Source organism: Embleya sp. NBC_00888, from assembly GCF_045207655.1.
In the GTDB taxonomy this organism is placed as follows: domain Bacteria; phylum Actinomycetota; class Actinomycetes; order Streptomycetales; family Streptomycetaceae; genus Embleya.
In genome coordinates, this window is the sequence record NZ_CP108784.1 from 2,935,148 (window position 1) to 3,050,490 (window position 115,343).

Sequence of the window (115,343 nt, forward strand, 5' to 3'; positions counted from 1 at the left end):
CTGTGGCCCGCGATCCCGGTGCTGCTGATCGCGTCGATGATCTACGTGCTGACCGAACAGCCCACCCGTGCGCTGCTGATCACCGGCGGGGTGCTCGTCCTGGCCGCGCTGTACTGGGTGCTCTACCTGCGTCCGCGCCAGGAGACCCGCTGGAACATCAAGCTGATGGCCGACGACTCCTGACCGTCGCCGGCCCGCGGCAACCGCCGTACGCCGTACCCGCCCGAGGGCGGTGCCTCCTCCTGTGGGCACCGCCCTCGGGCGCGTCCGGACCCCGTTTCGGTCCGCCGCCCGGCTCAGTCCGCCAACAGCGCCGACCGCAACCGGTCCAGCCGGTCCGCGTCCAGGCCCAGGCCCCGCTCCAGGTAGGCGTCGAAGCCGCCCCAGTGGGTGTCCATCACCTCCAGCGCGCCGCGCAGATACTCCTCGCGTACCTCCAGGAACGGCTGGAAGAGTTCGAGCAGGCCGGGCCGCATCGCGAGCTTGTCGCTGTTCGGCTCGTAGCGGTTGCCCGGTTCGTTGCTGACCAGGTAGTTCGCCACCGCGTCGTCGGCGGAGACCCCGACGATCCGCTGCACCAGCGCCGCCGCTATGCCCGCCCGGTCCTTCCCCGCCGAACAGTGCACCACCACCGGCAGACCGTCGGCGTCGATCATCGCGCGCAACATCTCCGCGTGCTTGTCGACCCGGTTCACCACCTGGTCGCGGTAGTCCGCCGCGATCGACTTCTCCGCGCGCCCGTTGCCGAGCCGCTCGCGCAACACGCTCAGGTCCGCGTTGCGCAGATCGCTCCAGAAGTCCGAGTGCCGGGCCGGGTCGGACATCGGCAGGTTGAGCCATCGCGCGCCGGCCGGCAGCACGTCGGCGCCGTCCAGCTCGATGTCGGCCGGGCTGCGCAGGTCCACCACGAGCCGGATGCCCAGCTCTGCGATCACCGCTCGGTCCGCGTCGGTGGGCTTGGCCAGGTGGCCGCTGCGGAAGTAGCGGCCGGCGCGCACCCGCCTGCCGTCGGCGGTGGGCAGTCCGCCGATGTCGCGGAAGTTGCGGACCCCTTCGAGGGCGAGTCCGGCGTCCGCCTGATGTTGTGTCACGTGTCTCCTCGTGCTGCTCGGGCTCGGGCTCGTACTGCCTCGGCGCGGGTCGCGGGGACCCGGCCGAACGAATGCGGCGGGCTCAGGCGCCGCGGACCGGACGGGGCTCGCCGAACCGCTCCAGGAACCCCTCGTCGGTCATCTCGCGCATCTCCTCGATGGTCACCACGCCCAGCATGAGATCGGTGAGAAAGCGCGGTGCGGGCTTGGCCCGCATCGCGTCCGTGATCGGACCTGGCGCGGTGTGCGCCCGGGACTCGACCCGCCCGTCGGGGTGCAGCGTGAACGTCCGGTAGCCGGGGCCGTCGAAGTGCTTGCCGGCGTAGTCGATGCTGTACGTCGTCGAGGGCGCCACGAACACCGGGACACCGGCGAACTCGCCCTCCAGACTGCCGTGCAGGTGGCCGCCGGAGATCGCCCGGATGTGCCCGAAGTCGCCGAGCAGCGCGTCGAGTCGGCCGGAGGGGTCCAGGTGCGGGGAGATCTCCGCGAGTGGCGGCTGGTGCACGAACAGCAGGACGTGTTCGGCGTCCGACCCGGCCAGGATCTCCCGGATCCGGGCCGCCTCGGGCGCGCTGAGCTCGGGCCCGTCGGCCCGGGTCATCCGGTCGTCGAGATCGCGGTACACGCCGTCGCCCACGTGTTCGCGGCCGAGCGCGTTGGTGTCCACCATGAGCAGCAGCCATTTCCCGATCCGCACCGCGGGTTCCAGGTGCACACCGGTACGCGGCAGGCCCGCGGTGTAGGCGTCGTGGCTGTCGTGGTTGCCCGGCAGGCAGTACACCGGCACCGGGAGCTCTTGGAGCACGTCCCCGAGCCGCCGGTAGGCGCCCGGTTCGCCGGTGTCCGCCAGGTCGCCGGACGCGACCAGCACGTCGGCGGTGGAGAGCGCGTCGGCGGCGTGCGCGAGGGCCGCCGCCAATCCGGCGTCCGGGTCGTGCTGCACGAACCCGTGCGTGCCCGGAGCGTCCCGGTAGTGCACGTCGGAGATCTGGATCAAGCGGACGGCCGGATCGCCGTCCGGTCTGTCGTCGATGGGCATGCGCCGTTCCCCTGTCGCGTTCGTCGCGGCCGCCGATTGATCATCTGACGACCCGTCACGCATGCTGCCAGGGAAGGCGTACGGAAGAAATGGGCAAGCCGGCCCGGCGCGCGGGAACGACGAAGCCCGCCCGACCACGTCATTGGGGTCGGGCGGGCTGCGCGCGAAGTACGGCGCGCGGTATGTCAGTCGTTGGTCGGGAAGCCCAGATTGATGCCGCCGTGGCTGGGGTCGAGCCAGCGCTGGGTGACGACCTTGCCGCGGGTGAAGAACTGCACGCCGTCGGCGCCGTACGCGTGCAGGTCGCCGAACAGCGAGTTCTTCCAGCCGCCGAACGAGTAGTAGGCGACCGGGACGGGGATCGGCACGTTGATGCCGATCATGCCGACCTCGACCTCGTTCTGGAACCGGCGGGCCGCGCCACCGTCGTTGGTGAAGATCGCGGTGCCGTTGCCGTACGGGTTGGCGTTGATCAGCGCCAGGCCCTCGTCGTAGGACTCGACCCGGACCACCGACAACACCGGGCCGAAGATCTCGTCGGTGTAGATCGACATCCCGGGCGTGACGTTGTCGAACAGGGTCGGGCCGACCCAGTAGCCCTCCGCGGTGTCGGCACCGTTGATCGGGTGGTCGCGGCCGTCCACCACCAGCGTCGCGCCCTGGTCCTCGCCGGCCCGGACGTACGACAGCACCTTGTCCGCGTGCTGCCGGGTGACCAGTGGGCCCATCTCGGACTGGGCGTCGTTGCCGGCGCCGACCCGGAGCTTGGTCATCCGCTCCTTGATCCGGGCGATCAGCTCGTCGGCGATCGGCTCGACCGCGACCAGGGCGGAGATCGCCATGCAGCGCTCGCCGGCCGCACCGAAACCGGCGTTGACCGCGGCGTCGGCGACCAGGTCCAGGTCGGCGTCCGGGAGCACCAGCATGTGGTTCTTGGCGCCGCCGAGCGCCTGCACCCGCTTGCCGTAGCGGGTGCCGTTCTCGTACACGTACTTGGCGATCGGGGTCGAGCCGACGAACGAGACGGACTTGATGTCCGGGTGCTCCAGGATGCGGTCGACCGCGACCTTGTCACCGTGCACGACGTTGAACACGCCCTCGGGCAGCCCGGCCTGCTTCCACAGGTCGGCGAGGAAGTTCGCGGTGGACGGGTCCTTCTCGCTGGGCTTGAGGATCACCGTGTTGCCGGTGGCGATCGCGATCGGGAAGAACCACATCGGGACCATCGCCGGGAAGTTGAACGGCGAGATGATCGCGACCGGGCCGAGCGGCTGGCGGATCGAGTAGACGTCGATGCCGGTCGACGCCTGCTCGGAGTGCCCACCCTTCTGCAGGTGCGGGATGCCGCAGGCGAGTTCCACGACCTCCTGGCCGCGGGCGATCTCGCCGAGCGCGTCCGAGTGCACCTTGCCGTGCTCGGCCACGATGATCGCGGCGAGCTCGTCCTTCTTGGCGTTGAGCAGCTCGCGGAAGTTGAAGAGCACCGAGGAGCGCTTCGCGAGCGAGGCGTTCTTCCAGCCGGCGAAGGCGCGGACGGCGACCGAGACGGCCTCGTCGACCTCGGCCACGGAGGCGTAGTCGACCGTGCCGGTGACCTTGCCGGTGGCGGGGTTGTGGATGTCGCCCCGACGCTCGGAGGTACCGGTCCACTCCGCGTTGGCAATCCAGTGGGTTACGTGGTTCGTCACGGTCCGACCTTCCGGGGATGCGGTTCTGGCGAGGGGCCGCACAAGCCCCGTACGGTTTGCCAGTCTGCTGGCCGGGGGTTGCGGGCTCAAGGTTCACAGTGTCGGCGCTTGGGGCGTTCGCCTTACAGACCGTCTTGGTCGGCGTTGAGGGTGGCCACCCGCCCACCCGTTACGTTTCGGGACGAGGCTGCGGATTCACCACGCGGGGCGGGCGAATCATGGCCCCGCGGCCTCCGCCGGGGCTCGGGAACGACACGCCGGAAGCCGGGTGAGGCGCATGCTCACCCGGCTGCCCGACGGCGCGTCAGCGCCCACGACTCGATCGCGTGAAGTGATCGACGAGCGCGCGAGGAGAGCGGCCGGAGGCCGCCCGCGGCACAGCCGCCCCGCGCGCAGCGCGGTTCCGACCAGTGATCGACGAGCGCGCGAGGAGAGCGGCCGGAGGCCGCCGGCGGCACAGCCGCCCCGCGCGCGGCGCGGTTCTAACTGTCGAAGCCCATGCCCACCTTGTCGAGGGCCTTGAGCCACAGGTTGCGCTTGCCGCCGTTCTTGTCGGCGCGGTCCATCGACCACTTGGTCATCGAGACGCCGGCCCACTTGATCGGCTCCGGCGGGAACGGGAGCGGCTTGGTGCGGACCATCTCGAGTTCGGTGCGCTCGGTCGGGCGGCCGTCGAGCCGGTCCAGCATCACCTCGGCGCCGAAGCGGGTCGCACCCACGCCCAGGCCGGTGTAGCCCAGCGCGTACGCGACCTTGCCCTTGTAGGCGGTGCCGAAGAACGCCGAGAAGCGGCTGCACGTGTCGATCGCACCGCCCCACGTGTGGGTGAAGCGCAGGCCCTCGAGCTGCGGGAACGTCTCGAAGAAGTGCTGGGCGAGCTTCGCGAAGGTCTCCGGCCGCTGGTCCAGGTCCGAGGACAGCTTGGAGCCGTAGTGGTAGATGGCGTCGTAGCCGCCCCACAGGATCCGGTTGTCCGCGCTGAGCCGGTAGTAGTGGAACTGGTTGTTCGTGTCGCCGATGCCCTGCCGGTTGTGCCAGCCGACCGCCGCGAGCTGCTCCTCGGTGAGCGGCTCGGTCATCATCGCGTAGTCGTAGACCGGGACCACGAACGGCCGCAACCGCTTGACCAGCGACGGGAACACGTTGGTGCCCAGCGCCACGTTGCCCGCGAAGATCCGGCCGTACGCGGTCTCGAGCACCATCCCGGAGCCGTGTTCGGCCAGTCCGGTCACCTTGGTGCGCTCGTGGACGCGCACGCCCAGCGACTCGCACGCGGCCTTGAGGCCCCAGGCCAACCGGGCCGGGTCCACCATCGCGCAGCCGGTCTTGTCCCACACGCCCGCGAGGTAGGTCGGCGAGGCGACCTCGGCCCGGACCTCGTCGCGGTCCAGGAAGGTCAGTTCGGTGCCGTACCGCTTCGCGAGTTCGATCTCCTCGCGCAGTTCCTCGACCTGGTGCGGCTGGGTCGCGACGTTGAGCTCGCCGGTGCGCTCGAAGGCGCAGTCGATGCCGTAGCGCTCGACCGCCGCCTGGATCTCGTCCAGGTTGTGCTCGCCCAGCCGCTCGAGCCGGGCCAGTTCGTTCGGCCAGCGGTCCAGGCCGTTGTAGAAGCCGTGGGTCAGGCTCGCGGCGCAGAATCCGCCGTTGCGACCCGAGGCCGCCCAGCCGATCTCGTGTGCCTCGACCAGCATCACGTCGCGCGAGGGATTGCGTTCCTTCGCGATCAGTGCGGTCCACAGGCCCGAATAACCACCGCCGACGACCACGAGATCGCAGTGCTGGTCGCCGACCAGGGCCGCGCGCGGCTCGGGGCGGTCGGGCCGGTCGAGCCAGAAGGGAGTCGGCGCGGCGTCCGCGAGCGAGCGGACGGCCTCGACCGAGGGGGCAGGATCCGACGTGTTCCGGGGACCCATGGGGTTTCACCACTTTCGCGGGGCCCGCCGGGGTCCCCTTGTCGGACCCCGGCGGTTTCACCGCATAGCAACAGATCTGGGATTGATCATCATGCAACGGACGAACTACGCCCGCTGTCCGGCCCGCCGCGACGCGCGGATCTGTCCGACCATCACGATCAGCACCGCGATCACGAACATCGCCGAGCCGATCACGTTGATCTGCGGCGGGGTGCCGCGCTGGGCGGCGCCGTAGACGAACATCGGGAAGGTGACCGTGTTGCCCGAGGTGAAGTTCGTGATCACGAAGTCGTCGAAGCTCAGCGCGAAGGCGAGCATCGCGCCCGCCCCGATGCCGGGCGCCGCGAGCGGCAGGGTCACCCGCAGGAACACCTGGGTGGGTGACGCGTACAGGTCCCGCGCGGCCTCTTCGAGCTTGGGGTCCATGCCCAGCACGCGGGCCTTGACCGCGACCACCACGAAGCTCAGGCAGAACATGATGTGCGCGATCAGGATGGTGACGAAGCCGGTGTTGATCCGCATGTTCAGGAACAGCGTGCCGAGCGAGGCGCCCATCACCACCTCGGGCATCGACATCGGCAGGAACAGCAGCGTGTTGATCGCGCCGCGGGCGCGGAACCGATAGCGGCCGAGCGCGAACGCGATCGCGGTGCCGAGCACGGTGGCCGCGATCGTGGACAACACCGCGATCTTCATGCTGACCGCGACCGAGTCGCAGATGCCCGCGACCCCGCACGGCTCCTTCCACGCGTCGAGCGTGAAGCCGTTCCAGGTGTAGTTGAAGCGCCCGTTCGGATCGTTGAACGAGAACATCAGCACGACGATGTTCGGCAGCGTCATGTAGCCCAGCGCGAGCAGGCCGAACAGCACGATGACATTGCGACGCAACCAGTTGACGACGGCCATCAGACCAGGTCCTCCGTCCCCGCCTTGCGGATGTACGCCGTCACCATGAGCACGATCAGCAACATCAGGATGAACGACAGGGCGGCCGCGGTCGGGTAGTCCAGCACCCGCAGGAACTGGGTCTGGATCACGTTGCCCGCCATGCCGGTGTCGGGCGAGCCGAGCCACTGCGCGTTGACGTAGTCGCCGGACGCCGGGATGAAGGTGAGCAGCGTGCCGGAGACCACGCCCGGCAGCGACAGCGGGAAGGTGACCTTGGCGAAGGTGGTCCTCGGCGACGCGTACAGGTCGCCCGCGGCCTCGTGCAGGCGCGGATCGATCCGCTCCAGGCACGCGTACAGCGGCAGCACCATGAACGGCAGGAAGTTGTAGGTCAAACCGCAGATCACCGCGAGCGGCGTGGCCAACACCCGGTCGTCCTGGGTGAGTCCGAGGAACGCCGTGACGTTGATGAAGTGCAGTTTGTTGAGCACGTCCACGACGATCCCGTTGTCCGCGAGGATCGTCTTCCAGGCCAGCGTGCGGACCAGGAAGCTGGTGAAGAACGGCGCGATCACCAGCACCAGCCACATGCCGCGCCACCGGCCGGCCTTGAACGCGATCGCGTAGGCGAGCGGGTAGCCGATCACCAGGCACATCACGGTCGCCGCGGCCGCGTACCCGAACGAGCGCAGGAACTGCGGGTAGTACTGCTCGATCGCGTCCCAGTAGGTGGCCCAGTGCCAGGTGAGGTCGTAGCCCTTGCTCAGGTTGCCGGTCTGCAACGAGGTCGAGCCCTGCACCACCATCGGGACGGCGAAGAACACCACCAGCCACAGCAGACCGGGGGCGAGCAGCGCGTACGGCACCCATCTGCCGCGCCGTTCGAGTTCCTTGGTCGCCTTGGTGTCCTCCGCACCCCCCGTCGTGCCCGCGCCCAGGGTGCCGAGCGCGCTCACGCGGCGTCCTCGCTCGCCTCGGCGATGCCCGCGGTCAGGTCGCCCGACTCCAGACCGAAGCCGTGCCCCGGGTTCCAGTGCAGGATCACCGTCGCGCCGGGCACCACACGCGGGTCGCGCTCCATGTTCTGCTCGAACACGGTGAACTCCTGGCCCCAAGGCATGCGCACGACGTACTGCGTGGAGACGCCGATGAACGCGGCGTCCACGATCACGCCGCCGTCGAGGCGGTTGCGGCCGTCCGCGATGATGGCGTCCGCCGCGTAGGTGATGGTGATCTTCTCCGGACGGATGCCCATCACCAGCCGGTCGCCGTCGGCGGACGAACGGGCCGCGGGCAGCACCAGCCGGTTGCCCTGCGCGTCCAGCAGCAGATCACCGTCCGCGCGCCCGGTCACCTTGGCCTCGATCAGGTTGGACTGGCCCAGGAAGTTGGCCACGAAGGTGGTGCGCGGCGCCTCGTACAGCTCGACCGGCGAGCCGAGTTGCTCTATTCGACCGCCGTTCATCACGGCGATCGTGTCGGCCATCGTCATGGCCTCTTCCTGGTCGTGCGTCACGTGCACGAAGGTGATGCCCACGTCGGTCTGGATGCGCTTGAGTTCGAGCTGCATCTGCCGACGCAGCTTGAGGTCGAGCGCGCCCAGCGGCTCGTCCAGGAGCAGCACCTGCGGCGTGTTGATCAGCGCCCGGGCCACCGCGACCCGCTGCTGCTGACCGCCGGAGAGCCGGGTGGGCTTGCGCTTGGCCAGGTGCCCGAGCTCGACCAGGTCGAGCATGTCCTTGACCGGACCCGCGGTGTCCTTGATGCCGCGCCGCTTGAGCCCGAAGCCGACGTTGTCGGCCACGCTCAGGTGCGGGAACAGCGCGTAGTTCTGGAACACCGTGTTGACGGGGCGCTTGTACGGCGGCAGCGCCGTGACGTCGCGGTCGCCGATGCTGACGCTGCCCGTCGAGGGCTGCTCCAGTCCGGCGATCATCCGCAGCGTCGTGGTCTTGCCGCACCCCGAGGCGCCGAGGAGGGCGAAGAACGATCCCGCCGGGATCGTCAGGTCCATGGGTCGGACGGCCGTGAAGTCGCCGTAGTGCTTGCTCAGACCCGCCAAGGAGACGTCGCCGGAGTCGCCGGCCCGCTGCTGCTCAGTCATGATTCCTCTCGCCGCATCGCGGGCCGGGGCCCGTCCGCCGGCCACAAGGGCGGTCGAGGGCTCGCGCCCCGACCGCCCGCTCGATGGGGGTGGTTACCGATCTCCGAAGATCGTCCGGTGCCAGTCCTTGCGGGCGATTCCCGTGCCGTCGTACATGACGTGCTTGACCTGGGTGTACTCGTCGAAGGAGTACTGCGACATGTCCTTGCCGAAGCCGGACGCCTTGTAGCCGCCGTGCGGCATGTCGCTGATGATCGGGATGTGGTCGTTGACCCACACGCAGCCGGCCTGGATCTCCCGGGTCGCGCGCAGCGAGCGGAAGATGTCCCGCGTCCACGCGGAGGCGGCGAGGCCGTACGGGGTGTCGTTGGCGAGTCGGATGCCCTCCTCGTCGCTGTCGAACGGCAGCACGACCAGGACCGGGCCGAAGATCTCGTCCTGCACGATCTCGCTGTCCTGGGCCACGTCGGTGACCAGCGTCGGACGATAGAACGCGCCCTTGGCCAACTCGCCACCGGGGATCTCGCCGCCGGTCACGATCGTCGCGCCGTAGCCGCGGGCACGCTCGACGAAGCCGGCCACCGACTCCTGCTGGCGCCGCGAGACGAGCGGGCCGAGGTCGGTCGAGGGGTCCATCGTGTCGCCGAGCCGCACACCCTCGTACAACTCCGCGACGCCCGCGACGAACGCGTCGTAGAGCGGGCGCTGCACGTAGGCGCGGGTCGCGGCGGTGCAGTCCTGGCCCGAGTTGATCAGCGACGCGGCGACCGCGCCGTTGATCGCGGCGTCGAGGTCGGCGTCGTCGAAGACCACGAACGGCGCCTTGCCGCCGAGTTCCAGATGCAGCCGCTTGACGGTCTGCAGCGCGACCTCGCCGACCCGCTTGCCGACGCCGGTGGAACCGGTGAACGAGATCATCGACACGTCCGCGTGGCCCATCAGGTACTCGCCGACGGTCCGGCCCTTGCCGGTGATCACGTTGACCACGCCGTCGGGGATGCCCGCGTCGGAACACGCCCGCGCGAACATCAGCGAGGTCAGCGGGGTGATCTCGGCGGGCTTGAGCACGATGGTGTTGCCCGCGGCGATCGCCGGGAGGATCTTCCAGGCGGCCATCTGGAGCGGGTAGTTCCACGGCGCGATCGAGCCGACCACGCCGATCGCCTCGCGGCGCACCATCGACGTGGAGCCGGTCGAGTACTCGCCGGCCGCCTTGCCCTCCAGGTTGCGCGCCGCGCCCGCGAAGAACGCGGTGTTGTCGATCGTGCCCGGCACGTCGAACTCGGTGCTGAGCCGGATCGGCTTGCCCGCCTGCGCGCTCTCGACGCGGGCGAAGTCCGCGGCACGCTCCTCCAGCAGCACCGACAGCCGGTTCAGCGCGGTCGCCCGCTCGCCCGGGGTGGCCCGCGACCACTGCGGGAAGGCGCCCTTGGCGGCGGCTACCGCCGCGTCCACGTCCGAGGGGTCCGCCAGCGTGAGGGTCTCGACCGTCTCGCCGGTCGCCGGGTTCGTGACGTCGAAGGTCTCTCCGGACGAGCCCTGCCGCAGTTGTCCCCCGACGTACTGATGACCTTTGCCGAAGTCCTGCACAGGCATGGGAGCCCTCCAAGGGGGTTTTCGATGAGCCGACGGGCGCCGCGGGTGGCGGTTATGCGCGTGAGCCGCGTCAGCGTAGGACGATGCCGTTTCGACACGGGGTGCCGCAACAGGCACATCGACAGGTACGAGGACGTGGGCTTTACAGGTCGTGAATCGTCGCGATCGACCCCGGGGTCGAGGGTCGAACCGCTCGACGACCTGTCACCATGGAAGTGTCGCCCGCCGAGCCGTTTACAGATTGCTCGCGGATTCCCGCTTCCTCGGGAACCAACCGCCGTCGCGGTCGGGCCGAAGTCAGCTCGCGGAGGTTTTCGGATGTTCCCCACGGTCGCCGACGTACTGGCCCTCGACATCGTCCGGCGCGGCCGCCCGCAGGTGGTCGCGGGTGAACGCGGCCTGGCTCGGCCGGTGCGCTGGGTGCACATCAGCGAGCTGCCGGATGTGACCCGGCTGCTCAAGGGTGGCGAGCTGGTGATGGCCACCGGCATCGCGCTCCCCGAGGAGCGCGAGGGCCTGCAACGTTACATCCGCGATCTCGCCGAGGTGGACGCGGCCGGTCTCGTGGTCGAGCTGGGCCGGCGCTACACCGACCAGTTGCCGCGCGCGCTGGTCGCCGCGGCCGAGCAGGTCGGCCTCCCGGTGATCACGCTGCGCAACGAGACCCGGTTCATCGGCATCACCGAGGCCGTACACGGGCTGATCATCGACGCCCAGCTCGCCGAGCTCCAGGCGTCCGAGGCGGTGCACCAGGCGTTCAACGAGCTCGCGGTCGAGGGCGCCGAACCCGCCGAGATCGTCCGGCAGGCGTCCCGGATGGCCGGGCGCCCGGTGATCCTGGAGAACCTCGCCCACCAGGTGCTCGCCTACGACGCGCCCGGGGTGGTCGCCGAAACCCTCCTGGAGAACTGGGAGGACCGCTCGCGGCAACTGCGCATGTCCACCCGGACCGCCTTCGACGAACGCACCGGGTGGCTGGTGACCACGGTCGGCGCGCGCGGCCACGACTGGGGCCGGCTGGTGCTGGTCGGCGACGGCACGCCGCCGCCCGCGCAGCAGAGCATGCTGCTGGAGCGGGCCGCCTCCACCCTCGCGCTGAACCGCTTGGTGGTGCGCGACCGGGAGAGCCTGGAGCGGCAGACCCACCGCACGCTGCTGTCCGGCATCCTGACCCACTCCTACACGGTGGCCGAGGTGACCCTGCGGGCCCGTGCGCTCGGTGTGCCGCTGGAGGGACGGCGGCTGGTCGGCGTGGTGCTGCGGCTGCGGCGCAGTGTGACCCCGGCCGCGCTGGAATCGCAGGCGCGGCTGCGCGACTTCACCGAGATCGCCGCCGCGGCGGTCCGCGAGCGCCGGCTGGCGGCGCTGGTCGGCGGCCTGGACGACGACAACGTCGGGCTGCTGGTGGCGCTCGCGTCGCAGGACACCGAGGACGGCGCGCTGGAGGGCTTCTCCGGGGCGATCCGCCGGCTCGCCCCGGATCTCGCGGACGACATCGTGGTCGCGGTCGGCTCCTCGGTGGGCGCGGTGCGCGACGCGCGCCGCTCGCTCCTGGAGGCCACCCAGGTCGCGGACGCCGCGCTGCACCAGGGCGGCAAGGCCGCCTTCTACCGGCTGCCCGACGTACGGCTGCGCGGACTGCTGCACCTGCTGCGCGACGACGCGCGGTTGCAGACCTACGTCGAGCGCGAACTCGGACCGCTGCTCGCCTACGACGCCCAACAGGGCACCCAGTTGATCGCGATGCTCCAAGTCTATCTGGACCACGGCCGGAACAAGTCCGCGGCGGCCGACGCCGCGCACCTGTCCCGGCCCTCCTTCTACGAGCGGCTGCACCGGATCGAACGAATCCTGGGCGTCGACCTGGACCAGGTGGAGAGCTGCCTGTCGCTGCACGTGGCGCTGCTGGGTCTGGAGGCGCTGCGCCGGTGAGCGCGGGGCCGTCGGGAGCGGCGCTCAGGCTCCGGGGCGGGCACCCGCGAGGGTGAAGTCGGTCACCGCGAGCGCGTGCAGCGCCGCGTCGCGCGTCCACAACTGCTCGGTGCTGAAGACGTCGACCTCGATGTAGATGCCATTGACGATCACCGCGGCCAACATCGCGTGCCGGGAAATACCGGACTCGGTCCAGGTGTATTCCCAGACCACACCCTTGGCACCGTGAATGGCGCGTTCCTCGAAGACCACTTTTCGATAGTCGCGAAAAACCTTGGGCGCGTTCTGTTCGTCGTCGCGCCACTGCTCCAACAAATCCGTGGTCTGTTGGAACGCGGTACGCCCGGTCAACACGCTCGCGCCGGCCGGGTCGGAGTAGATCACGCTCTGGTTCTGCTCCTTTCGGTTCCAGCCCTGCGGGACCTGCCATGTGAAGGTGTTCTCGTCCGCCTTGCGCACCGGGATCGGCGCGGTCCCCGGGGGCCCGCCCGGGTACGGGACGCTGTTGGTTAATTTGGGCCCTGCGCGTGACGTCGGCCCTCAAGACCCGGTTGTGGTCTTGGGGGCCGACGTTGTCGTAGGGGGAGGGTGTCGATGTCGATGCAGCCGCGGGAGCCGGGGGAGATTCCGGCGGAGACGGTACGGGTGGCGCGGGCGGCGTTCCCGAAGGGGAGTCTGGCGATCCGGGTCCGGGACGAGTTGGGGCCGTTGTTCCGGGACGAGGGGTTCGCCGATCTGTTCCCGGGGCGGCGGGGCAGGCCGGCGTGGTCGCCGGGACGTCTGGCGCTGGTGCTGGTGTTGCAGTTCGTGGAGGGGTTGACCGATCGTCAGGCCGCGGAGGCGGTGCGGGCACGGATCGACTTCAAGTACGCGCTGGGGTTGGAGTTGGGCGATCCGGGGTTCGACTTCTCGGTGCTGTCCGAGTTCCGCGACCGGCTGGTGGAGGCGGACGCGGGACGGCGGGTGTTGGACGGTGTTCTGGCCGCGGCGCGGGAGAAGGGCCTGTTGGCCGGCGGCGGGAAGGCGCGCACCGATTCCACGCATGTGCTGTCCGCCGCACGCGAGTTGGGTTTTCTGGAGTTGGTGTCCGAGACGCTGCGCGCGGCGTTGAACGCGGTCGCCGAGGCCGACCCGGAGTGGTTGCGCCCGGTCGCCGAGCCGGACTGGTTCCGGCACTACGCGACCCGGGCGGAGGAGTCCCGCTTCCCCAGGGCCCGCACCCGGCGGGACGAGGTGGGGGCGCGGATCGGCCGGGACGGGACGCGGCTGCTCGCACTCGTGCTCGCCGCGGACGCGCCGGGCGGTCTGCGTGCCCTGGAGGAGGTGGAGACGCTGCGGCGGGTGTGGGTGCAGCACTTCCACCGGGTGGACGGGCAGGTGGTGCGCCGCGGCCCAAAAGACCGGCCGCCGGGCGCGAAGCGCCTGGTCACCCCCTATGACACCGACGCGCGTGGCAGCGTCAAACGCGACACGATGTGGGACGGCTACAAGGTCCACCTCACCGAGACCTGCGATCCGGACGCGGTGCACCTGGTCACGAACGTGGCCACCACCGAGTCCACCGTCCCCGACAGCGTGTTGGCCGACCGGGTCCACGCCGGCCTCGCCGAGCGGGACCTGCTGCCCGACGAGCACTGGGTCGACGCCGGCTACCCCACCGCCGCGCAGATCGTCGCCGCCCGGCGCGACCACGACGTCGCGCTGCTCGGACCGGTCCGAGCCGATACCAACGCCCAGGCGGACGGCCCGTTCCGGCAGGACTCGTTCACCGTCGACTGGGACGACCAGCGAGCCACCTGCCCGAACGGGGCCACCAACACCGAGTGGCACCAGCGCCGTTCGCAGGCCGGACTGCCGGTCGTTCGGATCCGGTTCCCCACCGCCGTCTGCCGGCACTGCCCCGATCTGCGCGCCTGTGTCAACTCGCCGAGCGCCGAGCGCCGCGAGCTCACCCTGCGCCACCGCGACGAACACGAGGTTCTGCGCACCGCCCGCGCCGAACAGCAGACCGACGCGTGGAAGGACCGCTACAAGATCCGCGCCGGCGTCGAGGGCACCATTTCCCAGGGCGCCGCACGCTGCGGCCTGCGCAGATCCCGCTACCGGGGCCTCGCCAAGACAAGCCTCCAACACCAACTCACCGGCGCCGCGATCAACCTCGCCCGCATCGACGCCCACCTCACCCACACACCGCGAGCCCGGACCCGGACCAGCCACTTCGCACGGCTTCGCCCCGCCGAGCCGAAGCTCGACGGGGCGAATTAACCAACAGCGTCGGGTACGGCGCCGGGCCCGCGACCGGGTTCGTCGAGGGCCGGCCGCTCGTCCCGGAGGTGGTCGACGGGCCCGCGCTGCCGCTCGCGCCGCCCTTGTTCGCCCCGCCACCGCCGTCGGCGAGCAGCAGCGCCGCGACGATGGCGCCGGCCACGAGGAGCGTGACGACGGGCATCAGCACGGCCAGGAAGCGGCGGCGCGAGCGCGGTGGTCGGCGGGTGCGGCCCGGCAGCGGGAAGGTCGGCGAGTGGGCTCCGCCGGGCGGCGTGCTCGGCCGCTGCCCCGGCGGCGGCGCGGCGGGCACACGCGGGAACGGGTCGAGCGGGGTGCCGTCGTCGGGAGCGATCCGGGCGGGCGGGACCAGGTCGCGCAGCGGCGGTTGCGGATGCGTGGTCGGCACCAGCGTCGCGTCGTCGTCCGCCTCGACCGGGGCGCGCTCGTTCGCGCCGTACTCGACCGGCCCCCGCTCGACCGGCCCGCGATCGAGCGCCCGCCCGAGTGCGGTCGGCGGGATCGGCCGGGTCGACTCGCCCGCGTGCCGGCGCCCCTCGGCGGCGAGCAGCGCGCTCAGCCTGGCCTCCACCTCCGCCGAGTCCGGGCGCTGGGCCGGGTCGCGCCGGAACAGGTCGCGCACGAGCGGTCCCAGCGGACCGATCTCCTCGGGCACCTCGGGCTCGGCGATCACGATCGCGTGCATCGTGGCCACCGGCGTGGAGCGCCGGAACGGCGACGCGCCGGTGACCGCCGCGCACAGCGTGACGCCCAGCGACCACAAATCGGAGGCGGGTCCGGGGTGTTCGCTCTCGATCCGCTCGGGCGCCATGAACTCGGGCGAGCCCAGGATCGCCCCGGTCCCGGTCAGCCCGCTGACCCCCTCCAGCGCGGCGATGCCGAAGTCGGTCAGCACGGCGTGGCCGTCCCGCTCGAGCAGCACGTTGCCCGGCTTGACGTCGCGGTGGATGACGCCGTGCGCGTGCACGACGCCGAGCGCGCGGGCGATCTGCACGGCCATCGCCGCGGCGGCGTGCGGGGTGAGCGGCCCGTCCTCCTCCAGGATCGCGTCCAGCGAGCGGGCGTCGAGCAGTTCCATCACGATCCACAACCGGTCGTCGTCCTCGACGTAGTCGTAGACCCGCACCACGTTGGGGTGATTGATCCGCGCGGTCGCCTGCGCCTCCCGCAGGCTGCGTTCCCGGAAGGACTGGGACGCGCTGCGCCCCCATCCGGTGCTGATCACCTTCGCCGCCACCGGTCGGTCGAGCAGGCGGTCCCGGGCCCGCCACACGGTGCCCATGCCGCCGCTGCCGAGCACGCTCACCAGCTCGTATCGGGCTCCGACCACGAAGCCCGCCCAACCGTCTCCAGGCCCGCCCGGCATCGGCTTTCCCCCAGGTCCCGCCGCTTCTCAAGATCAGACCATTGCCACTTTCGTCGGATTACCTCGAAAAGGCCCTGCGAAAGCTTAGGACGGACATGGTAGAACGAATCGTCACACATAGCGGGAGGGGGATACCGCATGTTCACTCCGAAAAAACTTCGATCAGAAAACGTCAAGCGCGCGGCGCTGATAATTTCTGTTCCGGTCGGAATAGGAATGATTCTGAACGCCGGCCTGGCCGTCGCGGATACCGAGGGGAACGGTCCCGTCCATCGGTACGGCGGTGGGCACACCCACACGCAGGGCCCGACGGGCGAGGTCACCACGAAGCCGCCCTCGACCACGCGACCACCGGTCACCTCCAAGCCGCCCACCTCGCAACGGCCGAGCAGCACGCCGCCGCCCACGACGAACAAGCCCACGACCACCAGGCCGTCGACCACCAAGCCCTCGACCACCACACCGGGGACGACGCCACCGCCGACCACACCGCGGCCGAGCACCACCCCGCCCACCACCGCGCCGTCCGGCTCCGCGTCGCCGACCGTGCCGCCCACGGCCGAGCCGTTCGCGGTGACCACGTCCACCCAGATCACCTTCGACGCCAACGGCCGGGGCTCGATCGCGTTCACCGTCACCAACGCCACCGACCGGGCCCAGCCCGCCCGCGACGTGTACGCGCGCACCACCGGCGCACTCCGGATCCTCTCGGTGTCCGGATGTTCGACCGCTCCCGCGCTCAAGTCCCCGGGACCGGCCTGGACCACCACGTTCAAGTGCGCACCGGGCGCGCTCGGGCCGCACGAGACCAGGCGGTGGTCGGCGGCCGTCGAATACCTGCCGGCCGTGCAACAACCGCGCGCGGCGCGCGCCGAGGTGCGACTCCCGCTCGCGCCGGAGGCGGACATCTCCACGTTCTGCGTGCTCGTGGTGCCCGAGGGCGCGACGGACACGTCCGTGGTGCTGGGCCGGGCCGGACCGTTGACCCTGGTCAACCGGGCCAACAACAACGACCCGTCGTTCATCGGGTACACGGTGAACACGGCGGATCCGGGCGTACCCGGCACCACCACCAGCGGCACCACCACCGGCGGCGGCACGACGGGCGGCGGCACCACCGGTGGCGGCACCACCGGTGGTGCGAGCACGGGCGGAAGCACCGGCGGCACCGAAGCGCCCCCGCCGCCGAGCACCCTGCCCAAGACCGGCCCCGGCGACGACACCGTGTCACTGGCCGGCGGCGCGCTCGGCCTGATGCTGGTGGGCAACGCGCTGTTCCAGGGCGCGCGCCTGCGCCGGGTCCGTTCCGCCGAGGGCGAGGACGAGGCGGACCGGGACTGATCGCACCCGACCACACCCGGCACGCCCGCCCCGGACCGTGCGCTCGGCCGAGCGTGAACCCGGCCGAGCGGGCGCGCGGTGAACCGGACGGCCCCGACCCCGTGTACGACGGGCCGGGGCCGCCCGACGTCAGTGCCCGGTCAGCGCCAGCACCCGTCGCGCGGCGGGCCGCTCCAGCAGATCGGCGAACGTGGTCCGCCCCTGCACCACCTTGCGGAACACCCGCCAACCCTGCGGCAGCGTGGTCACCGCGTGGTGCAACATCCCGGGATGCCGCTCGAAGACGCCGAGCAGGAGCCGTCCGGCGCGCATCTCGCGGCCCAGCACGGCGTCGATGTCCGCGTGGTAGTCGGCACCGACCCTGTCCACCTCGGCGTCGCCGTCCACCGCGGCCATCAGCGCGGCCCGCTCCCCCGCCAGCCGGCCGGAGCGCAGCGCGTACGAGATGCCCTCGCGCGTCCACGGTTCCAGCAGCCCGGCGGCGTCCCCGGCGACCAGCACCCGCCCGCGCGAAAGCGGCGCGCTCTCCGTGCGGCAGCGGGTCAGGTGGCCCGACTCGACGGCGGGCCGGAACCCGGCCAGGCCGAGCCGGCCGACGAAGTCGCGCAGGTAGGCGCGGGTGGCCTCACCCTCGCCCCGGGCGCAGATCACGCCCACGGTCAACGTGTCCCCCTTGGGGAAGACCCACCCGTACGAGCCCGGCAGCGGGCCCCAGTCGAGCAGGATCCGGCCGCGCCAGTGCGCGGCTACCTCCGGCGGCACCGGGATCTCCGCCTCCAGGCCCAGATCGACCTGCTCGAAGGTGACCCCGACGTAGGCCGAGCTGCGCCCGGCGCTGCCGTCCGCACCGACCACCGCGTGCGCGCGCAGCACCTCGCCGCCGGCCAGGGTCAGCGTCACCCGGCCGTCCCGCTCGGCGATCCGGGAGACCGCGACGCCCTCGCGCAGGACCGCGCCCTCGGCCACCGCCGCGCGGGTCAGCGCCTCGTCGAAGCGGGCCCGGTCGACCAGGCCGATCAGCGTGGTCCGGGCCGAGCGCACCCGCCGGCGGCGCCCGCGCAGGGTGAACTCGATCTCGTGCACCAGGTCCTCGACCGGCGGCTCGAACCCGGGCGGGAGGGAGTTCTTGGAGGGGCCGATGATGCCGCCGCCGCAGGTCTTGTAGCGCGGCAGTTCGGCCCGGTCCAGGATCAGCGTCCGTCGGCCCGCGCGGGCCGCGGCCAGCGCCGCCGACGCCCCGGCGGGACCCGCTCCGATCACCACGACATCCCAGCTCACAGGCTCGGCACCGGGGTCGGTGCTGGGGTCGGCGGGCAGTTCGACGGCGGGCACGGAGACGGCCTCGGGGGAGCTGCTAGTCATGGATATCGACCCTAGTGCGTCCGTCCGGGCGGCTCTCGACGGGAGGTCTGCCGGCGGTCTGCGCGTCTGCCCGGATCACCCTCGAACGCGAACTATGCTCCGCCGGTGTCCCACGACAGCGCGCCCTTCCTGATCGTTTTGACGCTGGCCTTCGTCGCGCCGCTGACGGCGGACCTGCTCGGCCGGTGGATCCCGGTGCCCACGGTCGTGCTGGAACTGCTGTTCGGAGTCGTGGTGGGGCCGTCGGTGCTGGACTGGGTGCAGGAGACGACCGTGTTGACCTTCACGGCCAACTTCGGGCTCGCGTTCCTGATGTTCTTGGCCGGTTTCGAGATCGATCCGGCCCGGCTCAGCGGCCGACCGCTGCGGCGGGCCACGTGGGGCTGGGCGCTGTCCCTGGTGGTCGGCCTGCTGCTCGGCCTGCTGCTGGTGCGGTCGGACTCGGCCACCACGAGCCTGGTGATCGGACTCGCGCTGACCACCACCGCGCTGGGCACGCTGCTGCCGATCCTGCGCGACGCGGGCGCGCTGCCCACCCGGTTCGGCGCGCAGGTGATGGCGATCGGCACACTCGGCGAGTTCGGCCCGATCGTGGCCGTCTCGCTGCTCCTGAGCGGGCGCAGCGCGGGTGCCTCGGCGGTCGCCCTGGTGTGCTTCGCGGCGTTGACGGTGGTCGCGTTCGCGTTCGCGCGCCGTCCGCTGCCCGGCCCGCTGGACCGGGTGGTCCGGGCGACGCTGCACTCCAGCGGCCAACTCGCCATCCGGCTGTCGGTGCTCGTGCTCGCGCTGTTGGTCTGGGCCGCGGACGAACTCGGCCTGGACGCCCTGCTCGGCGCGTTCGCGGCCGGTCTGGTCATCCGGCTGCTGCTGTCGGACATGCCCGCGGCATCGCGCGAGACGGTCGCGGGCAAGCTGGACGCGATCGGCTTCGGGATGTTCGTCCCGGTCTTCTTCGTGGTCAGCGGCGTGCGCTTCGAAGGCCGCGCGCTGTTCGCCGACTTCGGCACGATCGCCATGCTGCCGATGTTCCTGGCGCTGCTCCTGGTGGCGCGCGGCCTGCCGACGTACCTGATGGAGCGCGGCTCACCGTCGGCCGTACGCCTGGGGCTGGCCCTGTTCGCCTCGGCCGGCCTGCCGCTGATCGTGGTCATCACCGGCATCGGCGTGGAGGAGGGCCGACTGCGCGCGGGCACCGCCGCCGCGATGGTCGGCGCCGGGATGATCTCCGTGCTGGTGTTCCCGCTGCTCGGGATGCGCGCCTACCGCGGCGCCGTCTCCGCCGACCCGGCCCTCGCCGAGCGCTGACCCCGCGGCCCACCGACCGGACGCCCACCGGCCCGCGGCCCATCGGCCGCCGACCGCCGGGTCACAGGCCGATGATGTTCCCCCACGCCTTCTCCCAGCGCCGTTCCTCGTCCTCGGTGGTCTCCCGCATGCCGTGCAGCTTCGCGGTCATCTCGGCGTCCGGGAAGATCAGCGGGTTGCTCGCCGACTCGCGCATCTCCTGGTCCGAGGACTCGGCCAGCACCTGCTGCGCGGCCGGCACCGGACACACGTACGCCACGTAGTTCGCCAGTTCGGCCGCGACCTCCGGGTCGTAGTAGAAGTCCATCAGCTTCTCGGCGTTGGTCTTGTGCGCGGCCTTGTTCGGCACCATCAGGTTCTCCGACCACAGCTCGGCGCCCTCCTCGGGCACCACGAACTCGATGTCGGGGTTGTCCAGCTTGAGCTGGCCGACGTCGCCGGAGTACGCCTGGCAGGCCAGGATGTCGCCGTTGGCCAGGCCCGAGGTGTAGTCGTTGCCGGTGAAGCTGCGGATGTGGTCCTTGTCGACCAGCTTCTGCATGCGCTCCATCACCTTGTCCACATCCGCGTCGGTGAAGGTCCTGATGTCCGTACCCTCACCCAGCATCAGCAGTGCGACGGCCTCCATGAAGCCCGCGAACACGGTGACCCGGCCCTTGAGTTCGGGCCGCCACAGGTCGTTGACCGAGCGGATCTCGCGGTCCACCAGCTTCTTGTTGTACGCGATGCCGGTCATCCCGCTCTGCCACGGCACGGTGTACTCGCGCTTGGGGTCGTAGCCCGGGCTGCGCAGCGATTCGGCGAGGTGGGCGTCCACCTGCGGCAGGTTGGCCTTGTTCAGCTTCTGCACCCAGCCGAGCCGGACGAAGCGGGTGCACATCCAGTCCGAGATGACGATCGCGTCGCGCCCCGGCTCCTTGCCCGCCTGGATGGCCGGGTGGATCTTGCCGAAGAACTCGTCGTTGTCGTTGATCTCCTCCGAGTAGCGGACCTTGATCCCGGTCTTCTCGGTGAAGGCGTCGAGCGTGGGGTGCTTCTGCTCGTCGTTCTCGTCGATGTCGATGTACAGGGCCCAGTTGGAGAAGCGCACCACCTTCTCCTGCTCCGACCGGTCCCGGCCGGCGCGCTTGCTCTCCTGGACGTACGCGGACGGCACGCCGCACGCGGCCAGGGTGCCGACGGCCGCGGCCGCGCCGGCGCCACGCAGGAACATCCGCCGGTCCACCCGGTGACCGGCGATCCGCAGCGGGGACTGGGCGCGAGTGCGGGCGCGGGTCATCGGCGACTCCTTGGCGAATGCGGGGGTGGGGCCTGCTCCGTGGGCGGGGGACCGCGCTGTGCGTACAGATGGCCCACCGCATCGTGGCGGTGACCCGCCCCCGACGGCAACACGCACCCTGTCAACCCTCGCGAAGCGGAGTTGACAGGGTGCGTGTCGGATGTCGCCGGTGCCGCTCGCGCGGCGGGGCGGATCAGGCGTCGTAGTTGGTCATCACGTGCTTGATCCGGGTGTAGTCCTCGAAGCCGTAACCGGAGAGGTCCTTGCCGTAGCCGGAGTGCTTGAAGCCGCCGTGCGGCATCTCGGCGACCAGCGGGATGTGCGTGTTGATCCACACGCAGCCGAAGTCGAGCCGCTTGGCCATCCGCATCGCCCGGCTGTGGTCCTTGGTCCACACCGAGGACGCGAGCGCGTACTGCACGCCGTTGGCGTTGCTCAGCGCCTCGGCCTCGTCCTCGAACGACTGGACCGTGATGACCGGGCCGAACACCTCGTTCTGGATGATCTCGTCGTCCTGCTTCAGCCCGGAGACCACGGTCGGGGCGTAGAAGAAGCCCTTGTCGCCGACCCGGTGCCCGCCGGCCTCGACCTTCGCGTGCCCGGGGAGGCGGTCGATGAAGCCGCTCACCTGCCCGAGTTGGTTGACGTTGTTGACCGGGCCGAAGTCCGCGTCGTCCTGCGGACCGGTGGAGGTGGCGTTCGCGGCGGCGGCCAGCGCGGCGGTGAACTCCTCGCGGATCGAGGAGTGCACGAGCACCCGGGTCGCGGCGGTGCAGTCCTGGCCGGCGTTGAAGAAGCCCGCGCCGGCGATGCCCTCGGCCGCGGCGGCGATGTCGGCGTCCTCGAAGACCACGACGGGCGCCTTGCCGCCGAGTTCGAGGTGCACCCGCTTGAGGTCCCTGGACGCGCTCTCGGCGACCGCCATGCCGGCCCGTACCGAGCCGGTGATCGAGGCCATCGCCGGGGTCTTGTGCTCGACCATCAGCCGACCGGTGTCGCGGTCGCCGCAGATCACGTTGAACACGCCGGCGGGCAGGATCTCGCCGATGATCTCGGCGAGCAGCACGGTGGAGGCGGGCGTGGTGTCGGACGGCTTGAGCACCACGGTGTTGCCCGCGGCCAGGGCCGGCGCGAACTTCCACACGGCCATCATCATCGGGTAGTTCCACGGCGCCACCTGGGCGCAGACACCGACCGGCTCACGCCGCACCATGGAGGTGTGCCCCGCCATGTACTCGCCGGCCGACTTGCCCTCGAGCATGCGCGCGGCACCCGCGAAGAAGCGGATCTGGTCCACCATCGGCGGGATTTCCTCGGACGCGGTGAGCGCGCGCGGCTTGCCGGTGTTGCGACACTCGGCGTCGATCAGCTCGTCCGCGCGCTTCTCGACCGCGTCGGCGATCTTGAGCAGCGCCAGCTGCCGCTCGGCGGGCGTGGTCTCGCTCCAGGTCTCGAACGCCGTGGCCGCCGCGCGCATCGCGGCGTCGACGTCCCGCTCCCGGGAGAGCGGGGACGTCGCGTAGACCTCGCCCGTGGCGGGGTCGACGATGTCGAGCGTGCCGCCGTCCGCGGCGTCGGTGAACGTGCCGTCGATGTAGTTGCGCAGAGTACGCAGGTCGCTCATGTCCCAAGTCTCCTTCGAAAACGGGGCGGCGCCGGCAGGACGGCGAGGGGGTCGAATCCCGACCTGGGCCGCGATCCCAGCCTAACCGGATTGCTGTCGGTATCCGCATCCCCATCCCGCACCAACAACTGAATCAGTTGTCTCGTTGATCAAAGTCAACGGATTCCCTTGCGAAAGGCCCATCTGATGAGGCAGAGTGACTACGTGGCCGGTCGAGACAGAAACCCGAACGCTCCGGCCGACGCCGTGTCGAAGGCGATCATCGAGCAGCTCCAGGAGGACGGACGCCGCTCGTATGCCGCGATCGGCAAGGCGGTCGGTCTCTCGGAGGCCGCGGTACGTCAACGCGTACAGCGCCTGCTCGACCAAGGCGTGATGCAGATCGTCGCCGTGACGGATCCGCTGACCGTCGGCTTCCATCGCCAGGCCATGGTCGGGGTTCGCGTCGAAGGAGACATCGAACCCGTAGCGGACATTCTGGCCACGATGAAGGAAGTGGACTACGTCGTCATCACGGCTGGTTCGTTCGACCTCATCGTGGAACTCGTATGCGAGAACGACGACCACCTGCTCGACATCATCAACAAGAGGATTCGAGCGATTCCGGGCGTACGGAGCACCGAGAGCTTCGTCTACCTGAAGCTTCGGAAGCAGACCTACCAGTGGGGTACTCGATGACACAGCAGTACGACAACGCGGCACTCTCCAAGAGCGCCTACGACCACCTGTGGATGCACTTCACCCGCATGTCGTCGTACGAGAACGCTCCCGTGCCGACCATCGTGCGCGGTGAAGGCAGCTACATCTGGGACACCAACGGGCGCAAGTACATCGACGGCCTCGCCGGTCTGTTCGTCGTACAGGCCGGTCACGGCCGCACCGAGCTGGCCGAGGTGGCCCGCAAGCAGGCCGAGCAGCTGGCCTTCTTCCCGGTGTGGAGCTACGCCCACCCCAAGGCGATCGAGCTCGCCGAGCGCCTGGCGCACCACGCCCCGGGCGACCTGAACAAGGTCTTCTTCACCACCGGTGGCGGCGAGGCCGTCGAGTCCGCGTGGAAGCTGGCGAAGCACTACTTCAAGCTGACCGGCAAGCCGACCAAGCACAAGGTCATCTCGCGGGCCATCGCCTACCACGGCACCCCGCAGGGCGCGCTGTCGATCACCGGTCTGCCGGACTACAAGGCGCCGTACGAGCCGCTGGTGCCGAGCACCTTCCGGGTGCCGAACACCAACCAGTACCGCAAGCCGGAGTTCCTGGCCGACTCCTCGCCCGAGGGCTTCGGCCGCTGGGCCGCCGACCAGATCGAGGTGGCGATCCTCAACGAGGGCCCCGACACCGTCGCCGCGGTCTTCCTGGAGCCGGTGCAGAACGCCGGCGGCTGCTTCCCGCCGCCGCCCGGGTACTTCCAGCGCGTGCGCGAGATCTGCGACCAGTACGACGTGCTGCTCGTCTCGGACGAGGTCATCTGCGCGTTCGGCCGACTCGGCACGATGTTCGCGTGCGACAAGTTCGACTACGTCCCCGACATCATCACCTGCGCCAAGGGCATGACCTCGGGCTACTCGCCGATCGGCGCGATGATCGTCTCGGACCGCCTCGCCGAGCCGTTCTACAACGGCAGCGACAACGTCTTCATGCACGGCTACACGTTCGGCGGGCACCCGGTGTCCTCCGCCGTGGCGCTGGCCAACCTCGACATCTTCGAGCGCGAGGGCCTGAACCAGCACGTGCTGGACAACGAGTCCAAGTTCCTGGCCACGCTGCAGAAGCTCCAGGACCTGCCGATCGTCGGCGACGTGCGCGGCAACGGGTACTTCTACGGCATCGAGATGGTCAAGGACAAGGCCACCAAGGAGACGTTCAACGAGGACGAGGCCGAGCGCCTGCTCCGCGGCTTCCTGTCCACCGCGCTCTACGACAACGGCCTGTACTGCCGCGCCGACGACCGCGGCGACCCGGTCATCCAGCTCTCCCCGCCGCTGACCGCGGACCAGGGTGTGTTCGACGAGATCGAGCAGATCCTGCGCGGAGTGCTCACCGAGGCCTGGACCAAGCTGTAGATCGAGCAGTAGACCCCGGCTATTCGACGAACCCTCAGTGAGTCTGCCGCCGTCGCGCACACGCCAGTGCGCGCCGGCGGCAGACTCATATCCGGCACCAAATCCACCGAAGAGCCGAGAAATACCGACAACCACGACATCGACCCGCCCGCGCCCCGACCCGCGCCGCGCTCGGATCACCGAAGAGGCCCGATGAGCCACCCCACTCCCGACTCCACCCTCGGCTCCACCGCCCGCACTCGCATACGCCGACTGCCCGACCACGCCGTCCGGGAGCGAACCGCGCTGCACGCCGTGCTCGACGCCGGCCTGGTCGGCCACCTGGCGATCACCGGCGAGGACGGTCAGCCGTTCGTGCTCCCGGTCGCCTACGCCCGGGACGGCGAGCGGGTGCTGATCCACGGCTCGACCGGCAGCCGGCTCTTCCGCGGCCTGGCCGCGGGCGCCCCGACCTGCCTGACCGTGACACTGCTCGACGGCCTGGTGCTGGCCCGCTCGGCCTTCGAGTCGTCCATGCACTACCGCAGCGCGATGGTGCTCGGCTCGTGTGTCGTGCTGCCCGAGGACGAGAAGGCCGCCGCGCTGGACCTGCTCACCGACCGACTGCTGCCCGGCCGCCGCGACGAACTGCGCCCGCACCGGGTCAAGGAGTTGGCCGCGACCCTGGTGCTCGCGCTGTCCCTGGACGAGGCCTCGGTGAAGATCTCGGCCGGACCGCCGGACGACGACGACGAGGATCTGGACGCCCCGATCTGGGCCGGCGTGGTGCCGATCGGCGAACACTTCGGCGAGCCGGTGCCCGCCCCGGACCTGCGCTTCGACCTGCCCGCGCCGGACTACCTGAGGAAGTGGCGACGATGACCGCCGACTACCGCGAACTGTCGCTGTGGTTCGACACACTCGACGAGGAGATCACCCCGCGTCCCGCGCTCACGGGCGACTTGGACGTGGACGTGGCGATCGTCGGCGCCGGCTACACCGGCCTGTGGACCGCCTACTACCTGGCCAAGGCGGACCCGACGCTGCGCATCGTGGTCCTGGAGCGGGAGATCGCCGGCTTCGGCGCCTCCGGCCGCAACGGCGGCTGGTGCTCGGCGCTGTTCCCCGCGTCGATCGCGAAGGTGGCCCGGAGCAGCACCCGCGAGCGGGCCGTCGCCCAGCAGCGGGCGATGAACGCGACCGTGGACGAGGTCGGCCGGGTGGTCGCCGAGGAGGGCATCGACTGCGACTTCGCCAAGGGCGGCACCGTCGTGCTGGCCCGCACCCCGGTGCAACTGGCCCGGGCCCGCGACCTGGTCGCGGACGAACACGCGTGGGGCTTCGACGACACGGACGCCCGGCTGCTGGACGCCGCCGAGGCGCGCGCGATGGTCGGCGCCACCGACGTGCTCGGCGGCACCTACACCCCGCACTGCGCGGTGATCCACCCCGCCAAGCTGGCCCGCGGCCTGGCCGCCGCGGTGGACCGGCTGGGCGTGACCATCCACGAGCACACCCCGGTCACCGCGATCGAGGACGGCGCCGCGATCACCCCGCACGGCCGGGTCCGCGCCGACGTCGTGGTCCGCGCCACCGAGGGCTACACGCCCGAGTTGGCCGGCTTCCACCGCGACCTGGCTCCCGTGTACTCGCTGATGGTCGCCACCGAGCCGCTGCCCGAGTCGTTCTGGGCCGAGGTGGGCCTGGCCCGCCGGGAGAGCTTCAGCGACATGCGGCACCTGATCATCTACGGGCAGCGCACCGCCGACGACCGGCTCGCCTTCGGCGGGCGCGGCGCCCCGTACCACTTCGGCTCCAGGGTGCGGCCCGAGTTCGACCGCGACGACAAGGTCTTCGCCGAACTGCGTCGGGTGATCGCCGAACTCTTCCCGGCGGCGGCCGACGCGCGGATCACCCACTCGTGGGGTGGACCGCTCGGCGTGGCCCGCGACTGGTACGCGAGCTGCGGCCTGGACCGCGCCCGCGGCCTCGCCTGGGCCGGCGGCTACGTCGGCGACGGCGTGGGCACCGCGAACCTCGCGGGCCGTACCCTCGCCGACCTGATCCGCGACGAGTACACCGAGCTGACCCGCCTGCCCTGGGTCCGCCACCGCTCGCCCAGGTGGGAGCCCGAACCGTTCCGCTGGATCGGCACCAACGTCGGCCTGCGGGTGATGGCCGGCGCGGACGCCGAGGAGCGGCGCACCGGGAAGGAATCCCGGCTCGCGCACGCGTTCGGCCGGTTCCTGGGCCACTGAGTCGCCCCGGGGGCGGGGACCGACCGGGTCACCGCCCCCGGATGACGCGGCGCCAGGCCTCCAGGTGCTCCGCCGCCGCACCCGCCTTGAGCAGGAAGTCCGCCGCCGAGCCGTGCCGCTCGGCGAGCACCCGCAGGAACGTGTCGATGGACGCCCGGGCCGCGCCGCGCATCGCCGGCGCGACCGGGTGCGCCGGATCGATCCGGGGCTGCCGGGGCAGCCGGTCGATCCGCTCGAACATCTCCACCAGATGCGTCTCGGTCTCGGTGTAGTCGGCGATGATCGCCTCCCGCTCCACCCCCGCGACCGACAACAGCAGCGCGACCAGGATCCCGGTCCGGTCCTTGCCCGCCGTACAGTGCACCAGCGCCGGCACCCCGCCGTCGCCGGCCAGGATCTCCAGCGAGCGTACGTAGGACTCGCCGCCGCGCTCGGCCATCCGCATGTAGAGCAGGCCCGCGCCGTACTCGTCCACGTTCCCCAGGTCGATGTCGTCGTCCAGCCCCAGACCCTGGGTCTGCCCGGCCGAGACGTCGCCCACCGCGGCCCGGTCCGCGGCCAGCGCCGAGCGGCGACCCAGCAGCGGCAGCCGGTGCCGGGTCACCCCCGGCCACTGCGCCGGCGGCAGGCCCTCGCCGTCCGAACGCAGGTCCAGCACGTGCCGAACGCCGTACGTGTGGGTGAGCCGGTCGACTCCCTCGGGCGTCAGCAGATCCGGGGTCTCACACCGCATGAGTACGCCCGTTCGAGTGACTCCCCCGTCGATCAGCGGTAGGTCGCCGACGTCGCGGGCATTGAGCAGATCTGGAAGATCGAGTCGGCGGTTCATGTGCACCCCGTTCGGAACGCGTTCGATACACCTGTTCGCCTCATCATGGTGCGCGCGAACTCCCGCCGCCGGCAGGGTTCCCCGAGTGAGGGGTTTCTCGCCCCTGCCGCAACCCGGCGCCACGACACTCGTTGGAGGAGACGGGTGGCAACGAACGTTTCTCTGCGGGAGGTGTGCCATGTCCCTGTCGTCCCGCGCGGCGAGACCCCATGAACGGCGCGTCGTCCCCGAGACCGCGAGTTCCCCGCCCGACAACGACGTGCTGCGCTGTCGCGGACTGACCCTCACCCAGGGCCCGGTCACCCTGTTGCGGGACGTCTCCGCGGCGGTCCGCGCCGACGAGACGTTCGCGATCACCGGGCCCGGCGGCGCCGGCAAGTCGGCGCTGCTCGCGTGCCTGTCCGGCGTGGTCGCCCCCGATTCCGGCGAGATCTGGTTCAACAGCGGCCCGATGCACGTGCTCGACGAGAAGGGCCGGACCGCCCTGCGGCGTCGGCACTTCGGGCTGGTGGACGGGCGCACCCGGCTGCTCCCGGAGCTGACCGTCGCGGAGAACGTCGCGCTGCCGCTGCTGCTGGACCGGGTCCGCCGGGCCGAGGCGTTCGCCGTCGCCCGGCACTGGATGGAGCGGCTGGACGTGACCGAGCACGCCGAATCCCGGCCGATCGGCCTGGGCGGCGCGTTGTTGCGCCGCGCGGCGGTGGCCCGCGCGCTGGTCACCCGGCCGGCCGTGGTGTTCGCCGACGAGCCGGCGCACGGCCTGCTCGGCGCCGAGCTCGACCACCTGATGCGCATCCTGGTCTCCGCCGTGCGCTCGCACGGGATCACCCTGGTGCTGGCCACCGCCGACCGCCGGGTCTCGGCGCACGCGGACCACTGTCTGGCCCTGCGCGACGGTCGCCCGGACCCGCGTGCGGACGGGTGGTAGAGCGATGTCCGGGGCCGACCCGAGCCCACTGCGCGAGGCGTTGCGCGACGCGTCCCGGGTCGACGCCGCGCGCGTGCTGGCCGGCGCCGCGGTGGCGGGTACGGCCACCACCGTCCTGCTGAGCCTGCTGGCGTGGGCGCGACCGGCCGGGCGTCCCGGGCCGGCGCTGATCGGTCCGGTGCTCGCCGCGGTGCCGGTGCTGGCCGCGGTTGCCGTGCTGACCGCGGTCGCCAACCGGCTGACCGACCTGTACCGGATCGACCGGGCCGGCCGCTCGCTGCCGGTGCGGATGTCGGCCGATCGCGGTCGGGGCCTGGTCGCGTCCGAGGCGGCCACCACCGCCCTGGCCGGCGCGATCGCCGGGGTGCAGGCACACCTGGTGTCGCGCTCGTTGCTGGGTTCGGCGCCGCCCGGGATCCGCCATCTGCTCGCGATCGGCGCCACCGTGCCCTGGACGGCCTCGGTCACGCTGCTCGTCGCGGTACCCGCGATCGCGGCCCTCGCCGCCGCTTGCGCGACGCGCCGACCCTCGACCCGGTCGTTGCCGCTCGTTCCGCCCTATGTCGGGCCGCTGCTGGTGCTGGCCGGGCTGCTCGGGCAGTACCTGATCGCCGACCCGGGTCGGCCGGAGCGGTTGGCGCACGGCACGTTGCCCGCCGCCGTGCTCGGCTACGGCGCGGTGCTGGTGGGCGCGGCGCTCACCATGCCGTGGTTGGTGACCTGGCTCGGAGCGGGCTGGGCCGCCCGGGCCGGACGGGTGTGGACGTTGTGCGCGGCCCGTCGGATCGAGGCGAGCGCGCGCGGCCTGGCACTGCCCCTGGGGCTGACCACGATCGCCCTCGCGGTGGTCACCACCAGCCGACTCGCGGGCGACCACACCCCGGTGCGGATGGCCGACGCCCCGCTGTTCTTGACCGTCGCGGCGGTGTCGCTGTGCGCCGCCGCGATGTTGTTCACCGTGGCCGTGGAATACGGCTCCGCGCGCCGGGAGACCTCGCGCACGCTGCGTTCGATCGGCGCCGGCACACCGGTGGATCGCCGTGCGGCGCTGGTCGCCCTCACGGTGCCGGTGCTGGTGTGTGTACCGACCTCGGTCGCGGTCGGCGCGCTGGCCGCGTGGCCCGCGCAGGGTGACGCCAACCCGTTCCCCACGGTGTCCACGCGCACCGCGGCCCTGGGCACCGCGTGGGCGGTCGGCCTGCTGGCGATCGCGCTGATCGCGGCGACGGTGGTGATCGTGCGGGGCGAACGGCCGAGGTGGCGGACCTGAGGCCCGACCCCGACACGACCGAACCCGGGCCCGGGCCGAAACACCGGAAAACCGCTCCGTACATGGGAAAACACTTCGAGCCCGGCGCGGCGTCCCCTTCCGCGACGGGCTCGAAGTGCTTATCGTCTCGGGGGCCACGCGACCCCGAGCCGTGCGCCGGATCGTGTCCCTTCGACCGGCGGCTTGGGCGTGCCGCCGTCGGATCATTCGAACGGGGGGATCAAAGGATCCGACGACTTGGCACTGAGATCAGTCTGCCCTGGGGCGCCTAAGGATCCGATAAGGATTCGTTACCCGTTCTATATCGCCGCGCCGCGCACCCGTGACCTGCCCCGGATGTCCGAATATCGACCGAAGCAGGCCCGGCGTCCGCGGGACGGGACGTGCCTTCGGACCGGACGGGACCTAGACCTCGGCGGCCGCGAGCTGGCCGCAGGCGCCGTCGATGTCGCGACCGCGGGTGTCCCGGACGGTGACCGGCACGCCGTGCTTGGTCAGCAGGCGGACGAACTCCTCCTGGCGTTCGGCCGTCGACGCGGTCCACTTCGACCCCGGCGTGGGGTTGAGCGGGATCAGGTTGACGTGCGCGTTGTGGTTCTTGAGCCGGCGCCCGAGCAGGTCGGCCCGCCAGCCGTGGTCGTTGATGTCCTTGATCAGCGCGTACTCGATGGACACCCGTCGACCGGTGACGCCCTCGTAGTGCCACGCGGCGTCCAGCACCTCGCGCACGTCCCAGCGCGTGTTGACCGGCACGAGGGTGTTGCGCAGGTCGTCGTCCGGCGCGTGCAGGGACAGCGCGAGGGTGACCGGGACGCGCTCGTCGGCCAGCTTGTACATCGCCGGGACCAGGCCGACCGTCGACATGGTCACCGAGCGGGCGGAGATGCCCAGCCCGTCGGGGCTCGGGTCGGTCAGTCGGCGGACCGCGCCGACCACGGCCTTGTAGTTGGCGAGCGGCTCGCCCATGCCCATGAAGACGACGTTACCGACCCGGCCCGGGCCGCCGGGCACCTCGCCGCGGGCGAGCGCCCGCGCGCCCGCGAGCACCTGCTCGACGATCTCGCCGGTGGACAGGTTGCGGGTCAGACCGGCCTGGCCGGTGGCGCAGAACGGGCAGTTCATCCCGCAGCCCGCCTGCGAGGACACGCACATGGTGACCCGGTCGGGGTAGCGCATCAGGACGGCCTCGACGAGCGTGCCGTCGAAGAGCTTCCACAGCGACTTGCGGGTCGCGCCGTCGTCGCACGAGATGTCCCGCACGGAGGTCATCAGCTCGGGCAGCAGTGCCTCGGCGAGCTTGGCCCGCGACGCGGCGGGCATGTCGGTCCACTGCTCGGGGTCGTCCGAGAGGTGGCCGAAGTAGTGCTTGGACAGTTGAGCCGCGCGAAACGGCTTCTCGCCCAACTCGGCGACGGCCTCGCGGCGCTCGGTGGGGGTGAGGTCGGCAAGGTGGCGCGGCGGCTTCGAACGACGCGGCGGCGCGGTGAAGGTGAGTTCTCCTGGTTTGGGCATGGCTCGTCCAGTGTCGCAGGTGTACGGGCGGGGCCGGTTCGGCCCCGCTCTCGTGCACACGCGGCCTGTCCGGTTTCTTGCCGGATCAGGTCCGGGTCATACGAATACGGCGAGCAGCAGCCACACCACGGGAGCCGCGGCGAGCAGCGAGTCGAGTCGGTCCATCACGCCACCGTGACCGGGCAGCAGATTGCCCATGTCCTTGACCTTCAGGTCCCGCTTGATCATCGATTCGGCCAGGTCCCCGAGCGCGGACACCGCGGCGGCGGCGACGCCCACCACGGCGCCCTGCCACCACGCGCCGTCGAGCATGGTCGTCACGCAGACCGCGCCCGCGACGGCGGCCAGGAACACCCCGCCGGCGAAGCCTTCCCAGCTCTTCCCGGGACTGATCCTGGGCGCCATCTTGTGCGGGCCGCCGGAGGTCACGCCGGCCGCGTAGGCACCGGTGTCCGCGCAGACCACCAGGATGATGAAGGTCAACACCCGCTGCGCGCCGTCGTCGTCGGCGAGCATCAGGACCGCGAACCCGGCCAGGAACGGCAGATAGAAGACGGTGAACACACCGGCGGTCATGTCCCGGAGGAAGTCCTCGGGCCCCTCGGTCATCCGCCAGATCATCACCGCCACGGCGGTCAGCGCGGTGGCGATCGCGAGCCCTTCCGCACCGCGCGCGTAGCCCGCGACGAGCATCGCCGCCGAGCCGACCGCGAGCGGCACCACCGGGATCCGGATGCCGCGCCCGACGGTGGCGCCCTGCGCGGTCCGACCGGACGCGTCGGCGACCGTCTCGGCACGACCGAACGCGCCCGCCAGTTCCCACAGTCCGACCAGCACGGCAAGCAGCACGACGCCGACGAACAGCACCGGCAGGGTGAGCAGCGAGGCGATGATGACCCCGCCCAGCCCGGCACCGACTCCGATCGCCTGCGGCAGGTTCCGGCCGGCCTTGCCGACGGGTTTCGCGGGTGGCTCCTCGGTCACCGCGAGCCCCTCACGCCCGGGGTCGATCCGAGCCGCGTCCGTCCGGGCGGGCTCGTCCCGAAACGCGGAACCCGAGTGCGGATCCGGTTCGTCGCCCGGGTCGTGACCCGCGATCGGTGACAGCACCTGCGTGTGGTCATCCTGTGTCTGTACCCCGACGCCGGCGGGAAAGTGCTGCTGCGCACGAGTGGCGCCATCCCCGTAGCCACCGGACCGGGCCGCGTCGTAGTGGGCCACGTCCTGACCCGTCGGGGCGTCCGGGACCTGCTCCGGCCACGCGCCGTACGACCCGTACGGGTCGTGGCCGGGCGGCAGATCGGGGTGCGCTCCCGCGGGCGGATCGGCCGGCGGCGTACCGCCCCAGGTCGAGTCGTTCATCAGACTTCGAGCAGCTCGGCTTCCTTGTGCTTCAGCAACTCGTCGATCTGCGCGACGTACTTGTGGGTCGTGTCGTCGAGTTCCTTCTCGGCGCGACGCACCTCGTCCTCGCCGCTCTCGCCGTCCTTGACCAGCTTGTCGAGCGTTTCCTTCGCCTTGCGGCGGATCGCCCGCAACGAGATCTTCGCGTCCTCGCCCTTGCTCCGCGCCAGCTTGATGAACTCCTTGCGGCGTTCCTCGGTGAGCTGCGGGAAGACGACGCGGATGAGCTTGCCGTCGTCGGTCGGGTTGACCCCGAGGTCGGAGTCCCGGATCGCCTTGACGATCGCGTTGGTCGAACCGCGGTCGAACGGGGTCACGATGACCATGCGCGGCTCGGGCGTGGTGAACGACGCGAGCTGGTTCACCGGCGTGGGCGAGCCGTAGTAGTCCACGAGGATCTTGTTGAACATCGCCGGGGTGGCCCGGCCCGTGCGGATCGCCGCGAAGTCGTCCTTGGCGACCACGACGGCCTTCTCCATCTTTTCCTCGGCTTCGAGGAGAATCTCGTCGATCATGTCGGCTCCTGTCCCGGTCCTGTCGCCGTCGATCAGCCGTCGGTACGGCTGACCAGGGTGCCGATCTTCTCACCCCGCACGGCGCGGGCGATGTTGCCCTCGACGAGCAGGTTGAAGACGACGATCGGCAGTTCGTTGTCCATGCACAGGCTGATCGCGGTGGCGTCCGCGACCTTGAGCCCGCGGGCGAGCACCTCGGCGTGGTCCAGGTGATCGAACATGACCGCGTCCGGGTTGGCCTTCGGGTCGCAGTCGTACACGCCGTCGACACCCTTGGCCATGAGCAGCGCGACCGCGTCGATCTCCAACGCGCGTTGGGCGGCCGTGGTATCGGTGGAGAAGTAGGGCATGCCCATGCCCGCGCCGAAGATGACCACGCGACCCTTCTCCAGGTGTCGCACCGCCCGGCGCGGGATGTACGGCTCGGCGACCTGGCCCATCGTGATGGCGGTCTGCACGCGGGTGTCGATGCCCTGCTTCTCCAGGAAGTCCTGCAGCGCCAGGCAGTTCATCACCGTGCCGAGCATGCCCATGTAGTCCGAGCGCGCGCGGTCCATGCCGCGGATCTGCAATTCGGCGCCACGGAAGAAGTTGCCACCGCCGATGACGATGGCGACCTCGGTGCCCCGGCGGACCACGTCGGCGATCTGGAGCGCGATGGTCTGCACGGTGTCGGGATCGACGCCCAGGGCGCCGCCGCCCGCGAACGCCTCGCCGGAGAGCTTGAGCAGCACCCGGCGGGCGTAGGGGTTCGGCTCGTCGCCCTCGGCGGACGACGAGGAGGCCGCCTTCGTTTCGGTTTCCTGCACGGTTCCCTCCACGCCTTGCGGCCTCCTCGCCATACTGCTTCCACTTGCGTTCATGCCTACTGCATGCCCCGAATCGGGGCGGTGGTGCGAGGGGCGGATCAGACGCCGACGCGGAAGCGGGTGAACCGCTTGACCTTGACGCCGGCCTCGTCCAGGACCTTGCCCACGGACTTCTTGCTGTCCTTGGCGAACGCCTGGTCGAGCAGCACGTTCTCCTTGAAGAAGCCGGTCACCCGGCCCTCGACGATCTTGGCGAGGGCAGCCTCGGGCTTGCCCTCCTCGCGCGCGGTGGCCTCGGCCACGCGACGCTCGTTCTCGACCGTCTCGGCCGGCACGTCCTCGCGGTTCAGCACCGTCGGCGAGAACGCGGCGATGTGCTGCGCGACGTCCTTGGCGACCTCGGCGTTGGCGCCGTCCAGCTCGATCAGCACGCCGATCTGCGCGGGCAGGTCGGGGCTGGTCTTGTGCAGGTAGGCCGCGACGAAGCCGTCGGCGTACTGCGCGAAGCGGTCGAGCACGATCTTCTCGCCGAGCGTGACGTTGGCGTCGTCGACGTACTGCTGGACGGTCTTGCCGGCCTCGATCTCGCTCGCGAGCAGCGCGGCGATGTCGGCGGGCGAGCTCTTGGCGACGTGCGCGGCGATCGCCTCGGCGGCCTCGATGAACTTCGGGCTCTTGGCCACGAAGTCGGTCTCGCACTTGAGCTCGACCAGGACGCCGGACGCGTTGCCGTCGAGCAGCGCGACGACGGCACCGTTGGAGGCCGAGCGGCCCTCGCGCTTGGTGACGCCCTTCTGGCCCTTGACGCGAAGGATCTCGACAGCCTTGTCGACGTCACCTTCGGCCTCTTCGAGGGCCTTCTTGCAGTCCATCATGCCTGCGGCGGTGAGCTCACGGAGCTTCTTCACGTCCGCGGCGGAGAAGTTCGCCATGTCCTGATTCTCTCGTCTCTCGGGTCAGCGGCCCGGTTGCGCCGAGCGACTGCGGGTGAGGTTGTCGCCCCACCCGATGAAGGTCAAGGGGCTGTGCGGGTATTCCGACACATACGGGGACGTACCAGGTACGCACGCACCGTGATCGGGGCCCGGCACAGGGCGAGGGGTACGCCGGCCGGGCCGTCGTACCCCTCGATCCAGGGTCAGACCTGCGGGTCGGCCTCGGTGGCCGGCGCCTCGGGGGCGGCCTCGGCGGCCGGAGCGGCCTCGGTGGCCTCGGTGGCCTCGGTGGCCTCGGTGGCCTCGGCCTCGACATCGGCCTCGGTGACCGAGCCGGACTCGACGATCTCCTCGGCGGCGGGGGCGGCTTCGGCCGGAGCCGCCTCTTCCTTCTTGCCGGCCTCGAGCAGCTCGCGCTCCCAGTCGGCGAGGGGCTCGCCGGCGGTGGCCTTGGTGTCGGCCGCGGCGCCACCGGCACGCGACATGAGACCGTCGGCGACGGCGTCGGCGATCACGCGGGTGAGCAGCGTGACCGAGCGGATCGCGTCGTCGTTGCCCGGGATCTTGTAGTCGACCTCGTCGGGGTCACAGTTGGTGTCGAGGATCGCGACGACCGGGATGTGCAGCTTCCGGGCCTCGCCGACGCCGATGTGCTCCTTCTTGGTGTCCACGATCCACACGGCCGAAGGCACGCGCTGCATGTCGCGGATACCGCCGAGGGTCTTCGCCAGCTTGTCCTTCTCGCGCTTGAGGACGAGCAGTTCCTTCTTCGTCATGCCCGAGCCGGCCACGTCGTCGAAGTCGAGCTGCTCGAGCTCCTTCAGGCGCTGGAGGCGCTTGTAGACGGTCGAGAAGTTGGTCAGCATGCCGCCGAGCCAGCGCTGGTTGACGTAGGGCATGCCCACGCGCGTCGCCTGCTCGGCGATCGCTTCCTGCGCCTGCTTCTTGGTGCCGACGAAGAGGATCGTGCCACCGTGGGCGACGGTCTCCTTGACGAACTCGTAGGCGCGGTCGATGTACGACAGCGACTGGAGCAGGTCGATGATGTAGATGCCGTTGCGCTCCGTGAAGATGAAGCGCTTCATCTTCGGGTTCCAGCGGCGGGTCTGGTGACCGAAGTGGACGCCGCTTTCCAGCAGCTCCCGCATCGTGACGACGGCCATGGCCGTACGCTCCTTGGGCTCTCGTCCCGGCGATCGTGCCCGGGACTCTCGGTTGTGCCGTGGCGACGGGTCGCCGCCACGCCTGACGCCCGCGACACCACGCCGAGGTCCTTGCGGATTCCCGGACCGAGAGGTGTCCCCATCGAGTCCCGCTCGGTGGCGTCTCGCCATGCGGGACGTCGGCGGCTCGAAGGTGGGCGCGCGAAGTCGACCCGGAAGGCCGGGCCGCTCCGGGAAGTGTACGGGAACCGCGCGCGGCCGAGCGACTCGCCTTCCGGCCACCCTTTTCCGACGCCTCGTCAGTCTGTATGCGGCCTTTTCGAGCCGTATCGGTCTTCGACGATCGCCGTCCGGTTATGCACAGAAAAAGTTGTCTACACGCAGTGAGCCGCTGTTTGTCCACAGTGCGCGTCGCGTCGGCCGGGGTACGGCTCGACGCGGACGAGTCTGGTCCGCATGAACGCGTCGAAACCCGGCCGAGGGCCGATCGTGCTGTGTCTCGTTTTGCTCACGGCCGTGTTGTCCATGGCCGGCCCGCCGGCCGCGACCGGCACGGTGCGACCCGCGCCGGCGGTCCGGCGCTGGGTGTGGCCGCTGGATCCCCGGCCCGAGGTGCTGCGCGGGTTCGAGGCGCCCGAGGCGGCGTGGTCGGCGGGCCACCGTGGGGTGGATCTCGCCGCACGGGTCGGACAACCGGTGCTCGCGGCGGGCGCGGGGGTGGTGGTGTTCGCGGGGTCGGTGGCCGGGCGCGGGGTGGTCAGCGTGCGGCACGGGGACGTGCGCACGACCTACGAGCCGGTGCTCGCGTCGGTGTCGGCCGGGCGCGCGGTCGTCGCGGGCGAGCCGCTGGGGGTGCTCGCGCCGGGACCGTTCCATCTGGCCGAGCCGTGCCTGCACTGGGGACTGCTGGTGCCCGGGTATCGCGATCCGCTGACCCTGTTGCGGCGGGTGCGGGTGCGGTTGTACCCGAACCGTCCGGGTCCGGGCTCCGCTTCTTCCGGCTCTTCCTCTTCGGACTCCACTACGTCGGGTTCTGCTATGTCGGGCTCCGCTTATTCGGGCTCCGCCCGATCGGGTTCGGCGACCCGGGCGACGCCGCCGAGAACGAGTGCCAGCGTGGCCGCCTCGACCGCGCCGGGGTCGGCGCCGCATTCGATCCGGCGGACCGCGGCGTCGACCATGCCCTGGACCAGCGTCGCGACCAGCATCGGGTCCCGGTGGCCCAGCGCGGCGAGCGCGTCCACCACCAGTTCGACGATCCGCCCGTGGGCGGCCCGGATGCGTTCGCGCGCGTTCGTGTCCAGCTCGCCGGTGGAGATCGCGACGACCACCCGATGACGGCGATCACCGACCAATTCCAACTGGCGGGCCACGTAGGCCGCGATCTTGTGCGCCGGATCCTCGGTCGCGCCCATCGCGTCCTCGACCTCGGCCACCCACGCGGGCAGGTCCACCGCGCAGAGCTCCTCGACCACGGCCGCGCGCGAGGCGAAGTACTCGTAGAGCGAGGAGCGGGCCAGGCCGGTGCGCTCGGCGAGTGCGGGGAAGGTCAGTGCGGCGAAACCGCCCTCGTCGAGCAGGCTCCGCGCGGCGTCGAGCAGCGCGGCGTGCTGCATCGCGCGGTGTTCGGCGACGGAGGACGCTCGAATCTTGGGCATCCACTCACTCTACGACGTGACTGTGCGTGCCATCGGGGAGCTCGCACAATTGCCGAATCCCGCCCACGCCGCGACCCGCGACCGCCGGTCGGCCGCCGGCGGTCGGCCGGGGGTCAGCCGCCGGAGTGGTCCAACTCGGCGTCGATCGGGGGCAGCGCGCACTCGGGGTCGTCGAGCCAGCCCTCGGGCAGGATCACCCGCTTGCCACCGGCGGTCCGGCCGCGCGGGCCGTCCGCGCCGATCGGCCAGGGCTGGTCCAGGTCCAGTCGCCCGAACCAGTCGTCGAGTTCGGCCAGGCTGCTCGCGGTGGCCAGGCCGCGCCGGATGGTGCCGCCGACCGAGAAGCCCTTCATGTACCACGCGACGTGCTTGCGCAGGTCGGTCACACCGTGCGCCTCGTCGCCGATCCACTCGGCGAGCAGCACCGCGTGCCGGCGCATGATCGCGGTGGCCTCGCCCAGGGTCGGGCGGGCCCGTTCCGCGCTGCCCTCGAACGCGGACACCAGGTCGCGGAACAACCACGGGCGGCCCAGGCAGCCGCGACCGACCACGACACCGTCGCAGCCGGTCTCACGCATCATCCGCAACGCGTCCTCGGCATCCCAGATGTCGCCGTTGCCGAGCACCGGGATGTCGGTGACGACCTCCTTCAGCCGCGCGATGGCGGACCAGTCGGCGGTGCCGCCGTAGTGCTGCTCGGCGGTGCGACCGTGCAGGGCGACCCAGGTGATGCCCTCGTCCACGGCGATCCGGCCCGCGTCGAGGTAGGTCAGGTGGTCGTCGTCGATGCCCTTGCGCATCTTGATGGTGACCGGCACGCCGCGCGCGTTCTTGACCGCCGAGCGCAGGATGTCACGCAGCAGGTTGCGCTTGTACGGCAGCGCCGAGCCGCCGCCCTTGCGGGTGACCTTGGGCACCGGGCAGCCGAAGTTGAGGTCGATGTGGTCGGCCAGGCCCTCGTCCACGATCATCGCCACCGCGCGGCCCACGATGTGCGGGTCGACGCCGTAGAGCTGGATGCTGCGCGGGCGCTCGGTCTCGGCGAAGCGGATCAGGCGCAGCGTCTTGGCGTCCCGCTCGACCAGCGCGCGGGTGGTGATCATCTCGCTGACGTACAGCCCGGCGGGCCGTGCGGTGGTCGCCGCCTCGGCCTGTTCCTGGCACAGCGTGCGGAACGGCGCGTTGGTGATGCCGGCCATCGGGGCCAGCACGACCGGCGGCCAGATCCGCGCGCCGCCCTCGGCGCCCAGGCGCAGCGGCGCCCACGGGCTGCCGGTCGCGTCGGGGGTGGGTGCGTCGGCGGGTGCCATGGACGGTGCTCCAGAAGGGGGTGCGGGGATGGATCCGATCCATTGTCCCCCACCGGGAAAAGCTGTTTCCGGGTGTCGGTCGGTGCTGACACGATCGTCGCCATGAGCATGGATTCCGGGGATTCCCGCACGGCGACCGACGAGCCCGGCGACGCGTCCGGTGACCGGCTCGCCGTCGAACCTCGCGATGTCGCGTCCCTCGTCCTGCGAGCGCGGCGCGGTCCTCGGCTGAAGTACGTCTTCTTCTGGGGTCATCGGGAGCCGCGCGAGGGTGTGGACTCGGGTTGTCTGAGCCAGTGGTATCCGTCGCCGTTCACGGTGGACGGGGTGAGCTATCGCACCGCCGAGCACTGGATGATGGCGGGCAAGGCGCGGATGTTCGGCGACGCGGACGCGGAGCGGCGGGTGCTGGCGGCGGGCCACCCGAAGACCGCCAAGACGATCGGTCGGCAGGTGCGCGGCTTCGACGAGCGGCGCTGGGTGGACGAGCGGTTCGAGTTGATCGTGGCGGGCAACGTGGCCAAGTTCGGGCAGCACCCCGCGATGGGCGCGTTCCTGCTCGGCACCGGGCAGCGGGTGCTGGTGGAGGCCAGTCCGCTGGACCGGATCTGGGGCATCGGGCTGGCCGCCGACGACGAGCGGGCCGCCGACCCCGAGCGCTGGCGCGGGCTGAACCTGTTGGGGTTCGCGTTGATGGAGGCCCGGGCCCGGCTGGCCGGCTCCACCAACCGGGCTTCGGGATCCGGCCCTGACCCGTCGTCCCGATGAACTAATCTCCGCAGCATGAGTGCCTTCCCGCCCCCGCAGCCCCCGAACGGGCCCGGCTACGGCCACGGGCAACAGCCGTACGGCCAACCGAACAACGGTCAACAGCCCTACGGCGGCCAACCGTATGGGCAACCCGGCTACGCGCAACAGCCGTACGGTCAGCCGTATCCGCAGCAGCAGTACGGCCAGGGGTACGGGCAGCCGCCGCCCCCGCCGTCGAGCCGGCGGAAGTGGCTGATGCCGGTGACCGCGGTGGTCGCGCTCGGCGTGATCGGCGGCGGGGCGTTCTTCTTCCTGGCCAAGGACGACGGCGACGACAAGAAGCCGGCCGCGAACTCGTCGCCGAACCCGGCGAGCAACGGCGGCGCGCTGCCCGCGCCGCAGGGTTCGGCCGGTGCGCCCACCGACGAACCCAAGGGCTTCCAGTCCGCGCCGCCGCCGAACACGTCCAACATCGACGCGGTCTCCACCGACAAGCTGCCCTTCACCACGGACTACTTCTTCAAGGATCCGGCCGAGTTCGACGGTCGCAGCGGCGGCAAGTACCGGCAACTGTCCGCCGACGGCGGCGCGGCCGCGGACTGTTCGAAGGTGGTGACCGCGACCGGCACGGCGATCACGCAGAACGGGTGTGTGGGTGTGCTGCGCGGGTCGTACAAGGACTCCGCCGGCAAGTACGTGGCGACGCTGTCGGTGGTCTCGGTGCCGGACAAGGCCAAGGCGCAGGCGTTGAAGCAGGCGCTGGACAAGATTCCGTTCGCCACGTCGCCGACGGCCTGGCTGGCACCGCCCGCGTCGAGCGGGGTCGCCTTCAAGGACGGCTCCGAGCACATCGCGGTCACCACCACGACCGGGCACTACGTGCTGGTGATCGACATCGGCCGGGCCGACGGCGGTCCGCTCAAGGGCCAGGGCGAGGAAGCCTCGAAGGCGGCGAGCGCCGTCTACAGCGATCTGACCTACCGGATGACGGACCGCATCACGGCCGGCATCTTCAAGTGAGCCGGCCGGTCCGCGTCTGAGCGGGCCGTCCGCGACGCGACGTCGGTTCGCCGATCGGTCCGCGACGAACAACGAGGGGCGCCGTCGCGGACGGCGCCCCTCGTGTCGTCTCCCGTGCTCCGCGGCCTACGGCCGGGTTCGGGTCAGCAGCCCGGCAGCCGCGCCGAGAGATAGCCCACGACCTGGTCGAGCGACACCCGCTCCTGCTGCATCGTGTCGCGCGAGCGCACGGTCACCGCGTTGTCCTCGAGCGTGTCGAAGTCGACCGTGATGCAGAACGGCGTGCCGATCTCGTCCTGGCGGCGGTAGCGACGGCCGATCGCACCGGCGTCGTCGAAGTCGCAGTTCCAGTACTGGCGCAGGTCCGCGGCCAGCCCGCGGGCCTTGGGCGACAGGTCGGTGTTGCGCGACAGCGGCAGGATGGCGGCCTTGACCGGCGCCAGGCGCGGGTCAAGACGCAGCACGGTGCGCTTCTCCAGCTTGCCCTTGGCGTTGGGCGCCTCGTCCTCGAAGTACGCGTCGAGCAGGAACGCGAGCATCGCCCGGTTCAGGCCCGCGGCGGGCTCGATGACGTACGGGAACCAGCGCTCGCCGGCGTCCTGGTCGAAGTACGACAGGTCGGTGCCGGACTTCTCCGAGTGGGTGCGCAGGTCGTAGTCCGTGCGGTTGGCGATGCCCTCCAGCTCGGAGAACTCGGTGCCGCCGAAGTTGAAGCGGTACTCGATGTCGACCGTGCGCTTGGAGTAGTGCGACAACTTCTCCTTCGGGTGCTCGAAGAAGCGCATGTTGTCGGGGCTGAGGCCGAGACCGACGTACCAGTCCCAGCGCTGCTGCATCCAGTACTCCTGCCAGGTCTCGTCCTCACCCGGCTTGACGAAGAACTCCATCTCCATCTGCTCGAACTCGCGCGTGCGGAAGATGAAGTTTCCGGGCGTGATCTCGTTGCGGAAGCTCTTGCCGGTCTGGGCGATGCCGAACGGCGGCTTCTTGCGCGAGGTCTGCTCGACGGCCTTGTAGTTGACGAAGATGCCCTGGGCGGTCTCCGGGCGCAGGTACGCGCGGCCGGACTCGTCCTGGGTGGGGCCCAGGAAGGTCTGGAGCAGACCGTTGAACATCTTGGGCTCGGTGAAGGTGCCCTTGTTCCCGCAGTTGGGACAGGTGATGTCGGCGAGGCCGTTCTCCGGCAGCCGGCCGCGCTTGGCCTCGTAGGCCTCTTCGAGGTGGTCGGCGCGGTAGCGCTTGTGGCACGAGGTGCACTCGGTCAGCGGGTCGACGAACGCCTCGACGTGACCGGACGCCTCCCACACCTCGCGGGCGAGGATGACCGAGGAGTCCAGACCGACGATGTCGTCACGCGAGGTGACCATCGTGCGCCACCACTGGCGCTTGATGTTCTCCTTGAGCTCCACGCCGAGGGGACCGTAGTCCCAGGCGGCCCTCTGGCCGCCGTAGATCTCACTACAGGGGTAAACGAAGCCTCGGCGCTTGCTCAGGCTGACGATGGTGTCGATCTTGTCGGCGGCCACAATGCTCTCTTCGGTGCGACGATGCGGGCAGTGACAGTGTCGGCACAGGCTACCGGCGCGCTGGTCGACCCGGTAAATCCTTATGCCCGAGGCCCGCTCCGCCACGGTTGGCCCAATCCGGTATTATTGACAACGATTGTCATTCTAGTTGAGAATCATTGTCATGAAGATACGCCGCACCGCTCCGGCCGCACTGCTCGCGACCGCCGCCGCGTCCGCCCTGCTGCTCTCCGGATGCGCCGGTACCGACGACGCGAAGGCGGACACCGGGGCGGGCGCGAAGCTGCGCGTGATCGCGGCCTTCTACCCGATGAAATTCGTCGCCCAGCAGGTCGGCGGGCCGCACGTGAAGGTGACGAACCTGACCAAGGCCGGGGCCGAGCCGCACGACCTGGAGCTGACCCCCAAGCAGGTCGGCGCGATCTCGCAGGCCGATCTGGTGGTCTACCTCAAGGGTCTGCAGCCCGCGGTGGACAAGGCGATCCAGCAGAACAAGCCCAAGCACACCGCGGAGGCGAGCAGATTCGCGCCGCTGGAGGAGCACGGCACCGAGGTGCACGGCGCCGAGGAGGACGGGCACGAGGGCCACGACCACGCGGACGCCGAACACGGCGACCCGCACGTGTGGCTCGACCCGACCCGCCTCGCCGCGATCGCCGGCGGTGTGGGCGAATCGCTCGCCGCCGCCGACCCGGCCAACGCGCAGGACTACCGCGCCCGCGCCGCCGACCTGACCGCGCGCCTGAACGGGCTCGACGGCGAGTTCACCGCCGGCCTGGCGACCTGCGCGCGCAAGGACGTGGTGACCAGTCACGCCGCCTTCGGCTACCTCGCGGAGCGTTACCACCTGAACCAGATCGCGGTGAACGGCGTCAACCCCGAGTCCGAGCCCTCCCCCGCCCGCCGGGCCGACATCCAGAAGCTGGCCCGGGAGCGCGGTGTGACCACGATCTTCTTCGAGACCCTGGCCGAGCCCAAGACCGCCAGGACGCTCGCCCAGGACCTGAAGGTGCAGACCGGCGTCCTGGATCCGCTCGAGGGCATAAAGAACGAGGCCGAGAACGATTACTTCTCGGTGATGCGCGCCAACCTGGACGCGCTGCGGAAGGGACTCGGCTGCTCATGACGGAACTTCACGCGCCGGTCGCCCGGTTGATCGGCGGCACCGCGTCCCTGGGCGGCCGGCCGGTCCTGCGCGGGGTGGACCTGAGCGTGCGCCCCGGCGAGGTGGTCGCGCTGCTGGGCGCCAACGGCTCGGGCAAGTCCACGCTGGTACGCACACTGGTCGGCCTGGTCCCGTTGACCGGCGGCACGATCGAGCTGTTCGGCACGCCGTTCGCGCGCTTTCGCGACTGGTCCCGGATCGGCTACGTGCCGCAGCGCACCACGGCCGCCGCCGGGGTGCCGGCCAGTGTGCGCGAGGTGGTCACCTCCGGCCTGCTCAACGGCCGCCGCGTGCTGGGACCGGGCCGGGACGGCCGGGCCGCGGTGGACGAGGCGCTCGCGGCGGTCGGCATGCTCGACCGCGCGCGCGACGGCATCGCGCACCTGTCCGGCGGCCAGCAGCAGCGGGTGCTGATCGCCCGCGCCCTGGCCCGCCGCCCCGACCTGCTGATCATGGACGAGCCGATGGCGGGCGTGGACCTGCGCAGCCAGGAGGTGCTCGCGGGCACCCTGCGGGCGCAGCAGGAGCAGGGCCGGGCGGTCCTGCTCGTGCTGCACGAACTCGGCCCGCTGGAGCCGCTGATCGACCGCGCGGTGGTCCTGCGCGAGGGCTGCGTGTGCCACGACGGTCCGCCGCCCCGGGCGGTCGGCCAGCACGCGCTGCCGGGCCACGACCACGTGCACCCGCACGACGATCACACCGCGCACCGCGCCGGGATGGGACTGCTCTCGTGACGATCCTGGACTTCCCCTTCATGCAGCGCGCGCTGCTGGCGGCCCTGCTCGTGGGCATGACCGCGCCCGCCGTGGGCGTCTACCTGGTGCAGCGCCGCCAGGCGTTCATGGGCGACGGCATCGGACACGTCGCGCTCACCGGCGTGGGCCTGGGCTTTTTGCTCAGCACCTCCCCCGTACTGACCGCGGTGCTCACCGCGTCGGTGGGCGCGGTGCTGATCGAGCTGATCCGCGAGCGCAACAGGGTCAGCGGCGACGTCGCGCTGTCGGTGCTCTTCTACGGCGGCATCGCGGGCGGCGTGATGCTGATCAACCTCGCCCCGGAGGGCTCCAACGCCAATCTCCAGTCGTACCTGTTCGGCTCGCTGACCTCGGTCTCGCCGGAGGACGTCAAGATCATCACGATCCTGGCCGTCGCGGTGCTCGCGGTCACCCTCGGGCTGCGCCGGGCGCTGTTCACGGTGTGCCAGGACGAGGACTTCGCCCGGGTGACCGGGTTGCCCGTGCGCACGCTGAACCTGCTGCTCGCGGTCACCGCCGCGGTCACCGTGACGGTCGCGATGCGGGTGGTGGGGCTGCTCCTGGTGAGCGCGCTGATGGTGGTCCCGGTCGCGGTCGCCCAGCAGCTCTCACGCACTTTCGCGATGACCGCCGCGATCTCGATCGTGGTCGGCGTGCTGGTCTCGGTCTCCGGTACGACGCTGACGTACTACGTGGACGCGCCGCCCGGGGCCACCATCGTGCTGCTCGCGATCGCGCTGTTCGTCGTGGTGGGCGTGCTCGCGACACCGCTGAACCGGCGCCGGGCCCGGCGCGCGGAGGCCGCCGCCGCCGAGGCGGATCAGCCTCGGGTGGACGACGTACATGTGGACGCGGGGGTACCGGACGCCGGCACAATGGCGACTCGGACATAGACACAGGGCGCCGGTACGGAAACGGCGCCGTCCGACCCGCAGCGATCGAGGAGGCACCCAGGTGACCACCGCCCACGGCACGAGCCCGGTTCGGGGTCGGTCCACCCGGCAGCGTGCCGCCGTCTCGGCCCTCCTCGACGAGATCGAGGACTTTCGCAGCGCGCAGGACCTGCACGACCTGCTCAAGCAGCGCGGCGAGGCGGTCGGGCTGACCACCGTCTACCGCACGCTCCAGGCCCTCGCCGACGCGGACGAGGTGGACGTGCTGCGCACCCAGGACGGCGAGTCGGTCTACCGCCGGTGCAGCCGCGGGCACCACCACCACCTCGTCTGCCGCTCCTGCGGACGCACCGTCGAGGTCGAGGGCCCGGCGGTGGAGCGCTGGGCGAACCGGATCGCCGCCGAACACGGCTTCGGCGACGTCTCGCACGAACTGGAGATCTTCGGTACGTGCGCGCAGTGCGCGAAGGCGACCGACTGACGCCGGCCCGATCGACTACCAGGTGCCGCCCCCGGTCGTACCGGCCGTACCACCCCATGTCCCACCCTCGGCGCACGTGCCGGTGGGCCGCACCGTGGCCGAGCCGACCCGATTCGGCTTCAGCACGTTGAGCTGCCCGGCCGCGATCGAACCGCCGGAGAGGAACTCCGAGTAGGCGAACGTCTTGGTGATCGACTTCTTCCCCGCGGGCACGTCGATCTCCTCCTGCTTCATGCTGCCGGAGGATCCGCCGTAGGAGACGGTGATCCGACCGCCCTTGTGCCCGTCGGCGAAGGTGATCGTGCCGATGAAGGTCTCCATGAACGCGGTCCTGCACCGAACGCCGGCCAGCGTGCCGGGTGTGACGGTCAGGAACACCCCCTCGACCTCGAGTTCGCCGTCGCCGGCCGGGCCGTCCCGGTCCGAGCTCTTCGGCGCCTCGGTGCTCGCCTCACCCTTGCGGTCGGCGTCCGCTCCCTTGTCCTTTTGGCACGCGGTCACGCCCGACCCGAGTACGCCCACCACGACCGCCGCGACGACGGCACGACGCATTCCCCACCCCATGCTGATTCCCCCCGATAGACCGGCGGATCGTCCTCCCCAGGCGATCCGTCCGCGAACCCACGGTAGGAGAAGGCACATCGCGCCACCGCCGCGCTCGCAGGACGCGAACGCGGCGGTGACCGGACGGTGACATCGTCACGACGTGCCTATTCGTACGGCTCGCGCGGGGTCGGGATCGGAACGACGGCGGTGGCGGTCAGGGCGGGCATCGCGTCGTCCGCCTGGGTTTGGCCGTTGGGCAACCAGCGGCCGGTGACCGTCACCCACGAGTCGGCCGGGGGCGCCGCGACGCCGTGTACCTCGATCTTGCGAGCGAAGGCGTCGGCCGCACAACAACTGATCACCATCCGGGTGACGTACCACGTGCCCGGGGCCTTGCCGGGCGTGACGAAGCCGGTGAGTTGCACGTTGCGGTCCTTGAGCGGCGCCGTGGTGTCCCAGACCGAGCGGATCAGGAAGTCCGCCAGGCTCATCGGCAGCGGATCGCCCGCCGGCAGCGGGGGAAAGCCCGCGTCGTTCGAGGCGGCGGCCGGCTTGGCCACCACGTTGTCCGAGCGCGCGGCGGTGTACGAGCCGAGCGCGGGCGGCGCGATCAGGAACAGCGCGAGCACCGGCAGACACAGCAGCCAGGCCGCCCGCGGGCCGGTCGAGTGGTCGTGGCCGCCCGCCTCCGCCGGCTCGCCGACCGGCTCGCCTGTGCCCTCGGCCGGGTGCGCGTGCGCGGGCTCCGCCGCCGATTCCGGCGCCCGGCGCTGTATCCCGTCCCGCACCGCCGAGATCAGGCCGACCGCGAGCAGGATCGCGCCCGCCGCGAGCAGCGCGGGACGCAGGCCGTCCTTGACGTAGCGCAGGTACATGTCGGTCAGCGAGATCCGCAGCAGCGCGCCGCCGATCAGGATCAACAGCACCGCCTGGACGTCCCGCCTCACAACAACCACCATCCGACGACGTAGCTTGCGACGATCGCGACCACGAACGTCGCCGAGGAGAACCGGGCCGCGAAGCCGCGCCCGAAGGTGCCCGACTGGAGCGCGATCAGCTTCACGTCCACCATCGGGCCGACCACCATGAAGGCCAGTTTCGCGGTCGGCGAGAAGCCGATCAGGCTCGCCGCCACGAACGCGTCCGCCTCCGAGCAGACCGCGAGCACCACGGCGAGGAAGGCCAGCGCGAGCACCGCGAACCACGGCGAGTCGGAGACCGCGTCGATCACGTGCTTGGGCACCGTGACGTTCAGCGTCGCGGCGGTCAGCGCGCCGATCACCAGGAAGCCGCCCGCGTGCAGGAAGTCGTGCTGGAGCGCGAGCCGGAAGTTCTCCCACTTGCCGCTGCCGCCGTGATCGTGCGGACGGCGCGTCGCCTTGATCCACTCGGGCCGGCCGAACCGCGCCCACAACCAGCCCATCAGCACCGCCGTGCCGAGCGAGGCGAGGAACCGGGCGAGCACCATCTCGGGCTGCTTGGGGAAGGCGACCGCGGTCGCGGTCAGCACGATCGGGTTGATCGCGGGCGAGGACAGCAGGAACGCCAGCGCCGCGGCGGGCGCGACCCCGCGCGCCATCAGCCCACTGGCCACCGGCACCGACGCGCACTCGCAGCCGGGCAGGATCGCCCCGGCCGCGCCCGCGACCGGCACCGCCAGGGACTGCCGCTTGGGCAACACCTTGGTGAACACCGACGGCGGCACGAACGCGGTGATCGCGGCCGACAGCAGCGTGCCGAGCACCAGGAACGGCAGCGCTTGCACGGAGATCGCGACGAACACGGTGGCCCAGGTCTGCACCGAGCGCGCGCCGAGCCGATCCACGATCCACGGCTGCGCGAACAGCAGCACGACCAACGCCAGGACGAAGAACTCGAGTTGGCCCGGCCGCCAGCGCTCGGCGGGCGGGCCGACGGGCGACCCGGGCCCGGCGGTCGCGGGCGACGACTCGGCGCCACGGGGCGGCGGTGGCGCCGGCCGGGTGGCGGTGGCGGGGCGCGACGGCGCGCTCTTTTCGAACATGATGGTCATGTTCGCATTGATCGTGGGGCCGCCGCTCGACGCGCACCGCGCTTTGCGAAACCTTTCACCCACCCGTTCGCATCCGCCGGTTCCCGTGCGCCGATTCCCATCCATCGGTTCCGGCCCGAACGCCTCCCGGCACCCGGGTTCGAGTCCGGCGGTCGGCGACCGGCGGCCACCTGCGGGCGATCAGGCTCCGGAGGCCGCCGTGGAGCCCGAGGACACCGGCTGCGGCGCGGCGACCGCGTTCGGCAGCGCACCGCCGTAGCGGCGATCGCGCGACGCGTACGTCTCGCACGCCTGCCACATGTGCCGCCGATCGAAGTCCGGCCACAACACGTCGAGGAAGACCATCTCGGCGTAGGCGGACTGCCACAGCAGGAAGTTGGAGGTGCGTTGTTCACCGGAGGACCTGATGAACAGGTCGACGTCGGGCATGTCCGGCTCGTCGAGGTACTTGGCGAACAACTTCTCGTCGACCTTCTTCGGGTCGAGCCGGCCCGCCTTGACGTCCTCGGCGATCAGCGCCGCCGCGTCCGCGATCTCGGCCCGGCCGCCGTAGTTGATGCACATCGCCAGCGTGAGGTTGGTGTTGTTCTTGGTCCGCTCCTCGGCGATCTCCAACTCCTTGATCACGCTCGCCCACAACCGGGGCCGCCGACCGCACCAGCGGATCCGCACGCCGAGTTCGTCCATCTCGTCGATCCGCCGGTGGATCGTGTCGATGTTGAAGCCCATCAGGAAGCGCACCTCCTCGGGCGAGCGCTTCCAGTTCTCGGTGGAGAACGCGTACGCGGAGACGTACTTGACGCCGATCTGGGCCGCGCCCTCGACCACGTCGAACAGCGACGCCTCGCCCGCGGTGTGTCCGTCGGTACGGGCCAGGCCGCGCTCCTTGGCCCAGCGGCCGTTGCCGTCCATCACCAGCGCCACGTGCCGGGGCACCAGGTCGGCCGGGATCTCCGGCGGCAGCGCGCCCTCGGCGTGCGGCTTCGGGTCGCGGTAGTGCCGCTGCTCCCGAGCGGCCCGGGCGGGCGCCGACTCGGCCCGCCGACGGCGGGGGAACAGGCCGAAGCGGCCACGCGACTGACTCACGATCTCTCCACCAATCTCAACGAGCGGATGCCCCGCTCCAGGTGCCATTGCAGATACGCGGCCACCAGGCCGCTGCCCTCGCGCCGGTGCCGCGGCTCGCTCGCGTCGGCTCGGCCCCAGTCGCCGGTCAACAGCGCACCGAGCAGGGAAAGGGTCTCGGGTGAGGGTACGACGGATCCGGCGGGACGACAGTCCCCGCAGACCGTCCCGCCGCCCTGGACGGAGAAGAACCGGTTCGGTCCGTCCAGGCCGCAACGCGCGCAATCGGCGAAGCTCGGCGCGTAGCCCGCCACCGCGAGCGAGCGCAGCAGGAACGCGTCCAGCACCAGGCCGGGCTCGTGGGTGCCCCCCGCGAGCGTGCGCAGGGCACCGATCAACAGCAGGTACTGCTGGAGCGCCGGTTGGCCGCGCTCGTGGTCGGTGAGCCGCTCCGCGGTCTCCAGGATCGCCGTGCCGGACGTGTACGCGGCGTAGTCCGACGCGAGTCGGCCGCCGTACGCGCCCAGGGTCTCGGCCTGCGTGATGATCGGCAGGCCGCGCCCGGGGAAGTCGCTGCCCCGGGTGAAGAACTGGACGTCGACGTGCGCGAACGGCTCGACCCGGGCACCGAACTTCGACTTCGTCTTGCGCACCCCGCGCGCGACCGCGCGCACTATCCCGTGGTCGCGGGTCAGGAGGGTGATGATGCGGTCGGCCTCACCCAACTTCTGGGCGCGCAGGACGACACCCTCGTCACGGAGGAGGCTCATGCTCCCATTGTGCCGCGCCCGGCCGACGCGCCGCGTGGCCCGCCGCGGTTCACGGGCCCGCGAGCACGTGGTCGACCCGGGCCCGGCCGAGCCCGAGCCGGTCGCCCGCGTGGTACAGGATCACCCGGTGCGCCGGGTCGTACGCCCCGCAGGCCAGCGCGACCCGGGCCGCGACACCGACCAGGTGCTCGCGCCCGGCGACCGCGAGGTGCGGGGCGATCTCGGCGAGCGCCCACGCGGTGTCCTGCGCCAGGTGCGCGCCCACGTCGACGGCGAGCGCGCACGCGTCGTAGCTCGGCATGCCCGCGGCCCGGACCGCCTCGACCGCCGCCGCGCGCACCGCGTCCGCCGCGTGCGGCTCGTCGTCCACGGCCGCGACGACGGCCACCACGAGCGCGCGCACCGCCTCGCGCAGCATCAGGGTGAGCGCACGCGCGGTCGGCGTCTCCAGTACCGAGACTTCGTGCCGGGTGCAGCACACCGCGCACTCGATCCCCGATCCGGCCCGCCCGAGCGGGATCAACGCCACACCGAACAGCACGAGCCGGCGCCGGCCCCCGCCCTTGCGGAAGCGTCGATCGCCTCCGCACGCCGGACAGTGGAACTCGCCGTCCCCGATCGCCGATCGGATGGTCCGGATGCCCACGACGAAAAACATGGTGCAGCCCCCTGCGTCCCGCGCGGCGGAAAGCGATATTTCCGCCTGTTCCGATGCTGCCACGGATTTCACGAAGCGTCATCGAAAGCGGACAGATGGTTACTTTTGTTCGCGCGGGGCAGGTCGATACGGGCCGTCGGCGGGACGGGGACGGGACGGGACGCTCGCGCAACGTGACGTCGGTGTCGGGAAGTCGGGACAAGAAACGGCGGCCCCCGGTCGAACCGGGGGCCGCCGTTCGGTCACGCGATCGCGATCACCCGCGCGCGGCGCGGTTGACCGCGCTCACGATCGCCTTGAGCGACGCGCGCACGATGTTCTCGTCCACACCCACACCCCACAGCACCCGGCCGTCGACCGCGCACTCGACGTAGGCCGCGGCGCGCGCGTCCTCGCCGCCGCTCATCGCGTGCTCGCTGTAGTCCAGCACCCGGGTGTCGAAGCCCAGGCCGCCCAGCGACCGGACGAACGCGTCGATCGGGCCGTTGCCGATCGCCTCCAGCGTCTGCACCTCGCCGTCCACGCTCATCTCGACGGTCAGCACGTCCTTGCCGTCCGTACCGGAGAGCGTGCGGTGGCCGCGCAGTTCCAGCCGACCCCACGGAGCGTCCGGGGTGGGCAGGTACTCGTCCCGGAAGGCGTCCCAGATCTGCGCCGGCGTCACCTCGCCGCCCTCGGCGTCGGTCTTGGTCTGGATGATCCGGGAGAACTCGATCTGCGCGCGCCGCGGCAGGTCCATCTTGTGGTCGGCCTTGAGCACGTACGCGACGCCGCCCTTGCCGGACTGGCTGTTGACCCGGATCACCGCTTCGTAGGTGCGGCCCACGTCCTTGGGGTCGATCGGCAGGTACGGCACCGCCCAGTCCAGTTCCTCGACCGGCTTGCCCGCCTGAGCCGCGTCCCGCTCCAGCGCCTCCAGGCCCTTCTTGATCGCGTCCTGGTGCGAGCCGGAGAACGCGGTGTAGACCAGGTCGCCCGCGTACGGGTGGCGCGGGTGCACCGGCAGTTGCGTGCAGTACTCGACGGTGCGCCGGATCTCGTCGATCTCGGAGAAGTCGATCATCGGGTCCACGCCCTGGCTGAACAGGTTCATCCCCAGCGTGACCAGGTCCACGTTGCCGGTCCGCTCACCGTGCCCGAACAGGCAGCCCTCGACCCGGTCGGCACCGGCCATCACGGCCAGCTCGGTCGCCGCCACCGCCGCGCCCCGGTCGTTGTGCGGGTGCACGGACACCGCGATGAACTCGCGGCGGGTCAGGTTGCGGCTCATCCACTCGATCTGGTCCGCGTACACGTTCGGCGTCGAACGCTCGATGGTCGCGGGCAGGTTCAGCACGATCTCGCGGCCGGCCTCGGGCTGCCACACGTCCATCACCGCCTCGCAGACCTCCAGCGCGAAGTCCAGCTCGGTGTCGATGAAGATCTCGGGCGAGTACTCGTAGCCGAACGCGGTCTCGGCGCCCAGGTGCTTGTCCGCGAAGCGCATCACGTGCTCGGTGCCGGACACCGCGATCGCCTTGCACTGCTCGCGGTCGACGTTGAAGACGACCCGTCGGAAGGCGGGCGCGGTCGCGTTGTACAGGTGCACCGTGGCCTTGGGCGCGCCGATCAGCGACTCGACGGTGCGCTCGATCAGTTCCTCGCGGGCCTGGGTCAGCACCGAGATGGTGACGTCCTCGGGTACCGCGCCCTCTTCGATGATCGAGCGGATGAAGTCGAAGTCGGTCTGCGACGCGGCCGGGAAGCCGACCTCGATCTCCTTGTATCCCATCCGCACCAGCAGGTCGAACATGGTCCGCTTGCGCACCGGGCTCATCGGGTCGATCAGCGCCTGGTTGCCGTCCCGCAGGTCGGTGGACAGCCAGCGCGGTGCGACCGTGATCGTCTTCGACGGCCAGGTGCGGTCCGGCAGGTCGACGCCCTGGAACGGCTTGTATTTGTGGATCGGCATCCCGGACGGCTGCTGCGTCACGGACGAGGCGGTGATCGGCGTGACGCGATTCACGGAAGGCATGCGGCTGGTCTCCTGGTATGCGAGGAACGGGCTGCAACGGCAGGTAGGCCGGCGACGGGAGGAGAAACATCCCGGAGGCTCCGACGTGCGGACATGCCTCTATCCCCGCGACGGGGGAGCCGGTCTGACCTCTGTCAGAGGGATGAGCCCCCGGCGCGGCGGCTAAGGAGAAGCAGCCACTGACGCATGATTTCGCAACCATACCCGACCGATCGCAGCGGTCGGGTAGGCATCCGGCATACGAACACATGCGATCTTTTCGGCCCCGGCCCTCCCCCGAAGGCCGGGTTCCTCCTACGCTGCCTGACCATGAGCTACGACAACCAGGGCCCATACGGACCACAGCCGGGTCAGGGCCAGCCCGGCGGATACCCCCAGCAGGGCGGCTCGGGCTACGGACAACAACCTCAGCAGGGCGGATACGGCCAGCAGCCGCCTCCGCAGTACGGGCAGCAGCCCCCGCAGTACGGCCAGCAGCCGCCGCCCGGGTACGGACAGCAGCAGCCGTACGGCCAGCAGCAGGGCTACGGGCAGCAGCCCGGTGGATATCCGCCGCCCACGCCGAGCGGAGGCGGCATGGGCGGCGGCGGTCTCCCGCCGTTCGCGCCGGCCGCGATCGCCGGCGTGATCGCGTCGGTGATCGTGGCGATCGGCTCGTGCCTGGCCTGGATCGGCCCCGAGGGCAAGGGCGACCCGATCAAGGGCCTCGAAGGCGACGGCAAGTGGACGCTGGCCGCGGGCCTGATCGCCGTGGTGCTGTTCGGCGTCGGCGTCGCGATGCGCAAGGCCCAGATCGCCGCGGGCGCGGGGGTCGCGGGCATCGTGGCACTCGGCTTCGCGATCTGGAACATCGCCGACAAGACCCGGCTGCCGCTCCAGGAGGCGGACCTCTCCGGCGCCCAGGCCGATCGGGCCAAGAAGATCCTGGAGAACTTGGACCTCACGGCCGAATTCGGCCTCTGGATGGTCCTGATCGGCGCCGTCCTCGCGATCGGCGCCGCCGTGTTCATCCTGATGTCCGCGAACCGCACCCAGAGCGGCCCCTACGGCCGCTGAGCCACCCGTTCGATCTCAGAATCCGAGCTTGCGGAGCTGCTTGGGGTCGCGCTGCCAGTCCTTGGCCACCTTCACGTGAAGGTCCAGGTAAACGGGCGTCCCAAGCAGCGCCTCGATCTGCTTGCGGGCCCGCGTGCCCACGTCCTTCAGCCGTGAACCCTTGTGCCCGATGACGATCGCCTTCTGGCTCGGTCGTTCGACGTAGAGGTTCGCGTGCACGTCGAGCAGTGGCTTGTCCGCGGGGCGGTCCTCGCGCGGGATCATCTCCTCGATGACCACCGCGAGGGAGTGCGGGAGTTCGTCCCGGACGCCCTCCAGGGCCGCCTCGCGGATCAGCTCGGCCGCCATCACCATCTCCGGCTCGTCGGTGAGCTCGCCGTCCGGGTACAGCGGCGGGCCCGCCGGCAGCAGCGGCATCAGCAGGTCGGCGACCAGGGTCACCTGGCTGTCGCCGACGGCGGAGACCGGGATGATCTCGGCCCACTCGATGCCGACGTCCTCGCCCATCTTCTGCACCGCGAGCAACTGCTGGACCAGCGTCTGCTGGTCCACCAGGTCGGTCTTGGTCACGATCGCGACCTTGGGCGTGCGCTTGGCCTCGGCCAACTCGGCCGCGATGAACTTGTCACCGGGCCCCACCTTCTGGTCGGCCGGGATGCAGAAGCCGATCACGTCGACCTCCGCCCACGTGGCCCGGACCAGGTCGTTCAGCCGCTGGCCGAGCAGTGTGCGCGGCTTGTGCAGGCCGGGGGTGTCCACCAGGACGAGTTGGCCGTCGGGACGGTGCACGATGCCGCGCACCGTGTGGCGGGTGGTCTGGGGGCGGCCCGACGTGATCGCCACCTTCGTGCCCACCAGCGCGTTCGTCAGGGTGGACTTGCCGGCGTTGGGGCGGCCCACGAAACACGCGAAGCCCGAGCGGTGGACGGGCGCGGAGGGGTTAGGGCGATCACTCATGCGTGACATTGTCGCTCAAGATACGAGCGTTCCTTGCGCCGCGGGTGCGCCGGCCGCCCCCGGAGCCGACCTCGGACGGGCGCCGGCCGTCCTCGGACGCTCCGAAGCGAACCTCAGACGGTCACGATCGCGCGCACGACCGCGTCCGGGCCGGCCGACAGGATCGGCGTATCGGCGCCGCCCAGATCGCGCACGGCGTCCCGGTCGGCCTCGGTGACCGTGTCGGCCTCCCCGACGATCGCCGCCGCCTCCAGACCACGCGCACCGCCCGCGACCGCCATCGCGACGGCCGTGCGCAGCGCGGACAGCTCCAACGACGGCAGCGCGACCGTGGACGCCGTATAGGTGCGTCCGGTCTCGTCGCGTACGGCGGCGCCCTCGCTCGCCCCGTTGCGGGCCCGGGTGGCCCGGGCCAGGGTGACGATCTTGGCGTCCTCGGGGTCGACGGTGAACTCGGGCGTCTCGGCGCTCACGGGGCCTCCTGCTCGGCGCGGTACGGGTGCCGGCACACCCTAGCCTGCGTCCCGGTCGACCCGGCTCACCACGATCGTGCCGACCCGGTTGCGCCGGCCCGACGGGCTCTCCGCGATCAGCCGCAGACCCTCGACCACGGCCGCGGCGCCCGGGATCGGCACCCGGCCGAGCGCCTTGGCGAGCAGCCCGCCGACCGTCTCCACGTCCTCGTCGTCGAGTTCGAGGCCGAAGAGTTCGCCCAACTCGTCCACGGGCAGCCGGGCGGTGACCCGGAAGGCACCGTCCGGGAGTTGCTCGACCGGCGCGCTCTCGGTGTCGTACTCGTCGGTGATCTCGCCGACGATCTCCTCCAGGATGTCCTCGATGGTGACCAGCCCGGCGGTGCCGCCGTACTCGTCCACCACCACGACCATGTGCGTGCGATCGGCCTGCATCTCGCGCAGCAGGTCGTCGGCCGGCTTGCTGTCCGGCACGAAGGTCGCCGGGCGCATGATCGAGTCGACGTCCTCCTTGGCCCAGCCGGGGTCGCCCATCGTGCTGCGCCGGGCCAGGTCCTTGAGGAAGACGATGCCCACCACGTCGTCCTCGTTCTCGCCGATCACCGGGATCCGCGAGTAGCCGCTGCGCAACGCCAGCGACATCGCCTGGCGCAGCGTCTTGTGCCGCTCGATGAAGACCATGTCCGGGCGGGGCACCATCACCTCGCGCACGATGGTGTCGCCCAGTTGCAGCACCGAGTGCAACATCTCGCGCTCGTCGTCCTCGATCAGCGAGTCCTTCTCGGCCAGGTCCACGAAGGCGCGCAATTCGGCCTCGGACGCGAACGGGCCCTCGCGAAAGCCCTTGCCGGGGGTGAGCGCGTTGCCCAGCAGGATCAGCAGCTTGGGCAGCGGACCGAGCACGCGAGCGAGCCCGAACAGCACGGGCGCGCCCATCGTGGCCACCGTGACCGGGTGCTGGCGGCCCACGGTGCGCGGGGACACGCCGACCGCGACGTAGGACACCACGACCATGATCCCGATCGTGACCAGCACCGCCTGCCAGGCCTCGGCGAAGTCGTCCATGCACACGACGGTGACCAGGACGGCCGCGGACAACTCGCACGCGACCCGCACCAGCAGGGCCAGGTTGAGATAGCGGGCGGGGTCCTGAACCACCGTCAGGAGGCGTTTGGCGCCCCGGCGTTCCTCGCGAACCAGCTCCTCGGCGCGGACTCGCGAGATGCGCGCGAGGGCGGTCTCCAGGCACGCGAAGAGACCGGCCACGACCACCAGGACGACCGCGCCGCCCACGAGTTGCAGCACGCTGTCAGCGGGCACTGCCGCCGCCCCCGGTCCGATGCCGGCCGGGGGCGGATGTATCCGCCGGCGGGGTCATCCGCGGTCTCCCGCGGCGCGACGGGCCTCCCGCCAGGATTCGAGCAGTTCCTTCTGCAGCGCGAACATCTCGCGCTCCTCGTCCGGTTCCGCGTGGTCGTAGCCCAGCAGGTGCAGCACGCCGTGCACGGTGAGCAGGTGCAGCTCGTCGTCCATGGAGTGGCCGGCCGCCGCGCCTTGGCGCTGCGCGACGGTCGGGCACAACACGACGTCGCCGAGGAGCCCCTGCGGGGGGTCCTCGTCGGCCTTGCCGGGACGCAGCTCGTCCATCGGGAAGGACATCACGTCGGTCGGACCGGGCAGGTCCATCCACTGGATGTGCAGTTGTTCCATCGCGGGTTCGTCCACGATGACCACGGACAGTTCCGCCAGTGGATGGATGCGCATACGGTCCAGCGTCCACCGGGCGACGTCCACGATCGCGTGTTCGTCCACCCCCGTGCCGGACTCGTTGGCGATGTCGATGGACATGGCCTTCAGTTCACTTCCCGTTCCACTGTCTGCATGTTCACTGTGTGCTTGCCCCGACCGTTCTTGTCGACCGGCCGCCGGCCGCGCGACTTGGGCATGTTCGCGTTGCCGTTCGCGTGACCGTCGGCCTCGACCTGGATGTCGTAGCGCGCGTACGCGTCCACGATCCGGCCGACCAGCTTGTGTCGGACCACATCCTCGCTGGTGAGGTTGCAGAACGCGATGTCGTCCACGCCACGCAGGATCTCCTGCACCACGCGCAGCCCCGACTGGGTGCCACCGGGCAGGTCGACCTGCGTGGTGTCCCCGGTGACCACGATCCGCGACCCGAACCCGAGCCGGGTCAGGAACATCTTCATCTGCTCGGCCGAGGTGTTCTGCGCCTCGTCCAGGATGATGAACGCGTCGTTGAGCGTGCGACCGCGCATGTACGCGAGGGGGGCGACCTCGATGGTGCCGGCGGCCATCAGGCGCGGGATCGAGTCGGGGTCGATCATGTCGTGCAGCGCGTCGTAGAGCGGGCGCAGGTACGGGTCGATCTTCTCGTAGAGCGTGCCGGGCAGGAAGCCGAGCCGCTCGCCCGCCTCGACCGCGGGGCGGGTCAGGATGATCCGGGTGACCTGCTTGGACTGCAGGGCCTGGACCGCCTTGGCCATCGCCAGGTAGGTCTTGCCGGTGCCCGCCGGGCCGAGGCCGAACACGATGGTGTGCTCGTCGATCGCGTCCACATAGCTCTTCTGGTTGAGCGTCTTGGGGCGGATCGTGCGGCCTCGGTTGGACAGGATGTTGAGCGTCATCACCTCGGCGGGACCGTGTCCGTCGTTCGAGCGGACCATCGCCACCGAGCGCTCGACCGCCTCCTCGTTGAGCGGCTGGCCGGTGCGCACGATGACCAGGAGTTCGTCGAAGAGCCGGCGGACCAGGGCCACGTCGGCCTCGGTGCCGGAGACGGTGACCTCGTTGCCTCGGACGTGGATGTCGGCCTCGGGGAACCCCTGCTCGACCACTCGCAGGAACGAGTCGCCGGAACCGAGGAGCGCCACCATGGGGTGCTTGGCGGGGATCGTGATCTTCGCCTGGGCCTGCGCGGTCGGAGTTTCGCGCCGGGTGTCTCGCGCGGTGTTCTCGGAGCTCGCGCCTCGCGCGTTCGTCGTGGGAGCCATGGGCGGCCTTGGCGGCCTGATCACGCCTCATTTCCGTGCTCGGGAAGCGGTTCGATGTTGCTCAATGGTAACTCTCCGGGCGCGGCGGACCCGGAGATTATTCCGCTACCGGACGCCGCCTGGGGACCTCGATCCGATCCAGGTCGTGCGCCGCGACGGTGTCCGGGAACACCTCGCGGGCCTGCTCCAGGAGCGGCCCCACGTCGGTGTAGCGCTGGGAGAAGTGGGTCAGCACCAGCCGGCGGGCGCCCGCCTCGGCGGCGATCCCCGCCGCCTCGCGCGCGGTGAGGTGGCCGACCTCGCGCGCGAGGTCGGCGTCGGCGTCGGCGAAGGTGGACTCGCACACGAGCAGGTCCACGTCGCGCGCGAGGTCGACCGCGGCCGGGCACAGCCGGGTGTCCATCACGAAGGCGAACTTCTGCCCGGGTCGGGGCGCGCTCACCTGCTCCAGGGTCACCGCGCCGACCCGGCCCTCGCGCTGGATCCGGCCCACGTCCGGGCCGGATATGCCCAGTGCGGCGAGCCGCTCGGGCAACATCCGGCGGCCGTCCGGCTCCACCACGCGGTAGCCGTACGACTCGACCGGATGCGACAGCCGGCGGGCGTGCAGGGTGAAGGGCCCGGCGGGGAGTTCGACGTGCTCGCCCGCCAGCGGGTGTTCGATCAGCGCGGCGGTCTCGTGGAACGCGGTCGCGTGGTGCAGGCGGTCGAACCACTGTTGCCCACTGGCCGGGTAGTGCGCGGTCACCGGATGCGGCACACGATCCAGCGACATGCGCTGGATCACGCCGGGGAGGCCGAGGCAGTGGTCACCGTGGAAGTGCGTGACGCAGATCCGGGTGATGTCGTGCGCGGCCACCCCGGCGTGCAACATCTGCCGCTGGGTGCCCTCACCGGGGTCGAACAACAGCCCCTCCCCGTCCCAACGCAGCAGGTAGCCGTTGTGGTTGCGCTGCCGCGTCGGGGCCTGGCTCGCGGTGCCGAGGACGACGAATTCCCTGGTGGACACGTTCGACTAGCCGGGAGGCCAGCTCAGCCCGCGACCGCCGAGCAGGTGCGCGTGCACGTGGAACACGGTCTGGCCGGCACCGGCGCCGGTGTTGAAGACTATCCGGTAGCCGGACTCGGCGATGTCCTCGGCGGCGGCGACGACCGCCGCCTCGGCGAACAGCGTGCCCGCCAGTTCGGGGGCCTCGGCGCCCAGTTCGCCCGCGTTGGCGTAGTGCGCGCGCGGGATGACCAGGACGTGCGTGGGCGCCTGCGGGTTGATGTCCCGAAAGGCCACCACGTCCTTGGTCTCGTGGACGATCGTGGCCGGGACGTCGCCGGCGAGGATCTTGCAGAACAGGCAGTCGGCCTGGGGTTCCCCCGCAGCCATGGGTGCCTCCATCGGGTCCGAGTCGATCACGGGCGGTCGCCCCCGATCGTAGTCACGTGCCGCGCCCGGCGCTTCAGGCCCAGCGGCCGGAGCGGGCCAGCAGGACGGACGCGGCCGAGACGCCGGCCGTGGAGGTGCGCAGCACGGTCGGGCCGAGCCGGTAGGCGGTCGCGCCGGCGGTGGCGAACGCGGCCAGTTCCTCCGGGGACACCCCGCCCTCGGGGCCGACCACCAGGACCAGATCGCCCCCGGTCGGCGTCGCGGCGGTCGCCAGCGGTTCGGTCGCCGCCTCGTGCAGGACGCCCGCGAACGCGGCGGCGCCGAGCAGCGCGGTGACCCGGGGCGTGCTCATCTGCTCGGTCACCTCGGGCAGGTGCGGCCGGCGGGCCTGCTTGCCCGCCTCGCGGGCGGTCGAGCGCCACTTGGCCAGGGCCTTCGCCCCGCGCTCGCCCTTCCACTGGGTGATGCAGCGGGAGGCGGCCCACGGCACGATCACGTCGACGCCGACCTCGGTCATCGTCTCCACCGCGAGTTCGCCGCGGTCGCCCTTGGGCAGCGCCTGGACCACCACGATCCGGGGCGTGGGGGCGGGTTCCTCGGTGCGCGAGTCGACGTCGACGTACAGCCGGTCCTTGCCCTCGGTGCGGTTGACCGTGCCGTGCACGGCCAGTCCGGCGCCGTCGGCCAGGACGACCGGCTCACCGGCGACGAGCCGGCGCACCGTGACGGCGTGCCGGCCCTCGGCGCCGTCGAGGACGACCTGCCGGCCGTGCCGGATGGCGTCGCCGGGGGCGAGGAAGACGGGGGCGCTCAAGCGCATGCCTTTCGGGCGGCGGCCATCTCGTCGACGAGCCGGCTGATCACCTCGGCGGCCGGCTCCTCGCGGGCGAGGCGCCAGCCCTGGCCGGCCCACAGGGCCAGGCCGTCGGCCTCGCCCCGGGCGGCGGCGGCCTTGCGGATCGGCGAGACCAGGTGGTGGACGAAGGGGTAGACCCCGGGGGCCTCGGCCTCGTGGCGGGCCACGAAGCCGTTGCGCAGTCCCCTGGCCCAGCGGCCGGAGAACGCGCGGGTGAGCACGCTGCGGTCGAACGCCGGGTCGGCGAGCGCGGCCTTGTGCGCGGCGGGCGCGCTGCCCTCCGGGCAACGCAGGAAGGCGGTACCCAGTTGGGCCGCGCTCGCGCCGGCGAGCCGCACCGCCTCGATCTGTCGACCGGTCATCAGGCCGCCCGCGGCGATCAGCGGCAGCTCGGTCTCCGCGGCGATCAGCGTGAGCAGGGTGAGCAGGCCGTACGGGGCGGGCTCGTCGGGGTTGGCGAAGCCGCCCTGGTGGCCGCCGGCCTCGGCGCCCTGCACGCACAGCGCGTCGACCCCGGCGTCGGCGGCGGCGCGGGCCTCCTCGGGCGTGGTGACGGTGGCCACGGTCAGCGTGCCCGCGGCCCGCAGCGCGGTGATCGCGTCGGTGTCGGGCAAGCCGAAGGTGAAGCTCACGACCGGGACCGGGTGGGCGAGCAGCAGTGCGAGCTTGGCGTCCCAGTCGTCGCGTTCGCAGCCGGCGGCGGGTGTGCCGACGGTGCCGCCGTAGTGGGCGGCGGCCCGGGTGAGCGAGGCCGCGTAGCGCCGGGTCAGCTCGTTCTGGGCGCGGGTGGGCGTGGGGTGCGGCATGAACGCGTTGACCCCGAACGGGGCGTCGCCGACCAGCGTGCGCAGTTCGTCGATCTCGACGGCCAGCTGGTCGGCCGAGCGATACCCGGCGGCCAGGAAGCCGAGCCCGCCCGCGCGGGCCACCGCCGCCGCGAGCGCGGGTCCGGCGGCACCGGCCATCGGCGCCTGCACGATCGGCAGTGCGGTGAGCCGGGTGGGGTCGGTATTCGTCGGCATCATGCTCCCCGTTCGCTCGGTGGGCTCGGCTGCTTGCGTCACCCGGCCCAGCCTAGGGAGTGTCCGGCGGCGGGCGGAGGCGCCATCCCCTCGCCGACGCGCCGCGGGTGCCGAAGTGGCCGAAAATCGGCCCGTCCGACACCCGCGACCACGAAACCGCGCGCGGCGCGCCCTCGGGCGCGCCGCGCATCGTCTCAGCGTCCGTTGAACGCGTCCTTGAGCCGGGAGAACAGGCCCTGCTGGCCCGGCGTGAACTGACCCGAGGGGCGTTCCTCACCGCGCAGCTTGGCCAGCCGGCGCAGCAGTTCCTCCTGCTCGGGGTCGAGCTTGCTCGGCGTCTGCACCTCGACGTGCACGATCAGGTCGCCCCGGCCGCCGCCGCGCAGGTGGGTGATGCCGCGCCCGTGCAGCGGGATCGACTGGCCCGACTGGGTGCCGGGGCGGATGTCGATCTCCTCGGTGCCGTCCAGCGTCTGCAATGGCACCTTGGTGCCCAGCGACGCCGCCGTCATCGGGATGGTGACCGTGCAGTGCAGGTCGTCGCCGCGCCGCTGGAAGGTGGTGTGCGGGACCTCGACGATCTCCACGTACAGGTCGCCGGCCGGGCCGCCGCCGGGGCCGACCTCGCCCTCGCCCGCGAGCTGGATCCGGGTGCCGCTGTCCACGCCCGCCGGGATCTTGACGGTGAGCGTGCGCCGCGCGCGGATCCGGCCGTCGCCCGCGCACTCGGGGCACGGGTGCGGGACCACGGTGCCGAAGCCCTGACACTGCGGACACGGCCGCGACGTCATGACCTGGCCCAGGAAGGACTTGGTGACCTGGCTGACCTCGCCGCGACCGCGACACATGTCGCAGGTCTGCGCCGTGGTGCCGGGCGCCGCGCCCTCGCCGTTGCAGGTGTTGCACGTGACGGCGGTGTCCACCTGGATCTCGCGGGTGGTGCCGAACGCGGCCTCTTCGAGAGTGATCTCGATCCGGATCATCGCGTCCTGGCCGCGGCGCGTGCGCGAGCGCGGACCGCGCTGGCTGGCCTGGCCGAAGAACGCGTCCATGATGTCGCTGAAGCCGAAGCCGGCCTGGCCGAAGCCGCCGCCCGCGCCGCCCCCGGAGGACAGCGGGTCGCCGCCGAGGTCGTACATCTGCCGCTTCTGCGGGTCCGAGAGGACCTCGTAGGCGTTGTTGATCTCCTTGAACCGGTCCTGCGTCTTCGGGTCCGGATTGACGTCCGGGTGCAGCTCCCGAGCGAGCCGGCGGAAGGCCTTCTTGATTTCCTCCGGGGTGGCGTCCCGCCGCACCCCGAGGACCTCGTAGTAATCGGTAGCCAACTCTACGACTCCGCGAGGATCTGTCCGACGTACCGTGCCACGGCGCGCACCGCTCCCATCGTTCCGGGGTAGTCCATTCGGGTCGGCCCGAGCACCCCGAGCTTCGCCAGCGTTTCCTGCCCACTGCCGTATCCGACGGCGACCACCGAGGTCGCGGCCAGTCCTTCGTGCATGTTCTCGTGTCCGATCCGCACGACCATGCCCGGGTCGGTCGCCTCGCCCAACAGGCGCAGCAGCACGACGTGTTCCTCCAGTGCCTCGAGGACCGGGCGGATCGTGTTCGGGAAGTCCATACCGAAGCGGGTCAGGTTGGCCGTCCCGGCCAGGACGACCTTCTCTTCCTTGTGTTCGACCAGGGTGTCGAGCAGCGTGGCCAGGATGCCCGCCACGATCGGCCGTTCCTCGGCGGTGAACGGTTCGGCGAGGTCCTGGACCAGCAACGGCACATCGGCGAACCGCTTGCCGGTGATCCGGCTGTTCAGCCGCGCGCGCACGTCGGCGAGCAGGTTCTCGCCGACCGGGCCGGGGGTGTCCATCACCCGCTGCTCGACTCGGCCGGTGCTGGTGATCAGCACGAGCATGACGCGCGTCGGCGCGAGGGTGAGCAGCTCGACGTGCCGGATCGTCGAGCGGGTCAGCGAGGGGTACTGCACGACGGCCACCTGATGGGTGAGCTGCGCGAGCAGCCGCACCGTCCGGCCCACCACGTCGTCCAGGTCCACCGCGCCGGCCAGGAACGTCTGGATCGCCCGGCGCTCGGCGCCCGACAGCGGCTTGACGCCCGCGAGCCGGTCGACGAACAGCCGGTAGCCCTTGTCCGTGGGCACGCGGCCGGCGCTGGTGTGGGGCTGCGTGATGTAGCCCTCCTCCTCCAGCGCGGCCATGTCGTTGCGAATGGTGGCCGGGGAGACCCCGAGGTTGTGTCGGTCCGCGAGCGCCTTGGAGCCGACCGGCTCCTGGGTCGCCACATAGTCCTGCACGATGGCGCGCAGCACGTCCTGCTTGCGATCGTCGAGCATGGTGCGCACCTCCTGACCCGTTCTTCCGCCCGTTGCCTGTCCCGTTCGCGGCGGTTCGTCACGCTGGTTGGCACTCCGTCCCGCCGAGTGCCAGTGTACGGGTCACCCGATCCGGACCGTACCCCTGAGTCCGTGCCAAGGTTGACGCATGGTACGCGCCGAACAGCCGAAACACGCCACCTGGGAGCCGATCGGACCGGGCGTCCTGCGCCGTCGACTGCCCGGCCTGGAGCTGAATGTGGCGGTCGTCACGGGACGCGACGGGATCCTGCTCGTGGACACCGGATCGCACGACCACGAGGCCGCGAATCTGCTGGCCTCGCTGGCTCGCGAGCTGCCCGCGCACGACCTGCCCGAGCGGGTGGTCGCGGTGGTGAACACGCACGGCCACTTCGACCACTGCTACGGCAACGACGAGGTGCTGCGCGCCTTCCCCGACGCCGAGGTCTGGGGCCACGCGGATCTGCCGGACTATCTGGAGCGGTACGCCGAGGCCGGTCGCGCGAGCGGCATCTCGCACGGCTTCGACCCGGACCTGATGAACGCCGCGCGGATCGTGCCGCCGACCCGGCTGGTGGCCCGCGAGCAGCCGGTGACCGTGGATCTGGGCGGGCGCGAGGTGGTGTTGTACGCGCCGGGTCGCGGACACACCGATCACGACCTGGTCGTGCACGTGCCCGACTGCGGTGTGCTGATCGCCGGCGACATCGTCGAGGAGAGCGGACCGCCGCTGTTCGGCTCGGACGCGTTCGCCGCGGAGTGGAGCGATTCGCTGGCCCGGGTGCGCGCGCTGGACGCGAGTGTCTGGCTGCCCGGACACGGCGCGGTGGTCGACACGGAGTTCGTGATCCGGCAGAACCGGTGGCTGGCCGACGTCGCCGCCGGGCGCGTCGTACCGGACTGACGTACCGTCACCCGGCTAGCGTCACCGTCATGCGCAGTTACGGACCCGAGTCGCTGATCCCGGGATGGAAGAAGGACAAGCCCGTCCCGGAGGTCGCGGCCGATCGCGATCTGGTGGTGGAGGAGGCGTCCACCGGCTTCTGTGGCGCGGTGGTCCGGGTGGAGAGGACCCCCGAGGGGTTCACCGTCACGCTGGAGGACCGGCACGGGCGGCTGCGGGTCTTCCCGATGGATCCGCGCGGGTTCCTGATCGACGGCGAGGTGGTCACCCTGGTCCGGCCGCGTGCGCCGGGGCCCGCGCGTGCCCCCGGGCGGACCTCGTCGGGTTCGGTCGCGGTGGCGGGTGTCCGGGCCAAGGTCGCTCGGGCGGGCCGGATCTACGTGGAGGGCCGACACGACGCCGAGTTGGTCGAGCGGGTCTGGGGCGACGACCTGCGGATCGAGGGCGTGGTCGTGGAATACCTCGAAGGCATCGACGACCTCCCGGCGCTGGTACGCGAGTTCGGGCCGGGTCCGGATCGGCGGCTGGGCGTGCTGGTGGACCACCTGGTACCCGGCTCGAAGGAGAGCCGGATCGCCGCGCGAGTGACCGGCGACCACGTGCTCGTGGTGGGACACCCCTATATCGACGTGTGGCAGGCGGTCCGGCCGGCGCCGGTGGGCATCGCGGCGTGGCCGGACGTACCGCGCGGAGTCCCGTGGAAGGAGGGGGTCTGCGCGGCGCTCGGCTGGCCGGTCGACCCGCCGCGGGCGTGGCGTCGGATTCTCGCGGCGGTGGATTCGTACCGCGACCTGGAGCCGGCGCTGCTGGGACGGGTGGAGGAGTTGATCGACTTCGTGACGGCGCCGGCCGAGATGTGAGCCCCGGGTCGGCGCACTGGGCCCTGCCCGGCGGATCCTGGTGGATCGGGCCGCGTCGTGAGCGCAGCGAGGAGCCCGAAGGGCGGATGCCGCGCCTCGCCGCACCGGAGAAGTAGCCGCATAGTGGTTCCATTCGGCTGTTTCTCCGGTGCGGCGAGGCGCGGTGCCGGGCGGCGCGGCCCCACCAGGATCCGCCGGACAGGGCCTAGCGTGCTCGGATGCGACAGGAACAGGTCACGCTTGTGCTGCCGGGCTCGGCCGGCCCCAAGTATCGAATGTTCGCCGTGCACGGCACCGAGTTCGTCCGGTCCGCCTGGTCGGGCAACGGGCCGCCCCGGAACACCCGCCGGGAGTTCACCGATGCCGGCGCGGCGGCGCTCGCGCTGCGGCGGGAGGCGGACAAGGCGATGCGGGCCGGCTTCGTCCGGCTGGGCGGGGCCGAGGACGAGGTGGTGTTGGAGTTCCTGCCGCCCGGCAAGACCCCGTCGCGGGGGCTGGACCTGCACCCGGACGGGCACACCGTGGTGGTCGGCTACGACGGCGCGATCCGACTGGTGGACGTGGCCACGGGGGAGCGGCGCACGGTGCACGCCGTGCCGGCGGCCGAGCGGCTGACCGATATCGGCAGCGTGTTGTTCGACGCCGGCGGGACGGCGGTGGTGTACACGATCGGCGGCGCGACCCGCCGGTTCGACCTCGGCACGGGGCGCGAGGAACAACTGGCCTGCTACCGGCAGTTCGAGGACGCGCTGTTCAATCCGTACGTGGTGCAACCCTCCTGGGACGCGGCCCGCGAGCGGCTCGTGGTCTTCGACGCGGGCGACCTGGTGCGGGTGCTGGACGGCGCGGGCACGGTGTGCGAGGTGTCGACGGCGTCGCCGACCACCGAGTGCCGCGGCGCGGCGCTGTCCGCGTCGGGCCGGCTGTTGGCGGTGTGGCGGGTGAGTCGCGGGGTGGTCTACGGGCATCGGGACGCGGCGGACGATCCGACCAACGAGGTCGAGGTGTGGGACGTGGCGGCCGGCCGGTTGGCCGCGCGGGTGCCGCTCGCGTGGGAGATCGGCGAACTGGGCTTCGACCCGAGCGAGACGCTGCTCGTGGTCAACCGGGGCCGGGTGCACGGACCGTTCGCGATCTCGATCGCATCGGGCGAGCCGGCCTGGCAGTTCGACAATCCGCACCACCCGAACGGCTGGGGCACCTGCTACGCGTGGACCTACTCCCCCAACGGCCGGCGGCTCGCGGTGGGCGGCCATCGCACGAGCGCGCTGCACGTCTACGACGCGGACCTGCGCCAGGCCGACGCGCGGGCCCTGCCCGGCCACGACGACCAACGCGTGCGCCGCCTCGTCTTCTCCGCCGACGGCACCCTCCTGGCCACGAGCGGCGACTTCGGCCGGGTGTTCGTACGGCGGGTGTGAGCCACCCGGCCGAAGTGCCGCCAAGCGTCAGACGAACCTGGTGGTGTCCAAGACCGTCGAGAACGGCGCAGGCAGATCGATCTGCTTGCCGAAGGGACAGGTGTAACTCTCCGTGTAGTCGTCGCCCTTCGGCGCCGAGAAGAGCGTCACCTTGCCGTGCTCTCGATCCACCAACAGATACAGCGGGATGGCGCTGCGGGCATAGGCGCGCCGCTTTTGTTCACGATCGACGTCGGCCCGCTGCGAAGTGACCTCCAAGACCAAGGCGACTCCGTCGCACGGCATCCACGATTCGGCGTCGAGGAACAGGTCGAGTTCCTCGGGAGCGAACGTGCCGTCCGGGATGACATGGTTGCTCGGCAGTTCCGCGTGGCCGGCCACCACGAGTCCCTTGCCACCGGAAAAGTCCATCGCGGCGGCCGACCCGCCGATGATTTGGCGGACCACCGCACTCACGATGCGCTCGTGATCACCCATCGGCGGTGGCGTCACGACAATCTCCCCCTCGATCAGCTCGGCGCGGAAGCCCAGGGGGGTGTCCAACGCCAGGAAGCCGTCCAGGACGACGTCTTCCTGCGCGGGGATCTCGTGTGCCATAGCTGACATTCTGAACCCCTTCCGTAGTCGACGCGAGCATTAGGAAGCACTCGTGCGGGCGACCGGGCGTTTGGGGCCTGGTCACCCGCACGAGTTAACGAAGGTCGATCGGGGTGTTACGGCGTCTTCGCCGAGGCCGTCAGCGCGGCGATCGAGTCGTCGGTGCAGGTCGCCCAGAAGGCGCCGACGAGGTCCTCCAGGTGGGTCATCGAGCGGGCCGCGTACAGGATGTCCTGGTAGTGGGTGATGTCGTACTGCATCGTGCCCATCGCGACCAGGTCCAGGTCGCGGATGTCGACGGTGCGGAACTCGCGGATCTCGCCGTAGGAGGACAGGATCCCAGCGCCGTAGGCCTTGAGCGCGCCGGCCTCGTGCATGACGCCGAATTCCAGGGTGAACCAGAAGACCTTCGAGACGAACTCCAGGGCCTCGCGGCTCTCCACCCGGCGGGCGGCCTCGCCGGCCACCCGGTACAGCGCCGCGAAGCGGTCCGAGGCGAGCATGTTGGCGTGGCCGATCACCTCGTGGACGACGTCCGGCTCGGGCGTGTACAGCGGCACGCTGTGGTGCCGGATGTACTGCGTCGAGTGGAAGTACGAGTCGGCCAGCGACCCGTAGAAGTCGCGCAGCGGGACCAGGCCGGCCGCGGGCAGGTAGCGGAAGCCGGTGAGCGGTTGAAGCGCGCCGCTGACCTCCTCCAACTGGGGGATCCGGTCCGTCGGCAGCTTCAGCCGCGCGGTGCCCTCCAGGTAGTCCGCGACCGCGTACTCCGCGTGCGAGACGGACAGCTCGTGCGAGACGAGGCGCCAGACCTCGTGCTCCTCCTCGGTGTACTCGACCTCCGGGATGGGCTCGCCACGCCGGTGGTCCAGGGCCAGTTCCGCGATCCGGTTCCGGCGCTCGCGGTATACCGCGTCCGCGAATCCCGGGTGACTGCGGGACAGCTCGACCTCGACTCCGCCGTCGGCCCTACGGGTGACCGGGGCCAGATACTGGGCCTCCTCGAACATGCCATCTCCTGATCGCATCGGAATCGACTCGCCGGACGAGCCGAGACACCCCACGCGACCATTATGCGCCGCTTACATACCATTTCGACCGGTCAGGCCGACTGGGTGACGACGTGGAGCAGGTGCGAGGGATCGCCTCGGCGCCCTCATCGCATCATCCGGACGGCCGTCACACAAGAGGCACAGCCGTTCCGCCGGCCGACCCGAATCCGCTTTCGATCCATCGAGACGGGATTCGGGCCCGCGTGACAGGATCGCCCGTACATCGGGGAGGGCACCGTCGGGAGGGGGCGCGGTGGTGGATTCTCGCGGCATGGCCGGGGATCGTGCACAACGACGCGATGTGGTCGAGGCGCTCACCGAGACCTCCGATCACCTGGATTTCGCGCTCGCGATGGTCCGTCGCATCGTCGGCGACCAGGAACGCCTGGCACAACTGACGGCGCGGATCCGCGAGATCGAGACCCGGCTGCGGGACGACCGTTACTACCTGGCCGTGATCGGCGAGTTCTCGGCCGGCAAGAGCACCTTCATCAACGCGCTGCTGGGCGAGGACCTGCTGCCCACGTCGGCGCTGCCCACCACCGGCGCCGCGACCAGGATCACGCACGGCGACGAGTTCGCCGTCGAGGTGCGCTTCAGCGGCCACGGGATCCGCTACGTGTATCCCTCCGGGCGATACACCGGCGCGGCCAGCCCGCTCGGCGGCATGCTCGCCGACCTCGCGCCGCATGTGGCCGTGCCCGAGGACACGGCCGGAGTCCTGCGCCTGCTCACCGCCGACGAGGCGATCGCGCCGCACGTACAGAGCCTGGAGGTGCGCCACCCCGCCGCCGCGCTGCGCGACGGGCTGGTGATCATCGACACACCCGGCACCAACGCCCGGGCCGGGCACACCGAGATCACCCGCGCCGTGATGCGCGACATCGCCGACGTCGCGGCGGTGCTGACCGCGTCCACGTCGCCGTCGCCGGTGTCGTTGACCGAGTTCCTCACCGACGCGCTCGATCCCGGGCAACTGCGCCGCTGCATCATCCTGGTCACCAAGATGGACCACATCGACGAGGACGAGCGGGAGGACCTGCTCGCGCACGTCCGCGGGCGGTTCGCCCGGATGTTGGGCGTGGCCGATCCGGTCGTCGAGCCGGTCGCCGCCGAGCCGGTCGTCCGGCTGGCCACCAACCGACCGCTGCGGGGCCCCGAACAGGCCTACTGGGCCGAGGAGTTCCCGCGCACGCTGGCCCGACTCCGGGACCTGATGCAGCGTCAACGCATCGTCGCGGTGTCCGACCACCTGCTGCGCTTGCTGGAGGACCTGCTCGACGAGTTGCGCCGCGAGGTGACCCTCGCCGAACAGCGGCTCGACGCCGAGGAGAGCGAACTCGCCGGTGCCCGGATCGCCGACATGGCCGCCTTCGTCCGGGCCCAACACGGCGAGACCGCGCGCCTGCTCGGCGCCGGCGCCCAGCGCGCCCAGCAGGCCGTCGGCGGCATGGCGCCGCAGTGGTGGCGCTACACCCAGGCCGAGATCGACCACGCCCTGGACGGCGCGGACACCCCGGACGAACTGCGCGCGGTGATCGGCGTCCGCGCGCCCGAGCTGATCCGGCAGGGCCTGCCCCGGATCGGCGACATCGTGCAGCAGGCGGTCACCGGCGCGCTGGCGACCGCGGCCGAGAGCGCGCGGGCCGCCGCGGACACCGCGTTCGAGGCGGCCTATCGCAAGCTCGGCGCGATCGCCCGACCGGACGGCCCGGACCGGGTCACCGTGCTGACCGGGCATCAACTCGCGGACGCGGCGATGCGCGCCTACCAGGACTCGGTCACCGGGGTGACCCAGCAGATCCGCGCCGTGCGCCTGGATCCGACCGCCCCCAGGACGCCCGGCGCGCGGATCGGCGGCGCCTTGGACCAGTGGTTCGGCGGCGCCCGGAACAACGATCCGGGAGCCCCGTCGGGCCGAGCCGGATTCGGCGGTTTCATGGCCAAAGTGGCCGATTCACTCGCATCCACCGACATGACGGCTCTGCGGAACCACGCACGCGCCGAAATGCATCAGACACTGCGAACCGTCGCCGACGGTTTGTCCCGACAGATCGACGAGGCCGTCGGGGCGGCGACGACGCACTACTCGCTGGACGTCTCGCGCCACGTGGACCGCTATCGGGCCAGGTACGAGGCGGCGGTCGCCGAGATGGTGGCCGAGCACCACCGCCGTGAGGATATTCTCGCGGCTCGCAGAAGCCTGTTGCAGGACGCGGACAGGCAGACGGAACGGCGCCGCGGCACGGTGAACAGCCAACGCGAGCGCCTCACACGCCGGGGGGAATTCGGCAGATGAGCGACTACACGCACGACGACGACCTGTTCGCGATGGTCTCCGACGACACCATCGACACGCTGGACACCGCCGACGGGGGCACTGTCGGGGCGGCACCACTGTGGGAGACCGACGCGGGCGGCGAGTCCAACGGCGCCTACCCCAACTCCACTCTGCCGTACACGGACCCGAACTTCGATCCGCTGCACGACCCGAACTACGACCCGTTCCACGCGGACAGCGACGGCGACGGCAAGATCGACATGTACGACCCGCAGATGTTCGACCCGAACGACGGCAACGTGCCCCCGGCCACGCCCAGCCAGCAGTGGCGCGACGACCAGCTCGCCAACGACCCCTACGCGAACGACCCGTACGCCGATCCCTACGGCGATCCCTACGCCGACCCGTACGGCGACCCCTACGGCAGCGACCCGTACGGCGGCTCCGACCCGTACGCCGACCCGGCCGGCTACGACCCCGGGCCCGCCGGGGACCACGGCCAGGGCGTCAGCCCGCAGTGGGGCGCCGTCGACGACGGAAGCGGCAACTGGGAGTACCACGCGCCGGACAACTGGACACCGGCCCAGTTCGACGGTTTCGGCGACCCGGTGGGCGACGCGCAGTACTGGCAGCAGCAGACCAGCCCGACGAGCTGCGCGGTGGTCTCCCAGGGGATGATCCTGGAGAAGCTCACCGGCGTGCCGCTGGACGAGAACGCGCTGATGACCGAGGCCCAGCAGGCCGGCATCTACGACCCCGAGACCGGCACCAGGACCGACGACATCGGCAAGCTGCTGGAAATGCACGGCGTGGACACGGACATGGTGCCGGGCGCCGACATGCGCCAGATGCTCGACGCGCTGGAGAAGGGCGACCAGGTCATCGTCGCCCTGGACGCGCAGGAGATCTGGTCCCCCGTGCACGACCCGAACACCGGGGCGCCGCTGGAGCAGGACCCGACGATGGGGCACGCCGTGTGGGTCACCGGCATCGACACCCAGCCCGACGGTTCCGTATACGTCCTGCTCAACGACTCCGGCGCGCCGTTCGGCCAGACCGAGCCGATCCCGCTGGCCGACTTCGTCAACGCGTGGCAGGACCGGGACACCACGATGATCGTGGCCCACCCGACGCACGCCTGATCGTTCGACATCACAACGGATTCGATGGGAGTAGGGACCACACATGTCGTTCGATCGTGAACACGTGCTGCGCCAGGCCGCGCAGGTACAGCCGCGCCGACGCCCCGGCGTCGCGGGCCTGTTGAGCGGGATCCACCGCAGCGACGAGCTGCGCGGCTGGGTCACCATGGAGTCGGTGGCACTGCCGCCGGTGCCCGAGCGCACCGCGGCCGGCTGGACGTTGTGGAGCCTGATCGGGGTCGGCAAGGCCACCCCCGGGCGCCGCGAACTGCCGATCCACCCGGTGTGGGGCGCGGTCCAGTGGGCCTGGCCGTCCGAGGACGTGCTGCGGCACGTGAAGCTGACCGAGTTGCCCGAGGTCGCGAAGTCGGTCGAGAGCACGATCGGGGACGAGGCCGCCTGGGCGCTGTCGATGCGGCCGGAGGGGCTGGCCGAGCGGGCCCGCTTCTTCCAGTCGCTCGGCCGCTTCCTGGCCGACCCCGAGGCGGACGCGAAGGGCGGCCCGAAGATCCTCGCCGGGCTGTACGCGCGGGTGATGCCTTCCGGTGCGGTGGCCGCGTACCACCAGCTCGTGCCGAGCACCGCCTCGTGGCTGCGCGCGGGCGCGCCGCGTGAGGCGGCGGCGCGTCGCGACTCGGGCGACTCGCCCACCGGCCGACCCGGCCCGTCGGGGCAGACGGCGGACCGGAGGCAGGCCCCGGCTCCGGGTCCGCACCCGGCGGGCGATGCCTCGACCGTCCCGGGGCCGAATCCGGACTGGGCGGGCCGCCTCGCGGGCGGCCCGCCCGGCGCGGGTGGCCCGGGTGGGTCGGGTGTTTCCGGTGGGTCGGGTGGGCCGACGCCGGTCGCCTCGCCGCCGCCGCCGACCGCGCGGGTGCCGCAGGCCGCACCGGCCGCGCAGGTCGTCGCGCCCGCGCCGCCGGCCCCGCGTACGCCCGTCACCCCGCACGTCACCCCGGCCGACGCGCCGGCCGCGCCGGCGTCCGCGCCGACCCCGCCCGGATCGGTGACCAGCCTGGTCAAGCAGGCGCCGTCGGCGACCACGCTCGGCCGACGGATCAACGACGCGCACAAGATCGCCGGCGATTTCGGCCTGGACGCGATCGCCGGTGAACTGGACCGACTGCGGGCGCGGATGCGCCGGCCGGGACTGCGCGTCGCGGTGGTCGGCGAATTCGGCCGCGGCAAGACCTCGCTGATCAACCGACTGCTCGGCGCCCCGGTGTTGCCCGAGGGTCGGCACACGCCCGTGCCCCTGGTGATCGCCTCCGGACCGGAGCCGCGCCTGGAGTTGCAGTTCGCCGACGGGCGGGCCGAGCCGCGGCCGGCGGTGTCCGCGTCCTGGGACGAGGTACACCGGCTTAGTGAGCGTCAGGACTCGGACGCGGCCCGGCTGATCGGCGTCCGGGTGCTCGTCGCCGAACCCGAACTTGCCCGCCTGGACATCGAGTTGGTGGACACCCCGGGCATCAACGCCGGGCGCGGCAAGGGCGAGGACGCCGAGGAGCACGACCGTCGGACCGAGGACCTGGTCCGGCGCACGGTCTCCGCGAGCGACGCGGTGCTGATGGTGGTCTCCGCGAGTGCACCGCTCGGCCTGTCCGAGACCGCGTTCCTGGAGGAAGAGGTGATCGCCCGGCACGTGCCGCGGATCACCGTGGTGGTGTCCAAGCTGGACACCGTCGACGAGGACGAGCGCGAGGACATCGTGGACTACCTCGGCGGCCGGGTACGCCGCATCTCGCCGACCCTCCAGGTGCTGGCCGGCCCGCATCGCGAGGACCTCTCGCCGGTGGCCGGCGTGCTGGAGCGGATCACCGAGTACTCCACCTCCGGCGGCCGGCGCAGCATGCGCTCGCGGCAGACCGCCGGCCAACTGCTCGCACTGCTGGGCGAGATGGCTCAGGTGGGCCGGGACGGCCTGGCCGCGGCCGAGCTCGGCGCGGCCGAACGGCAGCGCGCCGCCGAGCGGTCCGAGGTGGAGATCGACCGGATGTCCTCCGAGTGGGGCAAGGTCCGGGTCGAACTCCAGCAGCGGCGCACGCAGACCGCGGAGAAGTTCCGTGAGCACCTCCAGCTCTCCCGCGGCGACCTGCTGGACACGATGCGCTACGAGATGGAGCGCGCACCGGACCCCCGGACCTGGTGGGAGCGCGACCTGCCGTTCCGCCTGCGTCGTGAACTGACCGCGCTGGCCAAGAAGTTCGAGGCCCAGTTGCATTCCAGCGTGCAGGCCGACGTGCAGTGGCTGGACGCGAAGATGAAGCTGCACTTCGGGCGTGGCAGCGGATACCGGCTGGAGAAGGTCGAGCAGCTCTCCACCGAGTTCGAACTCGGCGAGGCGGAGTCGCTGGGTCTGAAGGATCTCAAGAGCCGCAAGCTCGCCTGGCGGATCGGCCCGACCGGCCTCGCCGTGCTCGGCGCGCTGCTGATCCCGCTCACCGGTGGCGTCTCCGCGCTGCCGATGGGCGCGAGCATGGCCGCCTCGGCGGGCGGCATGGTGCTCGGCGAGGTCAAGTCGACGTCGCTGACCGAGGCACAGCGCGCCCAGGCGATGAAGGCGCTGGAGCCGATGGTCGAGGAGGTGCTCGGCGGCTTCTCCGAGGAGGTCTCCAAGCGCCTGCACACGCTGTACGCCGGGGTGATGGACGAGGCGGTGCGGGGCCAGAAGGCGTGGCGGACCGATCGCCGGACCGCGCTGGCCAAGGTCGGCACCGATGGACCCGCATGGCAGGATCTGGTCTCGCGCAGCGAGCAGCTCGGGGTTCAGCTCGACACCATGCTGGGCGCCAGAGGCTGAGACGCCGTCGAGGAGGGGAGCGTTCAGGGTGGACAAGGGTCACGGGGCGGCCGATGGGGCCTACGCGGGTTACGGCGCGTGGCGGGCACGGCAGGAGACCCTGGTCGGCCTGATCGACCGGCTCACGCCGATCGTGGCCGGGTTGCGGATCGGCGCGGGCGTCAAGAAGTTGGACTCGTTGAAGCAGCGGGCCGCGTCCGAGGCGTTCAAGGTGATGATCGTCGGCGAGTTCAAGCGCGGCAAGAGCACGGTGATCAACTCGATGCTGGGCGAGAAGGTGCTGCCCTCGTTCGCCCGGCCGTGCACCGCGATCATCAACGAGGTCACGTGGGGTGACACCCGCTCCGCGCTGATCTATCCGCTGGAGGCGGACGGTACGGCGGGCGAACCGCTGACCGTCGGCGTGGACGAGATCGCCGACTACGTCACCATCGGCGCGGACGACGACAACACCCCGAACCCGTACGAGCGGGCGGTGGTGCGCTGGCCGCTGGAACTGTGCCGCAACGGCGTCGTGGTGGTCGACTCGCCGGGTCTCAACGAGGCCCCGGAGCGCGAGAAGGTCACCCTGAACTACCTCGAACAGGCCGACGTGCTGGTGTTCGTGGTGGACTGCCAGGCCGCGATGTCGCGCAGCGAGCAGCTCTTCCTGGACGTACACGTCAAGGCCCGCGGCCACGAGGACGTCTTCTACGTCGGCAACAAGATCAACCTGGTCGAGGAGGAGGAGCGCGAGGACGTACAGCGGGAGATCCGCAAGCGCCTCTCCCCCTATCTCTCCCGCCCCGACCGGGTGTTCTTCGTGAACGCCCGGGCCGCGCTGACCGGCCGGCAGAAGGGCGACCCGGACCTGCTGGCCGGCTCCGGGATGCCCGAACTCGAGCGCGGCCTGGAGGAGTTCCTGACCCGGGAGCGCGGTCGGGCGAAGATCCTGTCTCCCGCGCGTGAGCTCAAGTACCTGCTGATCGAGGCGCGCGAGCAGATCGACCGCAAGGAGGCGCTGCTGACCCAGGACGTCGAGGAGCTGCGGGCCACCTACGAACGCGTCCAGGGCCCGCTGACCCGGCTGGAGCAGAACCGGCGGGTGATCGTCGCGCAGATGGAGGAGCACCTGCGCGAGACCCGCGGCGAGGTGGAGGCCGCGACCCGGCGATTCATGGACCGGGTCGCCGCGAACATCCCGAACTGGGCGCAGGAGTACGACCCGAGCAACACCATCGGCGCCAATCCGTTCAACGCGCGCGAGAAGATGGAGGCGGCGGTCAAGGAGATCACCGACCATCTCTCCGGGCGGGTCCAGGTCGAGTTCGCGCAGTGGCAGGAGAACGAGCTCAAGCCGCTCGTCTCGCGTCGCGTCGAGGACATGGAGCGGATGATCGACGACGACGTGAAGCAGTTCGTCACGCGCATCGACGAGATCCGCGCGTCGCTCACGTCGGGCCCGGTCGGCACGGACGAGGACGGCAAGCCCTCGACACCGATCGAGCGGCTGCTCGCGGACGCGGTCAGTTTCGTGCTCGACCCGGCGACGGCGGTCTCCGGCGGCAAGTTCAACCTTCGGTCGATGCTCACCGCACTGCTGCCGCAGATCGCGGTCGGCACGGCGGCGTTCCTGGTCGGTCTGGGCCCGTTCGTGATCCTCGGCGCGGTGCTCGGTTCGACCGTGTTCAAGGGCGCGCTGCAACTGAACAAGGCCAACCGCCGGCTGAAGGAACAGGTCGCCGAACAGGTCCAGTTGGAACTGCGCAAGCAGGCCGACACCGACGTCACCAACCTGGGCGAAGAGGTCGTCAAACAACTCCGCAAGATGCGTGACGCGATCGCCCAGGGCCTGGACGCCGAGATCAAGTCGATCCGCGACGAGGTCGGCGCGGCCCTCCGCACCAAGGAACAGGGCGAGTCCGACGCAAAGCGCGAGAGCGGCGAAATGCGCCGCTACGCCCAGGAACTCAACCGCGTCGACGAGTCCCTGGCAGACCTGATCATGGACGTGGCGATGTAAGCACCACCCACAAACGCCGGCCGGGCAACCACACCCCGCCCCAACGGCCCCGCCGGCGTTTGAGGCCAATCAGCCCGGCCGGCGCTTGAGGCCACCCAGCCCCGCCGACGCTTGAGGCAAAACAGCCCGGCCGGCGCTTGAGGCCACCCAGCCCCGCCGACGCTTGAGGCAAAACAGCCCGGCCGGCGCTTGAGGCCACCCAGCCCCGCCGACGCTTGAGGCAAAACAGCCCGGCCGGCGCTTGAGGCCAAAAGCGGGTGTCGGCCGCCCTAGTCCACCAGATCCCGCACGACCGCGTCGGCCAACAACCGCCCCCGCAACGTAAGAACCGCCCGCCCACCCCCAAGCGGCTCGAGCAGCCCATCCGCAGCAGCCCGGGACGCCGCCTTCCGCCCCACCTCCGCAAGGAGCGAGAGCGGGACGCCCTCGGCCAACCGCAGCTCGAGCAGGATCCGCTCGACCCGCCGGTCCTCCGCGGTGAGCAACTCGCGCGCCTGCGCGGGAGACGTCCCCGCCGCCAGCCGCTGCGCGTACGCGGCGGGATGGCGCACATTCCACCACCGCACCCCGCCCACGTGGCTGTGCGCCCCCGGCCCCGCGCCCCACCAGTCCGCGCCGGTCCAGTACAGCTCGTTGTGCCGGCAGCGCGCCGCGGCGTCGGTGGCCCAGTTGGACACCTCGTACCAGCCGAGCCCGGCGGCGGAGAACGCCTCGTCGGCCATCAGGTAGCGGTCCGCGAGCACGTCGTCGTCCGGCATCGGCAATTCGCCCCGCCGCACCCGGCCGGCCAGCCGGGTGCCGTCCTCGACGATCAGCGCGTACGCCGAGACGTGGTCGGGACGCGCGCCGAGCACCGCGTCCAGCGAGGCCCGCCAGTCGTCGTCGGACTCCCCCGGCGTGCCGTAGATCAGGTCCAGGTTGACGTGCTCGAACCCGGCCGCGCGCGCGTCGGCCACACACTGTTCGGGCCGGCCCGGGGTGTGCCGGCGGTCCAGGATCTGCAGGACGTGCTTGCGCGCACTCTGCATGCCGAACGACAGTCGGTTGAAGCCGCCCGCCAGCAGCGTGGCCAGATAGGCCGGATCGACCGACTCCGGGTTCGCCTCGGTGGTCACCTCGGCCCCGGCGGCGAGTCCGAACTCGTCCCGGATCGCGCCCAGGATCCGAGCCAGGTCCTCGGCCGGCAGCAACGTGGGCGTACCGCCGCCGAAGAACACCGTCTCCACCGGCCGGTCCACGTCGCCGAGCCGCCGCCGGGCCAGCCGGATCTCGGCGATCGCGTCGTCCGCGTAGGACCCCTGCGAGGCCGATCCACCCAGTTCGGTCGCGGTGTACGTGTTGAAGTCGCAGTAACCGCACCGCGACGCGCAGTACGGCACGTGCACGTAGAAGCCGAACGGACGACTCGCGTCCGTGAACTCGGCGAGCGCGGACGCGGGCAGCGAACCGTCTTCGGGCACGGGCAGACCGTCGGGGGGTGCGGAGGGCATCCTCCCATTGTCCACGAGCCGGCGACCGAGCCCGGCGCCGTCGACACCTCGGCACCCACCCCGGACCGGACGACCCCCATGCCCCTCGACGCCCGACCCGGCCCCGGCCCTCGGCCCCTGCGCCCGCCCCGGCCCTCGGCCCCTGCCCCGGGCCGGGCCCCGACTCGGAGGCCGGCCCCCGGCCCGGCCCAGCCCAGCCCAGCCCAGAGCTCAGGTCACCAGCGTGCCCGTGTACATGTCCTCCAGCAGCTCCGCGTACTGCTGCTCCACCACCCGCCGCTTGACCTTCAGGCTTGGCGTCAGCTCACCGTGCTCGACGCTCAGGTCGCGCGGCAGGATGGCGAATTTCTTCACCGTCTGCCAGCGCTGGAGGCCGGCGTTGAGTTCGTCGAGACAGTCGGCGATGAGCGCGCGGGCCTCCGCGCTGCCGGCCAGTTCCTCGTACGACTTGTCCCGCAGTGCCGGCCGGTCGGCGGCCCAGCCCCGGATCGCGTCCGGGTCCAGGGTGATCAGCGCGGAGCAGAAGTTGCGGCCCTCGCCGTGCACGAGGATGTTGCCGACGTACGGGCACATGCCCTTGAACCGGCCCTCGATCTCGCTGGGCGCCACGTACTTCCCGCCCGACGTCTTGATCAGGTCCTTCTTGCGGTCGGTGATCCGCAAAAAACCGTCCTCGACCACTCCGATGTCGCCGGTGCGCAGCCAGCCGTCCTCGGTGAGCACCTCGGCGGTGGCCTCGGGATTGTTGTGGTAACCCTGCATCACCCCGGGGCCGCGCACGAGCAGTTCGCCGTCCTCGGCGATGCGCAGCTCCGAGCCGGGCAGGACCACGCCGACGGTGCCGATGCGGTGCGCGTCGTAGCGGTTGACCGAGCTGCCCGCGCTGGCCTCGGTCAGGCCGTAGCCCTCCAGGATGGGGATGCCGATCGCGTCGAAGAACTCCGCGACGTCGGGCGAGAGCGCCACGCTGCCGGAGATACAACCCTTGAGTCGGCCGCCGAACAGGTCGCGCAGTTTGCCGAAGACGAGCCGATCGGCCAACCGGTACTTGGCGTTCAGCAGCACGGAGGGCGTGCGACCGGCCTGCCGGGTCTGCGACGTCTCCCGACCGACGCCGATCGCCCACCGGAAGATCCGGTACTTGAGGCCGCCCTCGGCGCGCATCCGCACGTGCACGGAGTTGTACACCTTCTCGAACACGCGCGGCGCGGCGGCCATGAAGGTCGGCCGTACGATCGGAAGGTTGGTGATCAGCTTGGGGATCCGGCCGTCGATCGCGGTCGGGTAGCCGATCCGGATCTGGCCGGACACCATCACCTTGCCGTAGCAATGCGCGAGCGGCAGCCACAGGTACTGCAGCTCGTCGATCTCGGTCAGCCCCATCGCGGCCTGCGCGGCGGCCTGGTACGCCCACGTGTCGTGCGCGAGCCGAACGCCCTTGGGTCGACCGGTGGTACCGGAGGTGTAGATCAGCGTCGCGAGCTGGTCGCGGGTGATCGCGCCGACGCGGGTTTCGACCAGGTCGGGTTCCTTCTCCAACCGGGCACGGCCCAGTTCCTCCAGCTCGGCGAGGGTGCTCACCCAGTCGTCGTCGGCCTCGTCGGCGGCGTGGTCGAAGACGATCACCTTGCGCACCGCGTCCAGACCGGTCCGCTCGCCGCGCAGCTTGGCGAGTTGGGCGTCGTCGGCGGCGAACACCACCACGCTGCCGGAGTCGGCCAGGATGAACGCGGCCTCGTCGGCGTTGGTGGTCGGATAGACGGTGGTGGTGGCCGCCCCGGCGCACATGACGCCCATGTCCGCGAGCACCCATTCGAACCTGGTCTCGGCCACGATCGCGACCCGGTCCTCGGGCTCGACCCCCAGCGCCACCAGGCCGGCGGCGATCGCCTTGGCCCGGTCGCCGGCCTGACCCCAGGTGAGCGACCGCCATTCCTCGCGGTCGCCGTCGCCCACCGCGACCGGGTATCGGTACGCCTCTCGTTCGGGCGTCGCCCGAACGCGCTCCAGGAAGTCCACCGCGATGGACGGCGGGCGGTTGTCGATGCCGACGGGCTCTGGACTCACTGCGGCCTCCGTGTCCTGGGCGGATTTCAGGGGTGGTGGCGGTGCCGAGTACCGGCGTCGGTACCGGTGTCCATACGGGTATCCACAGGGGTGTCCGTACGGGTATCGGGATCGGCGGGAGTGCGGAGTGTTCGGTATAGCGGGGGTAAAAAGCAGCGGGTGCATCGGTTGTGCCCGATGCACCCGCAACGTACGCCGCCGCAGGGCTACGCGGTAGTAGCTTCGCCCGGATCCGCCGTCGAATCGCGTCGCCACACCCGCCGACCGACCCGGCCGCGGCCCTGCTTCCCGCCCTGTTCCCCGCCTGTGCTCCCTGCCTCCGCGGTCCGCGTACCGCTCCTCGGACCGCTGCTTCCGCGCCCTGCGTGCGGCCGCTTCGCCGCCCCGCGTACCGCTACTTCTTGCCGCCGCTGTCGTCGGTGGACAGCGCCGCGATGAAGGCCTCCTGCGGCACCTCCACGCGGCCGACCATCTTCATCCGCTTCTTGCCTTCCTTCTGCTTCTCCAGCAGCTTGCGCTTGCGGCTGATGTCACCGCCGTAGCACTTTGCGAGCACGTCCTTGCGGATCGCCCGGATGTTCTCGCGGGCGATCACCCGCGCGCCGACCGCCGCCTGGATCGGCACCTCGAACTGCTGACGCGGAATCAGCTCGCGCAGCTTCTTGGTCATCTCGACGCCGTAGGTGTACGCCTTGTCCTTGTGCACGATCGCGCTGAACGCGTCGACCGCCTCGCCCTGGAGCAGGATGTCGACCTTGACCAGCGCGGATTCCTGCTCACCGGTGGTCTCGTAGTCCAGCGACGCGTAGCCGCGCGTCTTGGACTTGAGCGCGTCGAAGAAGTCGAACACGATCTCCGCCAGCGGCAGCGTGTAGCGCAGCTCGACCCGGTCCTCGGAGAGGTAGTCCATCCCGATCTGGACCCCGCGCCGGGTCTGGCACAGCTCCATGATCGTGCCGATGTACTCGCTCGGCGCCAGGATCGTGGCCCGCACCACCGGCTCGTGCACCTCGGCGATCTTGCCGCCGGGGAACTCGCTCGGGTTGGTCACGGTGTGCTCGGTGCCGTCCTCCATGACGACCCGATACACCACGCTCGGCGCCGTGGAGATGAGTTCCAGATTGAACTCGCGCTCCAGGCGCTCCCGGACGATCTCCAGGTGCAGCAGCCCCAGGAAGCCGCAGCGGAAGCCGAAGCCGAGCGCGACCGAGGTCTCCGGCTCGTACACCAGCGCGGCGTCGTTGAGCTGGAGCTTGTCGAGCGCGTCGCGCAGCTCGGGGTAGTCCGAGCCGTCCAGCGGATACAGACCGGAGAAGACCATCGGCTTCGGGTCCTTGTAACCACCGAGCGCCTCGGTCGCACCGTGGTGCAGCGAGGTGATCGTGTCACCGACCCGGGACTGCCGAACGTCCTTCACGCCGGTGATGATGTAGCCGACCTCGCCGACGCTCAGGCCGTCGGAGGGCTTGGGCTCGGGCGAGATGACCCCGATCTCCAGGAGTTCGTGGGTCACCCCCGTCGACATCATCTGGATCCGCTCGCGCTTCTTCAGGTCGCCGTCGATCACGCGGACGTAGGTGACCACGCCCCGGTACGAGTCGTAGACCGAGTCGAAGATCATCGCGCGGGCGGGCGCGTCCTTGGCGCCGATCGGCGGCGGAACCAGGCGTACGCACTCGTCCAGCAGCTCGGACACGCCCACGCCGGTCTTGCCGGAGACCTTGAGCACGTCCTCCGGGTCACAGCCGATGATGTGCGCGAGCTCGGCCGCGTACTTCTCCGGCTGGGCGGCGGGCAGGTCGATCTTGTTCAGCACCGGGATGATCTGGAGGTCGTTCTCCAGGGCCAGGTAGAGGTTGGCGAGCGTCTGCGCCTCGATCCCCTGGGCCGCGTCGACCAGCAGGATCGCGCCCTCACAGGCCGCGAGCGAGCGGGACACCTCGTACGTGAAGTCCACGTGGCCGGGGGTGTCGATCATGTTGAGGATGTGGATCTGGCCGTCCGGGGCCGTCCACGGCAGCCGCACCGCCTGCGACTTGATGGTGATGCCGCGCTCACGCTCGATGTCCATGCGGTCGAGGTACTGCGCGCGCATCTGCCGCGCATCGACCACACCGGTGATCTGAAGCATCCGGTCGGCGAGCGTCGACTTGCCGTGGTCGATGTGGGCGATGATGCAGAAGTTCCGGATCAGCGCCGGGTCGGTACGGCTGGGCTCCGGCACGTTCACTGGCGGGGTCGCGGGCACGCGGGCTTCCAGATTCTCGATCGGGTGGACTGGCGAGGGCCTTGCGGGTGGCACGTGGGATCGGTGTGGGATCACAGGTGTTCCCTACATCGTCCCATGCGGCATGGGTGAGCCGTGTTGGTGGAGCCGGCCGAGCCGGTTCGGGTCGCCGCGCGTGGGGGCGAACGGGTGTGAGCGGGGGCGGGCGCGGGCCGCGTGCGGGGGTGGATCGGGCCATATTGGCCGGCCGTGTCGTGGGCGCCCGTCGATGGCTGGTAATCTGATGGATCGCGTGTGGCGTACGTGTCTCTGCCACGCAAGTCAACGTCCGAACGGGCCCTCTCCCTGGATCGGATCCCGACCTAGTACTCAGAAGGCTCTTTCGTGGCGAACATCAAGTCCCAGATCAAGCGCAACAAGACGAACGAGATTGCGCGTCAGCGCAACAAGGCCGTCAAGTCGGAGCTCAAGACCTTCGTGCGCAAGGCGCGCGAGGCGGCCGAGGCCGGCAACGTCGAGCAGGCCGAGGCGCTCACCCGCCTCGCGGCCCGCAAGCTCGACAAGGCCGTCAGCAAGGGTGTCATCCACAAGAACCAGGCCGCCAACAAGAAGTCGGCGCTGGAGAAGCGTGTCGCGACGGCCAAGGCCTGACTCGCGGCACCTTTGATGGTGTGACACCCGAGCGCATGCGCTCGTAGTGACTTCGAAGGCGCCGTCCCCGGATCTCGGGGGCGGCGCCTTTGTCGTTGTGGGGGTGTGATTTTCGGCGGGCGCGGGGCGGCGGGTCTCGGATCGCCGGGTCGGCGGGTCGGCGGTCGCTGGGTCGTGGGTCGGGGCCGCTGGATCGTGGGTCTCGTCGGTGACCTCAGAGGTTGCGGACCGTGGAGACCGTCACGACGGCCTTCTCCAGCGCGTACGCGGGATCCGTACCGCCACCCTTGACCGCCGCGTCGGCGTCCGCGACCGCGCACAGGGCGCGCACGATGCCGTCCGGGGTCCAGCCGCGCAGCTGCTGCCGCACCCGGTCCACCTTCCACGGCGGCATGCCCAGCTCGCGGGCCAGGTCGTTGGGGCGGGCATTGCGCGAGGCGGCCCCGACCCGGGCGATCTGCCGCACACTCTGCGCGAGCGCGCTGGTGACCATGACCGGTGCGACGCCCACCGACAGCGCCCAGCGCAACTGCTCCAGCGCCTCGGCGGTACGGCCCTCGACGGTCTTGTCGGCGACGGTGAAACTGGACGCCTCGGCGACGCCGCTGTAGTAGCGCGCGACCACCTCTTCGTCGACCACGCCATCGGTGTCCGCCATCAACTGGCTGCACGCGGAAGCCAACTCGCGCAGGTCGTTGCCGATCGCCTCGACCAGGGTGCGGCACGCGTCCTCGGTGAGCGAGCGGCCCGCGATCCGGAACTCTGCGCGCGCGAAGGCGACGCGGTCGCCGACCTTGGTGACCTTGGGGCACGCGACCTCGCGCACACCCACCTTGCGGACCGCGTCCAGGAGGTTCTTGCCCTTGGGCCCACCGAGGTGGGCGAGCACGAGCACGATCTCGTCGGCGGGATCGGCGATCAGCTTCTTGACCTCGCCGGCCAGGTCCGCCCCGAGGTCCTGCGCGGACCGGATCACGATGACCTTGCGCTCGCCGAACAACGACGGACTGGCCAACTCGGACAACATCCCCGCCTGCAACGACCCGGGGGCGAGGTCCCGGACGTCGGCGTCGGGATCCTGCGCCCGCACGGCGCGCACCACATCCCCGATCGCGCGATCCACAAGCAGTTCCTCGGGCCCGACGACAAGCGTCACGGGCGCGAGCGGATCATCCTGCATTCTCCTGGCCACCCGACCAAGCATCCCACGCCCCACAGACACACCCCACAACCTCACCCCGCCCCCAAGTCCCACCCCACACCAAGAGGAAAACCAACGCGAACCCGACACCCCACGAAGCCAACACGCTGCGGAGCCTGAGGCCCCAAAACGGAGCCCGAAGCCGGCGAAATTCGAGGACAAGGCCGTCGGGACACGGAACGCGAGGCGCGAGGCGCGAGGCGCGAGGCGCGAGGCGCGAGGCGCGAGGGAATACGGAGGCAAGGCCGACCGGTCACGGGGGTGAAGCTCGCGCGGGCGAGGCCGACCGGGACGCGGAACTCGCGGGGCGCGAAACCACCGGAACGCGGAGCGTGCAGCCGGCGGGACGCGGGCCACGAAGCTCGCCGGGCACGGGACGCCGAGCCAGCGGTACGCGGGACGAGCAGCCAGCGGGACGCGAGGCACGAAGCTCGCCGGGCGCGGGAGGCGGAGCGGCGGGCACGGGAGGCGGAGCCGGCGGGACGCGGGACGCGGGACGCGCAGCCAGCGGCGCACGGAGCACAAAGCCGGCAGGACGCGAAGCACGCGGGCACGGAGCACAAAGCCGGCGCGGCACGGGGCACGAAACTCGCGGGGCGCGGCGCTGGCGGAACGCAAGGGCGAGGCCAACCGGGCACGGAGACACGAAGCCGGCAGGACGCGAAGCACGCCGGCACGGAGCACGAAGCTCGCAAAACGCGGGGCACGGAACCGACGGGGCAAGGGGCCGAGGCCAACCGGGGACGGAGCACGGAGCCGAACGGACGCGGAGAGCGCGAAGCTGACGGGACGCTGCGCGCGAGGCCGATCAGGCCCGGCAGGGTGCAAGGCCGGCGGGGCCATTTTGGCTTCTGGGAGGGGGCGCTGGGGTCTGTTTGGGCGTCACCGAGGTCACCCTTTGGCACCTCGACGGCGACGTCGTGGGAGACGGCGCGGAATCGTGTCCCGATCGCGCGGATCGCCACCCGGTCCATGCCGCGGACCGTGCGCCGCGTAAGCGCCCCACGCCCGCGTTGCGCTGCCCCCGCGCCGGCACCGCATCGCACCGCTTCCCATGTTGGCGGCAGCCCCGACGACGGCGGTCCGAGGCACATGCGTGTCGTCCGGTTCGGAGGTCGTCGATCGCCTGCCTTCGGTCAATGCACGTCGGCGGCCGGAGGCGGGCTGCGGGCCTGGGGTTCGGGGACGGCCGGCGTGGGCTGGGACGCCTGGCGCGGCTTTGTGGGGAATGCGTGGGCGGTGGGTGCACCCGTGCTGCGTTCGCTGGAATGCGCACATGTGGCGCGGGCGGCGGGTGGGGACGTTGGCGCGACGCTGGTGGGGGTGAGAGGCGGCGGTTGTGCGGGGGTTGGGGGCGCGTTCGGGTTCCGGGGTGGGGGTGGGTGCGCGGAGGGCGTGGGTGGGGGTGTCGGGGCCTCGGGCGACCGCGTTCAGGTGGGTCGGGGTGCCGGTGACGGCGATCGGGCCGTCGGTGTCGGTGCGCAGGAGGCGGGCGCCGGTCGCGGCGATCAGGGCGCGGGCGGAGGGCGACGGGTGGCCGTAAGGGTTGCCCTTGCCCACCGAGACGAGCGCCAGGCGGGGGTGCAACCCGAGCACGAGGCCCGGGTCCTGGCGGGCCGAGCCGTGGTGCGCGACCTTGAGCACGTCCACCCGGAGATCGCCCAACCGGGCCCGCAGGGCCTCTTGGGCCTCGATCTCGACGTCCCCCGTGAGCAACATCCGAACTCCGTGGCGCTCCGCGAGCACCACGAGACTCGCGTTGTTGGCCGGTGACCCGCCCACCGCACTCCCCACCGGGACGTCCGGCGCCGCCACCGACTCCGAGACACCCGGCCCCGGCCACGGCCTGTCGAGATCAACGGCGCCGGTTCGAGTGGCCGGAACGTCCCGCGCCACCGCCCACCCCGACACACCCGGCCCCGGCCACGGCCTGCCGAGATCAACGGCGCCGGTTCGAGTGGCCGGAACGTCCCGCGCCACCGCCCACCCCGAGACACCCGGCCCGATCTGCGGTTTGTCGGGATCAAGGACGCTCGTTCGAGGGGTTGGGGTGTCCGGTGGTGGCGGTGGGGTGGGGCGGGGTGAGGTGGTGGGTGGGGCGGCGGAATCGGGGATGGTCGCACGCGGTATCGGGGTGGCTACGTCGGGGGGTGGGGTGAGGGTTTGCCAGGTCAGGGCGGCCCGGGTGCGGTGTTCGCCGTCGGTGGGGGTGGCCAGGGAGGTGCCCGCCGCGCCGGCCCAGCGGCGGACTCGGGTGACCTCGGCTCGGGGCTCGAGGACCGTCGTGCCCTGGAGCAGGCCTACCGCGCGACCGCGCAACGCGCCGGGAAGGCCCTCGACGTGATCGGCGTGGTAGTGGCTGAGCAGGACCAGGGGCAGCCGGTGCACGCCGAGGTCGCGCAGGCAGCGGTCGACGGCGTCCGGATCGGGGCCGGCGTCGATCAGGACACCGGCGCCGGGGCCCGCGTTGAGCACGAGGGCGTCGCCCTGCCCCACGTCGCACATGACCAGGTGCCAGTCCGGCGGCGGCCAGCCGGTCAGCGGGCGGACCAGAACCGGCGGGCGGAGCAGCAGTACCACCACGAGCGTCGCGAGCAGCGCGGCGGCCATCGCTCGCGGCCGGCCCGCTCGGGGGGAATCGGGCGGGCGCCGCAGGAGCCGCAGGGTCGGTACGGCCGCGACGGTGATCGCCGCGAGGACCGCTCCGCCGAACAAACCGGTCGGCCAGGTGACGGCGGCGCCGGGCAGCGCGGCGCCGGTGCGCGCCACCATCGCGATCCACCCGATCGGCCAGGAGCCCAGCCAGGCGGCGACCTGCGCGAGCGGGAGGCAGACCGGGGCGAGCACGAGGGCGACGAAGCCGAGGATCGTGGCCGGCGCGACCGCGAACTCGGCAAGCAGGTTGCACGGCACGGCCACCAAGCTGACCCGGCCGGCAAAACTCACCACGAGCGGTCCGCAGACGGCCTGTGCGGCGAGCGGTACGGCGACCACGACCGCGGCCCACTTCGGCCAACCTCGGGTCCGAAGTCGTGCGGTCCAGTGCGGCGCGAGCAGCAGCAGCGCGCCCGTGGCCAGCGTGGACAACGCGAAGCCGTAGGACCGGGCCAGGGTCGGATCGAACAGCACCAGGCCGAGCACCGCGACGGCGAGTGCGGGCAGTCCGCGTCGGGGCCGGCCGCTGTACAGCGCGACCACGGTGACCAGGCCCATCGCGGCGGCGCGCAACACACTGGGTTCGGGCCGGGCCACCACCACGAAGCACGCGATCGCCGCCGCGCCCGTGATCGGCAGCACGCGTCCACGCAGGCCGCTACGGCGAAGCACGAAGAGAACGAATCCCAGCAGAATGGTGATGTTGGTGCCGCTTACGGCGGTCAAATGCGTGAGTTCGGCGGTGCGGAAGTCGGCTTCGAGGTCGGCGGGGAGGTGGCTGGTGTCGCCGACGACCAGGCCCGGGAGCAGGCCCCGGGCGGCGGGCGGCAGGTCCGCGCACGCCGCGCGCAGGCGGGCCCTGAGGTGGCCCGCGAGGCGCTGAGGGGCCGACGGGGTGCCGACGTGCTCGGGAGCGGACCGGATCAGCAGCAGGGCACCGCCGGCCTTGCCCGGCACGAGGCGCCCATGCGCCTGCACCGGGGTGCTCGGGAGCAGCCCGAGCCAGGACCCCGCCTCGGGCCCGCCGACCAGAACCGTCACCGGAGTCCGCACGCGCGCACCACGCGGACCACGAATCCCGGGCGATCCGCGCCGGCCGAGCGGGCCGGCCGCGGCGTGCGCGCCGCGGGCGTCGGACGGGTCGGAGGCCGTACCGAGAAAGTCGATCCGGGCGCCGAACAGCGTGGGGGGTGCGCCGAGTTCGCTGCCTCGGACGCGGGTGACGCGGCGTTCGGGGTCGGTGCGTACGGTCAACTCGACGCCGACTTCGGCGCGCTGCCGGGCCGCGGTCGCGACGGGACCGGCGTGGTCGGCGGCGGTACGCACGCCCGCGACCAGACCACCCGCCGCGACACACACGAGCACGACGGCGAGGGTCGCCCGACGGCGGACCCCGACGGCCCTGGCGAGCACGGCGGCGCCGAGGATCGCGCACGCACTCGCGATCGCGACGACCCGGAACGAGACCAGCGGCGCGGTCCACGCCGCGGCCCACGCGGCGATCGCCCCCGGCACCAGTCGGGCGTCCACCCGCGCACGGTCCCCGTCCCCCGCCCGGCCACGACGTGCGGCGGCAGGGGCAGCCGGGGCGGCGGGAGCCGCGCGGCCCACCATGCTGGGGCTCATACCCGGACCCTCGGTTTCAGGTCGGAGTACTTGCGGTCGCCGATGCCACGGACCTGGCGGAGTTGGTCGACCGTCGCGAAGCGGCCCAACTGGGTGCGCTTTTCGATGATCTGACGGGCCAGGACCGGGCCGACGCCGGGGAGTTGCTCCAGTTGCTCGGCCGTTGCCGTGTTGAGGTCGAGCACCTGGGGCGGGCCCGTGGACGTGCCGCCGCTCGCCGGGGCGGCCTGGGCGGGTGCGGCCGGGGCACCCGGGACGCCGACCGGGATCTGTTCGCCGTCGGTCAGCGGCCGGGCCAGGTTCAGCGTGGCCAGGTCCGCCGCCGGCAACGCGCCGCCGGCGGCCTGTACCGCGTCCGCCACCCGCGCCCCCGGCGGCAGCACCACCACACCGGGGCGCGCCACCTTCCCCGCCACATGCACGGTGATCGGCCCGGCCACGGGCGCCGGCACGGCGGCCGTGGCCGGCCCCGGCGATCCTGTCGACACCGCGCCGCCGCCGGGCACCGAAACCACGCTCGCCTGCCCCACCGGCGCCGGCGCCGCCACGCTCTGCGGACGCGCCCGCCACCACCCGCCGACCGCGAGCGCGACCGCCACCAGCGCCAGCACCGCGACGGCCGCGATCACACGGCGATCCACACCCACCCGAAGCCGCGCCGGCAACCGATCCGCGACCGCCTCGACCATTCGCCGTGCGGGGTCCGGCCCCCGACGCGCGGCCGGCTCACCCGACCCGAGCAGCGCGGCCACCCGCTCCGCCCCCGAGCGCGGCAGGGCCGAGGAGCCGTGCCCGACCGACGCGGACGCCGAGAACGCGGCCGAGGACGGCGGCGGGAAAGCGGACGCGGACGGTGACGGGAAGGAGGACGACGAGGACGGCGATCCGGACATGCCCCGAAGTTAGGCGGGACGGCTCACCCGACCTCGACCACCGAACCCGCCTGTGCACAACCCCGCGGCCTGTGGAAACCGAACCCACCCACACAGGTGACCCAACCCACCCCGCCACGTCACGTGGGTGACACGCCCACCACCGCCCCCACCCACCCTCACCGAGGCGAAACCACCACCGCCAACAACCCCGGCCCGGCATGCGCCCCGATCACCGCGCCCACCTCGCTCACATACAGCTCCCCCAGCCCCGTCAACCGCTCCCGCAGCCGCCCCGCCAGCGCCTCCGCGCGCTCCGGACTGGCCAGATGGTGCACCGCGACGTCGACCGCCCCGGCCCCCGCCCGCTCCACCGCCAACTCCTCCAACCGGCTGATCGCCCGCGCCGACGTACGCACCTTCTCCAGCGGCCCGATCAACCCGTCGCTCACGTGCAGAAGCGGCTTGACCGCCAACGCCGTCCCCATGAACGCCGTCGCCGCCCCGATCCGCCCGCCCCGGCGCAGATACTCCAGGGTGTCCACGTAGAACAGCGCCGACGTGGTCTGCGCGCGCTTCTCGGCCGCGATCACCGCCTCCTCCAGGGACGCGCCGTCGGCCGCCGCCTCCGCCGCGGCCAGCACCGAGAAGCCCATCCCCATGCCGAGCGTGCGCGAGTCCACCACCCGCACCGGCACGTCCGCGTCCCGCGCGGCGAGCAGCGCGGCCTCGTACGTGCCGGAGAGCTCACCGGAGATGTGGATCGAGACGATGCCCGTCGCGCCCTTCTCGGCGAGTTCGCGGTAGGTCTCCGCGAACGTCTCGGGCGCCGGCCGCGACGTGGTCACGATCCGGCGTTGGCGCAGGGCGTCGGTAAGTTGGGCGGGCGTGGCCTCGATGCCGTCGTCCAACGGTCGCCCGCGCAGGACGACCTTGAGCGGGACCACCACGAGGCGGTGCCGCTCCACGAGCTCCTCGGGCAGGTAGGCCGTGGAGTCCGTGACCACGGCGAGATCGGTCGGCATCGTCGGCATGAGCGGGCAACCACCCGGATGTGAGACGACAGGGGGGCGGGGTCGGTGTCTCGACTACCCCGTGTCGGGTCGCGGAGTCGAGACACCACAATCAATATTCGGTCACCATGCCACGCCCCGACGCACGGGTGACGCGCGCCGTGGTGCGGCCGGCGCGTCCCGTCGTGGGGGCTCGCCGCCGGCAGCCGCTCAGGTCAGCGGCTTGGTCCGGGATCGGCTCTCGTCCGCGTACGCGCGCAGGGCCGCGGCCTCGCGTTCGACGTCCGTGCCGAGCCGGTCCAACTCGTCCTCGCCCAGGTGGCGTTCGCGATCCTGGACGGCCCACCGCAGCGAGGCCGCGGTGTGCTCGATGCGATCCGCGCGCTCCTTGAGCCCGGGCAGCTCGCGCGCGACCCGGTCCCGGTCCGGCTCGCGCTCGACCAGCTTCAGGTCGGTGTCCAGGGTCTTGGCGAATTGGTCCAGCCTGCGCAGCAGCACCACCGCCTCGGAGAGCTGGGCGTCGTGCGCGTAGCCCGCCTCCAGCACCCGCCGGGTCTGCTCCAGCGAACGCCGCACCGACCCGCGCATCCGCGCCGCCTCGGCCGCGCCACCCGTGAGGGTGTACGCCCGAGCCTTGGACGTGGCGTCCTCCACGAGGCCGCGGACCCGGGGCGCGTGCCGCTCGATCCGGCGGCGCACCGCCCGCCGCATCATCGTGATCAGGCCCACCACGACGCCGACGAGCACGAGACACGCGAGCACACCGGCGCCCAACACCACGCCGAAGGTCTCGGCGCCATCGGCCAACGAGTCGGTGGTCGCGGGAACGTCGGCGAGGGCCACGAGGCGTCTCCTGCCTGGTCGGGGCCGGAAGGTTTCCCCTCACACTAACGCCGCCGAGGCGCTCGGATACGCACGCGGCGGAAAACACCGCGTTCCAGACCGATCGTCACCGACCGGAAACGGGACCGACACGGGCCGGAAATCGACCCTCGACGAACCCTCGACGAACCCGCGGCCGGGCGCGCCGAGGGCCGGTCGGATCACGCTCGGCGACCGACCGACCCCCGCCGACTCGGCTACGCCGGAACGATGTTCACCAGCTTCGGCGGCTTGACGATCACCATCCGCACGCCGGCCCCGTCCAGCGCGGCCAGCACCGTCGGATCGGCCAGCGCCAGCGCCTTCAGCTCGTCCTCGCCGATGCTCGGCGGGACCTCCAGGCGGGCCCGGACCTTGCCCTTGATCTGCACGACGCAGGTGACCGTGTCCTCGACCAGGTAGGCCGGATCCGCCTGCGGGAACGCCTCGTAGGTGACCGTGTCGCCGTGGCCCAGCTTCGACCACAGCTCCTCGGCCACGTGCGGCACCAGCGGCGCGACCATCAGGACCAGCTTCTCGGCGATCTCGCGCGGCACCGCCGGCAGCTTGACCAGCGCGTTGTTCAGCTCGATCGCCTTGGCGATCGCGGTGTTGAAGCGCAGCGCGTCCATGTCCCGCCGCATGCCGTCGATCGCCTTGTGGGTGGCCCGCAGCGTGGCCTCGTCGGCCGGCTCGTCGACCACGATCGGCGCACCGGTCCGCTCGTCCACGATGTTGCGCCACAGCCGCTGCAGGAAGCGATACGAGCCGACCACGGCGCGGGTGTCCCAGGGCCGGGAGATCTCCAGCGGGCCCATCGACATCTCGTACAGGCGCAGCGTGTCCGCGCCGTACTCCTCGGCCATCTGGTCGGGCGTCACCGAGTTCTTCAGCGACTTGCCCATCTTCCCGTACTCGCGGGTGACCGCCTGCTCGCCCAGGAAGAACTTCCCGTCCCGGTCCTCGACCTCGCTCGCCTCGACGTAGACGCCGCGCTCGTCCTTGTACGCGAACGCCTGGATGTAGCCCTGGTTGAACAGCCGGTGGAACGGCTCGGACGAGGACACGTGGCCCAGGTCGAACAGCACCTTGTGCCAAAAACGCGAGTACAGCAGGTGCAGCACCGCGTGCTCGACACCGCCGACGTACAGGTCCACGCCGCCGGTGTGGCCCTCGTGCCTGGGGCCCATCCAGTACTTCTCGACCTCGGGGTCGACCAGCACCTCGGTGTTGGTCGGGTCCAGGTAGCGCAGCTCGTACCAGCACGAACCGGCCCAGTTGGGCATGGTGTTGGTCTCGCGGCGGTACCGCTTGGGCCCGTCGCCCAGGTCCAGCTCCACGTTCACCCAGTCGGCGTTGCGCGACAGCGGCGTCTCGGGCTTGGTGTCCGCGTCGTCCGGGTCGAACGTGCGCGGGCGGTAGTCGTCGATCTCGGGCAGTTCGACCGGCAGCATCGAGTCCGGCAGCGCGTGCGCGACGCCGTCCTCGTCGAACACGATCGGGAACGGCTCGCCCCAGTAACGCTGGCGGGAGAACAGCCAGTCGCGCAGCTTGAAGTTGATCGTGCCCTCGCCGATGCCGCGCTCGGCCAGCCACTCGGTGATCGCCTTCTTGGCGTCGACCACGCCCAGGCCGTCCAGCGAGATGCCCTCGCCGGAGCTGTTCACCAGCTTCGCGTCGTAGGAGACGAACGCGTCGGCCCAGTCGGTGGTGTCCTGGATCGAGCGGTCGTCGGCGGGCTCGACCACGCAGCGGATCGGCAGCTCGAAGGCGCGCGCGAACTCGAAGTCGCGGTGGTCGTGCGCGGGCACCGCCATGATCGCGCCGGTGCCGTAGCCCATCAGCACGTAGTCGGCGATGAAGATCGGTACCCGCTCGCCGTTCACCGGGTTGCTCGCGTAGGCGCCGGTGAAGACGCCGGTCTTGTCCTTGCCCTCGCTCTGCCGCTCGACGTCGCTCTTGGAGCCGGCGAACCGACGGTACGCCGCGACCGCCTCGGCGGGTGTGGCCGCGCCGCCGGTCCACACCGCCGGGATGCCCTCGGGCCACGCGTCCGCGACGATCGCGTCGACCAGTTCGTGCTCGGGCGCCAGCACCATGTAGGTGGCGCCGAACAGCGTGTCGGGCCGGGTGGTGAACACCTCGATCGGCGTCGCGTCGGTGGCGAACGAGACCTTGGCGCCCTCGGATCGGCCGATCCAGTTGCGCTGCATGATCTTGATCGGCTCGGGCCAGTCCAGCTTGTCCAGGTCGCCCAGCAGGCGGTCGGAGTACGCGGTGATCCGCATCATCCACTGCCGCAGGTTGGACTTGAACACGGGAAAGTTGCCGCGCTCGCTGCGGCCGTCGGCGGTGACCTCCTCGTTGGCCAGCACGGTGCCCAGGCCCGGCGCCCAGTTGACCGGGGCCTGCGAGACGTACGCCAGGCGGTACTCGTCCAGCACCGCCGCACGCTCGGCCTCGGTCAGGTCGGCCCACGCGCGACCGTCCGGGGTGGCCCGGTCGCCCTTCTCGAACTGCTCGACCAGTTCGGCGATCGGACGGGCGCGACCCGTGCCGCCGTCCGCGCCGGGCGCCTGGGGGTCGTACCAGGAGTTGAAGATCTGCAGGAAGATCCACTGCGTCCAGCGGTAGTACGCCGGGTCGGTGGTGGCCACCGAGCGGCGCTGGTCGTGGCCCAGGCCCAGCCGGCGCAGTTGGCGGCGCATGTTGGCGATGTTCGCCTCGGTGGTCACCCGCGGGTGCGTGCCGGTCTGTACGGCGTACTGCTCGGCGGGCAGGCCGAACGCGTCGTAGCCCAGCGTGTGCAGCACGTTGTGGCCGGTCATCCGCTTGAACCGGGCGAATACGTCGGTCGCGATGAAGCCCAGCGGGTGTCCGACGTGCAGGCCCACACCCGAGGGGTACGGGAACATGTCCATCACCATCATCTTCGGTCGCCCGGCGACCTTTTCCGGCTCGGCCAGCGGACCGGCCGGGTTGGGCGCCTCGAACGTGCCGTCGGCCTCCCAGCGATCCTGCCAGCGCGCCTCGATGTCGCCGGCCAGGACGGCGTTGTAGCGGTAGGGCTCGGTCGGGGCGTCGGTGTTGCCGGCAGGACCCTGCGTCATCTCGGTCATCGTCCTCAACCATCGGGGTGTGGGCAGCCGTCGGCTGCTTCCGGTGTCGTCGCTCGCGCGCGGCGACCGTTTCTGAAAACGAAAAGACCCCTCGCTCAGGAGGGGTCGCCGCGCCGAGTCGGGTGGGAGCGGTCCTCCACCCGGCCTGCTCAGCGCGGCCCGGTAAGCAGCAGTACGGCACGCATGGCCTCAGGTTACCGCAGGTGGCCTGAGGTTACTTCAATGCGGTCGCGGTCCGGTCCGGGCTCGGGTCCGACTCGGGCCGCGCTCGGGCGGTGACCGTCACAGCCCCGGGGCGGGGCCCGTGGACAGCGACAACACCAGCAGGATCAGGGCCAGGTGATAGGCGACCGCGATCAACACCGGCGCGTACGGCGTCGGCGCGCGGAACCGGTTCCAGCCGACCAGGGTGTCGGAGACGTAGAACAGGAACGCGCCGGCCACCGCGCTGGGCCGGCCGGTGGCCGCCGCGGCGACCACCATCAGCGAGACCACGCCGACGTAGAGCAGCACCATGCCGATGTACGTGGGCGCTGTCTCGCGGGCGCCGGTGACCAGGCGCACCGCGTAGGCGCCCGCCGCGAACAGCACCACCACGATGCCGGCGGCCGCCCACAGCCAGGACCAGCCCATGCGTTGGAAGCCCGCGACGTAGCCGATGTGGGCGAGCAGTGAGGCCGCGACCGCGCCGGCGAACCAGCGCGGGGCGAGCACGTCGCGCAGCAGTGACAGCGCGAGCGCGACGCTGAACAACGCGCGCAGTGCCCCGTCGACGTCCTCGAACGACCAGACGACGACGGCCAGGGCACAGATCACCGCGGGTTTCAGGAGCCGATCGAGCGGGAGGCGTTCCCGGGCGACGGCCACCCAGTCGGCGACCGCGAGCAGGCTCGCGAGCACCAGCACGAGTACTGCGGTGAGGGTCACGTCCGGCGACACTACTGACCGGAAACCGGACCATTCGCCCACTCGTTCGACCCGTCACGCAACCGTGACGGGAAAGACCCCAATCGTGATCACCGAAGTCCCGCGAAACGGTCCGCATCCGACCCGGGGCACGGCCTCGCGTTCGCTCGAAGCCTCGGCACGACTCCCCGTCGGTGACCGCCGCGTCGTAGCCGGCGCGTGGACCCGGGCGCCGTTGGCGAAGTGCTCGACGACCTCGGTGCCGAACAGCTCGGCCACGAGGTTGCTCTCTCCGGCGACTCTCGACCGATCTTCACCCGATCCCCACTCGCGAGGCCGACGGGAACGTATGTTGAGGCCATGGGAAGGATCCGCGCCGTGACCACGATCCCGGAGTGGATGTATCCGCCGAACCCAGGCGGTTGGACCGCGGACGACATGGACTCGCTGTCGCCCGATGCCCCTCGGCACACCGAGCTGATCGACGGAGCCCTCGTCTTCATGATGTCGCCACGGCGCAGCTTCCACGGCCGGGTCATGGGTCGCCTGTGGCAGGCTCTCGACGAGCAGGCGCCGCTCGGCTTCGTCGTCGAGATGGAGATGGCCGTCAAGCTCGGCAAACGCGACCGACCCGAACCGGACGTCCTGATCGCCAAGGTGCCCTACGACGCGGACCGCACTCACCACGTGGCCGCGAACGTGGTGCTCGCCGTCGAGATCGTGTCGGACGAGTCCGAGGAGCGGGACCGGGAGACCAAGCCGCTCAAATACGCGAAGGCCGGTATTCCGCACTTCCGGCGGATCGAAGAGGAGAACAAACTGCCGGTGGTTCACGTCTTCGAACTGGAGCCGACCACGGGCGCGTATGTGGCCACGGCGATCGAGCGAGTGCGTCTCGATCTTCCGGTGCCGTTCGCGATCGACATCGATGTGGCCTCGCTGGTGCGGTGAGCTCAGGCCTCGGGCGGGTCCGGCGGTGTCGAGCGGGCGTAGCGGGTGGCCAAGGCGCGTAGGTGGGCCGTCAGTTCCGGGGGGTCGGTGACGTCGAAGTCGCGGCCGAGCATGCCCAGGTACACGGCCAGGGTGTCGAGGGAGTCGGCGCCGGTGTCCAGGACGCAGGTGTCGGCGTCGATCGCCTCGACGGTGCCCACGGCCGGGTTGATCCGCTCCAGGACCTCGGCGGCGGGCGCGTGGACCAGGACCCGGGCGCGGTGTCGCCAGGCGGCGGCGGAGACCTTGCCGGCCACGTACCTCGCCGCGTCGCCCTCCGGGTCCTCGCGCGGCGCGAACCTGGGGCCGCTCGGGGTACGCGGGGTGATCCGGTCGACCCGGAAGGTACGCCAGTCGTTCCGGTCCACGTCCCACGCGACCAGATACCAGCGGCGGCCCCAGTTGACCACGCGCTGGGGCTCGACGGTGCGCCGTGTGGACGCGCCGGCGTGGTCGAGGTAGTCCAGCCGCAACCGCTCGCGGTCCCGGCAGGCCGCGACCAGGACGGTGAGCACGTCGGTGTCCACCTTCGCGCTCGGCCGGTCCGCGGGCACCGGCACCGCGTACCGCTGCAACGCGCGCACCCGCCGGCGCAGCCTCGCGGGCAGCACCTGTTCCAGCTTGGCCAGCGCCTGCATGGAGGTCTCCTCCATGCCCGCCATCGCGCCCTGGGCGACGGTACGCAGGCCGACGGTGACCGCGACCGCCTCGTCGTCGGTGAGCAACAGCGGCGGCATCGCGGCGCCGGCGGCGAGTCGGTAGCCGCCGGTGGAGCCTCGGGTGGCGTCGACGGGATAGCCGAGGTCGCGCAACCGCTCGATGTCCTTGCGGATCGTGCGGCCGGTGACGCCCAGGCGTTCGGCCAACTCGGAGCCCGGCCAGTCGCGGGGCCTCTGGAGCAGGGACAACAGGCGCAGCAAACGTGCGGAGGTTTCCAACATTCTTTCAGCCTGATGTCTCTATAGGAGCGGAGTGTTCCTATTGGGATCCTACTGTTCTTCTCATGGAGAACAGCAGCAACACCGCAGCCGAGACCGTCACCGCGAACGCGGACGCCACCGCGATCCGCCCGTTCCGGATCGAGATCGCCCAGGCCGAGCTCGACGACCTGCGCGAGCGCCTGACCCGCACCCGCTGGGCCGCCGACGTCCCGGGCGTGCCCGACTGGACGCGTGGGGTGCCGGCGGACTACCTCCGGGGCCTCGCCGACTACTGGGCGAACGGGTTCGACTGGCGCAAGGCGGAGGCGCGGCTGAACGCGTTCCCGCAGTTCGTCACCGAGGTCGACGGTCAGGACATCCACTTCGCCCACGTGCGCTCGGCCCGGGCCGACGCCCCCGCGCTGTTGTTGATCCACGACTGGCCGGGCTCGTTCGTGCAGTTCGTCGACGTGATCGAGCCGCTGTCGCGCGACTTCCACGTCGTGGTCACCGACACCCCGGGGGTCGGCTTCTCCGGGCCGCTGTCCGGTCCCGGCTGGACCACCGGCCGGATCGCCGGCGCGTTCACCGAGCTGATGGCCCGCCTGGGCTACGCGCGCTACGGCGTACAGGGCAATGGCGGCGGCTCGTGGATCGCGGCCGAGATGGGTCGGATCGCACCGGAGAAGGTCATCGGGATCCACGTCAACGGCCTGGTCACCTTCCCGTCCGAGGACCCCGCCGACTTCGCCGGGTTGACCGAGAGCGAGCAGTCCAGGCTGGCCCGGCTCCAGGAGTTCCGGGACGACAAGATGGGCTTCAACGCGATCCAGTCCACCCGGCCGCAGACGCTCGCCTACGGGCTGCACGACTCCCCGGTCGGCCAGCTCGGGTGGATCGTGGAGAAGTTCAAGGAGTGGACGGACACCGCGAGCGAGTTGCCCGAGGACGCGGTGGACCGGGACACCCTGCTCACCAACGTCAGCCTGTACTGGTTCACCGGCACGGCCGGTTCCTCGGCCAACCTCTACTACGAGATGGCGCACGATCCGAGCGCGTGGGCGCCGAAGGACCGCGGCACGGTCCCCACGGCGGTGGCCGTCGCGTTGCCGCAGGACGTCGCGATTCGTCGGTTCGCCGAACGCGACCACAACGTGGTGCGTTGGACGGAGTTCGAGCGTGGTGGCAACTTCCTGTCGCTGGAGCAGCCGGAACTGCTGATCGGCGACGTCCGGGAGTTCTTCGCGGGCCTGAGCTGAGCCGGCGCCCGGCAACCGGGCCTTGAACGACCGAAGGCCGCTTCCTGATGGAAGCGGCCTTCGGGATTGCGGTGGAGCTACGGAGAATTGAACTCCGGACCTCTTGCATGCCATGCAAGCGCTCTACCAACTGAGCTACAGCCCCGCGTGAATACGTCATAAGTCTACCGGGTCGGTCGCCGTGCTCACGACCAAGGGGGTCCGCAGCGGTGGCGGCTCGCGCAGCGGGCCGACCGCCCGCAGCAGCACCGCGGCGGTGAGTCCGCACAGCGTCGCGAACAGGTGCCCGAAGTCCCAGATGGTGTGGTCCGCGATCACCGGCAGCCCGACCGAGAAGAACATCACCGCGGTGCCCACGAGCCGGATCCAACCGGACATGATCAGCACCGCGGCCGCGCACGAGCCCACCTCGACGTAACTCACCCCGACGTCCGTCGCGAACGCGATCTTGTGCGGGAGTCGGCCGGCCTCGATCGCGCCCTTCTCCACCGCGGCGGTCAGCAGCGACCCGAACACGTGGCCGCTCGCGCCGATCAGCAACATCCTGGGCGAGCCGTAGCGGCGTTCCGCCCAGGCCACGATCGTGCCGAACACGACCACGTAGCCGGCCAGTCCCGAGCCGTGGTCGGCGACCCAGAACGCGCTGGTGAGCAGCGCCTCCAGCGGATCGTCGCCGAGCCGGAACAGGTTGGTGCTGTTCAGCTTGGTGATCAGGTCGATCAGGCGGGGCGGCGACGTGCGTTGCACGACCGTGGACGCGGTGAAGATGGCGATGTAGGTGAAGGTCACCGGCGCGGACAGCACCCACGCGTGCAGCCGCGCGGTCCACGGGCTCAGGACGCGCACGCAGCGGCGGGCCCAGGCCCAGTGGCGGGCGAGACCGCGCAGTACGTACCACGCGATGGCCAGGCCCAGGCCGATTCCGACGGTCACCCGGGGCCGGTGCCCGCGTGATGACCGATGTGAACCCTCTTTTGGGCGACTTCGTCGCCGGCTCGCGAGGCGCCACCTTTTTTCTCTCCCCCGCTTCGCTCCTCCGAGAAAAAAGGTGGCGCCTCGCTCGGGGCTTCGTGTCCCTGCGCTTCGCTCCGGGCCACGAAGCCCAAGTTCTGCGGCTCCGCCGCTCTCCGCGCTTCGCGCGTCGATCACCGGGGTGGGGGTGGGTCGGGGGCGCTGACGCGCCTGGGGGTGGGCGAGGTGGTCGAGGTGGGGGTGGCGTCTCGGGGATGGGTGGTGCTGCGGAAGCGGGAGCGGTAGGTGCTGGGGGTGACGCCCAGGCGGCGGAGGAAGGCTCGGCGCAGCGATTCGTCGCTGCCGAGGCCGCTGTGCGTGGCGGCGGCCGTGACGGTGGCGCCGGCGGCCAGGAGGGATTGGGCCGCCTCGATCCGGACGGCCTCGACGTAGACGGCCGGGGTCGAGCCGACCCGCTCGTGGAACAGGCGGGTGAGGTGGCGCGGGCTGAAACCGCCGAGGCGCGAGAGCACGGGCAGCGAGTGGTCGGCCGCCGGGTCCGCGGCGATCGCGTCCAGGACCGGGCGCAGCGGGTCGTCGGCGGCGGGCGCGGGCGCGCGAGGGCACCGAGAACTGCGACTGGCCGCCCGGCCGGCGCAGGAACACCACCAGGTCGCGGGCCACTTCGCGGGCCAGGTCGGTGCCCTCGTCGGCCTCGACCAGGGCGAGCGCGAGGTCGATGCCGGCGGTCACCCCCGCGGACGTGTACACCGTGCCGTCCCGGACGAAGATCGCGTCCGGCTCGACGGTGACGCCCGAATGCCGCCGGGCCAGGGTCGCCGCGTGCCGCCAGTGCGTCACCGCCCGGCGCCCGTCCAGCAGCCCGGCCCGGGCGAGCAGGAACGCGCCGGTGCACACCGACGCGGTCCGCTCGGAGGTCGCGGCGGTCGCGTTCCCGCTCGCCTGAGCGCGGTCGAAAGGCCCGGGGCGGGTGCGGGTGGGGCCCCGGGCGGGCTCGACCCGGCTCGGACTCGGACTCGGCCCTGGTCCGAAAACGCGGTCGGCACGAGGTCGCACCGGGTTCCGGGCCCGGGTCGCCTCGGGATCAACCCGCGCGACCGCCGCACTCCCCCGCCCACGGGTGGGTCAGTTCCTGGCAGCGCCGCCAGAACCAGGCGCGGTCCGGCCGGCTCTCCCGGGTGGCCGCGCGGTAGTGGGTCGGTCGCGGGGCCCGGTCCTGCCAGAACAGGCCGGTGCTGCGGCCCGGTTCGTCGGCCGCGCACAGCCACACGGCGGTGTCCGCGCCCTGCTCCGGAGTGCGCAGCAGCGGCCCGGTGAGCCGGCGGAAGGTGGGCATCGAGGTGCGCAGGCCCGGGGTGTCCACCCAGCCCGGGTGGGTGGCGTGCACGACCGGGCCGCCGGTGCCCAGGTGCTCGGCCCACAACTCGGCCAGCACCACCTGCATGCGCTTGGTCCGCGCGTACGCGACGGCCGTCTTGTACGGGCCGCGCTGGTACTCGATGTCGTCCACCGGCAGCCGCTGGGTGTACATCCCGCCCGAACTCATCCACACCACCCGGGCGCAGGACGTGGGGTCGGCGGCCACGAGCCGGCTGAGCAGATGCGGCCCGAGCACGTGCACGGCCAGTGACGACTCGTGCCCTTCGGCGGTCTCGGTACGCACCGCGGGCATCGTGCCGGCGTTGTGCACCAGGGCGTGCAGCGGGCCGTGCTCGGTGCGCAGTTCCTTGGCGAACCGGGCCACGTCCGGCAGGCTGCCCACGTCACAGCGCCGCACGCTCACCTCGGCGCCCGGTACCAGCTCCACCACCCGCCGGCGGGCCGCCTCGGCGCGCTCCTCGTCCCGGCCCGCCAGGACCACGGTCGCGCCGAGCCGGGCCAGGCCGGTCACGGCCGCCTCGCCGATCCCCGACGACGCCCCGGTCACCACGACGGTCCGCCCCTTGAGCACGGCCGACTCGGCGTCGGCGGGAAACCCCGCCCGCCGGCGCACCCGGTACCCGAACCGGCTGTATCCGGGCACGACCGCCCGGTCCATCGCCCGCTCCCAGAACCGACTCTCCGTCATCGCACGCCCACCTCCGTCGTCGTGGTCACGGAGAGACAATGCCCGGAACGCGCCTTTCACACCTTTCCCGACCCATCGCACATCCGGCGCACGGCGGCTCCGACCGGCCACGGGCACGAAAAAAGACCGCCTCCCGGACGAATCCGGGAGGCGGTCTTGTCTGTGGAGCTACGGAGAATTGAACTCCGGACCTCTTGCATGCCATGCAAGCGCTCTACCAACTGAGCTACAGCCCCGCTATTCAACTGGGCCGGCGGGCTCACCCGCTCGACCACGAGTACTTTACACGCTCCCCCGCGCCGCATCCAAACGCCTTTCCCCGGCGCCGTTCGCGCGGCACCCGGGACCCGCGGAGCGCCTCCGCGAGTCCCGGCGCGCGCTCAGAAGCTGCCGACGGGCCGGGTCATCCCGGCCATCGCGCCGCCGTCGACGACCAGCTCGGTACCGGTCAGGTAGGACGCCGCGTCCGAGGCCACGAAGGCCACCACCTCGGCGACCTCCTCGGGCGCGGCGATCCGACGCAGCGGCACGGACGGGAATTTGCCCGGCCCCTGCTCCAGGCCGACCGCGGCGATCATCGGGGTGTCGATCGTGCCCGGGTGCACCGAGTTGACCCGGATCCCGTGCTCACCGACCTCCAGCGCGACGGTCTTGGACAGGCCGCGTACGGCCCACTTGGTCGCGCCGTAGGCCGCGTGTCCCGGCATGCCCTCCAGGCCGGCCTGCGAGGAGATGTTGACGATCGAACCGCCGCCGCGTTCCTTCATCGCGGGCAGCACCGCCTGCATCCCGTGCCAGACGCCGAAGAAGTTGACCTGGAGGATGCGCTCCACCCGCTCGGGCGTCTCGTCCGCGAAGCCCTTGGTCCAGTAGATCGCGGCGTTGTTGACCAGGATGTCCAGGCCGCCGAACTCGGCGACGGCCACGGCGACCACCTCGGCCCAGTCCGCCGGATCCGACACGTCGTGCCGGACGAAGCGCGCGGCCTCGCCCAGCTCCGCGGCGAGCTTCGTACCCTCCTCCGCCAACAGGTCGGTGAGCACGACCCGGGCGCCGTTCGCGACGAACAGCCTTGCCTCGGCCGCGCCTTGGCCGCGTGCGGCGCCGGTGATTATCGCGACCTTGCCGGTCAGATCCGCCATGGCTGATCACCTTTCCTCGATCGGTGTGAACACTTCGACCCGACGACCCGCACCCCGGTCAGCCGCCCATGACGTACTTGACCGTCGGCCCGGTGGTCCAGCCGCCGTCCACGGCCAGCTCCGCGCCGGTCACATAGGAGGCGGCGTCGGAGAGCAGGAAGGCGACCGCGGAGCCGATCTCGCTCGGCTCGCCGACCCGGCCCATCGGGGTGTTCGGGTAGTTGCCCTCGCCCTGCAGAATGCCCACGGACGAGGTCATCGGCGTGTAGACCATGCCGGGGTGCACCGAGTTGACCCGGATCCCGGAGCTGCCCAGCTCGACCGCGGCGACCTTGCTCATCCCGCGCACGGCCCACTTGGACGCGCCGTAGGAGCCGGTCATCGCCAGGCCCATCAGGCCGGCCGCGGAGGAGATGTTGACGATCGAGCCGCCGCCGCCCGCCTTCAGGTGCGGGATGACCGCCTGCATGCCCAGCCAGACGCCGGTCAGGTTGACCTTGATCACGAACTCGAAGTGTTCGAGCGTCTCGGTGTCGAACATCGCGCCGGTGGCCACGCCGGCGTTGTTGACCAGCCCGTCGACCCGGCCGAACTCGGCGATCGTGAAGTCCACGACGGTCTTCCACTGCTCTTCGCTGGTCACGTCGTGCTTGTGGAAGCGCGCGTTCGCACCCAGCGCGGCGGCGGTGTCGGCACCCTCGTCGAGCAGGTCGGAGACGACCACCCGCCCGCCACCGGCGACGATCTGCTCGGCCGCGGCGGCACCCAGGCCGCGGGCGCCACCGGTGACGATGACGACCTTGTCGGTCAGGTTGGGGCCCTGGAGTTCAGCCATGATGCGTTCCTTCGATCTGTGCCTGCCGACTTCTCGGCTCGCAATTTGCATAGTACAACTAAGCAAATCGGACGACAAACGAACGGTTGCCCATCGGCCGTCGCATCGCGCGGCCGTTACCCCCGGACCGGGGGCACGATGCCCGCCGTCGAACCGCCGTCGATGACGAACTCGGTCCCGGTGATCCACGAGGACTCGTCCGACGCGAGGAACACCACCAACGCGCCGATGTCCTCCGGCTCGCCGACCCGACGCAGCGGCACGGTGGGGAAGTTGCCCACGCCGCGGGTGAAGCGGTTGCCGACCATCGGGGTGTCCACGGCGCCCGGATGCACCGAGTTGACCCGAATCCCGTACTCGCCCAACTCCAGCGCGGCGGTCTTGGTCAGCCCGCGGATCGCCCACTTGGAGGACCCGTAGGCCGCGTGCCCCGGGATGCCCTGGAGTCCGGCGAGCGAGGAGATGTTCACGATCGAGCCGCCGCCGTTCGCGCGCATCAGCGGGGCCACCGCCTGGATGCCGTGGAACGTCCCGAACAGATTGACCTTGAGGATGCGATCCAGCCCTTCGGGCGTCTCCTCCAGGATCGGCTTGGTCCACATGATGCCCGCGTTGTTGACCAGGACGTGCACCCCGCCGAACTCGCGCACGGCAACCTCGACGACCGCCGCCCAGTCCCCCGCGTCCGACACGTCGTGCCGCACGAACCGCGCGGCGTCCCCGATCCCGGCGGCGACCGCGGTCCCCTCGTCCTCCAGCAGGTCGGTCAGCACCACCTTCGCCCCACGTTCGGCCAACAGCCGCGCCTCGGCCTCCCCCTGCCCCCGCGCCGCCCCGGTGACGATCGCCACCTTGCCCGTCAGATCACCCACACCAACCACCTCCACGACTTCCGCCTCAGCCCCGACCCCGCCCACACCGACCACCCAGCGCCCCCACCCTCCACCCGAAACCCCCAGGCGCGTCAGCGCCCCCGACCCCCGCCCACCCCAGTGATCGACGCGCGAAGCGCGGAGAGCGGCGGAGCCGCAGAGTTTGGGCTTCGTGGCCCGGAGCGAAGCGCAGGGACACGAAGCCCCGAGCGAGGCGCCGCTTTTTCTTGGAGGAGCTTGCGGGGGAAAGAAAAAGCGGCGCCTCGCGAGCCGGCGACAAAGTCGCCCAACAAACAGCAACGCCGCCGACACGACTCCGGCCCGCCACCCCACGCCCCCACCCACGTCGCGAGCCGGCGACAAAGTCGCCCAACAAACAGCAACGCCGCGGGACACGACCCCGGCCCGCCACCCCACGCCCCCACCCACGCCCCACCCACACCCCCACCCCCCTCGCGACCCGGCGACGAAGTCGCCCAAAAGACACAACCGGACCCGGTCCTCCGCACCGGATCCGGCCGTGTCTTCATCGTCCGAGGCGACCACGGGGTGCGTATCACGCCTCGGACGAAGTCTCGATCCCCGTCAGGCCCCGTACTTGGCCCGGAAGTGCGGGATGACCTTCTCGCCCCAGATCCGGATCGTCTCCATGCAGTCCTCTTGCGGGATCGTGCCCATCTGGATCAGGCACATGATCTCGTCCGCACCCGCGTCGATCAGCTTCTGCACGTAGCCGATCGCGTCCTCCGCCGTTCCGTAGGCGTGGTTGATGTTGTACGTCGCGGTCGCGTTCACCGTGACCGGGATCTTCGCCTCGTGCAGCATCGCGACCTGCTGCTCGGCGGCCTCGTTGATGATCGCCACCTCGTCCCGGCCCTCGACCACGGCCTCGTCCGGGATGCCGGACTTGCCGCCGGAGAACCAGTGCGCGATCGACTGCGCGAAGAAGCGCTGACCGCGCGCGCCGACCTGGCGGGCGCGCGCGCCGTCCTCGGAGACGATCGTCGGGCACAGTGCGACCAGGTGGTCGTTGGTCACCGTGGACACGAACCGCTCGCCGGTGCGCTCCTTGATCGCGTCCCGGTAGATCTGGTTGAGGTTCGCCACCTCCTCGGGACCGGCGAAGCCGAGCACCAGCGCGCCGACGCCGTACTCCGCCGCCTCGACCAGGCTCGGCTGCTTGCTGCAGGCCAGGAACAGCGGCGGGTGCGGGGTCTGCACCGGGCGCGGCAGGATCGGGTGCGAGCCCTCGATGTCGAGCACATCGCCGTGCCATTCGAGCTCGTCCCGCTGCCACGCGGCGCCGATGATCCGCAGCGCCTCCTCGACCTGGGCCTTGGTCTGCTCGATGTCCACGCCGCACAGCGTGGACTCCTGGAGCGTGCCGCCTCGGGCCGCGCCCACGTCGAGCCGCCCGCCGGAGAGCGTGTCGAGCATGCCGATCCGCTCGGCGACCCGGGCCGGGTGGTTGAAGTTGAACGGCATGCAGACCGCGCCGTGCGCGATCCGGATCCGACTGGTCCGCGCGGCGACCCAGGTCAGGAAGATCTCCGGGGCGCTCATGTGCGAGTACCACTTGGTCGAGTGGTGCTCGACGGCCCAGATCCGGTCGAAGCCCATCTGCTCGGCGTAAACGGCCTGATCCACGGAGTTGAGGATGACCTCGCGCTCGTGTTCCGCCGTGGGGTTGGCCATCTGGGCTTCGAAGATCATCGAGAACTGCATGCCGTACTCCTGGTGCGCGTGGCGTGGAATACTTCAATTAGATGTATGACGACCAGTCAGGTCAATAGCCGGCTGACGTAGAATCAGAAAAAGTTGACGCGTACCGAACGCGCACCGATGGAGGCCAAGATGACGGGGGATCCGCTCCCGAAGCTGCCCGCTACCGCGTGGGCCGTGCTCGGCCTCTTGTCGTTCCCGGGCGAGCGCTCGGGCTACGACCTCAAGAAGTGGGCCGACGCTTCCCTGCGCTTCTTCTACTGGAGCCCGGCGCTGAGCCAGATCTACAGCGAGCTCAAGCGCCTGGAGCAGCTCGGCTTCGCCGTCTCGCGCATCGCCTCCCAGGACGAATTGCGCAACAAACGGCTCTACCGGATCACCGATTCCGGTCAGGAGGCGCTGGCCACCTGGGCTCGGGACACCCCGGCCGGGCCGCCGGTGCTCAAGCACGGCGTCGCGCTCCGGGTCTGGCTCGGCCACCTCAGTGAGCCCGAGGAACTGCGCAAGACCCTGGTGGAGCACCGCGACTACGCGGCGACCACGCTGGACGAGGTGCGCGCGAGCGAGGATTCGGCACAGGACCGCTGGCCGTTCCCGGCCCTGGTGCTCAAGTGGAGCGAGCGCTACTGGCAGGCCGAGCGTGATCTCGCCGACGGCATGCTCACCGATCTGGAGGAGCTGTACCGCAAACAGGCGGGCGAGGAGTGAGCGCACGCCTCACCGGCGGCCGCACATGAAAAAACGATCCCGGAGTCGAGGGGCGGCGCCTGTCGGGGCGCCGCCGACTCCGAGATCGTCGTGGTCGGGCGTGGCTCAGTCGTCGTCGCCGATGACCGGCTCGGGCAGGGTGCCGGCGTTGTGCTCCAACAACCGCCATCCGCGTACGCCCGGGCCCAGCACCGACCAGCAGCAGTTGGACAGCGCGCCCAGCGCGCCCCAGGTCTCCCGGGGCAGGCCCAGCAGCGCGCCGAGTCCGCAACGGATCGCGCCGCCGTGCGAGACCACCACGAGCGTGCCGTCCTCCGGCAGCTTCTCCACCGCGAGGTCGATCGCCTGGGCCATCCGGTCGGCGACCTCGCTCTCCAGCTCGCCGCCGCCGCGTCGCACCGGCTCACCGCGCCGCCAGGCGGCGAACTGCTCCGGGAAGGTCTCCTCGATCTCCCGGTTGGTCAGCCCCTGCCACTCCCCCGCGTACGTCTCGCGCAGCGCGGGATCCAGCGTCACCGGGACGTCGACGAGCCGGGCCAGTTCGGCGGCCGTGTCCACCGCGCGGATCAGGTCCGAGGCGATGATCGCGTCCGGACGCAGCGCGGCGAGCAGCCGGGCCGAGCGCCGGGCCTGACCCAGGCCCGCATCGGTCAGCGGGATGTCGGTCTGGCCCTGGAAGCGCCGCTCGACGTTCCACGTGGTCTGGCCGTGCCGCCACAGCAGGACACGGCGCCCCTTCCCGCTCAGAGCGCGCCCTCCGCCGCCTCGGCGGCCTTGGCCTGCTCGTTGCCGAGCCGCACCGCTTCCGGCAGCTCGATCCGCGGGCAGTCCTTCCACAGCTTCTCGAGCGAGTAGTAGGCCCGCTCCTCGGCGTGCTGGACGTGCACCACGATGTCGATGTAGTCGAGGAGGATCCAGCGCCCTTCGCGCTCGCCCTCGCGCCGGACCGGCTTGGCGCCGAGCCCGCGCAACGCTTCCTCGACCTCGTCCATGATCGCCTTGACCTGGCGGTCGTTGGACGCGGAGGCGAGCACGAACACGTCGGTGATCGTGACGACCTCGCTCACGTCGTAGGCGACGACGTCGGTGGCGAGCTTCTCTGCACATGCCACGGCAGCCGCGGTGGCGAGCTCCAGGGCGTGGGGGGTTGCGGTCACGATTCGCTTCCTGCGGACGACAAGGGGATTACCGTTCAGGGTCTCACACGCGGGGCATCGGACGGCCACTCGTTATTTCGCGGATCCCACGGCGGTCACCCGCCCGGGCGCGCCGCGGTCGTCCCCGAACCGGGAGTCGGGGACGACCGCGGCGACGGCTACGGCTTCTCCGGGTTGTAGTCCTGGCCGAGCGTGACCACCACGTCGGCCAGCATCTCGCCGGTGGCCTTCTTCACCGCCGTCGCCGGCAGCGCCAGGGTCAGCGCCACCTGTTCCGCGTCCGCCTTTCGGGCGTCGTCGGCGTACTGCACGGTCGACGTCGGCTGGGTGCGCTTGCCCGAGGCACCGCCCGGGACGTACGTGACGCCCGCGTTGAGCAGCCGCGCCTGCGCGTCCGGACCGGAGGCGGGCTTGCCGCTCGCGTCCTCCACCATGACCCGGGCCGGGCCCGCCTCGACCTTGCCCTGGCGCACCGTGCCGCCGAGCAGCTCGCGCACGATGGGCAGCGCCGCGGCGGTGTCCAGGATGCCGTCCGCGGACACCGGGAGCGCCCGGACCTGCATCTGCTTCGCCTGGGTGGCCTTGGCCAGGTTGGCGAGCAGGACGCTGAGCTTGTCGTCCGGCAACGAGGGGTCGGGCACGTTGGCCATGTTGGCCAGCAGCGACAGGACCGCGTCCGGCTGGGTCGGGAACGCGGCCAGCAGGCCCTGGAGGACCCGGCCGAACCGATCGCCGACCACCGCGGGCGCCTCGTTGGGCTGCTTGTAGCCGGCGAAGGCCAGCGCCGCGACGCCGTTCGCGGGATTGCGGCCCTGTCCGACCAGCACCTTGCCGTCCGGGCCCTTGATCTCGACATCGGCGTTGAGCTGGATGCCGCCGGCCAGGTCGACCAGGCCCTGCAGGACCGGCTCCGAGATCACCCACGAGCCGTCCAGCCTGACGCCGAGCAGGTCGGACAACGCGTCCCGGGACGCGCCCGGGCCCTCGTCCGCCATGAGCTGACCGAGCGGGAAGGAGCTGTTGTCGGAGTTGACGATGGTGACCGAGGACACGCTGACCATGGACGCGGTGTTCTTCGCCGGGTCGACCGTGAGCAGCACGTTGGCGGCGGCCTTGCCGTCCTTGGCGCGCAGTTGCACGAGCACGCCGCCGTTCTTGCCCGGGGCCGCGACCGACTTCTCGTCGCGCATCCAGGTGTCCCACGCGAAGTACCCGCCGACCCCGAGCAGGGCCACCGCGAGCACCACCGCGAGCGCGATCAGCCGCTGTCGGATCGCCCGACGCTTCTCGTCCCGGCGCTCGGAGCGGGTCTCGGCGAAGGACAGCCAGTCGATGACGTCCTCGGCCTGCTCGCTCTCGTCGTCGACGAACGCGAACTCGTCCGAGCCGTAGCCGGGTCGGCCCGGTCGGCCGGGACCCGGCTTGCGCGTCCGGGGCGGCGGCACCCGGCCGTCGTCGGTGGAGGCCGCGGACCGACCGGACCCTGACCCGCGTTCGGCCGAAGTCGAGGCCGAGGACGTGGGCGTGGAGGACGGCGCAGCCGCCGCCGCGCCGGTCGCCTCCGACCGCGAGCGGGCCGGACGGGCCGGACGCACCGGGATCGAGCCCGCCGCGATCCCGGTCGAGGCCGGGTCCGTTCCGGCCGACGGCAGCGGCGCGGCGGGCCCGGGTGCGGGCGCGGGTCGGCTCCCCGGCACCACGGGCGGTGCGGGCGGCGCGGGCGGCGCGGCGGGTTGCTCGTAGTACGCCGTGGGCTGCTGCTGTTCGTAGTAGCCCTGCTGCGGGTCGGCGAACCCGCCTCGACCGTCCTGCGGCGGATATGCCTCGGCCGGTCGACCCGTCGGGTCGTAGCCGTTGGGGTCGTACGCGTTGGGGTCGTAGGCGTTGGCGTCGTAGCCGCCCTGGCCCGCGCCGCCGGTGCCGTAGCCGTTCGGGTCGTACGTCCCCGCGCCGGTGCCCGGGTCGTACGCGTTCGGGTCGTAGCCGGTCGACTCGTAGCCGCCCGTCGAGTAGGTCCCGGGCGGATACGCGTTCGGGTCGTAGGCGTTCGGGTCGTACGGGTATTGCTGTTGTGGGGCGAAGTACACCGGCTCCAGCCCCTGCGGGCTCGATCCCGGCGCCGCCGGCGGCTGCGGGTCGTATCCCGTGAAGCCGCCGTCGGGCGCGTACGAGCCGTATCCCGGCTGTTGCCCCTGGACCTGTCCGCCGTCGCCTCGTTCGGTGCCGTACGGCTCCTGCGCCTGTCCGCCGTCCCCTTGCTCGGTGCCGTAAGGCTCCCACTCGCGCCGGTCGTCGTTGCTCACGAAGCTCCCCGGTACAGCCGCCGCTTGCTGATGTATTGGACGACCCCGTCCGGCACCAGGTACCAGACCGGATCACCCCCGGCCACCCTTGCACGGATGTCGGTCGACGAGATGGCCAGTGCGGGGACCTCCACCAGGCTTACGCCCCCGTCCGGGAAACCCGGGTCGGACAGAGTGTGCCCCGGACGGGTGCAACCCACGAAATGCGCGAGCTCGAACATCTCGTGCGCGTTGTGCCAGGAGAAGATCTGGGACAGCGCGTCGGCGCCGGTGATGAAGAATATCTCGGTCCCCTCGGGAGAGGACTCGCGCAGGTCGCGCAGGGTGTCGAGGGTGTACGTCTCGCCCTCGCGGTCGATGTCCACCCGGCTGACCGAGAAGGTCGGGTTGGACGCGGTGGCGATCACCGTCATCAGGTAGCGGTCCTCGGGCGAGGACACGTCCTGGGCGAACTTCTGCCACGGCCGCCCGGTCGGCACGAACACCACCTCGTCGAGCCCGAACTGGCCCGCGACCTCGCTCGCGGCGACGAGGTGCCCGTGATGGATGGGATCGAAGGTGCCGCCCATGACACCGACACGTCTGTTCCGCTCGCTCATGGCGCGAGAATCTATCGGTCCCTACTCCTTGACCGCGCCCGAGGTGATGCCCGCGACGATGCGCCGCTGGAAGACGAGCACGAGAACGACGACCGGAATGCTCACCACGACCGACGCCGCGGCAATCGCGGCGGTGGGCTGCTGGAACTGCGACGCGCCGGTGAAGAAGGCCAGCGCGGCGGGCACCGTACGGGAGCTGTTGGTCGAGGTCAGCGACACGGAGAAGACGAAGTCGTTCCAGGCGAAGAAGAACACCAGGATCGCGGTGGTCACCACGGCGGGCACCGCCATCGGCGCGATCACGTAGCGAAACGCCTGCCACGCGGACGCGCCGTCGATCCGCGCGGCGTCCTCCAGGGCCCACGGAATCTGCTTGAAGAACGAGGTCAGCGTCCAGATCGAGAGCGGCATCGTGAAGGAGAGATACGGCAGGATCAGCCCGATCCAGGTGTCGAACAGGCCGATGCGGCGCCACATGTCGAACAGCGGCCCGACCACCGCGATGGTCGGGAACATCGCGATCGCGAGCGCGCCGAGCAGGATCAGCCGCTTGCCCGGGAACTCCATCCGCACGATCGCGTACGCCGTGCCGGTCGCGCACGCGACCGCGATCACCGTGGCGATCAGCGAGATGCCGATCGAGTTGCGCAGCGCGTCGGTGAACAGGTCGTTCTTGAAGACGGTCCGGTAGTTCTCCCAACTCCAAGTGGTGGGCAGGAACTTCGCGTTGTTGATGTCGTCGCCGCCCTTGAACGACAGGGACACCATCCAGGCCAGCGGCAGCACGGTGATCGCGATCACCAGGACGGTGACCAGGACGCGGGCGCCCTCGCGGGTCGGACTGGGCTGACTCACGCGGGGCTCCCGAGCTTGCTCACGTCGGTACGGAAGAGCTTGATGAACATGAACGCGATCAGCAGGACGCAGGCGAACAGCAGTACCGAGATCGCCGAGCCCAGGCCCAGCGCGGTGCGGCTGACCAGTTGCCGGTAGGCCAGGAAGGACACCGTCTCGGTGTCGTTGGCACCGCCGGTCATCACGAACACCGAGTCGAAGATCCGGAACGCGTCCATCGTGCGGAACAGCAGTGCCACCAGGATCGCCTGCTTCATGATCGGCAGGGTGACCCGGGTGAGCCGCTGCCACGGTCCCGCGCCGTCCACGCGCGCCGCCTCGTGCACGTCCGGGGAGACCTGGATGAGGCCGCCGAGCAGCAGCAGCGACATGAACGGCGTGGTCTTCCAGATCTCCGAGAGGGCGATCACGAACAGCGCGGTCCAACGGTGGTCGAACCACGCGATGTCGGTGCCGAACCAGTCGTTGACGAACCCGGTGGAGGGGTCGAACGCGTAGCGCCAGGCATAGGCGGAGACGACGGTGACGATGCCGTACGGGACGAGCACGATGGTGCGCAGCGTGCGGCGCAGGTGGAATGCGCGCTGCATCAACTGGGCGAGCCCGAAACCGATCACGAACTCGACCGAGACGGTGACCACGGTCAGCGACAGCGTGGTCCACACATCGGTCCACCACAGCGGGTCCTTGAGCACCACCCAGTAGTTCGACAGGCCCGCGAACGAGTTCGCCTCCGGGGTGGTCAGCCGCTTGTGGAAGAGCGAGAGCCAGCCGGCGTCGATCAGCGGCGCGATCGCGACCAGGATCATGATCAGCACGGCGGGTGCGGAGAGCAGCCACCCGGTGCGCCGCATGCGCTGGGCGTGATCGCGCTGTTTACGGGGCCTCTTGTGCCGGGGCGCGGTGCCGGCCGTGGATGCCGTGCTCACAGCAGCACCTTGTCGTGCAGGACCCCGGTGATCAGGTCGTCGGTTCTGCGCGGGGCGGTGTTCGGGTCGACGTCCGCGGGTGGGTGGTACATCCGCTGTACGGACGCGGACACGTCGTTGTAGTACGGGGTGCGCGGGCGCGGGCCGGCCTGGTCCAGCGACTCCCTGATCAGGTCGGCCATCGGCAACGCCTGTCGCACGCGCGGGTCGTCGTAGGCGGCGGCCTTGGCCGTGGTCTCCTTCGACTCCAGCATGTAGGTGATCTGGTTCTCCAGCGTGCCCGCGCAGCGCACCGCGCTCACCGCCGCCGCGCTGTGCTTGCCGTACTTGCTGACCCCCAGGGCGATTCCGCCGAACGGCGGCTTGGACGCCTTGCCGGCGTCGGTCTGCGGGTAGCGCGCCCAGCCGTAGTCGTCGAGCACCTCGCGCGCGAGTTGGCCGTCGTCCACCGCCTCGGCCGCGGCGCCGCGCGCGTACGTCCAGTTGACCATGAAGCCGCCCGAGCCGGACTGGAACGTGGTCCGGGTGTCGTCCTCGATCGAGGTGGCCAGGTTGGCCGGAGCGGCGGAGGAACGGCCCAGCCGGCGCATGACCTCGGCGGCGCGTTTGCCCGAACCGCCCTCCTGGAGCGTGGGCTTGAGGTCGACGCCCTTCTCCACGTCGCGCACGATCGCGCCGCCGGCGCCGGTGACCAGGCCGTTGACCCAGACCGTGATGCCCTCGTAGCGCTTGGCGGGCACCGAGACGGTCTTGCGCGTCTTCTCCGCGGCGGTGATCACCTCGTCCCAGCTCACCGGGCGGCTCAGGTCGAGCCCGGCCGCCGCGGCGACCGACTTGCGATACCACAGGAGTTGGGTGTTCGCCCGGAACGGCGCGGCGACCAGGCGATTGCGCCAGCCCGAGGACTCCACCGCGCTGCTGAGCATGCCCTCGGTGAGCGCGGCGGCCTCGGCCGGGTCGAACGGGCGCAGGAAGCCCGCCTCGGCGAACTCCGGTACGAAGACCGGGTCGAGCGCCATCACATCGATCGAGGAGTCCTTGGCGGCCAGCCGCCGGACCAACTGCTCACGCTGCCCGGACGCGTCGGTGGGCAGCACCGAGACCTTGACCCGGTAGGCACCGCCCGACGCCTGGCTGCACCGGTCGGCGAGCTTTTGGTAGGCCCCGTTGTCCGGCGGCACGTACCAGTTGAGCACCGGCGGGCCCGAACTGCCGCCTCCACACCCGACGACGGAGGCGACCAGCGCGAGCGCGACGGCCCAGAGTCCGCGACGACGCAGCATGTGGTTCACGGGCTCAGCAGATCAAGCAAACCGTTCTTATCGCTTTAATACCCCCGAATGGTGGCGTGTCGGTACGCCGCTCGGACCCCCGTCCGCCACCGGGCGGAACTCGGGCGCGAACCCGGCCGCACCGTCGGCGGTCACTCGCCGTCCGCTTCCGCGACCCGCTGCCGACGCCGACCCGGACGCCGCCCGCCCACCCCGTGCTCGGCGCGACCGGAGAAGCGGCCGGACGCGGGAAGGTTCCGCATCTCGGCGGCGGACGGAACGATCAATTCCAGGTGCGGTAAGGACGGATCTCCGCCGGGCACCGGCGCGTACTCGGTGGAGCCGCCGCCGGCCGCCACGCCCTCACGCCAGCCGTCGCCGAAGCCGTCGGCGTACGCCTCCTCGAGGTAGGGCTCGAGGGCCTCCTTGAGGTCGGCGAGCACGCCGGCCAGGACCACAGGGGCGACTCGACCGTCGAGGGCTTCGCGCAACTCCTCGACGAGCAGGTCGTGATGGGGAGTCATAATGCCTCGCCGGGTCGGCTCTTACGGCCCGAGCGGGGACGGGTCGACGGCTCGCACCCCCGCGCTCCGATCCGCCGCGACAACCACTGATCCGCCATGGTGCTCCGCCCTCGCACGGATCCACGGGCGCCCACCGCGTTCCGCCCCCACTCGTCACCTATCCTCCGGCAGTCCTCCGTCCGACCTGAGGCCGAACCTCGGCGTCGCGCAACATCATCTCCGTCATCGAGACGAACATCGCGCGGTTGTGC

101 protein-coding genes, 2 tRNA genes and 2 pseudogenes (2 of these 105 running past the window's edge) are annotated in these 115,343 nt (G+C 71.2%); 30 read left to right on the forward strand and 75 right to left on the reverse strand.

Features of this window, described 5'->3' with window-relative positions; genetic code table 11:
- On the forward strand, positions 1–183 hold the 3' portion of the coding sequence (locus OG948_RS11750) for an APC family permease (RefSeq protein WP_406296031.1). 1,233 nt of this gene lie to the left of the window's left edge; only the last 183 of its 1,416 coding nucleotides appear in the window; the start codon falls outside the window, past its left edge; its stop codon occupies positions 181–183.
- A gap of 113 nt (positions 184–296) precedes the next feature.
- On the opposite strand, the gene OG948_RS11755 is transcribed toward OG948_RS11750, so the two are convergent.
- The 8 genes from OG948_RS11755 to OG948_RS11790 all read right to left on the reverse strand — a co-directional run bounded on the left by OG948_RS11755 (position 297) and on the right by OG948_RS11790 (position 10,322).
- A complete protein-coding gene (locus OG948_RS11755) occupies positions 297–1,091 on the reverse strand; it encodes a tyrosine-protein phosphatase (RefSeq protein ID WP_406296033.1) in 795 nt (264 codons plus the stop codon).
- 82 nt (positions 1,092–1,173) lie between these two features.
- Positions 1,174–2,133 (reverse strand): metallophosphoesterase, encoded by a 960-nt coding sequence (locus OG948_RS11760; protein ID WP_406296035.1) that lies wholly within the window; start codon positions 2,131–2,133, stop codon positions 1,174–1,176.
- A 185-nt stretch (positions 2,134–2,318) separates the two neighbouring features.
- The gene (locus tag OG948_RS11765; protein ID WP_406296036.1) at positions 2,319–3,821 is read right to left on the reverse strand and encodes a CoA-acylating methylmalonate-semialdehyde dehydrogenase; all 1,503 of its coding nucleotides are present in this window, start codon (positions 3,819–3,821) and stop codon (positions 2,319–2,321) included.
- A gap of 482 nt (positions 3,822–4,303) precedes the next feature.
- On the reverse strand, positions 4,304–5,734 hold the full coding sequence (locus OG948_RS11770; RefSeq protein WP_395862094.1) for an NAD(P)/FAD-dependent oxidoreductase: 1,431 nt from the start codon (positions 5,732–5,734) through the stop codon (positions 4,304–4,306).
- 105 nt (positions 5,735–5,839) lie between these two features.
- Positions 5,840–6,640: an ABC transporter permease gene (locus OG948_RS11775; RefSeq protein ID WP_406296038.1), complete on the reverse strand. Its 801-nt coding sequence runs from the start codon at positions 6,638–6,640 to the stop codon at positions 5,840–5,842.
- Positions 6,640–7,560: an ABC transporter permease gene (locus tag OG948_RS11780; RefSeq protein WP_406300232.1), complete on the reverse strand. Its 921-nt coding sequence runs from the start codon at positions 7,558–7,560 to the stop codon at positions 6,640–6,642. The genes OG948_RS11775 and OG948_RS11780 overlap by 1 nt, the downstream gene beginning before the upstream one ends.
- A 14-nt stretch (positions 7,561–7,574) precedes the next feature.
- Positions 7,575–8,726, reverse strand: a complete 1,152-nt coding sequence (locus OG948_RS11785; RefSeq protein ID WP_406296040.1) for an ABC transporter ATP-binding protein — start codon at positions 8,724–8,726, stop codon at positions 7,575–7,577.
- Between the two features lie 93 nt (positions 8,727–8,819).
- Entirely contained in the window at positions 8,820–10,322 is a 1,503-nt protein-coding gene (locus OG948_RS11790; protein ID WP_406296042.1) for a gamma-aminobutyraldehyde dehydrogenase, read from the reverse strand.
- Positions 10,323–10,640: 318 nt separating this feature from the next.
- Between OG948_RS11790 and OG948_RS11795 the strand changes: the two genes are divergently transcribed.
- Positions 10,641–12,254, forward strand: a complete 1,614-nt coding sequence (locus OG948_RS11795; RefSeq protein WP_406296044.1) for a PucR family transcriptional regulator — start codon at positions 10,641–10,643, stop codon at positions 12,252–12,254.
- A gap of 24 nt (positions 12,255–12,278) precedes the next feature.
- Here OG948_RS11795 and OG948_RS11800 read toward each other — a convergent pair whose 3' ends face one another.
- Complete coding sequence (locus tag OG948_RS11800; RefSeq protein WP_406296046.1) at positions 12,279–12,713, reverse strand: hypothetical protein; 435 nt, start codon at positions 12,711–12,713, stop codon at positions 12,279–12,281.
- A gap of 135 nt (positions 12,714–12,848) precedes the next feature.
- On the opposite strand from OG948_RS11800, the gene OG948_RS11805 reads away from it, so the two are divergent.
- Positions 12,849–14,519 carry an IS1182 family transposase gene (locus OG948_RS11805; RefSeq protein WP_331773102.1) on the forward strand — a complete coding sequence of 557 codons (1,671 nt, stop codon included), beginning with the start codon at positions 12,849–12,851 and terminating at the stop codon, positions 14,517–14,519.
- Here the strand turns inward: OG948_RS11805 and OG948_RS11810 are convergent.
- Both OG948_RS11810 and OG948_RS11815 read right to left on the reverse strand, forming a co-directional pair.
- Complete coding sequence (locus tag OG948_RS11810; RefSeq protein WP_406296047.1) at positions 14,434–15,906, reverse strand: protein kinase domain-containing protein; 1,473 nt, start codon at positions 15,904–15,906, stop codon at positions 14,434–14,436. The two genes, OG948_RS11805 and OG948_RS11810, sit on opposite strands and share 86 nt — an antisense overlap.
- Entirely contained in the window at positions 15,843–16,493 is a 651-nt protein-coding gene (locus tag OG948_RS11815; protein ID WP_406296049.1) for a hypothetical protein, read from the reverse strand. The genes OG948_RS11810 and OG948_RS11815 overlap by 64 nt, the downstream gene beginning before the upstream one ends.
- On the opposite strand from OG948_RS11815, the gene OG948_RS11820 reads away from it, so the two are divergent.
- On the forward strand, positions 16,480–17,247 hold the full coding sequence (locus tag OG948_RS11820) for a hypothetical protein (protein ID WP_406296050.1): 768 nt from the start codon (positions 16,480–16,482) through the stop codon (positions 17,245–17,247). The two genes, OG948_RS11815 and OG948_RS11820, sit on opposite strands and share 14 nt — an antisense overlap.
- 129 nt (positions 17,248–17,376) lie before the next feature.
- Here OG948_RS11820 and OG948_RS11825 read toward each other — a convergent pair whose 3' ends face one another.
- Positions 17,377–18,609, reverse strand: coding sequence for a geranylgeranyl reductase family protein (locus OG948_RS11825; protein ID WP_406296052.1), 1,233 nt, complete (start codon positions 18,607–18,609; stop codon positions 17,377–17,379).
- A gap of 105 nt (positions 18,610–18,714) precedes the next feature.
- Here OG948_RS11825 and OG948_RS11830 point away from each other — a divergent pair, with 105 nt between their 5' ends.
- The gene (locus tag OG948_RS11830; protein ID WP_406296053.1) at positions 18,715–19,914 is read left to right on the forward strand and encodes a cation:proton antiporter; all 1,200 of its coding nucleotides are present in this window, start codon (positions 18,715–18,717) and stop codon (positions 19,912–19,914) included.
- Positions 19,915–19,975: 61 nt separating this feature from the next.
- Here the strand turns inward: OG948_RS11830 and OG948_RS11835 are convergent, their stop codons facing one another.
- Both OG948_RS11835 and OG948_RS11840 read right to left on the reverse strand, forming a co-directional pair.
- Positions 19,976–21,193 carry a spermidine/putrescine ABC transporter substrate-binding protein gene (locus OG948_RS11835; RefSeq protein ID WP_406296055.1) on the reverse strand — a complete coding sequence of 406 codons (1,218 nt, stop codon included), beginning with the start codon at positions 21,191–21,193 and terminating at the stop codon, positions 19,976–19,978.
- Between the two features lie 193 nt (positions 21,194–21,386).
- The gene (locus tag OG948_RS11840) at positions 21,387–22,817 is read right to left on the reverse strand and encodes a gamma-aminobutyraldehyde dehydrogenase (protein ID WP_406296056.1); all 1,431 of its coding nucleotides are present in this window, start codon (positions 22,815–22,817) and stop codon (positions 21,387–21,389) included.
- A 186-nt stretch (positions 22,818–23,003) separates the two neighbouring features.
- Here OG948_RS11840 and OG948_RS11845 point away from each other — a divergent pair, with 186 nt between their 5' ends.
- The 4 genes from OG948_RS11845 to OG948_RS11860 all read left to right on the forward strand — a co-directional run bounded on the left by OG948_RS11845 (position 23,004) and on the right by OG948_RS11860 (position 27,114).
- Positions 23,004–23,495 carry an Lrp/AsnC family transcriptional regulator gene (locus OG948_RS11845; RefSeq protein ID WP_395862071.1) on the forward strand — a complete coding sequence of 164 codons (492 nt, stop codon included), beginning with the start codon at positions 23,004–23,006 and terminating at the stop codon, positions 23,493–23,495.
- Positions 23,492–24,877, forward strand: coding sequence for an aspartate aminotransferase family protein (locus OG948_RS11850; RefSeq protein ID WP_395862069.1), 1,386 nt, complete (start codon positions 23,492–23,494; stop codon positions 24,875–24,877). Before OG948_RS11845 ends, OG948_RS11850 begins: the two co-directional genes overlap by 4 nt.
- Before the next feature lie 192 nt (positions 24,878–25,069).
- A complete protein-coding gene (locus tag OG948_RS11855) occupies positions 25,070–25,738 on the forward strand; it encodes a pyridoxamine 5'-phosphate oxidase family protein (protein WP_406296059.1) in 669 nt (222 codons plus the stop codon).
- On the forward strand, positions 25,735–27,114 hold the full coding sequence (locus OG948_RS11860; RefSeq protein ID WP_406296060.1) for an NAD(P)/FAD-dependent oxidoreductase: 1,380 nt from the start codon (positions 25,735–25,737) through the stop codon (positions 27,112–27,114). Before OG948_RS11855 ends, OG948_RS11860 begins: the two co-directional genes overlap by 4 nt.
- 28 nt (positions 27,115–27,142) lie before the next feature.
- On the opposite strand, the gene OG948_RS11865 is transcribed toward OG948_RS11860, so the two are convergent.
- A complete protein-coding gene (locus OG948_RS11865) occupies positions 27,143–27,943 on the reverse strand; it encodes a tyrosine-protein phosphatase (RefSeq protein WP_406296062.1) in 801 nt (266 codons plus the stop codon).
- A gap of 178 nt (positions 27,944–28,121) precedes the next feature.
- On the opposite strand from OG948_RS11865, the gene OG948_RS11870 reads away from it, so the two are divergent.
- Together OG948_RS11870 and OG948_RS11875 are read left to right on the forward strand one after the other, a co-directional pair.
- Entirely contained in the window at positions 28,122–28,871 is a 750-nt protein-coding gene (locus tag OG948_RS11870) for an ABC transporter ATP-binding protein (RefSeq protein WP_406296064.1), read from the forward strand.
- A gap of 4 nt (positions 28,872–28,875) precedes the next feature.
- A complete protein-coding gene (locus OG948_RS11875; RefSeq protein WP_406296066.1) occupies positions 28,876–30,141 on the forward strand; it encodes a hypothetical protein in 1,266 nt (421 codons plus the stop codon).
- A 405-nt stretch (positions 30,142–30,546) separates the two neighbouring features.
- Here OG948_RS11875 and rlmN read toward each other — a convergent pair whose 3' ends face one another.
- The 6 genes from rlmN to rpsB form a co-directional block, all read right to left on the reverse strand.
- Positions 30,547–31,653, reverse strand: coding sequence for a 23S rRNA (adenine(2503)-C(2))-methyltransferase RlmN (rlmN, locus tag OG948_RS11880; protein ID WP_406296067.1), 1,107 nt, complete (start codon positions 31,651–31,653; stop codon positions 30,547–30,549).
- Positions 31,654–31,749: 96 nt separating this feature from the next.
- Positions 31,750–33,015, reverse strand: coding sequence for a phosphatidate cytidylyltransferase (locus tag OG948_RS11885; RefSeq protein WP_406296069.1), 1,266 nt, complete (start codon positions 33,013–33,015; stop codon positions 31,750–31,752).
- Positions 33,015–33,572: a ribosome recycling factor gene (gene frr / locus OG948_RS11890; protein ID WP_406296071.1), complete on the reverse strand. Its 558-nt coding sequence runs from the start codon at positions 33,570–33,572 to the stop codon at positions 33,015–33,017. The genes OG948_RS11885 and frr overlap by 1 nt, the downstream gene beginning before the upstream one ends.
- Before the next feature lie 32 nt (positions 33,573–33,604).
- A complete protein-coding gene (pyrH, locus tag OG948_RS11895) occupies positions 33,605–34,414 on the reverse strand; it encodes a UMP kinase (protein ID WP_395862053.1) in 810 nt (269 codons plus the stop codon).
- A gap of 65 nt (positions 34,415–34,479) precedes the next feature.
- On the reverse strand, positions 34,480–35,313 hold the full coding sequence (gene tsf / locus OG948_RS11900) for a translation elongation factor Ts (protein WP_395862051.1): 834 nt from the start codon (positions 35,311–35,313) through the stop codon (positions 34,480–34,482).
- Positions 35,314–35,519: 206 nt separating this feature from the next.
- Positions 35,520–36,479: a 30S ribosomal protein S2 gene (rpsB, locus tag OG948_RS11905; protein WP_406296073.1), complete on the reverse strand. Its 960-nt coding sequence runs from the start codon at positions 36,477–36,479 to the stop codon at positions 35,520–35,522.
- A gap of 525 nt (positions 36,480–37,004) precedes the next feature.
- Between rpsB and OG948_RS11910 the strand changes: the two are divergent.
- Positions 37,005–37,325: pseudogene (locus tag OG948_RS11910) on the forward strand (peptidoglycan DD-metalloendopeptidase family protein); the annotation flags it as partial.
- Positions 37,326–37,531: 206 nt separating this feature from the next.
- On the opposite strand, the gene OG948_RS11915 reads toward OG948_RS11910, so the two are convergent.
- Positions 37,532–38,137 (reverse strand): TetR/AcrR family transcriptional regulator, encoded by a 606-nt coding sequence (locus tag OG948_RS11915; protein ID WP_406296075.1) that lies wholly within the window; start codon positions 38,135–38,137, stop codon positions 37,532–37,534.
- Positions 38,138–38,250: 113 nt separating this feature from the next.
- Complete coding sequence (dusB, locus tag OG948_RS11920; RefSeq protein ID WP_406296077.1) at positions 38,251–39,447, reverse strand: tRNA dihydrouridine synthase DusB; 1,197 nt, start codon at positions 39,445–39,447, stop codon at positions 38,251–38,253.
- A 102-nt stretch (positions 39,448–39,549) separates the two neighbouring features.
- On the opposite strand from dusB, the gene OG948_RS11925 reads away from it, so the two are divergent.
- Both OG948_RS11925 and OG948_RS11930 read left to right on the forward strand, forming a co-directional pair.
- A complete protein-coding gene (locus tag OG948_RS11925) occupies positions 39,550–40,215 on the forward strand; it encodes an NADAR family protein (protein WP_406296078.1) in 666 nt (221 codons plus the stop codon).
- Positions 40,216–40,230: 15 nt separating this feature from the next.
- The gene (locus OG948_RS11930; RefSeq protein WP_406296079.1) at positions 40,231–41,217 is read left to right on the forward strand and encodes a hypothetical protein; all 987 of its coding nucleotides are present in this window, start codon (positions 40,231–40,233) and stop codon (positions 41,215–41,217) included.
- Between the two features lie 143 nt (positions 41,218–41,360).
- Here the strand turns inward: OG948_RS11930 and OG948_RS11935 are convergent, their stop codons facing one another.
- The gene (locus OG948_RS11935; protein WP_406296081.1) at positions 41,361–42,743 is read right to left on the reverse strand and encodes a glycine--tRNA ligase; all 1,383 of its coding nucleotides are present in this window, start codon (positions 42,741–42,743) and stop codon (positions 41,361–41,363) included.
- Between the two features lie 163 nt (positions 42,744–42,906).
- On the opposite strand from OG948_RS11935, the gene OG948_RS11940 reads away from it, so the two are divergent.
- From OG948_RS11940 to OG948_RS11955, 4 genes are all read left to right on the forward strand, one after another.
- Entirely contained in the window at positions 42,907–43,869 is a 963-nt protein-coding gene (locus OG948_RS11940; protein WP_406296083.1) for a metal ABC transporter substrate-binding protein, read from the forward strand.
- Positions 43,866–44,642: a metal ABC transporter ATP-binding protein gene (locus tag OG948_RS11945; RefSeq protein WP_406296085.1), complete on the forward strand. Its 777-nt coding sequence runs from the start codon at positions 43,866–43,868 to the stop codon at positions 44,640–44,642. The genes OG948_RS11940 and OG948_RS11945 overlap by 4 nt, the downstream gene beginning before the upstream one ends.
- On the forward strand, positions 44,639–45,556 hold the full coding sequence (locus tag OG948_RS11950; RefSeq protein WP_406296087.1) for a metal ABC transporter permease: 918 nt from the start codon (positions 44,639–44,641) through the stop codon (positions 45,554–45,556). Before OG948_RS11945 ends, OG948_RS11950 begins: the two co-directional genes overlap by 4 nt.
- Before the next feature lie 61 nt (positions 45,557–45,617).
- The gene (locus OG948_RS11955; RefSeq protein ID WP_395862032.1) at positions 45,618–46,037 is read left to right on the forward strand and encodes a Fur family transcriptional regulator; all 420 of its coding nucleotides are present in this window, start codon (positions 45,618–45,620) and stop codon (positions 46,035–46,037) included.
- Positions 46,038–46,052: 15 nt separating this feature from the next.
- Here OG948_RS11955 and OG948_RS11960 read toward each other — a convergent pair whose 3' ends face one another.
- The 7 genes from OG948_RS11960 to leuA form a co-directional block, all read right to left on the reverse strand.
- Positions 46,053–46,589 carry a hypothetical protein gene (locus OG948_RS11960; protein WP_406296089.1) on the reverse strand — a complete coding sequence of 179 codons (537 nt, stop codon included), beginning with the start codon at positions 46,587–46,589 and terminating at the stop codon, positions 46,053–46,055.
- 158 nt (positions 46,590–46,747) lie between these two features.
- A complete protein-coding gene (locus tag OG948_RS11965) occupies positions 46,748–47,530 on the reverse strand; it encodes a TIGR03943 family putative permease subunit (protein ID WP_406296091.1) in 783 nt (260 codons plus the stop codon).
- Complete coding sequence (locus OG948_RS11970) at positions 47,527–48,615, reverse strand: permease (RefSeq protein WP_406296092.1); 1,089 nt, start codon at positions 48,613–48,615, stop codon at positions 47,527–47,529. The genes OG948_RS11965 and OG948_RS11970 overlap by 4 nt, the downstream gene beginning before the upstream one ends.
- A gap of 180 nt (positions 48,616–48,795) precedes the next feature.
- Positions 48,796–49,674 carry an isoprenyl transferase gene (locus tag OG948_RS11975; protein WP_406300233.1) on the reverse strand — a complete coding sequence of 293 codons (879 nt, stop codon included), beginning with the start codon at positions 49,672–49,674 and terminating at the stop codon, positions 48,796–48,798.
- A 23-nt stretch (positions 49,675–49,697) separates the two neighbouring features.
- On the reverse strand, positions 49,698–50,450 hold the full coding sequence (recO, locus tag OG948_RS11980; RefSeq protein ID WP_395862023.1) for a DNA repair protein RecO: 753 nt from the start codon (positions 50,448–50,450) through the stop codon (positions 49,698–49,700).
- Between the two features lie 49 nt (positions 50,451–50,499).
- A complete protein-coding gene (locus tag OG948_RS11985; RefSeq protein WP_406296094.1) occupies positions 50,500–51,108 on the reverse strand; it encodes a TerB family tellurite resistance protein in 609 nt (202 codons plus the stop codon).
- A 256-nt stretch (positions 51,109–51,364) separates the two neighbouring features.
- Positions 51,365–53,122, reverse strand: a complete 1,758-nt coding sequence (gene leuA, locus OG948_RS11990) for a 2-isopropylmalate synthase (RefSeq protein ID WP_406296096.1) — start codon at positions 53,120–53,122, stop codon at positions 51,365–51,367.
- Positions 53,123–53,431: 309 nt separating this feature from the next.
- On the opposite strand from leuA, the gene OG948_RS11995 reads away from it, so the two are divergent.
- Entirely contained in the window at positions 53,432–54,178 is a 747-nt protein-coding gene (locus OG948_RS11995) for a hypothetical protein (protein ID WP_406296097.1), read from the forward strand.
- Between the two features lie 15 nt (positions 54,179–54,193).
- Here the strand turns inward: OG948_RS11995 and era are convergent, their stop codons facing one another.
- The 11 genes from era to hrcA form a co-directional block, all read right to left on the reverse strand.
- Positions 54,194–55,144: a GTPase Era gene (gene era, locus OG948_RS12000; protein WP_395862015.1), complete on the reverse strand. Its 951-nt coding sequence runs from the start codon at positions 55,142–55,144 to the stop codon at positions 54,194–54,196.
- Between the two features lie 104 nt (positions 55,145–55,248).
- A complete protein-coding gene (locus tag OG948_RS12005) occupies positions 55,249–55,608 on the reverse strand; it encodes a cytidine deaminase (RefSeq protein ID WP_406296099.1) in 360 nt (119 codons plus the stop codon).
- A gap of 39 nt (positions 55,609–55,647) precedes the next feature.
- Positions 55,648–56,928 carry a hemolysin family protein gene (locus OG948_RS12010; protein ID WP_406296101.1) on the reverse strand — a complete coding sequence of 427 codons (1,281 nt, stop codon included), beginning with the start codon at positions 56,926–56,928 and terminating at the stop codon, positions 55,648–55,650.
- Positions 56,929–56,982: 54 nt separating this feature from the next.
- Entirely contained in the window at positions 56,983–57,456 is a 474-nt protein-coding gene (gene ybeY, locus OG948_RS12015) for an rRNA maturation RNase YbeY (protein ID WP_360304623.1), read from the reverse strand.
- Between the two features lie 5 nt (positions 57,457–57,461).
- Complete coding sequence (locus OG948_RS12020; protein ID WP_406300234.1) at positions 57,462–58,502, reverse strand: PhoH family protein; 1,041 nt, start codon at positions 58,500–58,502, stop codon at positions 57,462–57,464.
- A 214-nt stretch (positions 58,503–58,716) separates the two neighbouring features.
- Entirely contained in the window at positions 58,717–59,628 is a 912-nt protein-coding gene (locus tag OG948_RS12025) for a ribonuclease Z (protein WP_406296103.1), read from the reverse strand.
- Positions 59,629–59,634: 6 nt separating this feature from the next.
- Positions 59,635–59,997 (reverse strand): histidine triad nucleotide-binding protein, encoded by a 363-nt coding sequence (locus OG948_RS12030; RefSeq protein WP_406296105.1) that lies wholly within the window; start codon positions 59,995–59,997, stop codon positions 59,635–59,637.
- A gap of 73 nt (positions 59,998–60,070) precedes the next feature.
- Positions 60,071–60,811, reverse strand: coding sequence for a 16S rRNA (uracil(1498)-N(3))-methyltransferase (locus OG948_RS12035; RefSeq protein WP_406296107.1), 741 nt, complete (start codon positions 60,809–60,811; stop codon positions 60,071–60,073).
- Positions 60,808–61,875 (reverse strand): NAD(P)H-dependent flavin oxidoreductase, encoded by a 1,068-nt coding sequence (locus OG948_RS12040; RefSeq protein WP_406300235.1) that lies wholly within the window; start codon positions 61,873–61,875, stop codon positions 60,808–60,810. The genes OG948_RS12035 and OG948_RS12040 overlap by 4 nt, the downstream gene beginning before the upstream one ends.
- A gap of 194 nt (positions 61,876–62,069) precedes the next feature.
- Positions 62,070–63,200, reverse strand: coding sequence for a molecular chaperone DnaJ (gene dnaJ / locus OG948_RS12045; RefSeq protein WP_395862004.1), 1,131 nt, complete (start codon positions 63,198–63,200; stop codon positions 62,070–62,072).
- A 2-nt stretch (positions 63,201–63,202) separates the two neighbouring features.
- The gene (gene hrcA, locus OG948_RS12050) at positions 63,203–64,219 is read right to left on the reverse strand and encodes a heat-inducible transcriptional repressor HrcA (RefSeq protein ID WP_026218791.1); all 1,017 of its coding nucleotides are present in this window, start codon (positions 64,217–64,219) and stop codon (positions 63,203–63,205) included.
- Between the two features lie 148 nt (positions 64,220–64,367).
- Between hrcA and OG948_RS12055 the strand changes: the two genes are divergently transcribed.
- The 3 genes from OG948_RS12055 to OG948_RS12065 all read left to right on the forward strand — a co-directional run bounded on the left by OG948_RS12055 (position 64,368) and on the right by OG948_RS12065 (position 67,404).
- Positions 64,368–65,123, forward strand: coding sequence for an MBL fold metallo-hydrolase (locus OG948_RS12055; RefSeq protein ID WP_406296109.1), 756 nt, complete (start codon positions 64,368–64,370; stop codon positions 65,121–65,123).
- 29 nt (positions 65,124–65,152) lie between these two features.
- Entirely contained in the window at positions 65,153–65,983 is an 831-nt protein-coding gene (locus tag OG948_RS12060) for a DUF3097 domain-containing protein (RefSeq protein WP_406296110.1), read from the forward strand.
- A 218-nt stretch (positions 65,984–66,201) separates the two neighbouring features.
- Positions 66,202–67,404, forward strand: coding sequence for a WD40 repeat domain-containing protein (locus OG948_RS12065; RefSeq protein ID WP_406296112.1), 1,203 nt, complete (start codon positions 66,202–66,204; stop codon positions 67,402–67,404).
- A 27-nt stretch (positions 67,405–67,431) separates the two neighbouring features.
- On the opposite strand, the gene OG948_RS12070 is transcribed toward OG948_RS12065, so the two are convergent.
- Positions 67,432–68,010, reverse strand: a complete 579-nt coding sequence (locus OG948_RS12070) for a Uma2 family endonuclease (protein ID WP_406296113.1) — start codon at positions 68,008–68,010, stop codon at positions 67,432–67,434.
- 107 nt (positions 68,011–68,117) lie between these two features.
- Entirely contained in the window at positions 68,118–69,011 is an 894-nt protein-coding gene (locus OG948_RS12075; protein ID WP_406296115.1) for a phenylalanine 4-monooxygenase, read from the reverse strand.
- 313 nt (positions 69,012–69,324) lie between these two features.
- On the opposite strand from OG948_RS12075, the gene OG948_RS12080 reads away from it, so the two are divergent.
- Genes OG948_RS12080 through OG948_RS12095 form a run of 4 tightly spaced genes read left to right on the forward strand, consistent with a single transcriptional unit; the run spans position 69,325 to position 77,278 of the window.
- Positions 69,325–71,352: a dynamin family protein gene (locus OG948_RS12080; protein WP_406296117.1), complete on the forward strand. Its 2,028-nt coding sequence runs from the start codon at positions 69,325–69,327 to the stop codon at positions 71,350–71,352.
- Complete coding sequence (locus OG948_RS12085) at positions 71,349–72,476, forward strand: hypothetical protein (protein ID WP_406296120.1); 1,128 nt, start codon at positions 71,349–71,351, stop codon at positions 72,474–72,476. Before OG948_RS12080 ends, OG948_RS12085 begins: the two co-directional genes overlap by 4 nt.
- Positions 72,477–72,519: 43 nt before the next feature.
- The gene (locus OG948_RS12090) at positions 72,520–75,276 is read left to right on the forward strand and encodes a dynamin family protein (RefSeq protein ID WP_406296122.1); all 2,757 of its coding nucleotides are present in this window, start codon (positions 72,520–72,522) and stop codon (positions 75,274–75,276) included.
- A gap of 28 nt (positions 75,277–75,304) precedes the next feature.
- Entirely contained in the window at positions 75,305–77,278 is a 1,974-nt protein-coding gene (locus OG948_RS12095; RefSeq protein WP_395861987.1) for a dynamin family protein, read from the forward strand.
- 269 nt (positions 77,279–77,547) lie between these two features.
- Here the strand turns inward: OG948_RS12095 and hemW are convergent, their stop codons facing one another.
- From hemW to lepA, 3 genes are all read right to left on the reverse strand, one after another.
- Positions 77,548–78,768 (reverse strand): radical SAM family heme chaperone HemW, encoded by a 1,221-nt coding sequence (hemW, locus tag OG948_RS12100; protein WP_406296123.1) that lies wholly within the window; start codon positions 78,766–78,768, stop codon positions 77,548–77,550.
- Positions 78,769–78,978: 210 nt separating this feature from the next.
- Positions 78,979–80,835 (reverse strand): AMP-dependent synthetase/ligase, encoded by a 1,857-nt coding sequence (locus OG948_RS12105; RefSeq protein ID WP_406296125.1) that lies wholly within the window; start codon positions 80,833–80,835, stop codon positions 78,979–78,981.
- Positions 80,836–81,229: 394 nt separating this feature from the next.
- Positions 81,230–83,083: a translation elongation factor 4 gene (gene lepA, locus OG948_RS12110; RefSeq protein ID WP_395861982.1), complete on the reverse strand. Its 1,854-nt coding sequence runs from the start codon at positions 83,081–83,083 to the stop codon at positions 81,230–81,232.
- Between the two features lie 363 nt (positions 83,084–83,446).
- On the opposite strand from lepA, the gene rpsT reads away from it, so the two are divergent.
- Positions 83,447–83,713 (forward strand): 30S ribosomal protein S20, encoded by a 267-nt coding sequence (gene rpsT / locus OG948_RS12115; RefSeq protein ID WP_020553196.1) that lies wholly within the window; start codon positions 83,447–83,449, stop codon positions 83,711–83,713.
- A gap of 214 nt (positions 83,714–83,927) precedes the next feature.
- On the opposite strand, the gene holA is transcribed toward rpsT, so the two are convergent.
- The 8 genes from holA to OG948_RS12155 all read right to left on the reverse strand — a co-directional run bounded on the left by holA (position 83,928) and on the right by OG948_RS12155 (position 96,245).
- Complete coding sequence (gene holA, locus OG948_RS12120; RefSeq protein WP_395862780.1) at positions 83,928–84,917, reverse strand: DNA polymerase III subunit delta; 990 nt, start codon at positions 84,915–84,917, stop codon at positions 83,928–83,930.
- Positions 84,918–85,805: 888 nt separating this feature from the next.
- On the reverse strand, positions 85,806–89,195 hold the full coding sequence (locus OG948_RS12125) for a ComEC/Rec2 family competence protein (RefSeq protein ID WP_406296128.1): 3,390 nt from the start codon (positions 89,193–89,195) through the stop codon (positions 85,806–85,808).
- Positions 89,192–90,088, reverse strand: a complete 897-nt coding sequence (locus OG948_RS12130; RefSeq protein ID WP_406296130.1) for a helix-hairpin-helix domain-containing protein — start codon at positions 90,086–90,088, stop codon at positions 89,192–89,194. Before OG948_RS12130 ends, OG948_RS12125 begins: the two co-directional genes overlap by 4 nt.
- Before the next feature lie 158 nt (positions 90,089–90,246).
- The gene (locus tag OG948_RS12135) at positions 90,247–91,092 is read right to left on the reverse strand and encodes a DegV family protein (RefSeq protein ID WP_406296132.1); all 846 of its coding nucleotides are present in this window, start codon (positions 91,090–91,092) and stop codon (positions 90,247–90,249) included.
- Between the two features lie 198 nt (positions 91,093–91,290).
- Positions 91,291–91,923 carry a hypothetical protein gene (locus tag OG948_RS12140; RefSeq protein WP_406296133.1) on the reverse strand — a complete coding sequence of 211 codons (633 nt, stop codon included), beginning with the start codon at positions 91,921–91,923 and terminating at the stop codon, positions 91,291–91,293.
- Between the two features lie 236 nt (positions 91,924–92,159).
- Positions 92,160–95,060, reverse strand: coding sequence for a leucine--tRNA ligase (gene leuS / locus OG948_RS12145; protein ID WP_406296135.1), 2,901 nt, complete (start codon positions 95,058–95,060; stop codon positions 92,160–92,162).
- A gap of 282 nt (positions 95,061–95,342) precedes the next feature.
- Positions 95,343–95,987 (reverse strand): lysoplasmalogenase family protein, encoded by a 645-nt coding sequence (locus tag OG948_RS12150; RefSeq protein WP_406296137.1) that lies wholly within the window; start codon positions 95,985–95,987, stop codon positions 95,343–95,345.
- A gap of 54 nt (positions 95,988–96,041) precedes the next feature.
- The gene (locus OG948_RS12155; RefSeq protein WP_406296139.1) at positions 96,042–96,245 is read right to left on the reverse strand and encodes a hypothetical protein; all 204 of its coding nucleotides are present in this window, start codon (positions 96,243–96,245) and stop codon (positions 96,042–96,044) included.
- 99 nt (positions 96,246–96,344) lie between these two features.
- Here OG948_RS12155 and OG948_RS12160 point away from each other — a divergent pair, with 99 nt between their 5' ends.
- Complete coding sequence (locus tag OG948_RS12160; RefSeq protein WP_406296141.1) at positions 96,345–96,917, forward strand: Uma2 family endonuclease; 573 nt, start codon at positions 96,345–96,347, stop codon at positions 96,915–96,917.
- Positions 96,918–96,919: 2 nt separating this feature from the next.
- Here OG948_RS12160 and OG948_RS12165 read toward each other — a convergent pair whose 3' ends face one another.
- On the reverse strand, positions 96,920–97,897 hold the full coding sequence (locus tag OG948_RS12165) for a helix-turn-helix transcriptional regulator (protein WP_406296143.1): 978 nt from the start codon (positions 97,895–97,897) through the stop codon (positions 96,920–96,922).
- A 62-nt stretch (positions 97,898–97,959) separates the two neighbouring features.
- Here OG948_RS12165 and OG948_RS12170 point away from each other — a divergent pair, with 62 nt between their 5' ends.
- Entirely contained in the window at positions 97,960–99,135 is a 1,176-nt protein-coding gene (locus OG948_RS12170; RefSeq protein WP_406296145.1) for an epoxide hydrolase family protein, read from the forward strand.
- A gap of 72 nt (positions 99,136–99,207) precedes the next feature.
- Here the strand turns inward: OG948_RS12170 and OG948_RS12175 are convergent.
- From OG948_RS12175 to OG948_RS12220, 10 genes and pseudogenes are all read right to left on the reverse strand, one after another.
- Positions 99,208–99,280, reverse strand: a tRNA-Ala gene (locus tag OG948_RS12175).
- Between the two features lie 11 nt (positions 99,281–99,291).
- Positions 99,292–100,068: a rhomboid-like protein gene (locus OG948_RS12180; protein ID WP_406300236.1), complete on the reverse strand. Its 777-nt coding sequence runs from the start codon at positions 100,066–100,068 to the stop codon at positions 99,292–99,294.
- A gap of 212 nt (positions 100,069–100,280) precedes the next feature.
- On the reverse strand, positions 100,281–100,619 hold the full coding sequence (locus OG948_RS12185) for a helix-turn-helix domain-containing protein (protein ID WP_406300237.1): 339 nt from the start codon (positions 100,617–100,619) through the stop codon (positions 100,281–100,283).
- A gap of 241 nt (positions 100,620–100,860) precedes the next feature.
- A pseudogene (locus OG948_RS12190) lies at positions 100,861–101,163 on the reverse strand (GlxA family transcriptional regulator); the annotation flags it as partial.
- Between the two features lie 28 nt (positions 101,164–101,191).
- Positions 101,192–102,175, reverse strand: coding sequence for an SDR family NAD(P)-dependent oxidoreductase (locus OG948_RS12195; protein ID WP_406296146.1), 984 nt, complete (start codon positions 102,173–102,175; stop codon positions 101,192–101,194).
- A 163-nt stretch (positions 102,176–102,338) separates the two neighbouring features.
- Positions 102,339–102,411 (reverse strand) — tRNA-Ala (locus tag OG948_RS12200).
- A 144-nt stretch (positions 102,412–102,555) separates the two neighbouring features.
- Positions 102,556–103,317, reverse strand: coding sequence for a glucose 1-dehydrogenase (locus tag OG948_RS12205; protein WP_406296148.1), 762 nt, complete (start codon positions 103,315–103,317; stop codon positions 102,556–102,558).
- Between the two features lie 58 nt (positions 103,318–103,375).
- Positions 103,376–104,152: a glucose 1-dehydrogenase gene (locus tag OG948_RS12210; protein WP_406296150.1), complete on the reverse strand. Its 777-nt coding sequence runs from the start codon at positions 104,150–104,152 to the stop codon at positions 103,376–103,378.
- Positions 104,153–104,268: 116 nt separating this feature from the next.
- The gene (locus OG948_RS12215; RefSeq protein WP_406296152.1) at positions 104,269–105,024 is read right to left on the reverse strand and encodes a glucose 1-dehydrogenase; all 756 of its coding nucleotides are present in this window, start codon (positions 105,022–105,024) and stop codon (positions 104,269–104,271) included.
- A gap of 585 nt (positions 105,025–105,609) precedes the next feature.
- Positions 105,610–106,749, reverse strand: coding sequence for an LLM class flavin-dependent oxidoreductase (locus OG948_RS12220; protein ID WP_395862830.1), 1,140 nt, complete (start codon positions 106,747–106,749; stop codon positions 105,610–105,612).
- A gap of 117 nt (positions 106,750–106,866) precedes the next feature.
- Here OG948_RS12220 and OG948_RS12225 point away from each other — a divergent pair, with 117 nt between their 5' ends.
- Complete coding sequence (locus OG948_RS12225) at positions 106,867–107,454, forward strand: PadR family transcriptional regulator (RefSeq protein ID WP_406300238.1); 588 nt, start codon at positions 106,867–106,869, stop codon at positions 107,452–107,454.
- 105 nt (positions 107,455–107,559) lie between these two features.
- Here the strand turns inward: OG948_RS12225 and OG948_RS12230 are convergent, their stop codons facing one another.
- The 9 genes from OG948_RS12230 to OG948_RS12270 all read right to left on the reverse strand — a co-directional run.
- The gene (locus tag OG948_RS12230; RefSeq protein ID WP_406300239.1) at positions 107,560–108,201 is read right to left on the reverse strand and encodes a histidine phosphatase family protein; all 642 of its coding nucleotides are present in this window, start codon (positions 108,199–108,201) and stop codon (positions 107,560–107,562) included.
- The gene (gene rsfS, locus OG948_RS12235; protein ID WP_395862834.1) at positions 108,198–108,611 is read right to left on the reverse strand and encodes a ribosome silencing factor; all 414 of its coding nucleotides are present in this window, start codon (positions 108,609–108,611) and stop codon (positions 108,198–108,200) included. Before rsfS ends, OG948_RS12230 begins: the two co-directional genes overlap by 4 nt.
- A gap of 158 nt (positions 108,612–108,769) precedes the next feature.
- Positions 108,770–110,914 carry an LCP family protein gene (locus OG948_RS12240; protein ID WP_406296155.1) on the reverse strand — a complete coding sequence of 715 codons (2,145 nt, stop codon included), beginning with the start codon at positions 110,912–110,914 and terminating at the stop codon, positions 108,770–108,772.
- On the reverse strand, positions 110,911–111,513 hold the full coding sequence (gene nadD, locus OG948_RS12245; protein ID WP_395862838.1) for a nicotinate-nucleotide adenylyltransferase: 603 nt from the start codon (positions 111,511–111,513) through the stop codon (positions 110,911–110,913). The genes OG948_RS12240 and nadD overlap by 4 nt, the downstream gene beginning before the upstream one ends.
- 21 nt (positions 111,514–111,534) lie before the next feature.
- Entirely contained in the window at positions 111,535–112,368 is an 834-nt protein-coding gene (locus OG948_RS12250; RefSeq protein ID WP_406296157.1) for a carbohydrate ABC transporter permease, read from the reverse strand.
- Positions 112,365–113,297 (reverse strand): carbohydrate ABC transporter permease, encoded by a 933-nt coding sequence (locus OG948_RS12255; protein ID WP_406296159.1) that lies wholly within the window; start codon positions 113,295–113,297, stop codon positions 112,365–112,367. Before OG948_RS12255 ends, OG948_RS12250 begins: the two co-directional genes overlap by 4 nt.
- Positions 113,294–114,580: an extracellular solute-binding protein gene (locus OG948_RS12260; protein WP_406300240.1), complete on the reverse strand. Its 1,287-nt coding sequence runs from the start codon at positions 114,578–114,580 to the stop codon at positions 113,294–113,296. The genes OG948_RS12255 and OG948_RS12260 overlap by 4 nt, the downstream gene beginning before the upstream one ends.
- Positions 114,581–114,720: 140 nt before the next feature.
- Positions 114,721–115,092 carry a hypothetical protein gene (locus OG948_RS12265; RefSeq protein ID WP_406296161.1) on the reverse strand — a complete coding sequence of 124 codons (372 nt, stop codon included), beginning with the start codon at positions 115,090–115,092 and terminating at the stop codon, positions 114,721–114,723.
- Positions 115,093–115,249: 157 nt separating this feature from the next.
- Positions 115,250–115,343, reverse strand: partial view of a transcriptional regulator gene (locus OG948_RS12270; RefSeq protein WP_406296162.1) — the 3' portion only. 353 nt of this gene lie beyond the right edge of the window; 94 of the gene's 447 nt are visible here — the last part of the coding sequence; its start codon lies beyond the right edge, outside the window; it ends in the stop codon at positions 115,250–115,252.

Coding starts and splice junctions, on each gene's coding strand:
- OG948_RS11760 (WP_406296035.1), bottom strand. CDS start 2,133: ATGCCCATCGACGACAGACCGGACGGCGATCCGGCCGTCCGCTTGATC.
- OG948_RS11770 (WP_395862094.1), bottom strand. CDS start 5,734: ATGGGTCCCCGGAACACGTCGGATCCTGCCCCCTCGGTCGAGGCCGTC.
- OG948_RS11775 (WP_406296038.1), bottom strand. CDS start 6,640: ATGGCCGTCGTCAACTGGTTGCGTCGCAATGTCATCGTGCTGTTCGGC.
- OG948_RS11785 (WP_406296040.1), bottom strand. CDS start 8,726: ATGACTGAGCAGCAGCGGGCCGGCGACTCCGGCGACGTCTCCTTGGCG.
- OG948_RS11790 (WP_406296042.1), bottom strand. CDS start 10,322: ATGCCTGTGCAGGACTTCGGCAAAGGTCATCAGTACGTCGGGGGACAA.
- OG948_RS11795 (WP_406296044.1), top strand. CDS start 10,641: ATGTTCCCCACGGTCGCCGACGTACTGGCCCTCGACATCGTCCGGCGC.
- OG948_RS11805 (WP_331773102.1), top strand. CDS start 12,849: ATGTCGATGCAGCCGCGGGAGCCGGGGGAGATTCCGGCGGAGACGGTA.
- OG948_RS11810 (WP_406296047.1), bottom strand. CDS start 15,906: ATGCCGGGCGGGCCTGGAGACGGTTGGGCGGGCTTCGTGGTCGGAGCC.
- OG948_RS11825 (WP_406296052.1), bottom strand. CDS start 18,609: ATGACTAGCAGCTCCCCCGAGGCCGTCTCCGTGCCCGCCGTCGAACTG.
- OG948_RS11835 (WP_406296055.1), bottom strand. CDS start 21,193: ATGACCCGCGCCCGCACTCGCGCCCAGTCCCCGCTGCGGATCGCCGGT.
- OG948_RS11840 (WP_406296056.1), bottom strand. CDS start 22,817: ATGAGCGACCTGCGTACTCTGCGCAACTACATCGACGGCACGTTCACC.
- OG948_RS11845 (WP_395862071.1), top strand. CDS start 23,004: ATGAGGCAGAGTGACTACGTGGCCGGTCGAGACAGAAACCCGAACGCT.
- OG948_RS11850 (WP_395862069.1), top strand. CDS start 23,492: ATGACACAGCAGTACGACAACGCGGCACTCTCCAAGAGCGCCTACGAC.
- OG948_RS11855 (WP_406296059.1), top strand. CDS start 25,070: ATGAGCCACCCCACTCCCGACTCCACCCTCGGCTCCACCGCCCGCACT.
- OG948_RS11860 (WP_406296060.1), top strand. CDS start 25,735: ATGACCGCCGACTACCGCGAACTGTCGCTGTGGTTCGACACACTCGAC.
- OG948_RS11865 (WP_406296062.1), bottom strand. CDS start 27,943: ATGAACCGCCGACTCGATCTTCCAGATCTGCTCAATGCCCGCGACGTC.
- OG948_RS11870 (WP_406296064.1), top strand. CDS start 28,122: ATGTCCCTGTCGTCCCGCGCGGCGAGACCCCATGAACGGCGCGTCGTC.
- OG948_RS11875 (WP_406296066.1), top strand. CDS start 28,876: ATGTCCGGGGCCGACCCGAGCCCACTGCGCGAGGCGTTGCGCGACGCG.
- rlmN (WP_406296067.1), bottom strand. CDS start 31,653: ATGCCCAAACCAGGAGAACTCACCTTCACCGCGCCGCCGCGTCGTTCG.
- OG948_RS11885 (WP_406296069.1), bottom strand. CDS start 33,015: ATGAACGACTCGACCTGGGGCGGTACGCCGCCGGCCGATCCGCCCGCG.
- frr (WP_406296071.1), bottom strand. CDS start 33,572: ATGATCGACGAGATTCTCCTCGAAGCCGAGGAAAAGATGGAGAAGGCC.
- pyrH (WP_395862053.1), bottom strand. CDS start 34,414: ATGGCGAGGAGGCCGCAAGGCGTGGAGGGAACCGTGCAGGAAACCGAA.
- tsf (WP_395862051.1), bottom strand. CDS start 35,313: ATGGCGAACTTCTCCGCCGCGGACGTGAAGAAGCTCCGTGAGCTCACC.
- rpsB (WP_406296073.1), bottom strand. CDS start 36,479: ATGGCCGTCGTCACGATGCGGGAGCTGCTGGAAAGCGGCGTCCACTTC.
- OG948_RS11915 (WP_406296075.1), bottom strand. CDS start 38,137: ATGCCCAAGATTCGAGCGTCCTCCGTCGCCGAACACCGCGCGATGCAG.
- dusB (WP_406296077.1), bottom strand. CDS start 39,447: ATGGCACCCGCCGACGCACCCACCCCCGACGCGACCGGCAGCCCGTGG.
- OG948_RS11925 (WP_406296078.1), top strand. CDS start 39,550: ATGAGCATGGATTCCGGGGATTCCCGCACGGCGACCGACGAGCCCGGC.
- OG948_RS11930 (WP_406296079.1), top strand. CDS start 40,231: ATGAGTGCCTTCCCGCCCCCGCAGCCCCCGAACGGGCCCGGCTACGGC.
- OG948_RS11940 (WP_406296083.1), top strand. CDS start 42,907: ATGAAGATACGCCGCACCGCTCCGGCCGCACTGCTCGCGACCGCCGCC.
- OG948_RS11945 (WP_406296085.1), top strand. CDS start 43,866: ATGACGGAACTTCACGCGCCGGTCGCCCGGTTGATCGGCGGCACCGCG.
- OG948_RS11960 (WP_406296089.1), bottom strand. CDS start 46,589: ATGCGTCGTGCCGTCGTCGCGGCGGTCGTGGTGGGCGTACTCGGGTCG.
- OG948_RS11970 (WP_406296092.1), bottom strand. CDS start 48,615: ATGACCATCATGTTCGAAAAGAGCGCGCCGTCGCGCCCCGCCACCGCC.
- recO (WP_395862023.1), bottom strand. CDS start 50,450: ATGAGCCTCCTCCGTGACGAGGGTGTCGTCCTGCGCGCCCAGAAGTTG.
- OG948_RS11985 (WP_406296094.1), bottom strand. CDS start 51,108: ATGTTTTTCGTCGTGGGCATCCGGACCATCCGATCGGCGATCGGGGAC.
- leuA (WP_406296096.1), bottom strand. CDS start 53,122: ATGCCTTCCGTGAATCGCGTCACGCCGATCACCGCCTCGTCCGTGACG.
- OG948_RS11995 (WP_406296097.1), top strand. CDS start 53,432: ATGAGCTACGACAACCAGGGCCCATACGGACCACAGCCGGGTCAGGGC.
- era (WP_395862015.1), bottom strand. CDS start 55,144: ATGTCACGCATGAGTGATCGCCCTAACCCCTCCGCGCCCGTCCACCGC.
- ybeY (WP_360304623.1), bottom strand. CDS start 57,456: ATGTCCATCGACATCGCCAACGAGTCCGGCACGGGGGTGGACGAACAC.
- OG948_RS12020 (WP_406300234.1), bottom strand. CDS start 58,502: ATGGTGGCGCTCCTCGGTTCCGGCGACTCGTTCCTGCGAGTGGTCGAG.
- OG948_RS12030 (WP_406296105.1), bottom strand. CDS start 59,997: ATGGCTGCGGGGGAACCCCAGGCCGACTGCCTGTTCTGCAAGATCCTC.
- OG948_RS12040 (WP_406300235.1), bottom strand. CDS start 61,875: ATGCCGACGAATACCGACCCCACCCGGCTCACCGCACTGCCGATCGTG.
- hrcA (WP_026218791.1), bottom strand. CDS start 64,219: ATGCTCGACGATCGCAAGCAGGACGTGCTGCGCGCCATCGTGCAGGAC.
- OG948_RS12055 (WP_406296109.1), top strand. CDS start 64,368: ATGGTACGCGCCGAACAGCCGAAACACGCCACCTGGGAGCCGATCGGA.
- OG948_RS12060 (WP_406296110.1), top strand. CDS start 65,153: ATGCGCAGTTACGGACCCGAGTCGCTGATCCCGGGATGGAAGAAGGAC.
- OG948_RS12065 (WP_406296112.1), top strand. CDS start 66,202: ATGCGACAGGAACAGGTCACGCTTGTGCTGCCGGGCTCGGCCGGCCCC.
- OG948_RS12070 (WP_406296113.1), bottom strand. CDS start 68,010: ATGTCAGCTATGGCACACGAGATCCCCGCGCAGGAAGACGTCGTCCTG.
- OG948_RS12075 (WP_406296115.1), bottom strand. CDS start 69,011: ATGTTCGAGGAGGCCCAGTATCTGGCCCCGGTCACCCGTAGGGCCGAC.
- OG948_RS12080 (WP_406296117.1), top strand. CDS start 69,325: ATGGCCGGGGATCGTGCACAACGACGCGATGTGGTCGAGGCGCTCACC.
- OG948_RS12085 (WP_406296120.1), top strand. CDS start 71,349: ATGAGCGACTACACGCACGACGACGACCTGTTCGCGATGGTCTCCGAC.
- OG948_RS12090 (WP_406296122.1), top strand. CDS start 72,520: ATGTCGTTCGATCGTGAACACGTGCTGCGCCAGGCCGCGCAGGTACAG.
- hemW (WP_406296123.1), bottom strand. CDS start 78,768: ATGCCCTCCGCACCCCCCGACGGTCTGCCCGTGCCCGAAGACGGTTCG.
- holA (WP_395862780.1), bottom strand. CDS start 84,917: ATGCTTGGTCGGGTGGCCAGGAGAATGCAGGATGATCCGCTCGCGCCC.
- OG948_RS12125 (WP_406296128.1), bottom strand. CDS start 89,195: ATGAGCCCCAGCATGGTGGGCCGCGCGGCTCCCGCCGCCCCGGCTGCC.
- OG948_RS12130 (WP_406296130.1), bottom strand. CDS start 90,088: ATGTCCGGATCGCCGTCCTCGTCGTCCTCCTTCCCGTCACCGTCCGCG.
- OG948_RS12135 (WP_406296132.1), bottom strand. CDS start 91,092: ATGCCGACCGATCTCGCCGTGGTCACGGACTCCACGGCCTACCTGCCC.
- leuS (WP_406296135.1), bottom strand. CDS start 95,060: ATGACCGAGATGACGCAGGGTCCTGCCGGCAACACCGACGCCCCGACC.
- OG948_RS12165 (WP_406296143.1), bottom strand. CDS start 97,897: ATGTTGGAAACCTCCGCACGTTTGCTGCGCCTGTTGTCCCTGCTCCAG.
- OG948_RS12170 (WP_406296145.1), top strand. CDS start 97,960: ATGGAGAACAGCAGCAACACCGCAGCCGAGACCGTCACCGCGAACGCG.
- OG948_RS12195 (WP_406296146.1), bottom strand. CDS start 102,175: ATGACGGAGAGTCGGTTCTGGGAGCGGGCGATGGACCGGGCGGTCGTG.
- OG948_RS12205 (WP_406296148.1), bottom strand. CDS start 103,317: ATGGCGGATCTGACCGGCAAGGTCGCGATAATCACCGGCGCCGCACGC.
- OG948_RS12210 (WP_406296150.1), bottom strand. CDS start 104,152: ATGGCTGAACTCCAGGGCCCCAACCTGACCGACAAGGTCGTCATCGTC.
- OG948_RS12220 (WP_395862830.1), bottom strand. CDS start 106,749: ATGCAGTTCTCGATGATCTTCGAAGCCCAGATGGCCAACCCCACGGCG.
- OG948_RS12225 (WP_406300238.1), top strand. CDS start 106,867: ATGGAGGCCAAGATGACGGGGGATCCGCTCCCGAAGCTGCCCGCTACC.
- nadD (WP_395862838.1), bottom strand. CDS start 111,513: ATGAGCGAGCGGAACAGACGTGTCGGTGTCATGGGCGGCACCTTCGAT.
- OG948_RS12260 (WP_406300240.1), bottom strand. CDS start 114,580: ATGCTGCGTCGTCGCGGACTCTGGGCCGTCGCGCTCGCGCTGGTCGCC.
- OG948_RS12265 (WP_406296161.1), bottom strand. CDS start 115,092: ATGACTCCCCATCACGACCTGCTCGTCGAGGAGTTGCGCGAAGCCCTC.